118 protein-coding genes, 3 pseudogenes, 2 riboswitches and 2 other annotated features (2 of these 125 cut by a window edge) are annotated in these 115,343 nt (G+C 39.6%); of the genes and pseudogenes, 89 read left to right on the forward strand and 32 right to left on the reverse strand.

Translation table 11 applies throughout. The features are described from left to right. From AC1DSK_RS04045 to AC1DSK_RS04205, 33 genes and pseudogenes are all read left to right on the forward strand, one after another. Positions 1–424, forward strand: partial view of a flagellar hook capping FlgD N-terminal domain-containing protein gene (locus tag AC1DSK_RS04045; protein WP_477546715.1) — the 3' portion only. The gene continues 8 nt to the left of window position 1, outside the view; 424 of the gene's 432 nt are visible here — the last part of the coding sequence; its start codon lies beyond the left edge, outside the window; it ends in the stop codon at positions 422–424. Between the two features lie 75 nt (positions 425–499). Beyond that, positions 500–1,324, forward strand: a complete 825-nt coding sequence (locus AC1DSK_RS04050) for a flagellar hook-basal body complex protein (RefSeq protein ID WP_477546716.1) — start codon at positions 500–502, stop codon at positions 1,322–1,324. Between the two features lie 52 nt (positions 1,325–1,376). Beyond that, positions 1,377–1,592: a flagellar FlbD family protein gene (locus tag AC1DSK_RS04055; RefSeq protein WP_036660291.1), complete on the forward strand. Its 216-nt coding sequence runs from the start codon at positions 1,377–1,379 to the stop codon at positions 1,590–1,592. Between the two features lie 13 nt (positions 1,593–1,605). Beyond that, the gene (gene fliM / locus AC1DSK_RS04060; protein WP_477546901.1) at positions 1,606–2,595 is read left to right on the forward strand and encodes a flagellar motor switch protein FliM; all 990 of its coding nucleotides are present in this window, start codon (positions 1,606–1,608) and stop codon (positions 2,593–2,595) included. Beyond that, the gene (gene fliY, locus AC1DSK_RS04065) at positions 2,585–3,655 is read left to right on the forward strand and encodes a flagellar motor switch phosphatase FliY (protein ID WP_477546717.1); all 1,071 of its coding nucleotides are present in this window, start codon (positions 2,585–2,587) and stop codon (positions 3,653–3,655) included. Before fliM ends, fliY begins: the two co-directional genes overlap by 11 nt. A gap of 26 nt (positions 3,656–3,681) precedes the next feature. Next, positions 3,682–4,365, forward strand: a complete 684-nt coding sequence (locus AC1DSK_RS04070; protein WP_477546718.1) for a flagellar biosynthetic protein FliO — start codon at positions 3,682–3,684, stop codon at positions 4,363–4,365. After that, positions 4,365–5,057 (forward strand): flagellar type III secretion system pore protein FliP, encoded by a 693-nt coding sequence (gene fliP, locus AC1DSK_RS04075; protein ID WP_477546719.1) that lies wholly within the window; start codon positions 4,365–4,367, stop codon positions 5,055–5,057. The genes AC1DSK_RS04070 and fliP overlap by 1 nt, the downstream gene beginning before the upstream one ends. A 15-nt stretch (positions 5,058–5,072) precedes the next feature. After that, on the forward strand, positions 5,073–5,342 hold the full coding sequence (fliQ, locus tag AC1DSK_RS04080; RefSeq protein WP_016429542.1) for a flagellar biosynthesis protein FliQ: 270 nt from the start codon (positions 5,073–5,075) through the stop codon (positions 5,340–5,342). Between the two features lie 10 nt (positions 5,343–5,352). Continuing rightward, a complete protein-coding gene (gene fliR / locus AC1DSK_RS04085; RefSeq protein WP_477546720.1) occupies positions 5,353–6,132 on the forward strand; it encodes a flagellar biosynthetic protein FliR in 780 nt (259 codons plus the stop codon). Then, the gene (gene flhB / locus AC1DSK_RS04090; protein WP_477546721.1) at positions 6,133–7,221 is read left to right on the forward strand and encodes a flagellar biosynthesis protein FlhB; all 1,089 of its coding nucleotides are present in this window, start codon (positions 6,133–6,135) and stop codon (positions 7,219–7,221) included. It abuts the gene before it with no gap. Positions 7,222–7,243: 22 nt separating this feature from the next. Further along, complete coding sequence (gene flhA / locus AC1DSK_RS04095) at positions 7,244–9,304, forward strand: flagellar biosynthesis protein FlhA (RefSeq protein ID WP_477546722.1); 2,061 nt, start codon at positions 7,244–7,246, stop codon at positions 9,302–9,304. Continuing rightward, positions 9,301–10,455: a flagellar biosynthesis protein FlhF gene (gene flhF, locus AC1DSK_RS04100; protein ID WP_477546723.1), complete on the forward strand. Its 1,155-nt coding sequence runs from the start codon at positions 9,301–9,303 to the stop codon at positions 10,453–10,455. The genes flhA and flhF overlap by 4 nt, the downstream gene beginning before the upstream one ends. Further along, positions 10,448–11,305, forward strand: a complete 858-nt coding sequence (locus tag AC1DSK_RS04105; RefSeq protein ID WP_477546724.1) for a MinD/ParA family protein — start codon at positions 10,448–10,450, stop codon at positions 11,303–11,305. Before flhF ends, AC1DSK_RS04105 begins: the two co-directional genes overlap by 8 nt. A gap of 372 nt (positions 11,306–11,677) precedes the next feature. Then, positions 11,678–12,454 carry a FliA/WhiG family RNA polymerase sigma factor gene (locus AC1DSK_RS04110; RefSeq protein WP_477546725.1) on the forward strand — a complete coding sequence of 259 codons (777 nt, stop codon included), beginning with the start codon at positions 11,678–11,680 and terminating at the stop codon, positions 12,452–12,454. A 24-nt stretch (positions 12,455–12,478) separates the two neighbouring features. Next, positions 12,479–12,973: a DUF6115 domain-containing protein gene (locus AC1DSK_RS04115; RefSeq protein WP_477598078.1), complete on the forward strand. Its 495-nt coding sequence runs from the start codon at positions 12,479–12,481 to the stop codon at positions 12,971–12,973. 6 nt (positions 12,974–12,979) lie between these two features. Further along, complete coding sequence (locus tag AC1DSK_RS04120) at positions 12,980–13,426, forward strand: YaaR family protein (protein WP_477546727.1); 447 nt, start codon at positions 12,980–12,982, stop codon at positions 13,424–13,426. A gap of 31 nt (positions 13,427–13,457) precedes the next feature. After that, positions 13,458–13,817 (forward strand): PilZ domain-containing protein, encoded by a 360-nt coding sequence (locus AC1DSK_RS04125; protein WP_477546728.1) that lies wholly within the window; start codon positions 13,458–13,460, stop codon positions 13,815–13,817. Between the two features lie 167 nt (positions 13,818–13,984). Continuing rightward, on the forward strand, positions 13,985–14,326 hold the full coding sequence (locus AC1DSK_RS04130) for a zinc ribbon domain-containing protein YjdM (RefSeq protein WP_342542769.1): 342 nt from the start codon (positions 13,985–13,987) through the stop codon (positions 14,324–14,326). A 1,133-nt stretch (positions 14,327–15,459) separates the two neighbouring features. Next, positions 15,460–16,191, forward strand: coding sequence for a ZIP family metal transporter (locus tag AC1DSK_RS04135; protein ID WP_477546902.1), 732 nt, complete (start codon positions 15,460–15,462; stop codon positions 16,189–16,191). Between the two features lie 491 nt (positions 16,192–16,682). Next, the gene (locus AC1DSK_RS04140) at positions 16,683–17,792 is read left to right on the forward strand and encodes an ABC transporter substrate-binding protein (RefSeq protein ID WP_477546731.1); all 1,110 of its coding nucleotides are present in this window, start codon (positions 16,683–16,685) and stop codon (positions 17,790–17,792) included. Further along, the gene (locus AC1DSK_RS04145) at positions 17,782–18,615 is read left to right on the forward strand and encodes an alkaline phosphatase family protein (RefSeq protein WP_477546732.1); all 834 of its coding nucleotides are present in this window, start codon (positions 17,782–17,784) and stop codon (positions 18,613–18,615) included. Before AC1DSK_RS04140 ends, AC1DSK_RS04145 begins: the two co-directional genes overlap by 11 nt. 696 nt (positions 18,616–19,311) lie before the next feature. Then, a pseudogene (locus AC1DSK_RS04150) lies at positions 19,312–19,434 on the forward strand (ABC transporter permease); the annotation flags it as partial. A gap of 140 nt (positions 19,435–19,574) precedes the next feature. After that, complete coding sequence (locus AC1DSK_RS04155; protein ID WP_477546733.1) at positions 19,575–20,429, forward strand: ABC transporter permease; 855 nt, start codon at positions 19,575–19,577, stop codon at positions 20,427–20,429. Further along, a complete protein-coding gene (locus AC1DSK_RS04160) occupies positions 20,429–21,442 on the forward strand; it encodes an ABC transporter ATP-binding protein (protein ID WP_477546734.1) in 1,014 nt (337 codons plus the stop codon). The genes AC1DSK_RS04155 and AC1DSK_RS04160 overlap by 1 nt, the downstream gene beginning before the upstream one ends. Before the next feature lie 27 nt (positions 21,443–21,469). Further along, positions 21,470–22,252: a DeoR/GlpR family DNA-binding transcription regulator gene (locus tag AC1DSK_RS04165; protein WP_016429562.1), complete on the forward strand. Its 783-nt coding sequence runs from the start codon at positions 21,470–21,472 to the stop codon at positions 22,250–22,252. A 112-nt stretch (positions 22,253–22,364) separates the two neighbouring features. Then, positions 22,365–23,237: a Cof-type HAD-IIB family hydrolase gene (locus AC1DSK_RS04170; protein WP_477546735.1), complete on the forward strand. Its 873-nt coding sequence runs from the start codon at positions 22,365–22,367 to the stop codon at positions 23,235–23,237. Between the two features lie 29 nt (positions 23,238–23,266). Next, complete coding sequence (locus AC1DSK_RS04175) at positions 23,267–23,596, forward strand: DMT family transporter (protein WP_477546736.1); 330 nt, start codon at positions 23,267–23,269, stop codon at positions 23,594–23,596. Positions 23,597–23,636: 40 nt separating this feature from the next. After that, positions 23,637–23,957, forward strand: a complete 321-nt coding sequence (locus tag AC1DSK_RS04180) for a DMT family transporter (protein ID WP_477546737.1) — start codon at positions 23,637–23,639, stop codon at positions 23,955–23,957. Positions 23,958–24,024: 67 nt separating this feature from the next. Continuing rightward, a complete protein-coding gene (locus AC1DSK_RS04185) occupies positions 24,025–25,386 on the forward strand; it encodes a D-serine ammonia-lyase (RefSeq protein ID WP_477546738.1) in 1,362 nt (453 codons plus the stop codon). 394 nt (positions 25,387–25,780) lie between these two features. Continuing rightward, positions 25,781–27,640, forward strand: a complete 1,860-nt coding sequence (locus AC1DSK_RS04190; protein WP_477546739.1) for a GAF domain-containing sensor histidine kinase — start codon at positions 25,781–25,783, stop codon at positions 27,638–27,640. Then, positions 27,615–28,250, forward strand: coding sequence for a response regulator (locus AC1DSK_RS04195; RefSeq protein ID WP_477546740.1), 636 nt, complete (start codon positions 27,615–27,617; stop codon positions 28,248–28,250). Before AC1DSK_RS04190 ends, AC1DSK_RS04195 begins: the two co-directional genes overlap by 26 nt. 188 nt (positions 28,251–28,438) lie before the next feature. Continuing rightward, positions 28,439–31,993 carry a S8 family serine peptidase gene (locus AC1DSK_RS04200; RefSeq protein WP_477546741.1) on the forward strand — a complete coding sequence of 1,185 codons (3,555 nt, stop codon included), beginning with the start codon at positions 28,439–28,441 and terminating at the stop codon, positions 31,991–31,993. A 308-nt stretch (positions 31,994–32,301) separates the two neighbouring features. Continuing rightward, positions 32,302–36,462 (forward strand): S8 family serine peptidase, encoded by a 4,161-nt coding sequence (locus AC1DSK_RS04205; protein WP_477598081.1) that lies wholly within the window; start codon positions 32,302–32,304, stop codon positions 36,460–36,462. 109 nt (positions 36,463–36,571) lie between these two features. On the opposite strand, the gene AC1DSK_RS04210 is transcribed toward AC1DSK_RS04205, so the two are convergent. Beyond that, positions 36,572–37,774: an MFS transporter gene (locus AC1DSK_RS04210; protein ID WP_477546744.1), complete on the reverse strand. Its 1,203-nt coding sequence runs from the start codon at positions 37,772–37,774 to the stop codon at positions 36,572–36,574. Between the two features lie 61 nt (positions 37,775–37,835). Continuing rightward, positions 37,836–38,097 (reverse strand) — a binding site (T-box leader). Positions 38,098–38,238: 141 nt separating this feature from the next. On the opposite strand from AC1DSK_RS04210, the gene AC1DSK_RS04215 reads away from it, so the two are divergent. Next, a complete protein-coding gene (locus AC1DSK_RS04215; RefSeq protein ID WP_477546745.1) occupies positions 38,239–38,856 on the forward strand; it encodes a histidine phosphatase family protein in 618 nt (205 codons plus the stop codon). Positions 38,857–38,893: 37 nt separating this feature from the next. Here the strand turns inward: AC1DSK_RS04215 and AC1DSK_RS04220 are convergent, their stop codons facing one another. Further along, positions 38,894–39,277 carry a DUF5412 family protein gene (locus AC1DSK_RS04220; RefSeq protein ID WP_477546746.1) on the reverse strand — a complete coding sequence of 128 codons (384 nt, stop codon included), beginning with the start codon at positions 39,275–39,277 and terminating at the stop codon, positions 38,894–38,896. 133 nt (positions 39,278–39,410) lie between these two features. Between AC1DSK_RS04220 and AC1DSK_RS04225 the strand changes: the two genes are divergently transcribed. The 3 genes from AC1DSK_RS04225 to AC1DSK_RS04235 all read left to right on the forward strand — a co-directional run bounded on the left by AC1DSK_RS04225 (position 39,411) and on the right by AC1DSK_RS04235 (position 42,916). After that, a complete protein-coding gene (locus AC1DSK_RS04225) occupies positions 39,411–39,737 on the forward strand; it encodes a hypothetical protein (RefSeq protein ID WP_477546747.1) in 327 nt (108 codons plus the stop codon). Between the two features lie 178 nt (positions 39,738–39,915). Then, complete coding sequence (gene dacB / locus AC1DSK_RS04230; RefSeq protein WP_477546748.1) at positions 39,916–41,409, forward strand: D-alanyl-D-alanine carboxypeptidase/D-alanyl-D-alanine endopeptidase; 1,494 nt, start codon at positions 39,916–39,918, stop codon at positions 41,407–41,409. 115 nt (positions 41,410–41,524) lie between these two features. Further along, positions 41,525–42,916 carry a bifunctional metallophosphatase/5'-nucleotidase gene (locus AC1DSK_RS04235; protein ID WP_477546749.1) on the forward strand — a complete coding sequence of 464 codons (1,392 nt, stop codon included), beginning with the start codon at positions 41,525–41,527 and terminating at the stop codon, positions 42,914–42,916. Between the two features lie 193 nt (positions 42,917–43,109). Here AC1DSK_RS04235 and AC1DSK_RS04240 read toward each other — a convergent pair whose 3' ends face one another. After that, positions 43,110–44,774: a formate--tetrahydrofolate ligase gene (locus AC1DSK_RS04240; protein WP_477546750.1), complete on the reverse strand. Its 1,665-nt coding sequence runs from the start codon at positions 44,772–44,774 to the stop codon at positions 43,110–43,112. 68 nt (positions 44,775–44,842) lie between these two features. Further along, positions 44,843–45,070, reverse strand: a pseudogene (locus AC1DSK_RS04245) (MFS transporter); the annotation flags it as partial. Positions 45,071–45,429: 359 nt separating this feature from the next. Here AC1DSK_RS04245 and AC1DSK_RS04250 point away from each other — a divergent pair. The 3 genes from AC1DSK_RS04250 (at position 45,430) to AC1DSK_RS04260 (ending at position 47,194) form a co-directional block, all read left to right on the forward strand. Continuing rightward, entirely contained in the window at positions 45,430–45,594 is a 165-nt protein-coding gene (locus tag AC1DSK_RS04250) for a hypothetical protein (protein ID WP_477531698.1), read from the forward strand. Positions 45,595–45,776: 182 nt separating this feature from the next. After that, on the forward strand, positions 45,777–46,496 hold the full coding sequence (locus tag AC1DSK_RS04255) for a YebC/PmpR family DNA-binding transcriptional regulator (protein WP_477546751.1): 720 nt from the start codon (positions 45,777–45,779) through the stop codon (positions 46,494–46,496). Positions 46,497–47,029: 533 nt separating this feature from the next. Beyond that, positions 47,030–47,194, forward strand: a complete 165-nt coding sequence (locus tag AC1DSK_RS04260; protein ID WP_016429586.1) for a YjcZ family sporulation protein — start codon at positions 47,030–47,032, stop codon at positions 47,192–47,194. A 466-nt stretch (positions 47,195–47,660) separates the two neighbouring features. Here AC1DSK_RS04260 and AC1DSK_RS04265 read toward each other — a convergent pair whose 3' ends face one another. Continuing rightward, complete coding sequence (locus tag AC1DSK_RS04265) at positions 47,661–49,061, reverse strand: amino acid permease (RefSeq protein WP_477546752.1); 1,401 nt, start codon at positions 49,059–49,061, stop codon at positions 47,661–47,663. A 106-nt stretch (positions 49,062–49,167) separates the two neighbouring features. After that, a riboswitch (Lysine riboswitch) is annotated at positions 49,168–49,349 on the reverse strand. 181 nt (positions 49,350–49,530) lie between these two features. On the opposite strand from AC1DSK_RS04265, the gene AC1DSK_RS04270 reads away from it, so the two are divergent. Then, a complete protein-coding gene (locus AC1DSK_RS04270) occupies positions 49,531–50,295 on the forward strand; it encodes a MerR family transcriptional regulator (protein ID WP_477546753.1) in 765 nt (254 codons plus the stop codon). Between the two features lie 57 nt (positions 50,296–50,352). On the opposite strand, the gene asnB is transcribed toward AC1DSK_RS04270, so the two are convergent. After that, positions 50,353–52,200: an asparagine synthase (glutamine-hydrolyzing) gene (gene asnB, locus AC1DSK_RS04275; RefSeq protein ID WP_477546754.1), complete on the reverse strand. Its 1,848-nt coding sequence runs from the start codon at positions 52,198–52,200 to the stop codon at positions 50,353–50,355. Between the two features lie 143 nt (positions 52,201–52,343). Between asnB and AC1DSK_RS04280 the strand changes: the two genes are divergently transcribed. Beyond that, the gene (locus AC1DSK_RS04280) at positions 52,344–52,826 is read left to right on the forward strand and encodes a DinB family protein (protein WP_477546755.1); all 483 of its coding nucleotides are present in this window, start codon (positions 52,344–52,346) and stop codon (positions 52,824–52,826) included. A gap of 36 nt (positions 52,827–52,862) precedes the next feature. On the opposite strand, the gene AC1DSK_RS04285 is transcribed toward AC1DSK_RS04280, so the two are convergent. After that, the gene (locus AC1DSK_RS04285) at positions 52,863–53,360 is read right to left on the reverse strand and encodes a hypothetical protein (protein WP_477546756.1); all 498 of its coding nucleotides are present in this window, start codon (positions 53,358–53,360) and stop codon (positions 52,863–52,865) included. Between the two features lie 83 nt (positions 53,361–53,443). Between AC1DSK_RS04285 and AC1DSK_RS04290 the strand changes: the two genes are divergently transcribed. Together AC1DSK_RS04290 and AC1DSK_RS04295 are read left to right on the forward strand one after the other, a co-directional pair. Next, a complete protein-coding gene (locus AC1DSK_RS04290) occupies positions 53,444–53,848 on the forward strand; it encodes a GNAT family N-acetyltransferase (RefSeq protein WP_477546757.1) in 405 nt (134 codons plus the stop codon). A 25-nt stretch (positions 53,849–53,873) separates the two neighbouring features. Further along, positions 53,874–54,119: pseudogene (locus AC1DSK_RS04295) on the forward strand (hypothetical protein). Between the two features lie 34 nt (positions 54,120–54,153). Here AC1DSK_RS04295 and AC1DSK_RS04300 read toward each other — a convergent pair. From AC1DSK_RS04300 to AC1DSK_RS04310, 3 genes are all read right to left on the reverse strand, one after another. Then, positions 54,154–54,351, reverse strand: coding sequence for a hypothetical protein (locus AC1DSK_RS04300; protein ID WP_477546758.1), 198 nt, complete (start codon positions 54,349–54,351; stop codon positions 54,154–54,156). A gap of 18 nt (positions 54,352–54,369) precedes the next feature. Then, positions 54,370–55,698 carry an NAD(P)-binding domain-containing protein gene (locus tag AC1DSK_RS04305; protein WP_477546759.1) on the reverse strand — a complete coding sequence of 443 codons (1,329 nt, stop codon included), beginning with the start codon at positions 55,696–55,698 and terminating at the stop codon, positions 54,370–54,372. A gap of 70 nt (positions 55,699–55,768) precedes the next feature. After that, on the reverse strand, positions 55,769–56,215 hold the full coding sequence (locus tag AC1DSK_RS04310) for a MarR family winged helix-turn-helix transcriptional regulator (protein WP_477546760.1): 447 nt from the start codon (positions 56,213–56,215) through the stop codon (positions 55,769–55,771). Between the two features lie 91 nt (positions 56,216–56,306). Between AC1DSK_RS04310 and AC1DSK_RS04315 the strand changes: the two genes are divergently transcribed. Beyond that, complete coding sequence (locus AC1DSK_RS04315) at positions 56,307–56,804, forward strand: N-acetyltransferase family protein (RefSeq protein ID WP_477546761.1); 498 nt, start codon at positions 56,307–56,309, stop codon at positions 56,802–56,804. A 329-nt stretch (positions 56,805–57,133) separates the two neighbouring features. Here the strand turns inward: AC1DSK_RS04315 and AC1DSK_RS04320 are convergent, their stop codons facing one another. Together AC1DSK_RS04320 and AC1DSK_RS04325 are read right to left on the reverse strand one after the other, a co-directional pair. Further along, on the reverse strand, positions 57,134–57,502 hold the full coding sequence (locus tag AC1DSK_RS04320) for a VOC family protein (protein ID WP_477546762.1): 369 nt from the start codon (positions 57,500–57,502) through the stop codon (positions 57,134–57,136). Next, positions 57,492–58,673, reverse strand: a complete 1,182-nt coding sequence (locus tag AC1DSK_RS04325; protein WP_477546763.1) for a YbfB/YjiJ family MFS transporter — start codon at positions 58,671–58,673, stop codon at positions 57,492–57,494. The genes AC1DSK_RS04320 and AC1DSK_RS04325 overlap by 11 nt, the downstream gene beginning before the upstream one ends. Before the next feature lie 126 nt (positions 58,674–58,799). On the opposite strand from AC1DSK_RS04325, the gene AC1DSK_RS04330 reads away from it, so the two are divergent. From AC1DSK_RS04330 to AC1DSK_RS04345, 4 genes are all read left to right on the forward strand, one after another. Next, the gene (locus tag AC1DSK_RS04330) at positions 58,800–59,318 is read left to right on the forward strand and encodes a TraR/DksA C4-type zinc finger protein (RefSeq protein ID WP_477546764.1); all 519 of its coding nucleotides are present in this window, start codon (positions 58,800–58,802) and stop codon (positions 59,316–59,318) included. A 183-nt stretch (positions 59,319–59,501) separates the two neighbouring features. Next, positions 59,502–60,005, forward strand: coding sequence for a GNAT family N-acetyltransferase (locus tag AC1DSK_RS04335; protein WP_477546765.1), 504 nt, complete (start codon positions 59,502–59,504; stop codon positions 60,003–60,005). Positions 60,006–60,302: 297 nt separating this feature from the next. Next, positions 60,303–61,370 (forward strand): two-component system sensor histidine kinase NtrB, encoded by a 1,068-nt coding sequence (locus AC1DSK_RS04340; RefSeq protein ID WP_477546766.1) that lies wholly within the window; start codon positions 60,303–60,305, stop codon positions 61,368–61,370. Positions 61,371–61,378: 8 nt separating this feature from the next. Beyond that, positions 61,379–61,528, forward strand: a complete 150-nt coding sequence (locus AC1DSK_RS04345; RefSeq protein WP_477598083.1) for a hypothetical protein — start codon at positions 61,379–61,381, stop codon at positions 61,526–61,528. Between the two features lie 233 nt (positions 61,529–61,761). Here the strand turns inward: AC1DSK_RS04345 and AC1DSK_RS04350 are convergent, their stop codons facing one another. Further along, positions 61,762–62,553: an SDR family oxidoreductase gene (locus tag AC1DSK_RS04350; RefSeq protein WP_477546768.1), complete on the reverse strand. Its 792-nt coding sequence runs from the start codon at positions 62,551–62,553 to the stop codon at positions 61,762–61,764. A gap of 24 nt (positions 62,554–62,577) precedes the next feature. Then, entirely contained in the window at positions 62,578–63,015 is a 438-nt protein-coding gene (locus AC1DSK_RS04355; RefSeq protein WP_477546769.1) for an OsmC family protein, read from the reverse strand. A gap of 519 nt (positions 63,016–63,534) precedes the next feature. On the opposite strand from AC1DSK_RS04355, the gene AC1DSK_RS04360 reads away from it, so the two are divergent. After that, positions 63,535–64,314, forward strand: coding sequence for a 3D domain-containing protein (locus tag AC1DSK_RS04360; protein WP_477546770.1), 780 nt, complete (start codon positions 63,535–63,537; stop codon positions 64,312–64,314). Between the two features lie 160 nt (positions 64,315–64,474). Here the strand turns inward: AC1DSK_RS04360 and AC1DSK_RS04365 are convergent, their stop codons facing one another. Genes AC1DSK_RS04365 through AC1DSK_RS04375 form a run of 3 tightly spaced genes read right to left on the reverse strand, consistent with a single transcriptional unit; the run spans position 64,475 to position 67,179 of the window. Continuing rightward, a complete protein-coding gene (locus AC1DSK_RS04365) occupies positions 64,475–65,140 on the reverse strand; it encodes a (2Fe-2S)-binding protein (protein ID WP_477546771.1) in 666 nt (221 codons plus the stop codon). Continuing rightward, positions 65,140–66,177 (reverse strand): FecCD family ABC transporter permease, encoded by a 1,038-nt coding sequence (locus tag AC1DSK_RS04370; RefSeq protein WP_477546772.1) that lies wholly within the window; start codon positions 66,175–66,177, stop codon positions 65,140–65,142. Before AC1DSK_RS04370 ends, AC1DSK_RS04365 begins: the two co-directional genes overlap by 1 nt. 3 nt (positions 66,178–66,180) lie before the next feature. Next, a complete protein-coding gene (locus tag AC1DSK_RS04375) occupies positions 66,181–67,179 on the reverse strand; it encodes a FecCD family ABC transporter permease (RefSeq protein ID WP_477546773.1) in 999 nt (332 codons plus the stop codon). Between the two features lie 116 nt (positions 67,180–67,295). Between AC1DSK_RS04375 and AC1DSK_RS04380 the strand changes: the two genes are divergently transcribed. The 11 genes from AC1DSK_RS04380 to AC1DSK_RS04430 all read left to right on the forward strand — a co-directional run bounded on the left by AC1DSK_RS04380 (position 67,296) and on the right by AC1DSK_RS04430 (position 75,090). Continuing rightward, positions 67,296–68,249 (forward strand): ABC transporter substrate-binding protein, encoded by a 954-nt coding sequence (locus tag AC1DSK_RS04380; protein ID WP_477546774.1) that lies wholly within the window; start codon positions 67,296–67,298, stop codon positions 68,247–68,249. A 221-nt stretch (positions 68,250–68,470) separates the two neighbouring features. Then, positions 68,471–68,650 (forward strand): extracellular solute-binding protein, encoded by a 180-nt coding sequence (locus AC1DSK_RS04385; protein WP_477546903.1) that lies wholly within the window; start codon positions 68,471–68,473, stop codon positions 68,648–68,650. Between the two features lie 123 nt (positions 68,651–68,773). Then, entirely contained in the window at positions 68,774–68,986 is a 213-nt protein-coding gene (locus tag AC1DSK_RS04390) for a YwbE family protein (protein WP_477546775.1), read from the forward strand. Further along, the gene (locus tag AC1DSK_RS04395) at positions 68,983–69,378 is read left to right on the forward strand and encodes a group-specific protein (RefSeq protein WP_477546776.1); all 396 of its coding nucleotides are present in this window, start codon (positions 68,983–68,985) and stop codon (positions 69,376–69,378) included. The genes AC1DSK_RS04390 and AC1DSK_RS04395 overlap by 4 nt, the downstream gene beginning before the upstream one ends. Positions 69,379–69,411: 33 nt before the next feature. After that, complete coding sequence (locus AC1DSK_RS04400) at positions 69,412–70,101, forward strand: Type 1 glutamine amidotransferase-like domain-containing protein (RefSeq protein ID WP_477531724.1); 690 nt, start codon at positions 69,412–69,414, stop codon at positions 70,099–70,101. A 32-nt stretch (positions 70,102–70,133) separates the two neighbouring features. After that, positions 70,134–70,754 carry an FMN-binding negative transcriptional regulator gene (locus AC1DSK_RS04405; RefSeq protein ID WP_477546904.1) on the forward strand — a complete coding sequence of 207 codons (621 nt, stop codon included), beginning with the start codon at positions 70,134–70,136 and terminating at the stop codon, positions 70,752–70,754. 12 nt (positions 70,755–70,766) lie between these two features. Then, on the forward strand, positions 70,767–71,270 hold the full coding sequence (locus AC1DSK_RS04410; protein WP_477546777.1) for an N-acetyltransferase family protein: 504 nt from the start codon (positions 70,767–70,769) through the stop codon (positions 71,268–71,270). A gap of 9 nt (positions 71,271–71,279) precedes the next feature. Beyond that, positions 71,280–71,759 carry a tetratricopeptide repeat protein gene (locus tag AC1DSK_RS04415; RefSeq protein ID WP_477546778.1) on the forward strand — a complete coding sequence of 160 codons (480 nt, stop codon included), beginning with the start codon at positions 71,280–71,282 and terminating at the stop codon, positions 71,757–71,759. A gap of 6 nt (positions 71,760–71,765) precedes the next feature. Then, a complete protein-coding gene (locus AC1DSK_RS04420; protein ID WP_477546779.1) occupies positions 71,766–72,368 on the forward strand; it encodes an NUDIX hydrolase in 603 nt (200 codons plus the stop codon). Positions 72,369–72,380: 12 nt separating this feature from the next. Then, entirely contained in the window at positions 72,381–73,325 is a 945-nt protein-coding gene (locus AC1DSK_RS04425) for a dipeptidase (RefSeq protein ID WP_477546780.1), read from the forward strand. Positions 73,326–73,422: 97 nt separating this feature from the next. Then, positions 73,423–75,090, forward strand: a complete 1,668-nt coding sequence (locus AC1DSK_RS04430) for a hypothetical protein (RefSeq protein ID WP_477546781.1) — start codon at positions 73,423–73,425, stop codon at positions 75,088–75,090. 39 nt (positions 75,091–75,129) lie between these two features. On the opposite strand, the gene AC1DSK_RS04435 is transcribed toward AC1DSK_RS04430, so the two are convergent. Continuing rightward, positions 75,130–76,074, reverse strand: coding sequence for a 3-hydroxyacyl-CoA dehydrogenase NAD-binding domain-containing protein (locus AC1DSK_RS04435; RefSeq protein ID WP_477546782.1), 945 nt, complete (start codon positions 76,072–76,074; stop codon positions 75,130–75,132). Between the two features lie 215 nt (positions 76,075–76,289). Here AC1DSK_RS04435 and AC1DSK_RS04440 point away from each other — a divergent pair, with 215 nt between their 5' ends. Both AC1DSK_RS04440 and AC1DSK_RS04445 read left to right on the forward strand, forming a co-directional pair. Then, positions 76,290–77,024, forward strand: a complete 735-nt coding sequence (locus tag AC1DSK_RS04440; RefSeq protein WP_477546783.1) for an SDR family NAD(P)-dependent oxidoreductase — start codon at positions 76,290–76,292, stop codon at positions 77,022–77,024. A 24-nt stretch (positions 77,025–77,048) separates the two neighbouring features. Then, a complete protein-coding gene (locus AC1DSK_RS04445) occupies positions 77,049–77,468 on the forward strand; it encodes an NUDIX hydrolase (RefSeq protein ID WP_477546784.1) in 420 nt (139 codons plus the stop codon). Between the two features lie 155 nt (positions 77,469–77,623). Here the strand turns inward: AC1DSK_RS04445 and proS are convergent, their stop codons facing one another. Then, a complete protein-coding gene (proS, locus tag AC1DSK_RS04450; RefSeq protein WP_477546785.1) occupies positions 77,624–79,063 on the reverse strand; it encodes a proline--tRNA ligase in 1,440 nt (479 codons plus the stop codon). A 106-nt stretch (positions 79,064–79,169) separates the two neighbouring features. Further along, positions 79,170–79,374 (reverse strand) — a binding site (T-box leader). Positions 79,375–79,479: 105 nt separating this feature from the next. Here proS and AC1DSK_RS04455 point away from each other — a divergent pair. The 5 genes from AC1DSK_RS04455 to AC1DSK_RS04475 all read left to right on the forward strand — a co-directional run bounded on the left by AC1DSK_RS04455 (position 79,480) and on the right by AC1DSK_RS04475 (position 82,876). Then, complete coding sequence (locus AC1DSK_RS04455) at positions 79,480–79,950, forward strand: hypothetical protein (RefSeq protein WP_342542814.1); 471 nt, start codon at positions 79,480–79,482, stop codon at positions 79,948–79,950. After that, complete coding sequence (locus AC1DSK_RS04460) at positions 79,947–80,408, forward strand: GNAT family N-acetyltransferase (protein WP_477546786.1); 462 nt, start codon at positions 79,947–79,949, stop codon at positions 80,406–80,408. Before AC1DSK_RS04455 ends, AC1DSK_RS04460 begins: the two co-directional genes overlap by 4 nt. A gap of 89 nt (positions 80,409–80,497) precedes the next feature. Beyond that, positions 80,498–81,799 (forward strand): RNA-binding domain-containing protein, encoded by a 1,302-nt coding sequence (locus AC1DSK_RS04465; RefSeq protein WP_477546787.1) that lies wholly within the window; start codon positions 80,498–80,500, stop codon positions 81,797–81,799. Between the two features lie 4 nt (positions 81,800–81,803). Further along, a complete protein-coding gene (locus tag AC1DSK_RS04470) occupies positions 81,804–82,190 on the forward strand; it encodes a YobA family protein (protein ID WP_477546788.1) in 387 nt (128 codons plus the stop codon). A gap of 44 nt (positions 82,191–82,234) precedes the next feature. Continuing rightward, positions 82,235–82,876, forward strand: coding sequence for a pentapeptide repeat-containing protein (locus tag AC1DSK_RS04475; protein WP_342542817.1), 642 nt, complete (start codon positions 82,235–82,237; stop codon positions 82,874–82,876). Between the two features lie 40 nt (positions 82,877–82,916). Here the strand turns inward: AC1DSK_RS04475 and AC1DSK_RS04480 are convergent, their stop codons facing one another. Together AC1DSK_RS04480 and AC1DSK_RS04485 are read right to left on the reverse strand one after the other, a co-directional pair. Further along, positions 82,917–83,915 (reverse strand): inorganic phosphate transporter, encoded by a 999-nt coding sequence (locus AC1DSK_RS04480; protein WP_477546789.1) that lies wholly within the window; start codon positions 83,913–83,915, stop codon positions 82,917–82,919. Between the two features lie 14 nt (positions 83,916–83,929). Continuing rightward, entirely contained in the window at positions 83,930–84,550 is a 621-nt protein-coding gene (locus AC1DSK_RS04485) for a DUF47 domain-containing protein (protein ID WP_477546790.1), read from the reverse strand. A 264-nt stretch (positions 84,551–84,814) separates the two neighbouring features. Between AC1DSK_RS04485 and AC1DSK_RS04490 the strand changes: the two genes are divergently transcribed. Then, on the forward strand, positions 84,815–85,897 hold the full coding sequence (locus AC1DSK_RS04490) for a DUF2087 domain-containing protein (protein WP_477546791.1): 1,083 nt from the start codon (positions 84,815–84,817) through the stop codon (positions 85,895–85,897). A 150-nt stretch (positions 85,898–86,047) separates the two neighbouring features. Here the strand turns inward: AC1DSK_RS04490 and AC1DSK_RS04495 are convergent, their stop codons facing one another. Then, on the reverse strand, positions 86,048–86,254 hold the full coding sequence (locus AC1DSK_RS04495) for a phosphotransferase-like protein (RefSeq protein WP_477546792.1): 207 nt from the start codon (positions 86,252–86,254) through the stop codon (positions 86,048–86,050). 113 nt (positions 86,255–86,367) lie between these two features. Here AC1DSK_RS04495 and AC1DSK_RS04500 point away from each other — a divergent pair, with 113 nt between their 5' ends. The 4 genes from AC1DSK_RS04500 to AC1DSK_RS04515 all read left to right on the forward strand — a co-directional run bounded on the left by AC1DSK_RS04500 (position 86,368) and on the right by AC1DSK_RS04515 (position 90,070). Next, complete coding sequence (locus AC1DSK_RS04500; RefSeq protein ID WP_477546793.1) at positions 86,368–86,892, forward strand: NfeD family membrane protein; 525 nt, start codon at positions 86,368–86,370, stop codon at positions 86,890–86,892. Positions 86,893–86,907: 15 nt separating this feature from the next. Next, positions 86,908–88,449, forward strand: a complete 1,542-nt coding sequence (locus AC1DSK_RS04505) for a flotillin family protein (RefSeq protein WP_477546794.1) — start codon at positions 86,908–86,910, stop codon at positions 88,447–88,449. A 151-nt stretch (positions 88,450–88,600) separates the two neighbouring features. Next, positions 88,601–89,539, forward strand: coding sequence for an HD-GYP domain-containing protein (locus AC1DSK_RS04510; RefSeq protein WP_477546795.1), 939 nt, complete (start codon positions 88,601–88,603; stop codon positions 89,537–89,539). Positions 89,540–89,605: 66 nt separating this feature from the next. Beyond that, positions 89,606–90,070, forward strand: a complete 465-nt coding sequence (locus tag AC1DSK_RS04515; protein ID WP_477530896.1) for an NUDIX domain-containing protein — start codon at positions 89,606–89,608, stop codon at positions 90,068–90,070. Here AC1DSK_RS04515 and AC1DSK_RS04520 read toward each other — a convergent pair. Together AC1DSK_RS04520 and AC1DSK_RS04525 are read right to left on the reverse strand one after the other, a co-directional pair. Next, complete coding sequence (locus AC1DSK_RS04520; protein WP_477546796.1) at positions 90,053–90,580, reverse strand: hypothetical protein; 528 nt, start codon at positions 90,578–90,580, stop codon at positions 90,053–90,055. The two genes, AC1DSK_RS04515 and AC1DSK_RS04520, sit on opposite strands and share 18 nt — an antisense overlap. 108 nt (positions 90,581–90,688) lie before the next feature. Further along, complete coding sequence (locus AC1DSK_RS04525; protein ID WP_477546797.1) at positions 90,689–90,943, reverse strand: hypothetical protein; 255 nt, start codon at positions 90,941–90,943, stop codon at positions 90,689–90,691. Between the two features lie 108 nt (positions 90,944–91,051). On the opposite strand from AC1DSK_RS04525, the gene AC1DSK_RS04530 reads away from it, so the two are divergent. Genes AC1DSK_RS04530 through AC1DSK_RS04540 form a run of 3 tightly spaced genes read left to right on the forward strand, consistent with a single transcriptional unit; the run spans position 91,052 to position 93,188 of the window. Further along, a complete protein-coding gene (locus AC1DSK_RS04530; protein WP_477546798.1) occupies positions 91,052–92,050 on the forward strand; it encodes a GNAT family N-acetyltransferase in 999 nt (332 codons plus the stop codon). Beyond that, positions 92,040–92,531, forward strand: coding sequence for a P-loop NTPase family protein (locus tag AC1DSK_RS04535; RefSeq protein ID WP_477546799.1), 492 nt, complete (start codon positions 92,040–92,042; stop codon positions 92,529–92,531). Before AC1DSK_RS04530 ends, AC1DSK_RS04535 begins: the two co-directional genes overlap by 11 nt. 3 nt (positions 92,532–92,534) lie before the next feature. Next, complete coding sequence (locus tag AC1DSK_RS04540; RefSeq protein WP_477546800.1) at positions 92,535–93,188, forward strand: Dph6-related ATP pyrophosphatase; 654 nt, start codon at positions 92,535–92,537, stop codon at positions 93,186–93,188. A 125-nt stretch (positions 93,189–93,313) separates the two neighbouring features. Here the strand turns inward: AC1DSK_RS04540 and AC1DSK_RS04545 are convergent, their stop codons facing one another. The 5 genes from AC1DSK_RS04545 to ribE form a co-directional block, all read right to left on the reverse strand. Further along, a complete protein-coding gene (locus AC1DSK_RS04545) occupies positions 93,314–94,474 on the reverse strand; it encodes a class I SAM-dependent methyltransferase (protein ID WP_477546801.1) in 1,161 nt (386 codons plus the stop codon). Positions 94,475–94,683: 209 nt separating this feature from the next. Continuing rightward, positions 94,684–95,214, reverse strand: coding sequence for a histidine phosphatase family protein (locus AC1DSK_RS04550; RefSeq protein WP_477546802.1), 531 nt, complete (start codon positions 95,212–95,214; stop codon positions 94,684–94,686). 74 nt (positions 95,215–95,288) lie between these two features. Next, positions 95,289–95,756 (reverse strand): 6,7-dimethyl-8-ribityllumazine synthase, encoded by a 468-nt coding sequence (gene ribH / locus AC1DSK_RS04555; protein WP_342542828.1) that lies wholly within the window; start codon positions 95,754–95,756, stop codon positions 95,289–95,291. Between the two features lie 12 nt (positions 95,757–95,768). Then, complete coding sequence (locus tag AC1DSK_RS04560) at positions 95,769–96,962, reverse strand: bifunctional 3,4-dihydroxy-2-butanone-4-phosphate synthase/GTP cyclohydrolase II (RefSeq protein WP_477546803.1); 1,194 nt, start codon at positions 96,960–96,962, stop codon at positions 95,769–95,771. 12 nt (positions 96,963–96,974) lie between these two features. Beyond that, complete coding sequence (gene ribE / locus AC1DSK_RS04565; RefSeq protein WP_477546804.1) at positions 96,975–97,604, reverse strand: riboflavin synthase; 630 nt, start codon at positions 97,602–97,604, stop codon at positions 96,975–96,977. Positions 97,605–98,219: 615 nt separating this feature from the next. Further along, a riboswitch (FMN riboswitch) is annotated at positions 98,220–98,364 on the reverse strand. A gap of 160 nt (positions 98,365–98,524) precedes the next feature. On the opposite strand from ribE, the gene AC1DSK_RS04570 reads away from it, so the two are divergent. From AC1DSK_RS04570 to hflX, 9 genes are all read left to right on the forward strand, one after another. Then, positions 98,525–100,159, forward strand: a complete 1,635-nt coding sequence (locus AC1DSK_RS04570) for an AMP-binding protein (protein WP_477598086.1) — start codon at positions 98,525–98,527, stop codon at positions 100,157–100,159. Positions 100,160–100,317: 158 nt separating this feature from the next. Beyond that, positions 100,318–101,802 (forward strand): sodium/proline symporter PutP, encoded by a 1,485-nt coding sequence (gene putP / locus AC1DSK_RS04575; RefSeq protein WP_477530906.1) that lies wholly within the window; start codon positions 100,318–100,320, stop codon positions 101,800–101,802. 109 nt (positions 101,803–101,911) lie between these two features. After that, positions 101,912–102,811, forward strand: a complete 900-nt coding sequence (locus tag AC1DSK_RS04580; protein WP_477546807.1) for an ABC transporter ATP-binding protein — start codon at positions 101,912–101,914, stop codon at positions 102,809–102,811. Continuing rightward, complete coding sequence (locus AC1DSK_RS04585) at positions 102,801–103,598, forward strand: ABC transporter permease subunit (protein ID WP_477546808.1); 798 nt, start codon at positions 102,801–102,803, stop codon at positions 103,596–103,598. The genes AC1DSK_RS04580 and AC1DSK_RS04585 overlap by 11 nt, the downstream gene beginning before the upstream one ends. After that, positions 103,598–104,236: a TetR/AcrR family transcriptional regulator gene (locus tag AC1DSK_RS04590; RefSeq protein ID WP_477546809.1), complete on the forward strand. Its 639-nt coding sequence runs from the start codon at positions 103,598–103,600 to the stop codon at positions 104,234–104,236. Before AC1DSK_RS04585 ends, AC1DSK_RS04590 begins: the two co-directional genes overlap by 1 nt. A gap of 35 nt (positions 104,237–104,271) precedes the next feature. After that, entirely contained in the window at positions 104,272–104,946 is a 675-nt protein-coding gene (locus AC1DSK_RS04595) for a VOC family protein (protein ID WP_477546810.1), read from the forward strand. Positions 104,947–105,100: 154 nt separating this feature from the next. Beyond that, positions 105,101–105,469, forward strand: a complete 369-nt coding sequence (locus AC1DSK_RS04600) for a DUF485 domain-containing protein (protein WP_477546811.1) — start codon at positions 105,101–105,103, stop codon at positions 105,467–105,469. Beyond that, positions 105,466–107,001, forward strand: a complete 1,536-nt coding sequence (locus tag AC1DSK_RS04605) for a solute symporter family protein (RefSeq protein ID WP_477546812.1) — start codon at positions 105,466–105,468, stop codon at positions 106,999–107,001. Before AC1DSK_RS04600 ends, AC1DSK_RS04605 begins: the two co-directional genes overlap by 4 nt. Positions 107,002–107,290: 289 nt before the next feature. Beyond that, positions 107,291–108,562: a GTPase HflX gene (gene hflX, locus AC1DSK_RS04610; protein WP_477546813.1), complete on the forward strand. Its 1,272-nt coding sequence runs from the start codon at positions 107,291–107,293 to the stop codon at positions 108,560–108,562. A gap of 69 nt (positions 108,563–108,631) precedes the next feature. Here hflX and AC1DSK_RS04615 read toward each other — a convergent pair whose 3' ends face one another. Continuing rightward, positions 108,632–110,344: an ABC transporter ATP-binding protein gene (locus AC1DSK_RS04615; protein ID WP_477546814.1), complete on the reverse strand. Its 1,713-nt coding sequence runs from the start codon at positions 110,342–110,344 to the stop codon at positions 108,632–108,634. A gap of 255 nt (positions 110,345–110,599) precedes the next feature. Between AC1DSK_RS04615 and AC1DSK_RS04620 the strand changes: the two genes are divergently transcribed. Continuing rightward, on the forward strand, positions 110,600–112,087 hold the full coding sequence (locus AC1DSK_RS04620) for a peptide MFS transporter (protein WP_477546815.1): 1,488 nt from the start codon (positions 110,600–110,602) through the stop codon (positions 112,085–112,087). 360 nt (positions 112,088–112,447) lie between these two features. Here the strand turns inward: AC1DSK_RS04620 and AC1DSK_RS04625 are convergent, their stop codons facing one another. After that, positions 112,448–112,585: a hypothetical protein gene (locus AC1DSK_RS04625; protein WP_477546816.1), complete on the reverse strand. Its 138-nt coding sequence runs from the start codon at positions 112,583–112,585 to the stop codon at positions 112,448–112,450. A 137-nt stretch (positions 112,586–112,722) separates the two neighbouring features. On the opposite strand from AC1DSK_RS04625, the gene AC1DSK_RS04630 reads away from it, so the two are divergent. Continuing rightward, positions 112,723–113,580 carry a DUF6612 family protein gene (locus tag AC1DSK_RS04630; RefSeq protein ID WP_477546817.1) on the forward strand — a complete coding sequence of 286 codons (858 nt, stop codon included), beginning with the start codon at positions 112,723–112,725 and terminating at the stop codon, positions 113,578–113,580. Between the two features lie 94 nt (positions 113,581–113,674). Here AC1DSK_RS04630 and AC1DSK_RS04635 read toward each other — a convergent pair whose 3' ends face one another. Next, positions 113,675–114,019 carry a YflT domain-containing protein gene (locus AC1DSK_RS04635; protein ID WP_477546818.1) on the reverse strand — a complete coding sequence of 115 codons (345 nt, stop codon included), beginning with the start codon at positions 114,017–114,019 and terminating at the stop codon, positions 113,675–113,677. A 174-nt stretch (positions 114,020–114,193) separates the two neighbouring features. Between AC1DSK_RS04635 and AC1DSK_RS04640 the strand changes: the two genes are divergently transcribed. Together AC1DSK_RS04640 and AC1DSK_RS04645 are read left to right on the forward strand one after the other, a co-directional pair. Continuing rightward, entirely contained in the window at positions 114,194–114,814 is a 621-nt protein-coding gene (locus tag AC1DSK_RS04640) for a phosphatase PAP2 family protein (RefSeq protein ID WP_477546819.1), read from the forward strand. Positions 114,815–114,986: 172 nt separating this feature from the next. Beyond that, on the forward strand, positions 114,987–115,343 hold the start of the coding sequence (locus AC1DSK_RS04645) for a hypothetical protein (protein WP_477546820.1). 699 nt of this gene lie beyond the right edge of the window; the window shows 357 of its 1,056 coding nt (coding positions 1–357); the start codon lies at positions 114,987–114,989; its stop codon lies off the right edge, out of view.

The raw sequence follows: 115,343 nt of genomic DNA on the forward strand, positions 1-115,343 counted from the left end.
GAATAGTTCTAGCACGGTCAAAATGCCGAAGGCAGGCGCAACAATGCACACAGAGCCACAAAATGGACTTGGTAAAGATGCTTTCATGCAAATCCTTGTGACACAAATGAAGAACCAGAATCCTTTGGAGCCGATGAAAGATACGGAATTCATCGGACAGATGGCTCAGTTCAGCAGTTTGGAACAGTTAACAAACTTGAATCAGGCAATGAATCTGTTTATTGGTCTTCAATGGAGACAGTCACTATCCGAAAATGCTGATTTAATTGGTAACAAGGTGTATTGGGAGCGGGAAGTAAACGGGGAGTTGCAGTCAGGTGAGGGGATTGTCAAGGGACTGGAAATTGTAAATGGGGAGTTAATAGTTGAGCTTGAGGATAACGTCAAGGTTCCAATCGACTCAATCCATCGTATTGAAAAATAGTCAAAAACAATAAATGAACAGGAAATTGTCTAATCCACAAAAGGGATAAGGCAATATTTGAAAGGGGAAAAACAAATGTTACGTTCAATGTATTCTGGAGTATCAGGTATGAAAGGTTTCCAAACAAAATTAGATGTGATCGGGAACAATATTTCGAATGTAAACACGATTGGATACAAAAAAAGCACAATCAACTTCCAGGATTTATTAAGTCAAAACTTATCAGGCAGTGGTGTTAATTCGATGCAAGTTGGTTTAGGATCAACGACTTCTGCAATCAATGTGATTCATAATCCAGGTTCATTTATGACAACTGGTGTTGGATCAGATGTGGCTTTAAATGGCGATGGATTCTTCGTAGTTCAAGATCCAACGGTACCGGCTAATAGTACTGCAGATCGCTATTTGACTAGAGCTGGTAATTTTGTTGTTAATGCACAAGGGAATCTTGTTACTTCACAGGGCTACAATGTAATTGGTAGACGAGAACCTGTTACAAACCCTGCAATCTACGAACCAATTAAGATTGATTCGAATACTTATGAGTCCTTTAGCATCAATCTCTTAGGTGAAGTGGTTGGTAAAGATGCGAATGGAACAGAAACAATAATTGCTTCTATCGCAATTGCACAACCTGACAATCCAGCTGGACTAAATAAAGCTGGCGGATCTTTGTATGAATTAACTTCTAAAGCTGATTCACAAACACTGACTCAGATGATTGGAACTGCAACGACAAATAATGTCGAAATAGGTTCTGGCATGCTCGAAATGTCCAATGTTGATTTGACAGAGGAATTCACAGAAATGATTATCGCTCAACGTGGTTTCCAGGCAAACTCACGTACGATTACTACTTCTGATGAGATCTTACAAGAAGTCGTAAACTTGAAACGATAAAATAGGGAGGGCAGGCTGAGAGGGATGAAGCGTCTCTCCAGCCGCTTTTAACATGATCCAATTAACGAAACTTAATCGAACACCATTTACATTAAATGCTCTTTATATCGAAAGAATTGAATCCACTCCAGATACTGTGGTCACGTTGGGGTCAGGAAAGAAAGTACATGTTTTGGAGTCAGTTGAAGAAGTAACGAATAAAGTGACAGCCTACTATCAAAAATTAAACCTTTTGCCGAGTTTGCAGAAGCCAAACTGGATGGAATGAAGGGAGGACGGTCCTGGTGGATTTCTTATCAGATGAAAATATTGAGACCATTCTATCGTCCTTGAAAAAGGAAGAACCTAAATCGGTTAAACCTAGCAAGGAAAGAAATGTTAAAACATACGACTTTAAAAAGGCAATGCGTTTTTCACAAGATCAAATTCGAACACTAAATAGAATACATGAAAACTTTGCCCGATTGCTGACATCTTATCTTTCTACACAGCTTCGTACATTCGTGCAGATTTCTGTTACATCTGTTGAGCAATATCCTTATGAGGAATTTATCAATAATGTTCAGAAGAAATCCATTTTGGGTGTTTTTAAAGCGCCACCGCTTCAAGGAAGCATGGTTATGGAATTCTCTCCGGATGTGGTGTATGTCACGGTGGATAGAATGCTTGGTGGACAAGGGAACATCTCCTTAAAAAGCCGCGATTTAACGGAAATTGAAATCAGTGTGATTCAACGGATTTTTGTTAAGGCACTGATCAGTTTTCAAGAAGCCTGGTCGTCTGTAGTGAAACTGTCTCCGGAGTTCAAAGAAATAGAAGTGAATCCTCAGTTCTTAACCATGTTCCCGCCTAATGAAACAGTTATTTTAGTAGCATTACATGCGAAAATTGGTGATGTTGAAGGAATCATCAATATTTGTTTGCCGCATGTAGTGTTGGAGCAAATTTTACCGAAGTTATCCGCTCGCCATTGGTTGGCCAATCAGAAAAAAACCGTGGTCAATCAGGAAGTTGCAGCATTGGAGAAAAAATTGCAAGCCACGAAACTAAATGTTAAAGCGATATTAGGTCGATCAACGATAGACGTTGGCGATTTTTTGAATCTTAAACGCGGTGATGTCATTCGCTTAAATGAGTCTTACGATGCTCCTGTAACAATATTGGTAGATGATAAACAGAAATTTTTTGCACAACCTGGTGTCTCGAAAGGACGAATGGCTGTGCAAGTAACCGAAGTTCATAGAGAAGGAGATGAATTCGATGAAAACTGATAAGTTATCTCCAGATGAAATCAAAGGTTTACTGGGGCAAAGTGGAACGGACGATGAAACGATTTCCGAGAGTTCCCTATCGAAGCGTGAAATGGAAGCATTGACAGAGTTATTGAATGTATCACTGGGAAGTTCGTCTGCAGTGCTCAATACTCTATTTTCCCAGCAAGTAAGTTTCTCTACTCCAAAACTATCCATCAGACAAAATGATCAGTTATTAACCAATACAAAAGAGCCATTCATCGTGGTTCTGGGAGAATTTGAGGGTGGCATCAACGGCTTACAGATTCTTTTCCTACATGCAGATGATGTTCAGACCATGACAAACATGATCTATACGGACAGCGAAGAGAACCATATCAGAAAACAATTTCAAGTGGTAGAAGAAGTAGTACAAAAAATGTTTACTTCTGTCTCACAATCTATGACTACGGTTCTAGACCAAGAGGTTTCCCATTCCTTGTCATCGATGGACATGATTGAAACACTAAAAGACTTCCCTGTCGCAAAATTTACAGATGAAAAATGGTTTGTACAAGCAGATTTCCAACTGAAAATAGGTACTCAGGAAAATATCAGCCTTCAACTATTTGTTCCTGTCCGCTTGGGGAAACAAGTGGTAGAAATATTAACAGATTTATTGGAAGAAGGACGTCACCCAGAGGAGACAAAAGAAATGCAATTTCAATCCACTACTCAAACAGATGTAACTACTAAAACGGACGAATCAGGTTCATCACCTAAAATCCAATCCGTTCAATTTTCAAATTTCGATGAATCCGGCTCCGCACATTCAGAACCGAACAATTTGGACATGTTACTCGACATTCCACTTCAAGTAACGGTTGAACTGGGAAGAACGAAACGAATGGTGAAAGAAATTTTGAGTGTTTCCCAGGGCTCGATTATTGAACTTGATAAATTGGCAGGTGAACCTGTCGATATTTTAATCAATAACAAGTTAATCGCTGTAGGTGAAGTTGTCGTGATTGATGAAAATTTCGGCGTCCGTGTAACAGATATTTTAAGCACAGCAGAGCGTATTTCAAAACTACGATAATGCCGTAAGTAAGGAGTTTGCTAGGTTTGATTCAAAAAAGATATGTAAAAGTACTTGCGATGATTTTGCTTTTCACTTTATATGTGATGTTGACCCCGAATTTGGTAAATGCTGCTAAAGATCCGTCCGCAAAAGACTGGGCAACAGAAGAAGAAGGCAAGAAGTCCGATGAGCAACCCGAGCCGGTTGTTGATGAGGAGTTAAAGCCTACTCAAGACACTAGTCTAGTGACCATCATTATTAAACTTATATTCTATACGTTGCTGATTCTCGTCATGATTTATGGATTGATTAAGTTTCTGGCAGTAAGACAAAAGAAATTCCAACCAAATCAAGCAGTTAAATTAATGGGCGGAACTCCATTAGGTAACAATAAATCACTTCAACTTGTAAAAGTAGGTGACAAGGTTTATCTACTAGGAGTGGCAGATCAAGTCACATTGATTAAGGAATTTTCAAATACGGATGAGATTAGCAGTATTGAGAATGATTTAGAGCAGCAACCAAATATGTTATCAAACCCAATCATGAATTTATCGAACTCGATCGTCGATTTTTCGAGAGAAAAGATAAGCAAGCGGTTGGAATCTAAGCCTACAAATGGTTTTGAGCAATTATTCAAGCAAAGCCTAAATAGACAAAAGGGTAAACAAGACCAACTCAAGCAAGATTTGAACAAAGCAGATGATGAAAAGGAAGGTAAATCATAATGATGATGACAAACTTCCTTCTTTCACTTAGCATTCCTGGAATCAATTTTGGTACGGATGCGCCGGGAGATGTTTCCGTTACATTGCAGCTTTTGTTCCTAATGACCATCCTTTCGCTGGCTCCAGGAATCTTGATCATGCTCACGTGTTTTACTCGAATCATCATCGTGTTGTCATTTGTTCGTACCGGTTTAGGGACACAGTCTATGCCACCGAACCAAGTGCTAGTGGGACTAGCCCTGTTTATGACCTTTTTCATTATGACGCCAGTAATTAATGAAGTTAACGAAACGGCCTTACAGCCATATCTGGCGGGGGATCTCGCACAAGAGAAGGCGTTGGATACTGCAGTGATGCCAATTAAGGAATTTATGGCAGAACATACGAGACAAAAAGATCTCGCTTTGTTTTTTAAATACGCTGGTTTGGAAAAGCCAGACAGCGTTGAAGATATCCCGTTAACCTCGCTTATTCCGGCGTTTGCCATCAGTGAGTTGAAGACTGCATTTCAAATTGGCTTTGTCATATTTATCCCGTTTTTGATCATCGATATGGTTGTTGCCAGTACGTTAATGGCCATGGGGATGATGATGTTGCCACCGGTCATGATTTCGTTGCCATTCAAGATTCTGTTGTTTGTTCTGGTTGATGGCTGGTATTTAATTATAGAATCGCTGCTTGTCAGCTTTTAGGGAAGGAAGAAAACGATGACTCCAGATACGGTGATCAAATTAGCGGAACAATCGATATATATGATCATTATCATATCTGCTCCCATGCTTTTAATTGCACTTGCTGTCGGACTGATTGTCAGTGTGTTCCAAGCGATGACACAAATTCAGGAACAGACACTTGCGTTCATTCCGAAAATATTGGCAGTGTTTTTGTCCATCGTGTTGTTTGGACCATGGATGCTGACTATCTTATTGGATTTTACAAGAGATTTGTTCCAACAACTTCCGCAACTAATCGGATAGTGGGATTGATATGAATACTATTTTTGAGATGTACCCATATCTACTGCTGATCTTTGTTCGATTAACTAGCTTTTTCCTCGTTGCGCCTTTATTTTCAATGAAAGGTGTTCCGAACCAATTCAAGGTTGGATTGGGTTTTTTCATTTCATTAATTGCTTTATCCGGCATGGACGCTGAAGAAGCACTTCTAATGGATTCCTATTACATCCTGCTGATCATAAAAGAACTTGCAGTAGGCATCGCACTTGGCTTTACAGCAGCATTATTGTTATACACAGTTCAAATAGCGGGGGCATTCATCGATTTTCAGATGGGCTTTGCCATTGCCAGTGTGATGGATCCGCAAACAGGCAGTCAGGTGCCGATTATTGGTCACTTCAAATATATCTTGGCACTGCTTTTTTTATTGACCGTTAATGGACATCATTTAATGCTGGATGGAGTCATGCAAAGCTTCAAGTCATTTCCGGTTGAATCTGTTTCCTTCTCGGCTGATTTTGGTGACATCACGCATTTTTTCACGACATTATTTGTAGAAATGTTCGTCATCGCCTTGCAGATAGCATTACCGATTGTTGGCGCACTGTTTCTGATTGATGTAGCTCTCGGCATTTTAGCCAAGACCGTCCCACAATTAAACATTTTTGCAGTCGGGCTGCCATTGAAGATTTTTGTAGGGTTTATCATGTTATTACTTTCGATGCCCATTTTCTTTTACTTATTACAAATCCTGTTCGAAAAAATAATGGTAAGCATGTCTCAGCTGATCAAGTTGATGGGGGGACCATAAGTGCAAAAAAGATATCCTCTCGACTTACAGTTTTTTGCTTCGGAAAAGACAGAAAAAGCAACACCTCAAAAGAGGCAGGAGTCAAAAAGAAAAGGCCAAGTGGCCAAAAGTGCTGAAGTACCTGCTGCATTAATTATGCTTGGTGGAATTATGTTGCTCAATATTATGGGTGGCTGGATACTGGATCGGCTACTAGCAATCTTTCAAATCAATTTCACTCAGTATATTGGATGGGAGTGGAGCCCGGAAAATATTCGCACCTTGTTCGAACAAATGACGTTCAATGCAATAATGATCACGGCTCCAATTATGATTATTGCGATGGTATTCGGCTTTTTGGGGAATTACATTCAAGTTGGGTCTCTATTTACGACAGAGCCTCTCAAGATGAAGCTTGAACGTTTGAATCCGATTGAAGGTGCCAAAAAAATCTTTTCCATGCGTGCATTGGTGGAACTATTAAAGTCATTACTTAAAATCGCCATTATTGGCTTTGCCGCTTTTAATGTTTTATGGTCGGCAAAAGAAGAGTTGTTTTTACTCTCACAAAAAAGTATCGGCGATTCCTTGTCATTTATCGGTTCCCTGGTTTTCAAGATGGGGATGGTTGCATCAATTATCTTATTAGTTTTAGCCATAATGGATTACATGTATCAAAAGTATGAATTTGAAAAGGGCATTCGAATGTCTAAGCAAGACATCAAGGATGAATTCAAGAAGGCAGAGGGCGATCCTCTGATTAAATCCAAAATTAAAGAACGTCAAAGACAAATGAGCATGAATCGAATGATTCAGGACTTGCCGAATGCAGATGTTCTGATTACAAACCCCACTCACTATGCGATTGCAATAAAGTATGATGCAGAAACCATGGAAGCGCCAATGGTCATTGCAATGGGGAAAGACCATCTTGCCCTGAAAATTAAAGAAAAAGCTAAAGAACTTGAAATTGTGATTATGGAAAATAAACCTCTTGCCCGTGCTCTATACAACCAAGTGGAAATAGGTGACTATGTTCCGGAAGAATTGTTCTTGGCGGTTGCAGAGGTTTTAGCATATATCTATCGCTTAAAAGGAAAGATTAAATGAATTTGTGGGAGGAGGAAACAGCATGAAAATCAAAGATTATCTCGTCTTAGTTTCAGTCATTATGATTGTCGTGATGATGGTTATTCCTCTTCCGCCGATTTTACTGGATTTCTTGATTATGATAAACATCAGTATTTCCTTGACGATTATTTTAGTAGCAATGAATACGAAAGAAGCGCTACAATTTTCAATCTTTCCTACGTTACTCTTACTGACAACATTGTTCCGTCTTGGATTAAATGTTTCTACAACTCGATCCATTTTAACCAATCAAACAGGGGGAGAAGTTGTTGAAACGTTCGGTTCATTCGTAGTCGGTGGAAGTCCCGTTATTGGTATATTGGTGTTTTTAATTCTAGTTATTATTCAGTTCTTGGTCATTACTAAGGGGTCAGAACGTGTGGCGGAAGTAGCAGCTCGTTTTACTCTTGATTCTATGCCAGGTAAACAAATGAGTATCGACGCAGACCTTGGAGCAGGAATGATTTCTGACCAGGAAGCGAAAAAACGCAGGGAAAAGGTAAGCCAGGAAGCTGATTTCTACGGTGCCATGGATGGTGCGAGTAAGTTCGTTAAAGGGGATGCGATAGCTGGGATTATTATCGTTCTTATTAATATTATCGGAGGCTTAATCATTGGAGTTGTCGTACACAAACTTCCAATCGGTGAAGCTGCTCAACTATTTACCTTATTATCCATCGGTGACGGTCTGGTAAGCCAGATTCCGGCATTGTTGATTTCTACTGCAGCCGGCATCGTCGTAACAAGAGCCGCTTCTGAAGGGAACTTAGGTTCAGATATTACGAAACAATTATTCGCTTATCCAAAGCTGCTATATGTGGTGGCTGGAACTCTTTCTTTATTCGCTATTTTCACGCCTATCAGTCCTTTATTGGTGATGCCAGTTGCTGGGCTTGTGGCGTTCGGAGGCTACAAAATGCAACGCACACTGAATGCCGAAGAAGAGGAAGAAAAAGAAGCTTCAAATGAAGGACAGGAGCTGGAAGGATTGAAAAGTCCTGAAAGTGTAGTTGACCTCCTCCATGTGGATGCCATCGAATTCGAGTTCGGATACGGGTTAATCCCTATTGCTGATAAGAATCAAGGTGGGGATTTATTGGACCGCGTCATTATGATCCGCAGACAATGCGCGATTGAACTTGGCATTGTGGTGCCTGTCATACGAATCCGTGACAATATTCAACTCTTTCCAAATCAATATGTCATTAAGATAAAAGGTAACCGAGTGGCTTCAGGTGAGATTATGCTTGATCACTACTTGGCAATGAGTCCTGGAGTTGATGACGAAAGCATCGAAGGCATTGCGACGGTAGAACCGGCATTCGGGATGCCAGCATTATGGGTCAATGAAGAAATGAAAGAAGAAGCGGAAATGGCAGGATATGCAATTGTCGATCCACCTTCTGTTGTCTCGACCCATCTAACGGAAGTTATCAAGAAACATGCCCACGAACTTATTGGCAGACAGGAAGTAAAAACCTTGGTTGAGAACATAAGAGAAAACTCTCCTGCCGTCATTGAGGAATTGATTCCAAACTTAATGGCAATAGGGGAAGTGCAAAAGGTTCTCATGAAGCTGCTGAAGGAAAAAGTGTCGATCCGAAATTTACTCGTTATTTTGGAAACGTTGGCAGACTACTCACCTCAAACGAAAGATACAGATGTATTGACGGAGTATGTGAGACAAGCTTTATCCAGACAAATCACTTTGCAATATACGAATCCTAATGAGGCATTACAGGTTATTACGGCAGGTGCAAGTCTCGAGAAAAAATTTGCAGAGTCTGTGCATCGTACTGAACAAGGGAGCTACGTATCGATTGACCCAGAAGCTTCACAAACCATTTTTCAAAAGATTTCGGAACAAGTCACTCAGCTTCAACAATCCGGTGTGCAGCCTATATTGCTGACATCGCCTGCAACCCGCATGTATATGCGCCAATTCGTCGAACAATTTGCACCAGATCTTCCTGTCCTTTCGTATAATGAATTGGAACCGGAAGTAGAGATCCAAAGTGTTGGAGTCGTTAATATCTCAGGAGGGGTGGGTAGTTTCTCATGAGGCTGAAAACGTATGTTGTCAATAATATGACCGAGGCCATACCCAAGATCAAAAGAGACTTGGGTCCTGACGCTCTTATTTTAAATACAAAGCAAATTAAAACAGGCGGTTACTTAGGTTTTTTCAAGAAAGCCAAACTTGAAGTAATTGCTGCAGTTGAACCAGCACCAAGTGAATCAAAGCGAGTCGTATCAATCAAGCCTGAGATTCAAGCTTCTGAAAAGGAAGTGGACGAGGATTCTGAGTTAAATAAATCAGTAAGTCCGATTGATAAGAATGAGGGAAATCTGGATGAGCTGATGAGTGAACTGAAAAGCCTGAAGCAGTTCATGTTCCAAGTGATTGATGAAGACCGTTTGCCAGAGACGTTAAAAGCACTAAATAAAAAATTTAATGCACAAGGAATTACCGCAGAAGTTCAATCGGAGATAATGGCTAAGTTGATGCTGATTTTAGAACAGCATCCTAATACCTCTGAAGATAAGATTAAAGCTTTGGCTAAAAGAGAAATAATCAAGTTGATCAATGCCCATAAAAAAAGACCGAGCAGAAGAAAAGCAGATATCATTTGTTTTATTGGTCCAACCGGAGTAGGAAAGACCACAACCATTGCTAAAATAGCGGCAGATTATTTGCTGAGTGAAGATAAAAAAGTGGGACTGATTACGTCAGACACCTACCGGATTGCAGCAGTGGAGCAATTAAAAACGTATGCAGGCATTTTGAATATCCCAATCAGAGTAGTGGAATCTTCAGTCGACCTAAGTACGGCTATAGATGATTTAAGCGGCTGCGATATCATTCTAATGGATACGGCCGGCAGAAACTATCAACAAAAACAGTATATTGATGATCTAAAGCAGATGCTTCCAGACAAGAAGGAAATACAAATTAATTTAGTGTTGAGCCTGACCTCCAAGTACGAGGATATGAAGAAAATCATTGATAATTTCCAAACAATTGTGATGGACCAGCTGATTTTGACAAAAAAAGATGAAACCAGTTCATCTGGTGCCATTTTGAACTTGATTTATCATTACTCAATCCCAATACGATATATTGCCAATGGCCAAAATGTTCCAGACGATATTCTTACTGTAACCCCTGAATTAATAGCAAACTTCGTATTAGAGGAAGATGAAAATGATTGATCAAGCTAAAAAATTAAGGGAAAAAGTGTTGCAAAAGACACCCCAAAAAGAGCGGAGACAAACCCGAATTATTGCCGTCACCAGCGGAAAAGGTGGTGTCGGAAAATCAAACTTCGCACTGAATTTTGCTTTGAGTCTTGTTCAACAAAACAAGAAAGTCCTAATTTTTGACGTAGACCTGGGATTTGCGAATGTCGATGTATTACTCGGCAGATCCAACAAAGAATCCATCGCTACCATGATTGAAAAGGATTTATCTATTTGGGATATTATCGAAGAAGGCCCGAATGGCTTGTTATTTATCTCAGGAGGATCGGGATTTAATGAGATGTTCAGCCTGGATGAAACGAAAATGAACAAATTTTTCAGTGAGTTAAGCTCGATACAAGGATCTGTGGATTATATTATTCTGGATACTGGTGCGGGATTATCTTATGAAAATTTACGGTGTATTTTAGCGGCTGATGACGTCATTCTAGTCACTACCCCAGAGCCCACTTCGATAACCGATGCTTATTCCATTGTGAAGATGGTTCACGCGAAGGATACAAATGTACATATTAAACTTATCATCAATCAATGTACGAGTGATAAAGAAGGAAAACAAACAGCCGTTAACTTCAAAAAAGTGACCGAGCAATTTTTAAATAAACAAATCGGGACATTGGGGTTTATCCCAAGTGACGTAAATATTCCAAATGCCGTCAAAAAACAAATCCCGTTTTTATTGGCTTTTCCAAACTGTCATGCTTCACAGGCTATGCAAAATGTGACACACGAATTTCTTCAACTTCCTGTTTCTTATAAGCTTGGGATTAAAGGGTTTTTATTGAAAATGCTTTTTAAATAGGCTCTGTTAAAAGATAATGTTGATTTTTGTTCCATGCGGACGCTTTCCGCGGGCGGTCCACTAGCCTCCTCATTCGCTATGCTCACTGCGGGGTCAGTCTGGATACGCTTATCCCGCTGGAGTCGCCGCGTTCCACTACAATCATTAAAGAGAACAGGTATATGACATAGCTTACGATTTTGTGATATGGAGTAAAACAGCGGAGACTCCAACAGGAAAAGCGAAGTGCCGAAATCCACTCGGAAGCTAAGTCCGAGTTAGTTCGGTGCAAGCCTGTGGAAAGCGCAGCTGTTTTGCGGAATATCAACAGCAACATTTAAAATAGCCTTTAAATAAAAGCTTAAAGCACACTTATAAGTGGTGGTGAAACTCATGTTGAACAATAAATTGTCTAAAGAAGAACTGGCCTATTGGGGAAATTGGCAAAAACAGCGTGATCCACAAGCGGGTGAATATTTAGTCGAGCGCTATCTACCGTTGGTTGATTACATCGTTCAACGATTTATGATCAGTTTGCCTAAAACAGTCGATAAGGACGACATTCGTAGTTTCGCATATGAGGGACTGCTTGATGCATTTGATAAATTCAAAATGGATAGAGATATGAAGTTTGAAACATATGCGTCATGGCGAATCAAAGGAGCGGTCATTGATGGACTGAGGCATAGCGATTGGTTACCACGTTCCGTAAGGGATAAAGTGAAGAAAATCGAAAATGCCTACGCAATTCTCGAGCAACAGAAAAATGATTCTGTTACAGATGAGGAAGTCAGTGATTATTTAGGGATTACAAAAGCGGAACTGAACAAAACGGTTTCAGAAGCGGCACTGTCTACCATGATATCAATTGACGAGACTGTCTACGATGAAGATAATCAGGTCGGAAAATATTCAATGATTGAAAACGATCAAGCGGAATCGCCAGAACGCCATTTAACAGCACAGATGATTAAAGAATCATTGTCACATGCGATTGGACGTTTGCCAGAAAAAGAAAAGCTCGTCATCTCACTCTGCTATTTCGAGGAACTGAAATTAACGGAAATTGCGGAAGTGCTCAGTGTAAGTGTATCTCGAGTTTCCCAAATGCACTCTAAAGCAATACTTCGTTTAAGGTCAGCGACATTGGCAATACACGAAAACTATTGATTTTAAAAAGGATAGAAGGATAAGGTGATACCCTTGGACTGGTTTCTGATCGCAATGATTATTTTAGTAATATTGGTGAATATCAGGTCATTTCTTGTATTAGCCGAATTGAAACGAAAAAGGGCTCAAATGAAAGAAGATATAGAAGCCATTCACGGAAGCATGGAAGAATTCGTGACGAGTGTGGAAAAAGAAAATGATGAACTTTATGAGAAACTGGTCGACTATATTCGAGTGAAAGATAGTAAACTCGATGAGAGAATCCGAATGTTGGAAGAAAAACTCAACACCGTAATGACGGATAGCTCCACTAAGACGTTTCCACTGGAGGAGCAAGACGATGTAAAGCAGGTGTACACCGAGGCGTCTGCAGTCAATAATCAGGAAAATGATAAAATATTGAAATTGTATAAACAAGGTTTTTCTGAAAAGCAAATTGCCAAAGTATTGCAGAATGATCTGGGAGAAGTGGAGCTTGTCCTGAATATGTTCAAGAAAAAGCAAAGTTATCAAAAGTAGAATGAGGTGTTTCATTTGCGTATTGGAATGCAAACGAACTTTTCAAACGACAGGATTTCAAAAAATGCAGTTGAAAGTAAGACATCCGATTCTTTTGCCAACATGATGAGAAAATCACAGAATAAATTGCACCTGGATTCTTTAAATCAATTAATGTCTCGTGTGGATGTACAAGGGCAGAGGTTGCTGAAGCAAAGAACCCTTGAAAACCTCTTGGATTATAAAAACTTAGTAAAGCAGTTCATTGGGGAATCCTTAAGTTTAGGGTTGCAATTATCCGAAAAACAAAGCTTCAATCAAAGTGGTGGAATGAAAACGCATCAATTAGTGGAAGTGATTGATCAGAAACTCATTGAAGTCCAGGATGAAGTACTAAATGATGAAAATGAAGGTCTTAATACGCTTCGTTTGGTCGGCGAAATCAAAGGGTTGCTCGTTAATTTATATATGTGATAGAAGTTATTATTAACTGGAGGGAAACGAAATGAGCGAGAATCGTCGCGAGTTTTTTCGAGTGGTATTTCATCAATCGATCAATGGAGAAATTTCATTGGATGGAGCAATCTTCTTCATGCCGGTAGAGATTGAAAATGTAAGTGTGAGAGGCTTGAAATTCATCTCATCTATGGATATTCCATTGGAGAGACAAGTAACATGTCGTTTTGAAATTTTAGGTAGTCCTTTTTTATTGGAAGGATCTATTATTCGTAAGTCCATAAGATTGCATGATATCGAATACGGCGTTGGATTTGAAGTGAGCCAAAATACTTCTTCTGAGTTATTTAAGCAATTGAACTATTATCAAATTCATCAGCGTAAAGGAAATCCAATGGAAATGGATTGAATCATTTCCCGGTTATGCTTGAAGACCCGATCAGGAATACAACTGAACGGGTTTTTATATTTGCGGGATGCGGTGTATACTTGTGAAGGAAATACTTATCGTGAAAAAATAGATTGAGACTAACCTTTGTCTATGGAATTAAAATAATGCTTGGAGGAAATAAATTTATGTCAGTTTTACCAAATTGCCCGAAATGCCATTCAGCTTATACTTATGAGGATGGGAATATGCTGGTTTGTCCGGAATGTGCACATGAGTGGACGCTGGAATCAAAGAATGAAAATAGTAATGAAGATAAAGTTGTTAGAGATGCAAATGGAAATGTATTGAATGATGGTGATTCCGTAACCGTCATCAAAGACCTGAAAGTAAAAGGAAGTTCATCAGTCCTGAAAATAGGAACAAAAGTGAAAAGTATCCGTCTGGTTGATGGTGATCATGATATCGATTGCAAAATTGATGGTTTTGGAGCTATGAAGTTGAAATCTGAATTTGTTAAGAAGAACTAAATACAGCTTTGTTAAATGAAAAACCGCTTACTCCATTTAGGGGTAAGCGGTTTCAGCTTGTTGACAAAAGAATATTAATCTATATATAAGCACTCTATCGAAAAAATATTATGGTCGGCTATTTCTTTCGCTTTCCGCGGACGAAACGCGAGCCTGTGGGGTCTAGCTTATTTCGTTTTTCCGCAGGAGTCTTCAGAAATAGCTGACCATCTTACTAATGAAATAATATGAAGAGATATGCAAACAGAAGCGAAATCCGTTGATTGGAGTGGAGGCGGCGGAAAACAACTGCTCCTGCGCTTACTCGTCGCAAAGATTAGGACCAAATTGCCTTTGGTCCCAATCTTTTCAGCGGGAACAGCTCGAGCTGAAGACCCCGCAGGAAGCGAATAGTGAAAATGTAAGTTTGCACTATTCGTTTGCGACGAAGCTAGCGAAGCGATGCAACGTACTTTCATGTTTCGAAGCTAGCAAAGCGATGCAGAAACAGGAGCACTGGTTTTTCTAGTGACGAGGAGACTAAAGCCGTGCCCGCGAAACGCGTCCGCCGCAAAGGAAATCAACATTTTCTTGCATACGCTCTTTTTCATTAGTATACAGTTATATTCACTCATTTTATTTTTTGTCTACAGTCTGAAACCGCTTACTTCATTTACCGGTTTTTCATTATAAAGATTGGATCATCTTCCCTTTTTTCACTGCCTTTGGGTTAAAACCTTCAACACCTGAATCTAACAAGTCAAAGAAGTGCGCCATGGTGAGAATCCTACATTGTTAAGTGGAAAGGTAGAATGGATAGCTCTAGGAAACCCCATTCGCTATTATGAAAGTGGTGGATGAACAAGGAATAGAATATGAGGCGGGTAGTACTAACATGACGGTCAAGAGCGAACAGACTATCATTTCAACCACGTTTCCAATCTCATCTTTCGTTCATGCGGAAAAGCTGCAATTAATCGTGGGGAACGAACAGGTGGAACTGACCAAAAAGAATGATTGATGAAGAGTGAAACCCTAAGTCCATGTTGTTTTGGATTTAGGGTTCTTTTTGATTTTGCAATACTACAGGCTGACATTTCGGTTCATAAATCCGTGCCATAACCCATATAACCATAGAGACAAGGATCGTGAGGGTGATTTGGTTGGCTTCAATTTGGGCGATGGGCACAATATTTACGGCGTTCGGTTTTGGTCTAGGGGGAATCATTGCTTGGGGGATTAGGGGACTCAAGAAGAACACCGATACGGTTCTGTGTTTATGTGCAGGGTTGATTCTCGGGTTACTGAGTTTTGAAGTTGCTCCAGAAGCAATAGAGCTCGGCAATTGGTTTACTTTTAATGGAGGGTTTTTAGCAGGGGTGCTTTTGTTCAACTTTTTGCACGGGTTCTTCAGGTTTCATGTAGTGAGGGAAAAGGGTGGGAAAAAGCGAGTCGCATTTTACACAGGCGTGATGCTGCTGATCGGTATTTCCATACATAACATTCCTATAGGAATAAGTTTAGGTGCTGTTCAGGACACCAGTTTATCTCGTTCCATTCTACAAATAATCCTCCTACATAATATTCCGGAGGGGATGATCGTCTTCACTCCATTACTTGTAGCGGGAGTGAGGAAAAGAACATTATTGATATTTTCAATGCTTGTTTCATTACCAGTGGCGGGTGGTGCGTATGTAGGAAGTAAATTAGGGATGGATTATCCTCTTCTCTGGTCAACTTTTATCAGTCTGTCCATTGGGATGATTTATATGGTAACGGTAAAAGAGATATTAATTGAATCCATTCACGAGGCAACATCCAAACAAGTTTTTATACTGACACTTCTTGGGTTTGGTTTGATTGGTGCATACTTTGCATTAGTTTAATTAATTCACCCCGACTAGTAAGTACAAATAGTGAACCTATCAAATCCCCGCTGACATAAAAAATTCAGCGGGGATGTTTGTGATGGAGAAAGCATTTACCGAGTTAACCTATTGCCACTTTGGAAGAGCAAGAAGATTTACTGAAACAATCAGGGGGAGAGAAATGATTAACATAAGAAGGGAACCACTGATTACGTCTGCTTTCACTGAAAACCAGTTTGCCGTTACCCCCATCACCAACACTGCTAGCAGTTGCTATCATTCCATATAAACTTGAGATTCTTCCCATCATCTCAATGGGTATGGTTCTGTTGAATCTAGCGCACCCGTTAACAACATGACCACTTGAAAATGATGAATTGGACAAATAAAGCACTGATTTACATAACCTTAACATCGGATTAATGTGGGATTAATAATGAATGATTATGATTAAACCGTAACAAACAGTAGCAAACATTAAAAATCCCACACTAATTGGAGGCAATTTTATGAATTACAAATTCAAGAAGAATTGTTACAAGTCTATTCAAGTTTTGATGTTAGGAGCGAGTGTACTAGGATTAGCTGCTTGTGGAGCAAAAGAGGAGGCAGCTCCAGTTGTTAAGGATCCAAGTACGTTAACCCTGAAAGAAATTGAAACAAAGGCAAAAGAAGAGGGGACAATTAATAGTGTTGGTATGCCTGATTCATGGGCTAACTGGGGAGAAACGTGGAATGAAGTGAAGCAAAAATATACACTGGAACACAATGATACAGATTTATCCAGTGCCGAAGAGATTGCCAAAATGGAATCTGAAGGAGAGAATGCAACAGCTGATATCGGCGATGTAGGGATTTCCTTTGGGCCAATCGCGGAACAAAAAGAATTAACGACGCCATATAAAACTTCCTATTGGGACGAGGTACCTGACTGGGCAAAAGATGACAACGGAGATTGGGTTGTTGGCTACCAAGGAACGATTGCATTCTTTACTAATAAAGAATTAGTAGATAACCCGCCAAAATCTTGGGATGACATATTAAAAGGAGATTATAAAGTAACAGTTGGAGATGTTCAGCGTGGTACACAGAACCAAATGGCCGTTCTTGCTGCCGCTATCGCTAACGGCGGTGATGAAACAAATCTCCAACCAGGAATTGACTATTTTGCTAAGCTTGCCAAGCAAGGCCGCCTTAGCTTAACGGATGCCAAGCCTGCTAACATCGAAAAAGGGGAAGTGGAAGTTGCCCTTGTTTGGGATTTCAATGCTCTTGGTTACGCTGAACAAATTAACCGTGATCAATTTGAAGTATCCATTCCAAGTGAAGGTTCAGTCGTAAGCGGCTACGCAACTATTATTAACAAATATGCAAAGCATCCGCATGCGGCGATGGCAACTAGAGAATATATCTTAAGTGATGAAGGACAAATTAACTTAGCTAAAGGATTTGCCCGTCCAATTCGCGATGTAGAACTTCCGAAAGAAGTAGCTGAAAAAATGGTTCCAGAAGCACAGTACAAAAATGCAAAACCAATTGAAGATTACAAAGCTTGGGAAGAAACGGCAAAAAATTTACCGCAGCTTTGGCAAGAAGAGGTGTTAGTCCATGTCAAATAAAGTAATAGCAATTGTTGTTGATGGTATGAGATACGATAAAGCATGTGAGACTCTTGGATTTATTCAACATCTAGTTGAAACAAATCAGGCAGCACTTTACAAAGTAAAGTCGGAACTCCCAAGTCTTTCCCGTCCATTATATGAAGTGTTACTAACGGGTACACCGGCATCAGTGAACGGAATTACGTCAAATCAAGCCGTTCGTTTATCTACTGAGAAAAGTCTCTTTCATCTTACGAAAGAAAACGGCTTAAGAAACGGAACGGCATCTTATTACTGGGTAAGCGAACTTTATAATCGCGCGCCATTCCATTTTATTGAAGATCGTGAGCAAGAGGATGAGTCTAAGCCGATTCAATACGGAAAATTTTACTGGGATGATGACTATCCAGATAGTCATGTGTTAATGGATGCAGAAGCTTTGAGAAGAAAGCATGACCCACACTTTTTATATATTCATCCGCTTGGTGTAGATGTAAAAGGAGAAATTTTCGGTTCGGAATCGAAAGAATATCGTGAACAAATCTTGAAAATGGGAAGCTTGTTGGCACAACTTTTGCCAATTTGGATTAAAGAAGGTTACCACATTTTAATTACATCTGATCATGGCATGAGTGAATATGGCAACCATGGCGGCATAACTGATGGTGAGCGAGATGTACCGCTCTTTATCATTAGTCCAAAAGTTGAGCCTGGCGTTTACAGTGAAGTGGTTCCGCAATTAGCTTTTGCACCGCTCGTTTGTGAACTTTTAAATATTGAGCCATCCAATAAGATGATTTCATATCAATTGCCAGGTCTGAAAGGGAAAATTACCCTTTAAAAAAGATGCACGATTAAACGAAGAATGTAGGTGAATTGGAATTGGTTTAACAAACGTATTGTTAGACCAATTCCCAAATTAATAGAGAACATAGAGGGGCGAGAAGTCTTGCGAAAAATAAAAAAACAAAAAATTTACTTACTAGCTCTTTTACTGCCATTTATTATGTTTGTGATTGCATTTGAAATAGGACCATTAGTAGCAATGATTAAAAATAGTTTTTATGCAGACGATGGAATTCAAGTTACGATTAATCAATATATTACTATATTTAAAAGTAAATTTTACTTACAAGCCATTCAAAATAGCCTTGTCATTTCCTTATTTTCTGCTGTAACTTCTGTGATTATAGCAGTCATTGCAGCCTATTCGTTTACAAAATTCTCACAAAAAATTCAAAATCGCTTACTAATGATTACCAATATGACATCGAACTTTGAGGGAATTCCCCTTTCATTTTCATATATTATTTTACTTGGAAACAATGGGTTGTTTACGTTGCTTTTTTCTAAGATTGGTTGGGATGTGTTTGCGGATTTTAATTTATATTCATGGACAGGCCTCATTCTTGTTTATGTTTATTTTCAAATTCCGCTTGCTGTTATGCTCATCTACCCGTCTTATCAAGGAATTAAGAAACAATGGAAAGAAGCCTCTTCATTATTAGGAGGGTCAACAGGATCATTTTGGCTTCGCATTGGGATTCCAGTTCTTTTACCTAGTATTGTAGGTACATTCAGTATTTTGTTTGCTAATGCGATGGGAGCTTACGCTACAGCCTATGCATTAGTCGGCAGCAACTATAACTTATTGTCATTGCAAATTGCCTCTCTAGTTGCTAGTGACGTTGCCTTAAAGCCGCAGTTAGGTAGTGCGTTGGGAGTTCTTCTAGCGGCGACTATGATAGGGGCGATGTGGTTTAATGGACGAATGATGCGTCGCATTAGGAGGGATTTACGATGAAATATTCATTGACTTTTCATAAAGTGATTGTTGGGTTATTAGTTATCTATTTATTAATTCCTCTTGTAGGAACATTTTTATTCTCGATTGCCGGTAAATGGGATCATACCATTTTACCTGAGAGTTATACCATGCAATGGTATTTTGAATTATTTCAAGATGAACGGTTTTATGATGCTTTTGGACGAACGCTGTTTTTAATTGTCATGTCTGTAGGTCTTAGTGTTGTTATTATGCTTCCGACTATCTTTATCATCACGGTATATTTCAGTAAATGGGAAGGATTACTTCAAGCGGCAGCTATGCTTCCTTATGGAATTCCACCCATTGTTGGAGCTGTTGGATTAATCAAGATATATTCAGATGGACCGATTCAAATTGCCGGAACACCTTGGATTTTAATAGGTGCTTATTTCATAACGATTCTACCATTTATGTATCAAGGTATTCGTAACAGTCTTCGTACGCTTAATGCTGTGCAACTAGTTGATGCAGCTGAACTACTCGGTGCTACAAAATTCCAGGCATTTCGCACGGTGGTGTTTCCAAATATAATATCGGGTATTTTAGTTTCTACCTTATTATCAGTCGCTCTTTTATTTAGTGAGTTTGCTTTTGCCAATTTGCTTGTCGGAGGCCGATTTGAAACTCTTCAAATATATCTTGCCGACAAACTAAATAGCAGTGGTCACTTAACAAGTGCAATTGTTATTACTTATTATTCAATGATTTTGCTTTTAACGGGGACTGTATTAAAACTTACGTTTAAAAACGAAAAAAAACCTGTCGTGTCAAATAAGAAGCGAATTCTTTCATTTCATAAAAATACTACTTTAGAAGGTGAAAAATAATGAGCTATGTAACCATTGATCAAGTGACTAAGGGGTATGAAAATCAAGTCGTATTAAATGACATTTCTTTAATACTAAAAAAAGGAGAATTTGCTACACTTCTTGGGCAAAGCGGATGCGGAAAAAGCACATTATTACGTTCCATTGCGGGGCTTGAAGACGTAGATTTAGGAATAATCTCAATCGATGGAAAAGATATTACTAATTTATCACCGCGTCAGCGTGAAGTCGGTATGGTATTTCAGTCTTATGCGCTTTTCCCGAATATGAGCGTTTTTGATAATATCGCGTATGGCCTTAAAATGAAGAAGGAAAAAAATATTAAATCAAGAGTGAAAAAGATGATTGATATGGTTGATTTGATAGGAAAAGAAGAGTCTTATCCTCATCAGTTATCTGGCGGGCAACAGCAGAGGGTTGCTCTTGCTCGTGCGCTTGTCATGGAGCCGAAAGTATTGCTTTTGGATGAGCCGTTAAGTGCATTGGATGCGAAAATTAGAAAAAGTTTGCAAAAAGAATTAAAGAGAATACAGAAAGAATTAGATATTACAACTATTTTTGTTACTCATGATCAGGAAGAAGCAATGACGATGTCTGATCGAATTTTTGTCATGAATAAAGGACAAGTTGTACAATCCGGTTCTCCATCAGAAATTTATACTTCTCCAGTCAATACATTTGTTGCAAAATTCATCGGAAATTACAATGTTTGTAGTTTGGAAGTTTTCCGTAAACTTATTCGCAGCACAGAAATAAAAGGGGATGAAGTCGCGATTCGTCCTGAAGTTTTACAATTAGTTTCTGTTGGTGACGATAGCGTGGATTTACAAGAGAACTGGGTAATTAAAGGGTTTATTAAAGATGTTTCGATGATAGGGAATGTTTTAAGATATGAAGTAGAAACAGAGGAGTCCGCTTTCCTTGTAGACTATCTTCACCACCGAGGGAATATGTTTGAGCAAGGAGCACACGTTCATATTCTTGTACCGAAGAAAGAATGCATTATTTTTTAAATTATTAATGATCACGGAGGAAGAAATATGTCTGTTTTTCCAGAAGAAAGAAAGAATGAAATTTTAAAAGAACTTAACATAATGGGAAAAGTAAAAGTGATGGAATTAGTTAATCAGTTTGATGTTTCAGAGGAAACGATTCGACGCGATTTGATGATATTAGAGGAAAAAAGACTTTTAAAAAGGGTTTACGGTGGAGCGATTAAAACAGTCTTTGAATTTGAGGAGCCTCCATTTACACAGCGTACAACAGTGAATCAAGAAGCGAAAGTCAAGGTTGGAAAAAAAGCAGTAGAACTCATTTCTAACGGAGATGTGATTGCCATCGATGTAGGGACAACCATGCTTGAATTTTCGCAGTGTATTGAAAATAAAAAAGACATTACGATTTTAACCAATTCTCTTCCTGTGTCGTCTGTGTTAACCGAAAAGCTCAATCAAAATAAGTTTACAGGACAAATTCTATTATTAGGCGGACAAATTGATCCAAAGCATCAATCTATAAGCGGCAGTCTCACAGAACAGATGTTAAATCAATTTAATATTGATAAAGCGTTCATTTCAGCTGGTGGTGTTTCCATTCAAAGTGGGGTTAGTAATTATCATTTACATGAAACATTAGTTTCACGCAAGATGGTCGAGGTATCAAAGCAAGTTATATTGCTAACGGATTACTCTAAAATTGGTGTTGAAACATTTTGTAAAGTTTGTCCTCTAGAAAAAGTCGATGTGATTGTCAGCGAGCAACCATTTCCAGAGGAATGGAGAAATCATTCGAAATTAGAGGAAATCAATTGGAATCTAGCATAGTCAATCTATAAAAGGACATATCGAGATGGAATAGCGAGTTCTCTCTCTTTTTTGATTAGATTTTTATTGATAGTAGGTAAAAAAGCTAGAAAGAGAAAGGAGCTATATAGCCATGAGTTTCATTGCGATAGATTTAGACGGAACATTATTAAACGACAAGAACGAAATTAGTGAAGAAAATATAAAGGCGATTCAATATGCCCAAGATAGAGGTTTTGAAGTAGTTATTTCAACAGGGCGGGCTTATTTTGACGTTCAAACAATTTGTGAAAAAGCTGGGATTTCCCCATTTGTAATCGGGACAAATGGCGCAACTATTCATTCAAAAAGCGGAAAGTGTATTTCATCTGTTACGATAACTAAAGATTGTGTCCAATCTATTCTCCAATGGTTAGATGAACGGAATTATTATTACGAAGTGTTTACTGATAAAGCCATTTATACTCTTAAAAAGGGAAGAGAACATTTCCAGAATGAGATTAATAGTTTGAAAAGCGCAGAGTTGAATACAGATATGAAAGAATTAGTTGAAGTAGCGGAAAGGCAATTTGACCAGTTTGGATATGTTTTAGTTGAAAACTACAATGATATCTTAAAACAGGAGGAAGAATTCTATAACATTTTAGCTTGTTCTTTTGATAAAAAGAAGTTAGAGGATGCATGGAACCAATTCAAAAAGTTTGATGAGTTGATGGTTGTTTCATCTGCGGATCATAACATTGAAATTACAAGTAAAAGTGCTTCAAAAGGAATGGCCCTCGAAAAATTGGCTATTTTGATGAATGGCTCCTTAGAACAGTCTATGGCAATCGGGGATAGCAACAATGATTTATCCATGTTCCAGAAAGTTGGATACAGCGTAGCGATGGGAAATGCGAAAGATGTCATAAAAACTGTTTGTACAACGACAACCCTTAAAAATGACGAGGATGGGGTAGCTTATGCGATTTATCGATATATGGAGAACTTCGTGATTCAAAAATAAGTGTCAATGCCAAAGGAGAGAGCGACAAAATGGCATGGATATATATCATAATGGCAGGGATTTTGGAAATTGTCTGGGTGATCGGTCTTAAATATTCACACGGATTCACCGAAATTATACCTAGTATAGTAACGATAATTATCATAATCTTTAGTTTCTTTTTGCTTTCAAAAGCTTTACACTCAATTCCCTTAGGAACTGGTTACGCCATTTTTACTGGATTGGGAACGGTGGGAACTGTAGTAACTGGGATGCTTTTTTTTGGAGAGACCATTAATCTACTGAAAGTATTTTTTGTGGCTTTAATGATAGTAGGGATAATTGGAATAAAAATTGGTCCAGCACAACCTAAACATTAAAGAAAATGAAATGATTTATATAAGGTTAGGGGATGATTCGATGGCTTGGATTTTTCTTCTTATTGCCGGATTTGCCGAGATTGGTAGTGTTATAAGCTTGAAACTTGCAGACGGATTTAAAAAATTTCTCCCCTCTGTAGCGTGTCTTTTTTTTGGGAGTTTAAGCTTTTATTTTCTTTCTTTGTCATTAACTTCTCTTCCAGTGGGAACTGCCTATGCAATATGGACCGCTATCGGCACTGTTGGAAGTGTTTTAGCAGGAATGATATTCTTTAATGAACCTAGAAGTTTAAGATTAACCCTATTGATTATGTGTATAATTACAGGGGCTGTAGGTATTAAAATGACTTCTGGACATTAATATCAGAGTTTTAAATGGCGATAAGTAGCTACAAAAAAAGGTGCAATCCCTATGGAGGAGAAGAGAGATGAAAACTATTCAAGATTGGATAAAAGAATATCCTTTAATAAACGAGTTAGTTGCTACAAAGGAAGTGTTTTGGTCAAATCCTAAATATGAACCATTTCAAACTGAGGGTAAGAAACTTCCACTTGATGATAAAGATGTAAAAGATGCTGAGGAAAGGTTAAAGCGTTTTGCTCCTTACATTGCTAAAGTTTTTCCTGAAACAAGAAACCTAAACGGAATCATTGAATCTCCGATTGTACCCATACCGGCGATGCATCAACAGTTATCACACACCTATGAGCATCCATTAGAAGGGACATTTTTGTTAAAATGTGACAGCCACCTTCCCATTTCAGGTTCCATTAAAGCACGCGGCGGCATTTACGAAGTGTTGAAACATGCAGAAACGTTGGCGATTCAACATGGTTTATTATCAGTAGAGGATGATTATTCGATCCTTGATAGCGATAAATTTAGAAACTTCTTTTCCGATTACTCCATTGCCGTCGGATCTACAGGCAATTTAGGGTTAAGTATAGGCATAATGAGTGCCAAATTAGGTTTTAAAGTATCGGTCCATATGTCTGCGGATGCAAAGAAATGGAAGAAAGATCTCCTTAAAAGCAAAGGAGTAACGGTGATTGAATATAAGGAAGATTACAGCAAAGCGGTCGAAGAGGGGCGCAAACAGGCTGATAGTGATTCGAATTGCTACTTCATTGATGACGAGAACTCTCGCGATTTGTTTTTAGGATATGCAGTGGCAGCAATTCGACTAAAAAAACAATTAGAAGATTTAAATGTAACTGTAGATGAAAACCATCCACTATTTGTTTACCTTCCATGCGGAGTAGGCGGTGGGCCGGGAGGAGTGGCTTTTGGTTTAAAACTTATGTATCAACATCGAGTACATTGCTTCTTTGCAGAGCCTACACATTCTCCATGTATGTTACTGGGGCTAGTAACAGGTCTGCATGATAAAGTCTCTGTACAAGATTTTGGAATTGACAACATCACATCAGCAGACGGCCTTGCGGTAGGAAGGCCATCAGGATTTGTAGGTCAAACCATCGAGCCTTTATTAAGCGGAAGTTATACGGTAAGCGATAATGAATTATTTAAACTATTAAGCGCATTGGTCGATACAGAAAATATTCACCTGGAGCCTTCCGCATTAGCCGGTGTAATAGGCCCGGTAAAGTTATGGACTGAAAAAGAAGGAAAAGAATACATACAAAATCATAACTTAACAGATAAAATGAAAAATGCTACACATCTCATGTGGGCTACCGGTGGAAGTATGGTTCCTAAAGAAACGATCAACGAATATTATAAAAAAGGAGTAACGTTATCACAAGGAACCCAGCCGAATAGGGATTAGACGGATTCATGATAAATATTGTCCTATGGCCCAATTAAGAAAACAGTGCCATAGAGTAAAGCTCTGTTTACTCTACTCTTGACTTTCTGAATAATATAAATGAACAAAACAAAGGCTACCTGAAAAGTAGCCTTTTAAAAGTAGCTTCTAGCTTGTTGGCATGTGGTGGGAATCGTATATATCTTTTGTACTATAGGGTCTAGTGCAAAAATGTGATTAAAATTACAACATTTGATGAACAGGCAAATGAAGATTTAAGCTTTATACTAGTACTGTGTCTAGGAGCACAGCCGGTTATTGACTAGTGGGGAATTTCTTCATTTTGCCAGTGCCGGTTTTTTGATGCATAATAATAGTAATCTTATATTTCGTTGAGATAAAGGAAGGGATCGTTTTGAAAAAGGTAGACTCTATTTCTATGAGAGAAAAAATAGCGAGTTTTTATCTTTATTCTATTTCTTTTCTTGGTATGATTGCTGTTATCATTTCCCTATATAAAAGTGAAATGCCTTCTGAATTAATAATCCTTTTGCTGTTAGCTGTGTTTATGGGGATTATTGAATATTTTCCTATCCGCATTGGGAGAGGAGGAATCACGCTCAGCCTTACGCTCATTTATCCAATGATTTGGGAGTTTGGGATACATATAACTGTCATTGCTTGTGTGTGTGTAATGGTATTTACCCAGTCCCTTCGCCGTTTACCCATGCAAAGAACACTATTTAATAGTACTCAATTTGCTTTAAGTATCACTCTAGCAGAGTGGTTGTCCAAACAATGTATTTCTTTTTTTATTACGGAGATGAATCTGCCAGTTTTATATGAAGAATTAATAAGCTTGCTTCTATTTACCGTATTATTTTGCTCTATCAACACCCTTTCTTTCGATCTTTTAATGGTGCTTCTTCCTCAGCCATACACGCTAGAACAATGGCACAAGAAAAATATGTTAGTAATTTTTAGTGCAAGTTTTTGTTTGTTTTACGCCTTTCTTATATATATATTAGAACATCGATATCGCGGAGAGATGGATGGAATTAGTGTTCTGTTCTTCTTTTTCCCGCTTGTAGCCATTTGCATCATTAGTTCTTTCTCACGGCAAATACGGATTGAAAAAGAACGATTATATAAACTTTTTTCTATTACGACGGAGTTGAGTCATGGGCTATCTGCCGGAAACTTACATCAGATGAAACAATCACTTAAAGGATTCTTGGGAATACAAGCATATGCTTTATGGGTAAAAGATGAAGGGGACTGGCAGATTCTATTAAAGGATGGAAGAGTACATTCCAATATTTCAAGTTCGTTTGATCTGCATCCGAATTTTGAGGAGATAGCTCAAACCTTTGTTGTTACTGATTGGAAAACGGGTATGGCTCCTGGAGATGAAGTATTTGAAGATGTCATACGCTCCCTCGTCTACTTACCTCTTAAAGTCAATCAAGAGTTGGTTGGAATGTTTGTTGCAGGCAAAAGCAGGGGGGCGAGTTTTATTACCGAAGATATACAGTCTTTAGCTACGTTTGCCAATCATTTGGGTAGCTTGCTTAAAACACGGTCGCTCGTCTCCGAACAGGAAAAGCGAGTTATTTTGGAAGAAAGAAATCGACTAGCCCGTGAAATCCACGATGGAATTGCACAGGTATTAGCTGGGGTCATATTTCAGCTGGAATCAGCTCAGAAGCAATCCGAAGATCAATCAGGAAACATGCAGCAAGTGGTAGACAAAAGCATAAAAAAATTACGGAATAGTTTAAGTGAAGTTCGGTATTCTATCTTTGCTTTAAAGCCATATCCTACCCAAAGGCTAGGGCTAAAACAAGCAATTGCTAATAAAATTGAATCTATAAAACAAGAATATGATCTGGCCATTACTTATCACGAAAGAGGCCGTTCTCGTACACTCAGTTTTTCAAAAGAACGAGTTATTTTTGATACTTTACAGGAAAGCTTGCAGAACATTGTAAAACATGCAAAAGCGGACAATGTTGACATTCTCCTAAGCTATCAACGTGAACATACACTTTTAAAGGTGAAGGACAACGGGGTTGGCTTTTCCCTTTTTGAAGCCATGATTAAAACGAAACATGAGCCTCATTATGGCATTTTGTATATAAATGAACAAGCTGAACAGCTGGGAGCTACCCTTCAGATTGATAGTTCAGTAGGAAAAGGTACAGAAATTACATTGTCAATTCCAAATTCAGAAACAGGGGAGGAGTATCATGATTCAAATATTACTAGTGGATGATCATACTGTCTTGCGTGATGGACTTCGGAGCATATTGGATCTCGAATCCGACATCCGAGTCGTAGGAGAAGCCGTTTCCGGGGAGGAGGTATTGAAGAAAGTTGAGGAGTATAGACCTGATTTTATTTTGATGGACATCAATCTCCCTGGAAAAAATGGCATTGAGGTCACGTCCCTCGTGAAAAGTCAGTATCCGAATTGCCGCGTTCTTATATTGACGATGTTTGAACATGATGAATACTTAATGGAAGCACTTCGGGCGGGTGCAGATGGCTATTTATTGAAGGATTCGTCATCTGAACAAGTGGTAGCAGCAATTCGAAAGGTATCACAAGGGGATTCTGTTATTCATCCTCGTATGACCCAAAAGCTGATAACGTATCATCAAACAAATTCAGAACGTAACGAAAATGTGCTAACAGAGCGTGAAAAAGAAGTACTGTTTGAATTGGTCAAAGGTCTTAGCAATAAAGAAATTGCTGAAGTCCTATTTATCAGTGACAAGACAGTTAAAATTCACATCAATAAGATTTTCAAAAAGCTGAATGTGAAAAGCCGTACACAAGCAGTCATTTATGCCGTTCAAAATCAACTTATTCCTTTTTCTTAAAGAACTATCCTGCGCCTAGACAAGGTGCGGATAGTTCTTTTGTTTTATGTTGGTATAGAACCAAAAGCTGTAGCAAATATACCTTTTGGTTAATTTTCAGAAAAGTGAAAAAGTGAAATAATAGAGATAGATTTGAAGTTTACTAGTTTCATCTATTTATTACTTTATTAGGAAAAGGGGATGGGTTCATGAAAAAAAGAAAAATGATGGCATGGAAAGTCATGACCACAGCAGCGATGACTTCCTTATTATTTTCATCACTTACCATTTCTGCAGAAGGTGATGTTACGCCAGCTAAGTCGCAAATGGCTGAAGAAATTGTGGAACAAGGAAGAAATTTATTTTTTGATAATGACAAGTTAGAGCCTGGAAGTAATGATTTATATAATAAAGACATTAAAAAAGAAGGTTCGAATAAAGCCTTTAATCCAAATGATATTGTTCGTCTAATTGTAGAAGTAGAACAACCAACAGATGTGGACAATACAGACAACACATCTAAAAATAAAAAAATATTAATGAAGCAAAAGCAAGACAAAGTAATCGACCAAATCGCTAACACGAAATCTTCAAAATCAAATTCACCGACTAAAGTAAAACACCGTTATTATAAAGGGTTTAACGGATTCAGTGTAGAAACAGAGTTCCAAAATATAAAAGATATCCAGTCTATTCCAGGGGTTAGAAATGTCCACGTTGCTAGAATTTTCCAGGAAAATATGGCAGCAAGTAAAGAATTGGTACAAGCTCAAAAAGTATGGGAACAATATGGTTATAAAGGTGAAGGATTAGTAGTAGCGGTCGTAGATTCCGGGATTGATTATACGCACAAAGATATGAATCTATCTGACACAGCCAAAGCGAAAGAAAAATGGACTCAAGATAAAATTAATCAAAAATTTACTGAGACAGACGTAAACGAAATTTGGTATTCCGAAAAAGTTCCAACAGGATATGATTGGGCAGACAATGATACCAATGTCATTCCAGGAACAAAAGGTAGTCCGCATGGTACACACGTGGCTGGTACAATTGGAGCAAATGGCGACGAAACGAAGGGTGCTGTCGCTGGAGTTGCACCAGGTGTTCAACTATTAGCTGAGAAGGTGTTTTCTGATAATGGCGGTGGTGCCTATGAGGATGATATTATCGCAGGAATTGAGCATGCAGTCACAATGAGTGCAGATGTAATCAACATGAGTTTAGGTGTTGATGCAGGCTATGTAGATGAAGATTTTGATCCGATCCAAAAATCAATCCGAGTTGCGACAGAACAAGGCACCCTTGTTGTAGTGGCAGCTGGTAATACAGCCTATAGTACAAAGAATAATATTATTCTCTCTTCATTAAGACCATATGCGGAAAATCCGGATATTGGAACAGTTGGTGCGCCGGGTGTCAGTCCATATGCGTTATCGGTTGCTTCCTATGAAAATACTAAACTTCATTTAAATGCCTTAGCAGATCCAAGTGGTTTTTCAGTGCCGTTCAAAGATCAAACGCAATTTCCAGCATCGTATAATTTTAAAGTCTCTAAGGTTCTTTCACCAGATGTACCTTATGATTTGGTATATGTTGGGGAAGGAAAGAATGCATCAGATTATCCTAAAGGCAAAACTGACTACATTGCAGTAGTTAAACTATTAAATCCATATAGTACTGTTTCAACCATTCAGTGGGAAGCTAAGAGAGGGGGAGCAAAAGCGATTATTATGATACCACCTACTGTTTTGCCAGATTATCCCACTCTACCAGTAACGCCAACTGCAGCACCAACGGCGTCAACAAGTAAAGCTGTAGGTGAAGCATTACTGAGTAAAATGAATAGTCTGCCAAGTGGTCAATATTTAAGCATGAAATTTGCAGGCGATACTTGGGTAGAGAATCCAGCGAAAGACACAATGTCCCATTTTTCATCTATTGGTTCACCTAGTACATTAGATTTTAAACCAGAAATTTCTGCTCCTGGTGGAAATATTTATTCAACTATACCAGGAAATGAATATGAAGTGATGAGCGGTACATCGATGGCAACTCCTCATGTTGCAGGCGGCTCAGCATTGTTATTGCAGGCCCTTTATCAAAAAGGATTAACTCATTCAGAAGATACAGTTTTAAAAGCAAAACTTGCTTTAATGAATACAGCTAATATTGCCATGGATCCAAGGACAAATGGAGAAGTTCCATATTCACCACGTGTACAAGGATCTGGGATAATGAAAATTCAAAGTGCCATTAATACACCAGTCATTGTGACAAGTAGTAACACGCCTTTAGAGCAAGCTGGAGCAGTTGCATTAAAGGAAATCGGTCAAAATACAAGCTTTAAATTAAACATGGAAGCATTCGACACTCCTAAGGGTAAAAAGAGTAGTGATGATATTGAATACAATGTTTATGTAGATCTATTGAAAGATAAGACTGAAATGAAGGAATTCGATTTAGATAGTGATGGGCAATTGGATTCAAAAGAGTATTTAACATTAACGAGTGAACGAATTAATGGTGCGACTGTCACTGTAAATAATAAAAAAGTAACAGATAAAACTGGAGCATTAGTTAAAATTAAACCAGGTCAAACAAAAAAGCTAACTGTTAGTGTGAATTTACCAGATTCCTTAAAGAAAAATAGTTTTGTAGAAGGATTTGTTCGTCTAGTACCAGTAGCCAAAGACCAAGAAAAGGCAGTACCGTTAACGGTTCCATATATGGGCTTCTATGGAGAGTGGGATGAACCAGGAAATATCGATGCTCCTGCATGGGAGAAAGATGCATTTGTGGGATATACGGCACTTTGGGATGAAAGTGCAGAAAGATATCCATTAGGATATAACCCGTATTCTGATACATTCTCTCTTAACCATATTGCCTTCTCACCAAACTATATTAATGATGGAATCTTTCCGTCATTCCAAGCATTACGTAATTTAGAAAAAGTTGAAATGTATGTTGAAGATCAATCTGGAAATCTCATTAAAAAATTAGGTGATTTTAGTGAATACACTGGAACACCATGGAAATTCAGAAAAAATATTATGTCATACGGGGATATAATGTATGGCGGATATAAATGGGATATGAAGGACACTTTCGGTCAATTTGTACCAGACGGTATATACCAATATGTAATCAAATCAACATTAGAATATGAAAACGCAAAACCACAGATTGTTAAAATGCCAATGACGGTAGATTCCATCGCTCCGACCGTTTCAAATATTCAAGTAACACCAAAGAACGGAAAATATGAAGTTTCCTTTGATGCGCAAGATAATGCCACTGACTTTAATTCGGCACTTCTTTGGGTTAATGGTAATTTTTATTCACCAGCAGTTGGAGTAAAATCTATACTCTCAAATACAGAACCACAAAGTATTGTTATTTTAGCCATTGATTATGCAGGAAATCAATCTTACAAAGTATGGGGAGATCCGAGCTATATTAATCCAAATATGGCCGTTCAAACGATCAGTATCACTCCAACTGCAGATATTAACAAAAGCAAACCTGCAAAAATTAATGCCTGGGCTTTTGCCAGAGTAGACTGGACAATTAATGTTAAAGATGCAAGTGGAAAGATAGTCGATTCGTTTAAAGTAGAAAATGAACATTCACTGAAAACACAATGGATACCTAATACGGACCTTCAAAATGGAACGTATTCTATATCAGTTGATGTCGTGACAAAAGACGGTTTTAAAGTAACGACAAAGCCTAAACAAGTAACGGTTCTCCAACAATAAATCGATTGCGACCCAAGTGAGAATGATTCACTTGGGGTTTTTCACGCCCGGTGCATGATGCCATTTTTATCCGCAAAAGATGAATGATTAAATTAAAAGTCGTGGAGTAGTGCTTTTGTTTTATACTGGTATAGAACCAATARCAGCAACATTTACATCCTATGTTTAATTTTCGGAAAAGTAGAAATATGRGATGATRAAAGACAGAATCGAGTTAACTAGTTTCRTGGATTCTTCTWTAAAAKACTTGKTTGTAAAAAATATAAGKTAAGAGAGAAAACAATTACAWAAGGACAAGGGGATGCGGTATGAAGAAGAAAAATATCAATAAGATTCTTACAGGAACGCTAGCTGTTGGCATGTTATTATCTCAAGGTGCTCCATATAACGTATTGGCGAAAAGCCCGTTTGAGCTRAAATCGGTTGATCATGCGGAAGAAATTCTAAAGAACCTGACTRCRGAACAAAGAAAGGCATTAGAGCAATTAGAAACAAATACAACCTTTACCATTTCACCGGATATTGATGCGAATAGCCCTGAATTAGTCAAAGTCATCGTCGAATTTGAACAGGCGCCGGCGAAAATTGAAGTGATGAAACAAGCAGCGAAAGGAAAAAAACTATCTTCTTCTGCTGCAAATGAAAAAGTGGAACAATCACACAAAGCATTTAAAGAGCATGTGCAATCATTGAAATCACAGAAAAACGTGACTAATTACAAAGTGGAAGATGTAAACATCACAAGAGAATATAAAAAGGCCATCAACGGTGTATCGATGACACTGCCTGGTGTGGCAGTTAAGGATTTACTGCAATCCGGTGTAGTTAAACATGTCTTTAAAGATTACGAGGTAAAAGTGGATCCGCCGGTAGAAACGAAAGAAGCCATTGATCCTAAAATGGCAGATAGTATTCCACAAATTGGTGTGGACAAGCTGCATGCCGAGAATATTAAGGGTAAAGGCATTAAAGTCGGTGTGCTGGATACAGGGATTGACTACAATCATCCAGACTTAAAAGATGTTTATAAGGGCGGATATGATTTTGTAGACGATGATGCAGATCCGATGGAAACGACCTACGAGGATTGGATTAATGCTGGCAAGCCAACATATCCTGGTCGTGTGTATTACACGAGCCATGGAACACATGTCGCGGGGACGATTGCAGCCCAACAGAAAAACGGTGTGGATTATGCTGTGAAAGGGGTAGCACCGGAAGTAGATTTATATGCTTATCGAGTATTGGGAGTTTGGGGTGGAGGAGATACAGCGGGAATCCTTGCTGGAATCGATCAAGCGATTACAGATGGCATGGACGTCATCAATATGTCGCTCGGCGCCGCGACGAACAATCCTTTATACGCCACTTCTGTCGCAGTAAATAATGCCATGCTTTCAGGTGTGGTGACCGTCGTTGCTGCAGGTAACGCCGGACCGAACGAAAAAACGCTTGGTTCTCCAGGTGCAGCGGCTCTCGGTATTTCAGTAGGGGCAAGCGATGTTTCCATGACCATTCCTACATTTAGTGGAAGCGCTTCCGCCGAGAAATTTGAAAATATGCAGCTACTAGGTAAAGACTTTTCTGACCAATTAGAAGATTTACAAGGAAAATCCTTACCAATTGTATTTGCGGGACTTGGTAAAGCAACTGATTTTGCCGGGAAAGATGTCAGCGGGAAAATTGCGTTGATTCAGCGCGGGGAAATTGCGTTTGATGAAAAAATCAAAAACGCCAAAAACGCTGGGGCTAAATCAGTGATTGTGTATAACAATGTCGACGGGCAAATACCTGCCTACTTGGGCGAGGTTGTCGGGTTAATCCCTTCTTTCCGCTTGTCAAAAGCAGATGGTGAGCGGTTAAAAGAGCTGGGCGATGGTACTTTCACATTTGAAACGTTAAGTAATACAAAAACAGAAGGCGATCATTTAGCAGATTTCAGTTCACGCGGGCCGGTAGAAGGAAATTATGATATCAAGCCGGATGTAGTCGCTCCAGGTGTGTCCATATTCTCCACGACACCGGAATTCATCAATGATCCACAGGACGGTATGAATTACGAGAATGCTTACGTACGTATGTCGGGGACATCGATGGCCTCTCCACACGTGGCAGGTGCAGCCGCATTGATTTTACAGGAGCATCCGGAATACACGCCTTTCGATGTGAAATCGGCACTCATGAATACTTCGGATGATTTACAAGGGGATAATTCTGTATACGAAGTGGGCGCAGGACGAATCGATGCCTATCAAGCGGTTCATACAGATACCTCCATCAAAGTGTGGGATAAGACACAAAATATCGAAAATGGAAACGTCGTAGAAATTGATGAACAAACGGGCTCCATTGTATTCGGCAAACATTATAAAAAAGATGATCAACCAATTGAAGCAAGTAAAAAGGTGACGGTTCAAAACAACAGCCAGGAGGAAAAATCTTTTACACTAGAAGTGGAATATCACGGTGAGCGTAAAGGGATTCAAGGTGCTGTGAATAACGGCGTTACAGTGGATGTGCCTTCATCGATTACAGTGGAAGGCGGTCAAGTACAAGAGCTTCATCCCGAAATAACGATACCAACAAGCGCTGCGAACGGTAGATATGAAGGATACATTCATGTGACCAATACCAACAATCCAGACGAAACCTATCAAATTCCATTTGCTGTCATGGTGACAGAAAAGGGAATTGCTTATCTCAAAACGACTAGACCATCCGTGACAAATATGAATCCTTTCTGGGAATATCATGACTCCCTCATTCATGGCATCATGAAGTTGAATAGCCCAATGAAAACCATGGATGTGCTTGTAAAAGACAGTGAAACAGGAAAAGCTGTAGGGTTCATAGGAACAGTGAATGTGAGTAAATTACTATTAGACGTAGAAACTTTTCTTGTGGGTGCGTTCGGCGGTTCGGTCTATCCATTTACCAATGATCCTTCCAAGCCGATCAGTGATTATGCTGTGAAGCTTCCAGCAGGCGATTATATACTGGAAACAATTGCACACGATGAGGAAGGTCAATCATATGTTATAAACAATCCGCTTATCGTAGACAATACAGTACCAGAAGTGAACATGAATATAAAACCGGGTGTAATCGAAGTCAATGATTCTATGTTTACAGTAGAAGATGGTCAAAGAGCAGTGTGGCTGCATGGAACAGCTAAGGATGCGACAGTGAATCTATTACAATCTAAAGGGTTGGACTTCGATCAGTCGACAAACCAAATGGCTTACTATGCAAACTCTAATGCAATGAGCGGGTACTTACCGATTCAAGCAAATGGAGATGTGAAAATCGGAATTGAAGCGAGTGATATTGCAACAAAACCTTTAACTTTGAGATTGAGAACGTGGGATATTGCAACGGTAGATAATTTCCAAGTATATACCTTCTTGAAAGAAGGGACGGAATATACGACTTCCAGTTTTGATAAGACCGAGTTAAAAGTCGACGATAACGTTACGATGACACTCAGCCTTAATAATGTGAAACAGCTTGTATCCGGAGAGTATAATATAGATTTCAACAAAGAATTATTCAAGTTTGCGAATGTGAAGCTAAACAATTCAGTAAAAGAGTATGCACAGGAAAAAGGCTTACAGGTATCACTCCATGAGCCTGTCGTGACGGAAGGTTTATACACCACTAATAGTTTGAAAATCGGTGCTTCCATTACTGGAAATGCATTCAGCGGACTGGATGGGGATATGCCATTCCTCGATGTAACGTTAAAATTAGTGAATGATGAATACTACAATTCTTTACAAGGATTTATGGTACAGAAGGCGTCTTATAAGAAATCGGGACAAACAGTAGACACTGCCATTCCTTATTACTACAGTGAAAACTTTACGATAATTTCTAAACATACACAGTTGCAGGGATCCATCACGCCGGAAGCATTTATGAAATCTGGAGGACCAGGTCAAGGAGAAAGTTTGAAAAAGTGGGATTATTCAAAAATAGGTGCACAAGTATATGCTCTCTCCAGAAGCGGTGAAAAGTATCCAGGAACAATTAATAAGAATGGATCTTACGTTATCAATGATATCCCGGCTAGCGATCAAGAATATTCAGTTGTTTTCGATATTCCGGGGCATCTCAAAGTAATTAAGAAGTTCATTCCTGGATATAATGAAAAAGGTGAGCTACGTGGACAATTTATAAGATTTGGCCAGAGAAGTATTGCAGGGGATGTGAATGGCGACAGCCTGATTGATATCCTCGATATCCAAAGTATTGCGGAGGCCTATGGTACGAATGATCCATCAATTGTGCCGCAAGATATCAATCAAGACGGCGTGGTGGACGAAACAGATATTCGTTTCGTCGAGAAAAACTTCTTAACGAAAGGCCCGGATGCACCTGCTAAGAAGCAGCCAAAAGAATCACTTGGCAATGGAAAGAAAGGTCTGGAATACTTCCTGCGTCTTGTAGGTCTTGAGCCGAAACAATAACAAGGGATGTTAATAAAAGGGGAGGAATGCGACAGCATTTCTCCCCTTTTTACTATATGGAGCTAATCGTTTCAGTGTTTTGGTCAAATCCTGCATTTACCGAGTTAACCTATTGCCACTTTGGATGAGCAAGACGATTTACTGAAACAATCAGGAAGAGAGAAATGATTAACATAAGAAGGGAACCACCGATTACGACTGCTTGAACCGAAAACGAGTGTGCTGCTATCCCAAAAATCAGAACAGCCAACAGTTGCAAAGAATGGATGACCATTCCGTATAAACTTGAGATTCTTCCCATCATATCTATCGGAATGTTTTCTTGGATATAGGTCGTGAATCCCGTATTTGCCAACGCAAGTGCAAAACAAAGGATAAAGAAACCGCTGCTGGCCATCAAATAATTCATTGAAAAACTGTAGATGACATACCCGGTGGATACCAAAATGGTCCCACTACACATCAAATGTTTGGCCGACATGAATTTAACGAATAGATTTGTGCAAAATGCCCCTACTAAAAAGCCGATTCCTGCCACACTGACGAGTGAACCATATGCCGCATCCGTTAAATGAAGAACTTCTTTCGCAAAAGCCACTTCTGTTGAATCAAGCGCAGCCGTTAACAACATGGCCACTTGAAAGACCATATACACGACAACAAAAGGGAAAGCCATTTTACTGAACTTCCAAACTAAATGCCAATCCTGTACGATTGTTCCCCAAGTAAAGTTTGTAGATTCAGATGAGTCTATACGGTTTTGTCTCGGAAGCAAATATATCAATCCAGCAGATAATAAAAACGTACCAGTATTCACAAACAACGCCATTTCAAGAGAGCCTAGCATAAATAATATCCCCGCAAGAGCAGGTCCCAAGATGAACGCACCAGAATGAACAAAACTGAGCATGGCGTTGAATTGTTTTCGCTCGTCTTCCGGCAAAAGCAACGTCATATAGGTAAAAGAGGCAGGTCCAAACATTGCGCCTGCCATTTGAATAATCATCACAACCGCATAGATGCCCCATATGGAATCTAGAAAAGGAATGAACAGAATGAGTGATGCCCGCACTACATCAAGGACAATCATCAAATGCTTCGTCGATACACGATCAATCACACTGCCCGACCAAAATCCCATAAGCATAAACGCAAACGGTTTAATCATATACAGTACCGCAACTGCAAATGCGGAACCTGTCGTGTCAAAAATCATTAAGTTGATGGCCAATAAATAAATCCATCCTCCAATATTCGCTATTCCTACGGCACTTAAATAATAAGCGCGGAATTTCCATTTAGATAATTCCATTTCATATCCCTCCGACATGTTTTTTTGGCAAACAAAAAATCCCACCTCCAAGACGATTTGTCTTGGGGACGAGATTGACATGTCGTGGTACCACCCCAGTTTGTCCTAATGTCACCATCAGAACCTTTTCAAGTACGGCATATATTTCATGCTTATACTGTAGCTCTTTAACGGGAGCATCCGTCACACCATCCCCCTAAAGTTCAAGGTTCCCATGTGAGGCTCAGAGACTTGTTTCAATCAGTGAATGCTTACCCTTTTTCAGCTACGGGGCTCTCTGTTCAAGAATCCAGATGATTTACTGTTCTCATCATTGCTTTTAATTTTCGCTATCATAACATAAGGAATCTCTTCTTGGAATCTATATTATCTAATTAATTAAAATAAATAAAAAATATTATTGTAAATAAATAACAGTATATGCCACAATCTATGTAAGTGTATTTTTTTTATGGAGGGTTTTTATGGAATTATTAATCATAAGGCATGGAGAATCAGAGGCTGATTTATTGGAGGTACATGAAGGTAGGGCAGACTTTCCTTTAACAGAACTGGGTGAACAACAAGCTAGTATAATGGCAACATACATAGAACAACATTATAGACCAAACATCATCCTAACTAGTCCTTTAAAAAGGGCTAGAAGGACCGCAACCATTTTACAAGAATCTATTGGCTGTGGATTAATCGTAGAGAATGATTTGATGGAATTTAACAATGGAATCCTGGCAGGACTATCAAGAAATGAAGCTGCAATTAAATATCCCTTACCACAAGGAGGAAGGCCAATTCATATCCCTATTCAAGAAGGTGAATCTGAATTAGAATTCCGTTTCAGGGCAGATAGCATCTTCCATAAAATCTTATTTGAATATCAACATTATGACCGAGTAGCTATTGTCTCTCACGGAGGAATGATTTCGAACATATTAAAAGCATTTCTCAAACAACCGATGAATCAGGAATTTGCTTTTCCGACGGGAGATACAGGAATTCATTTGCTCGAAATCAAGCAGAACACTCGTATCATCAGGTTTCTTAATAAGCAGGAACATCTTCAGCTAATAGAAGACGAAAATTAAGTTCATTGTGACTGGGAGCGGCTTCCTCGTTTAGTCCTCAGTCTTTTCTGAAGTCATACGTATCTTTGCGAACATCAAGTTCCATTCCATTTATGGAGACAATATGTTCATTAATCCACTTGATTTCTCCTACTTCAATTCGGTAAGCCCAATACAGATTTCGTTTGGTATCGTTCTTATTATGATAGATCACTTCGCCTCTGACGGCAGGTGCAACTGTTGAGTGACCGTTACTTACATAAGTCAGGACCGTATAGTCTCCGGTGGGGGAAACTTCCTCAGCAAGCAAATCACCCTTAGGAACCCGATCAATATTGAAGAACAAATGATTTACGATCAGTACTATTCCAAATATAAGGGAACCGAAAAGCAAAATAAAATATCCAGCTACTTTGAAGACTGTCCTATGCTTATTAGACATGGATTCCACTCCCTTTATCTAAAAAACGTATTGGAAAGAAATTGGTTCCGTCGTTAAGAAAATAACTGATAGTTTTATGGTTTGTCTGATTAAATGAGATAAATCACAATAAATAAAATTAGGGGTGAAGTTATTGAATCATGGTGTTTACTGTGAGAGATGCAGGAAAGAAATTAAGTATCGAGATGATCTAGTGACGACAACTTTTTTATTTCAATTAGTACCGTATCATGATGAATGTTATTCAAAAGATATAAAAGGTATGCGGACATTTTTTGTTGGAAATCAACCACTCAACGGGTTGTCCGGTAATATTCAGACGTTAATAGCTTTAATATTAGGAATAGCTGCTTTCTTCTTATTAGATGAAAATGGGAGATTGACTGGTTTGTTGGCTTTTGTCGTTCTTGGATATCGTCTTTATTCTTATTTTAAGTTTGAAAAAAAGTTGGCACCTTAAAACTAATGTGGAAGAGAAGAAAACAATATCTTCTGCCCTGCATTCATAAAAAGTGCGGGGCTTTATATTGTTTTCTAGGCATTTTTACCGCATGTAATAGATAGGTAATTATAGACGGTATTATCTGATAATTCCATGGTAATATAGGAATATCTTATTTAATTGTTGGAGGTAGGAAGTGAAAATAAAACGAAAGATTTTAATTGGAATGACGACATTGGTCATGTTCACTGGGACGAGTTTGATAACTTTGCCCAAGGAGGCATCTGTACAGGCTGCTTCTTCTTATACAAGTTTACAGAACTCAGTGAATACGGTTATGAGAGACAGTAGAATGACCAGTGCTTCATCGAGTGTGACGATTCGTAAAGCAACTACAGGTGAGATTGTCTATCAAAAAGATGCGAATAAAGGCATTACTCCCGCTTCAACTCTAAAATCCCTCACCGCATCTGCCGCTTTGGAAACACTTGGAGAAAACTATCGCTTTTCCACAGATGTTCTTACAAATGGAACGGTTTCAAAAGGAACTTTGTATGGAAATCTGTATCTTCGTGGAAAAGGGGATCCAACTCTACTAAAAAGCGATTTCGATCATTTTGCTTCAATTCTAGCTAATCGTGGAGTAAAGCGACTGTCTGGACACATTATCGGGGACGACAGTTGGTACGATGCTGATCGGCTTTCACCGGGGATTGCAAGAGAAGACGAATCCTATTATTACGCTGCACAAATTTCTGCTTTAAGCCTTTCACCGAATACGGATTATGATGCAGGCTCTGTCATTGTGAGTGCCAAACCTTCCGTGAATGGACGAGCTGCACAAGTTACGTTAACACCTGCTACGGGTGTCGTACGCATTGTTAATTTATCTAAAACAGTTCCTAAAGGGTATAGCAATACGTTGAAAATCAAACGTGAAGTCGGCACGAATAGAGTGGTGATAACAGGAAATGCTCCAATCGGTTCTGCAGGCAGTAAAGAATGGATTGCTGTTTCCAACCCAACTGCGTATGCGATGGATGTTTTCAAGAGATCTTTATCTTCTAAAGGGATATCGTTTGTTTCAACATCTAAAGTGGTACAGGGCACTACACCTAGTACGGCACGCGTTCTTCTTTCCAAAAAATCGATGCCATTAAAAGATTTAATGATTCCATTTTTGAAGTTAAGCAACAATACGCACGCGGAAGTTTTGGCAAAGGAAATGGGTAAAGTTACATATGGAAAAGGCAGCTGGGATGCCGGACTTAGAGTCATGCGAAATTATGCAGCTTCTATCGGCTTAGATGTGAACCAATGGGTATTTGAAGACGCATCTGGAATGTCGCATGCAAATAAAGTACCTTCAAGCCAGATGTCCAAGTTACTGCATCTAGTCAGGTCAGAACCTTGGTATGGAACATTTCGTAAAGGATTGCCAATAGCAGGTAGCCCTGAACGATTTGTTGGCGGAACGTTACGAACGCGAATGAAGACAGCACCTGCTAAAGGAAATGTAATTGCCAAGACGGGCAGTTTAGACGATGTAAGTGCTCTAGCAGGCTATGCTAAAACAAGAAATGGTGAATGGCTGATTTTCACCGTCCAAACTCAAAATACAAAATCTAGCACAGTTCCTGTCATTGATCGCTTGGCAACTGCCATTGCGAACACCAATACATCCCAATAATTTTTGGCTGCATCCTTAAACGGTGCAGCCTTTTATTGTGCTATTTCGTTTAATAAAAAGGAATATGAAAAAATAGATAGAATAATCAAGTAGAGACAAAAATTGGGGGAACAACATGAAATTACGAATTTTACATACCAATGACCTACATAGCACCTTTGACAATTTTTCACGAATGGCCACACTGATTTCAACATATAAAAATGAAAATACCATTGTGCTCGATGGTGGGGATTTTGCGGACTTTAAAAGCATTGAACTGCAGGGCACAAAAGGCATCGCAGCTATTGAGCTGTTAGAAGAAGCGGGATATGACGCCATAACCATAGGAAACAACGAAATGTTCAACGGTGTAGGAACTCTCGAGCATATGGCGAGTCATAGCTCCGTTCCTTTTATCAGCAACAATTTGGTGAAAAAAGATTTGAGTATCATTCAAGGAGTTGTTTCCAGCGTTATTGTAGTGAAAAATGGTTTCCGCATTTTGATTACCGGTTCATCCCCGGATATGGGGGTTTTCAATGAGGGTCTAGGAATCCATGTATATCCTTATAAAGACATGATAGCAAACGAAATCAAACGCAATGAAGGACAGTATGACCTGTGTATTTTACTGAGCCATTTAGGCACGGTAGCCGATGAGGAAGTGGCAGAGGATATTCCGGAAATAGATATCATTCTGTCTGCACATGATCATCAGCTGTACAATGAAGCGAAAATTGCCCATGGCACCATCATGAACAGTGCTGGCAATTACGGTGAATACTTAGGGATTGTAGACATTGAAATAAACAAAAATAAACATGTAGAACTGATTTATTCGGCCACTCTCCCAACAAAAAATGAAGAAAACGATGAACGTATAACGACCATTTTGAAAGAGAATAAAGCAAAGGCCATAACGACATTGAGTCGTCCTCTCTATCATCTTGAACAACCACTTTGGCATGATGTCCTGGATGAAAATCCGCTGACAAATCTCATTGCAGACGGATTGAAAGATATGTTAAAGTGCGAGATTGGATTAATCAACAGTGGCATTGCGAATTCAGGTATTTTTCACGATCTATCCCATAAAAAGTTGATCGAGGTGTGTCCGTCCCCCTTAAACCCAACATCATTTGAAGTGAAAGGCAAAGACATCAAGTTAGCGTTGGAGCAATCACTAGATGCCCAGGTTTGTTTGGCAGATGGCAGAGGACCTGGCTTCAGAGGGAAATTCGTTGGCAGGCTGCACATTTCCGGAGCTGACATAATTCACGATGGCAAAACAATTGAAGGTGTAATGATTGGCAAAAGGCTAATGGAAGATGAGGTTTGGTATTCAGTCGCTAGCTCCGATTATTTACAGCGCGGTTCTGGCTACCCATCACTTGCCCATAACCGAAATGATCAGTATAGCCCGGATGAAATCAAAGATGTTATACGTCAGTATGCAAATCAACCCGACTTTGTAGAGCGGGCAATGATGAATCGATGGAAACAAGTGGCGAGTGTGAATGTGTGAATTTAGTAAACACTTAAGCTCCACGTAGGGCTAAATAAAAAAGCACGAGTTTTCGAAGATCCCTTTAAATTAGAAGAGATTCTGCGAAAGCCGTGCTTTTTCTTACTTCTTGGCTCATGCGGAACGTGCGGCAAGCGCAAATGTACGATAAACAACCGTACCGTTTAACAGAGTCATTTATTCAAATCAGAGGTTAAAACAACCCGACAGCATTTCCTTCTGCATCAATATCCATTTTTAACGCAGCTGGTTGTTTTGGCAATCCTGGCATCGTCATGATATCACCCGTCAGGCAGACTAGGAACCCTGCACCCAGTTTTGGGATGATATCGCGAATGGTAATAACGAAGCCTTCAGGGCGACCAAGAAGGGACGGTTGATCCGAAAGGGAATATTGTGTTTTGGCCATGCAAATAGGCAAAGCATCCCAGCCATATTTCTTCAATTCGACCAGCTTTTTCTTCGCGCTATCCGTTAACTGTACGCCAGCTCCACCGTATACTTGCTGAACAATCACACGCAGTTTTTCTTCGACGGAGTCCATTTCGTCATACAGTAACTTGAAGTCAGTAGGTTTGTCCAGTTCTTGTTTAACGAGCTTCGCCAATTCAAGTCCACCTTTGCCACCTTGCTCCCACACATTTGTCAGGGCAATATTCACGCCTTGTATTTGAGCCCACTCCATAATTTCTTGCATTTCATCTTGTGAATCGGTAATAAAACGGTTCAAAGCAATAACCGGCTCAATGCCAAACTGACGGACGGTATCCACATGCTTCGCCAAATTGGTCATGCCTTGTTTAACTGCATCAGCATTTGGCTGTGTCAGCTCGGTTTTCAAGACGCCACCATGCATTTTCAATGCACGAACCGTTGCGACTATGACAACGGCATCAGGATGGAAGTTACCTTTTCGTGATTTGATGTGCATGAATTTCTCCGCACCTAAATCTGCTCCGAATCCTGCTTCTGTTACGACGATATTAGCAAGTCTTCTTGCTGTGTTGGTTGCCATCAAGGAGTTGCAGCCATGTGCAATATTGGCAAAAGGACCACCGTGAATAATGGCGGGTGTTCCTTCTATGGTTTGGACCAAGTTCGGCTTGAAGGCATCCTTCAAAAGCATCGTCAAGGAGCCTTCTACACCTAACTGACGAACCGTTACGGGTTCTTTATCGTATGTATACGCAATGACCATTTGCGCAAGCTTCTCCTTCAAATCTTCTAAAGAAGTGGCAAGGCAAAGAACGGCCATGATTTCAGAAGCTACAGTGATATCGAAACCATCTTGTCTAGGGATTCCTTGCATAGGACCGCCCAATCCAATGGTAATTTGTCTTAATGCACGGTCATTCATATCGAGCACTCGTTTCCATGCAATTCTTCGTGGGTCGAGATTCAATTCATTTCCTTGATGTAAATGATTATCGATAAACGCGGATAATGCGTTATTGGCAGTCGTGATGGCATGGATATCTCCCGTAAAATGCAGGTTGATATCTTCCATGGGCAATACTTGCGCGAATCCACCACCAGTGGCACCACCTTTTACACCCATCACAGGACCTAAAGACGGTTCACGCAATGCAACAATGACCGATTCATTCAACTGGTTGAACGCGTCAGCCAATCCTACCGTCACAGTTGATTTCCCTTCTCCTGCGGGCGTCGGACTGATGGCAGTAACTAAGACAACTTTTCCATTTTTCGTTGCAGGTGGCAGGGAAGAAACGTCAATTTTGGCTTTGAAATTGCCGTAAAGTTCAAGTGCTTTTCTAGGAATCCCTGCTTTGTCTGCGATTTCCTGGATTGGTAACATGGTTGCATTCGTTGCGATGGATAAGTCTGTAAATGTCATGAATTTCCCAACCTTCCTTGTTCCTTTTATTGAGCCTGATGAGTAAACTTCTTCTCAGTTACCTTTGCTTACGATTTAACAACAAAATCTCGTTGCTCTGCATTTAATTGGCGAAGCTTTTGTATATCTAATCGAATTAACAGTGAAATGGTTAAAGCGACTAAAAAAAGAAACGAGAATACGATTAGCGTTACTTGGTAACTGCCTGTTGTTTCACGAATCCATGATACAACTATCGAGCATATCAATCCAGCTGCAGCCCAAGCTGTTAATACATAGCCGTGGATTGCACCAAGCCAAAAAGGTCTCCTATAGCGGAAAATGCAATTAACCAACCCGATTTTTAGTTTTCATAATCTGCTTCACTTGTAATAATTTTTGTGTGAATGGAAATTCGCAAATTGATTCCCTTAAATCTATATTTGACAATGTTAACTTACAAAATTCATAGATTCAAGTGAATATTATGTTAAAAATCGAACAATTTTAATAATAACATTAAAAACATTCGTCTTTTCAGAATTACATTCGTGTGAAAATAAAATGGTTTTATTGTGATCCTTGGAAAAGAATTTCCGCTAGTAATTGAAGGGTGTGATAAAAGTGAATTGCGGGTATACCTATATCTAAACAAACGTATTGAGGAGGTGTACCTATGTTTGAACCCATGAACAAAGATAAACAAGATGAAAGAATCATGACACATAAGGAAACTGAGAAAAAGAATGTAAAACTTTCCTCAAATGATGTATCGGAAGAAAAAAATGAAAATACGGAGACTGTGGTCACACAACCACGTATCAGTACTGAAGGACTCTAAAGCAAAAGGCGGGCTCTGATGGGGTTCGCTTTTTTGTTGGCATTTCTGTTGTCACCCGAATGAGATTTCACTCGAAACTTTTATGTCTCTTGGTGTATAATGCAACAGTAAGCAAGTGCATAAGCGGTCATTTTAGTAATAGTATGATATAGATACATATACGTGAAAGAGAGTGAAACGATATGGGACGTAAGTGGAATAATATTAAAGAAAAGAAAGCTTCAAAGGATTCAAATACAAGTCGGATTTATGCAAAGTTTGGTCGCGAAATTTATGTGGCAGCTAAACAAGGTGAGCCGGATCCCGAATCAAACCGTGCACTTAAAGTCGTACTTGAGCGTGCGAAAACGTACAGTGTGCCAAAAACTATTATTGATCGTGCGATTGAAAAGGCAAAAGGCGGTTCGGAAGAAAACTACGATGAACTTCGTTATGAAGGTTTTGGTCCAAGCGGATCGATGGTTATCGTTGAAACACTGACGAACAACGTAAACCGTACAGCTTCTGATGTACGCGCGGCATTTGGTAAAAATGGCGGCAACATGGGTGTAAGTGGATCGGTTGCTTACATGTTTGACGCAACGGCTGTTATTGGGATTGAAGGCAAATCAGCAGACGAAGTATTTGAACTTTTAGTAGAAGCGGACGTTGATGTGCGTGACGTATTAGAAGAAGAGGAATCTGTGATTGTATATGCTGAGCCTGATCAGTTCCATGCTGTGCAAGAAGCATTCAAGAACATAGGAATTACTGAATTTACAGTTGCTGAACTGACGATGCTAGCACAAAATGACATCACGCTTGAACAAGATACACAAGCGCAATTCGAGAAAATGATTGATGCGATTGAAGACCTAGAAGACGTTCAACAAGTCTACCATAACGTGGATTTAGGTGAATAAATAATAGAAAGCCGCACCGAGTCCAGGGGAACCTGGCAGTAGGTGCGGCTTTTATTGTGATTTCAAATTAAAATTGGAAAAGGGACATACCCGATTGGGCATGTCCCTTATATAGATAAGATAACATAAAGTCTGAATGATAATTTTTCATCCCGAATATTCGGGGAATAATTTCCTAAGAAAGTGTTCCTTGCTTTCCGTGCCGCGGTCATTTGTCCACTGGGTGTCTTCCTTAAGCAACGTAAACCCTACCTTCTTTTACGTCCTTGCGACCCTATAGTCGCGCCAGTGTGAATAAGTTTAATCAAAAACATCGAGTAGATGCCAGAATTTCAAAACTTAATTGTTACCTTACATGTTAACTTGACTATTATTACACACACAATGGTCTTTGTCAAAGAATATCCTATAAATTGTAAAAGGAATCATCATTTCAGTAAACAAAAAAGCTCATTTACTCCGCTAAATCCCTAGGTCCTTCATCATCCCCTTCATATCATATAAGAATCTTTGAAGGAAAGGGGGACTTTATCATGGATTATTACGGCGGCGGTTACGGTCAATGTGGTGGCTATGGACCATGTGGTGGTCAATACGACCACTGCTCTCGTAGAGGCGGGAGTACTTTTGCAATAATTGTAGTTCTTTTCATTTTACTAATTATCATCGGTGCATCTTTCCACCATAGAAAATGCTAGTAAAATAGGAAATTCTCTCGAAAGTAAGATGGTTATATACACTCGAATTTCCCCTAAAAAATACCGACTGATTTAAGGAGTGCCTAAACAGCACTCTTTTTTAATGAAACTCGAATATTGCTCCACCTTCGCTACTTCTGGGGAAACAGAATGTGGTCTAGGTAGACAGTTTGTGTGTCCAGGTAGACAGATTGAGGTTCCAGGTAGACAGAGCTGCATTCCAGGTTGTATAAAATACAATTCCCATTCATAGTTGCAAAGGGTTGGGGTATTTTCAAATAGCATACCTCCAGGTAGACAGTTTGAGGTTCCAGGTAGACAGATTGACAGTCCAGGTAGACAGAATCGCATTCCAGGTTGTATAAAATACATGGTTCATTGCAGAACAGGATGTATGACTATGATTGAAGCTTATTTACATAAAAACGCCCACTTCATTTCATAGATGAAGTGGGCGTTTTGGGTATTAAATGTTGTTGTTTGCTTTTTTAACTCGACTGTAAAACAGAATCCCGCTGGCTAATAGGATTACACCAAATGTAAAAGTCTTGAGGTCGGCTGTACCTGCATAAATAACCCAAATGGAGTAAAGGGTAGCAAGAACTCCTATAATCCCATCCGTAATTCTACCTCTTCCATTTTTATATGTTTCACCAGTAAAGACCAGCTTCAACTGGAAAGCAGAAGAAATGAAATAAGGAACTAAATATGACAGCGTTGCGACGATAATGATGAAATCAAAAGCGGCTGCTATCGTATTTGATACCGTGGAGAATATGAACACCTGTGCAACTAAATTAGTGATGACCAAAGAAAAGACGGGTATCCCTTTCTTATTCACTTTTGCGAATGAAGGGAGAAATAAACCTTGTTTAGCTGCCTGGTAAGGAATTTCAGCACTCAGCATAACCCAACCAATTGTGGAACCAAATAAACTGACCAGACCGATGGCGGCAAGAATTTTTCCACCGACTGGTCCCAACACAGTTGAAATGGCATCGATAAGTGGTTTATCAGAAGCGATTAGTGCTTCATGGCTTAACATTCCTAAAACTAGCGTGCTGATCCCTACATAAATGGTAAGAGCAATAAGTAGTCCAATCGTCGTTGCACGCTTAACATCGATTGGTTTTTTAGCACGAGATGCAAATACCACGGCAGATTCAACACCAACGAATGCCCAAAGAGTTGCTACTGCTGCACCATTAACTTGCCCCAAAAGACCAATAGATTGTCCAAGCTCATCATATCTCGGCGCTACAAAAGGAAGAATGTTCGCTTTTTGAAATGCAAATAGACCAATTACAATAAATAATATGAATCCAATTACTTTCGTGGCAGTGGCAACAAAATTTATCTTCCCGGCATTTTCTAGACCATTTAGGATGATATAATGCACACCCCATAACAATAATGTACAAACTGTAAAGGTAAGTGCATTCCCCATTTTTAAAGTGAAGTTACCAATGGTAAACAGTTCAGCCTGATTAACTAAAATAGGGAAGAACGTGGACAAATAACCTGCAAAAGTGGTGATGATGGCAACATTACCAGCAACATTACCAATCCAATATCCCCAAGAAGACATAAATCCTGACAACGTGGAAGCGTTACTGCCCGGCTTAAACAATTCCTTTGCATAAATCTGTGGACCACCAGTTAAATTTGGTTTTCTCAATGCAAGATTGCCAAACACGAGTGCAATCATCAACACTCCAAATCCCGTAATCAACCAAGCGGATAATACACCGGCAGGGCTTGCAACTTCACTCAATGTGCGGGGGAGCATAAAAATGCCGGATCCCACCATATTTCCAACTACTAACGCAGTTAAAATCCATAAACCTAGTTTTTTGTTCGTGTTCATAAGCATATGCTCCTTTCGTTCATCTTCTATCTACCCAAAAAATATGATTTGTAAAATAAAAATACATAAAACGCATTCAGAAACGGTGTGCAAAAACCGAATCAGACAAAAAGATAGTTTTCATGGTCAATCACTATGACAGTTCTGCACTTATTCAGTGCCAGTCCCAGCATTAGTAATCAGAGCGATCAGTGCTTCTGCGAAAAATTCTTTCGCTTGAAATCAGCAAGTTCTGTTCTCTGACTTTTTTTCAAGTAACTATTATTTATCGCGATCTCTACCTCATCTTAAGCTGATGAGGGCTATATTTATTCACTGTACTAATATAGATACGTTTAAATGATTAGTCAATTGAAATGATTTACTATAGTAGTGTACGAAAGTTCAGCTTATTGCAAGTTTTTTAGATTTTCCAATTGACATTGACGCAACGTCAAGGAGTACGATGAAATCAAGAGGAGGTGACGAGATGGAATACACAGTTCAAAAATTAGGGAAATTGTCGGGAATCAGTTCACGCACATTGCGATACTATGACGAGATGAATCTTCTCAAGCCGGCGAGAATCAATTCATCAGGATATCGGATATACGGCCAAGCGGAAGTCAATAAGTTACAGCAAATCTTGTTTTATAGAGAACTGGGTTTGAGTCTCGAACACATCAAACAAATCGTGAACAATCCTTCATTTGATGGTGTGAAAGCCTTGAATGATCATCGTTCACAACTCCTCGACAAAAGAAAGCAGCTCGATCTACTGATTGCCAACGTGGAAAAATCGATTTCTTCAACAGAAGGGAGAAGTACCATGACGAACGATGAGAAATTTGAAGGCTTCAAACAAAAAATGGTAGATGATAATGAACAACAATACGGCAAAGAAATTCGTGCGAAATATGGAGATGACACGGTCAATCAATCAAATAGCAAATTAAAAAACATGACGCAGGCACAACATGATGAAGTAACAAAGCTTGCCAATGAAATTGCCATGACTTTAGCGGAAGCTTTCAAGACGGGAGATCCCGCAAGTGAGAAAGCCCAAAAAGCCGCTGAACTGCATAAACAATGGCTTATGTACTATTGGCCAAAGTATAGCAAGGAAGCACATGCAGGACTTGGGCAGATGTATGTGGATGATGAACGCTTTACTGCCTACTATGATAAAGAACAGCCAGGAACGGCTGCATTCTTCAGAGATGCCATTCAAATTTATACCGGTATGAAGTCATAACAAAAGAGCAGATTGAGTCAATTCGACTTCAATCTGCTCTTTCTTTCGTTGAAATAATCAATCAATCAATTGAATATTGTTATCTTTATACCAAACGTGCATTTGAGCGAGATGGGCAAGAAGCTGTGGCCCAGACATCAATTGACCGAACCATGGAACTTTGAATGCAGTTCCTTTCGACTCAACCAATTCATTCAACCGGTCACTGTCAAATAGTTCATGTAGAATCGAATTTTTGTCTATCAGAATGTCTTTCAGCCAGCCTTGGACACGGTCGGTGTAATACGGATTATGGGTTTTAGGATAAGGGCTTTTTTTGCGGTAAAGGACTTCGTCGGGTAACATGCCCTCTAATGCTTTTCGCAAGATACCTTTTTCCCGATTTCCCGCCATTTTTATTTCCCAAGGAATATTCCAGGCATATTCGACAAGCCGGTGATCGGCAAATGGTACGCGTACTTCCAAGCTTGCTCCCATACTCATACGGTCTTTACGATCAAGAAGTGTTGTCATGAACCAAACCATGTTCAGATAAAACATTTCTCGCCGTTTTGCTTCAAGACTTGATTCGCCATCGAGACGAGGAGTTTCGGCAACGCTCTGTTCATAGGCCTGACGTGCGTAATCTTCGAGTTTGAGTTTTTTGCGCCAATCATCTTTTAATAAGGAAACTCGCTCGGTTGTGGAGCGCATCCACGGAAAACCAGTGCCATTTAAATCATTAGCATTGTGAAACCATGGATAACCACCAAAAATTTCATCCGCACACTCTCCAGACAAACCAACTGTGAAATCCTCTTTTATTTCTCTGCAAAACCACAACAAGGAGGAGTCGACATCCGCCATACCAGGTAAATCACGGACATGCACGGCTTCAGTCAGATAATTTATTAGTTGATCTTGCGTAATGATGGAAGAGTGATGCATGGTTCCGAATGTATTGACGACTTTATCAATCCAAGGTCCATCGGCATTCGGCTGAAATTCATTTGCTTTAAAAAACTTGGCATTGTCTTCATAGTCAATGGAATAAGTATGAAGAGGTCCTTTTGCTTCTAGTTTGTAACGATTGGCTGCAATGGCCGTAATGGCACTGGAATCAACCCCACCTGATAAAAAGGAACAGAGTGGAACGTCTGATACAAGTTGACGTTCGACGGCATCCGTTACGAGGAAACGAACTTTTTCTGCCGTTTCATCCACTGAATCTGTGTGATGTTCACTTTTGACGTTCCAGTAGCGCCAAATTCGAAGTCCTTGACGTGAAACGGTTAATGCATGAGCAGGTCGCAATTCCTTCACTCCATGGAATACCCCGGAACCGGGTTTTCGGGATGGCCCCACAGCCAGCACTTCTGCTAATCCTTCGCGAGACAGTTGCGTTTTCATATCTGGGTGGGCAAGAAGAGCTTTAATTTCTGAAGCGAAAAGAAAGCCCCCGCCATGTTCCGTATAAAACAGCGGTTTTACGCCTAAACGATCGCGAGCAATAAACACTTTTTGATCCTTTTCATCCCAAATGGCAAAGGCAAATATGCCATTGAAATATTCCACACACTTTTCTTTCCATTCAATGTAGGAAGTCAGTAGTACTTCTGTATCGGAGTGTCCAGAGAAGGTATAGCCTTTTCGCAGTAATTCCTTCCGAAGATCTTCCGTGTTATATAATTCTCCGTTATAGCAAAGTGTATAGCGGGTATCATGATGTACTTTCGTCATTGGCTGCCTGCCACCTATAGGATCAACAACTGTCAATCGTCGGTGCCCAAATACTGCATGTGATTCTAACCATACATTTTCATCATCGGGTCCGCGTTTGGCCAATGTTTTTGTCATGTTTTCAACTACAGATGCTTGTGTTCGCAAGTCGCGTTCAAAGTGAACCCATCCTGTAATTCCACACATTGATTCTCATCCCTTCTAACTCAAAAACTCTTCTATTTGCATCTTTCTAGCCTATGCAAAAAAAACAATAATGCTCATATGATAGGAAATTATCGATTGATTGGCGAATTACTTATTTAAGTGAAAGAGAAAGGAGAATACAGATGAAGACATTTTTTCAGTACAACTGGGTCGTAAGAGAAGAATGGTACAAATGGTGTGAAGACGTACCTCAGGAGGAATTATTAAAAGTCCAGACAGGTGGAGTGGGGGGGATTTTGCACACATTATTCCATATTATCGATGTGGAGTGGAGCTGGATTCGTGTCTTGCAAGGCAAGCCTGATTTCCAGGAGAGTTTTGACGAGTATCAAAGTCTGGAGCGGGTGAAGGAATTGGATGCACTCTTTCAAAAAGACGTAAGAGAGTTTGTCCATGCATGGGATAACCATATGGAAATGAACGAATTACAAGAAACCAGACAGGATGGAAGCATCGAAATTCTCACATGGGGAGAAGTAATGCGTCACACCATTGCGCACGAAATCCACCATATAGGCCAGTTATCCGTTTGGTCTCGTGAGTTAGGGGAAAAACCGGTATCTGCAAATTTGATTAGAAAAGGACTCACAACTTTAAAACCTTGAGTAGCTCATTTTACTCCGGGTTAGTTTCATGGCTGTTCAAGGTTGGAAGAGGAAATATTCACCTGTTCTTGGATTGAAAGTGTAGTATAAGATCTTTTCATCTTTAATAGCCGCGATAAAATAAAGTTCATTGTTGCCGTGTGTAGGAATTTTTTTTGTGTGTTTCCATCCAAAATCATCAACATTGAATTTCACAGCATTGTCTTTGTTCGGCAGCTCTACGTTTTCTTTTTGTTCAATTAACAATTGAGCATCATGAAATGTATATTGAGGATGTATGACGAAGTAGTAAATCGGTAAACCAATCAATATCCCGTATAGAAATAAAAGTACCCGATACTTGCGTTTTTGTTGAGTAGGCTCTATCAGAAAAACGTGCAAAAAAAACGTTTGAAAAATGACCATGGTTAAAAGTGAAATGTGAATCATGTAGTCTTCCATATAAACATAATCCCTTGCCTTGAATGTATAATAAATTCCTTCAGAAATTGCTAGAAGAAATACGCCGATAGTCAGCTTTTCATTCTTAACCATCGGTTACACCACCCTCATTAAAGCGTATAGATAAATCATACAACAATGTAAAAAATAAACATATATAAAATTGAGGTAATAACATGAAACCTTCCATACTAATCCGCCCATACAAACCGAGTGACTATCCATTCATCAAGCAATTGAACCAGCTGGAAAGATGGAATAATCTCGTAGAAAAAGAAGAAGACACAAAAAAAGCGTGGGATCATTCCAATATTGCATATGTAGCAACAATCAATGAAGTAATAGTTGCCTATGTGAGGGGAATGACCGATCAAGCAATCACACTTTATATTTGTGAAATCCTCGTCAGTGAACAGGTACGCGGTCAGGGAGTTGGGCAACAGTTGCTCAAGTTTGTACATAACCAATACCCAACAACCAGAATGGAAATGTTGGCAAGCTCGACGTCACATACTTATTATGAACAACATGGCTTCAGACCTTTTTATGGATTCCGTAAAACATTACCTGAATGGAATTAACTAACTACAAAGGATGTTTTAAAAGATGAGCAATATAGATAAACGAAATCGTCTGGATGAAGAGGTTTTTAGTTATCGAGTGAGTAAAAATAATTCGGTCTTTATTGACTTTAAGGGGAAAGAGATCAAAATTGTAAAAGGCAAGGAAGCAGAGAGGCTGATTTAAAAAATTCAAGCTGCTGAAACAGATAAAGAAATCCAGTTGACTCTTGCGAAAATTACCGGAAACTTTAAACGTGGCAATGAAAAAAACAGTAAAAAGAAGGCATAGTTACCTAAATTCAAAGTAACTATGCCAAAATGCATCACTTATTAATTTCACTAGTTGCCTGAATAAATGACTGATAGGTTACTGGATCAAAGTGGTTCGGATTTCCTTTAAAGAATTTTTCGAGCATGTATTGTTGTGCACAGATAACGGAGCATTGCTTCGCTTGGATAATTAAATTCAGATAAGCGATAAAATAAGCTATTGATAAATTCCCGCCATTGTTTACGACCATTTTAAACCCTCCATATTGTTAACAACATGAACTCTTCCCACCGATATTTGTACTGCAAACACCCGTTTCAGGTAAATCCAGTTCCACACGTTTTGCCGCATCCTGATCACCTGTTAAGTGGGCAACAATGGAACGGACTTGTTCGTAGCCAGTGGCCATCAAAAATGTTGGCGCACGCCCGTAACTCTTCATGCCCACAAGATAAAAGTTCTTTTCTGGTTGCCGAAGTTCAGCTTCTCCGTGAGGACGAACGGTCCCGCAGCTGTGAATATTCGGGTCAATAAGTGGTGCCAAGGCAGATACACTCTCGATAGCGGAATCAATGTCGAGTCTAATTTCACGCAGGAAACTGAAATCAGGTCGAGAGCCAGTGTTTGCAATGATTTCATCGATATTATCAATTAAGTATCTCTCGTTTTTCATAGTACCATGAATGGTTAACTTGCCATTCTCTTTAGAGATTTCATTTACCAGGAAAGGGGTATGAACGCTAATTTTGCCGCTGTCCACCAGTTGATGAATACGTGAACCTAATTGACCTCTTGCTGGAAGTGCATCCCGGGATTCTCCACCATAAACTTCCTCGACACGATTCTTACGCAGAATCCACACGATTTCCGTTCCTTCCAATTCAGCTAATTCCAAGATTGTATTGATTGCAGAATGACCACCACCGACAACAGCCACACGTTTTTGTTCAAATTTAATACGTTCTGTTTCTTTTATATTTGGAATGCCGTATGTGATATGAGGTGAAAGCAATTCTTCCCCTTTTGTCCACACGTTATCTGCATTCACGGGATTTGGTTGTGCCCAAGTACCAGTGGCATCTATGACTGCTTTTGCTTCAATTCTTTCAGTTGTGCCTTCTTTTTCGATATACAGGATGAAAGACTGTCCCTCTCTGTTGGCATCTTTCATTTTGTCCATTCCCTGTTTACTGATTGCCACTACTTTTGCATTTAATTTGATGAATGGTTTAATTTGAGGCAGATTGGCTAAAGGGATTAAATAGTCTTCCACAAGATCTTTACCAAAAGGTAGTCTCTTCATGACAGGTGCCTTCCAGTGGCTTTCTTCCAATAGCTTCAAAGCCACTTTGTCGATATTATATTGCCAAGGGGAAAATAATCGGACGTGACCCCATTTTAAAATATTATGTCCTACTGTGGGTCCGGCTTCGATTATCAAAAACTGTTCGTTTTTAGCTGCCAGATGCGCGGCTGCAGCCAAACCGACCGGCCCTGCTCCGACGATTACCGTTGGCAAATTCGTTTCCTCGAGTATAGATTCAGGAGAACTACAGCAATTCGTCAAAATGTTAAAACTCATTTTTTCATTGTTCATCGTTAGTCCCTCTTTTCTTTATTTGCATAATGCAAGTATATAGTGAATAAATAAGCAAGATTTCTCTTGCTCATATAATAGGCGTACAGCACACACTTGATTTTGCCATAGCATTGTTCAATAATTTAATAGATCTCAAGACTGTTTCTTGTTCAAATTCATTCATATGTGAAAAAATTTCATCCAAGTAATTATTCATGGAAGTTTCAATGGCAGTAGCCATGAATTTGCCTTGAGTAGTTAAGGATAAATTATAATACCTTTTATCATCAAGGGAAGGGGATTTTGTGACCAGTCCCATTTTGGTTAATGTTTGAATCTGTCTACTGAATGTCGTTACATCAATTGCCAAAAGGTCTGCAATTTGTTGCATGGTTGGTTCATGTTGCTTATCAATTTCGTATAGAATATGACTATGCACAGCTGAAATATCAATGCCACCAATGGCGCAACAATTTTTATTCAAAAGGCCGAAGCGGCGGGTCAATACTTGAAATAACTCACGTTTATTTTCCATGATTCACCTCTTTAATATAGTTATATGTTATTTATTTGCAAAATGCAAATAAAAACTAAAATAAAATTAAATAGATAAAGAAGGTATGAAAATGTCCGTGAAAATTCGTCCCATGCTTGCAACTGACTGGCAAGAGGTAAAAGAGATTTACGAAGAGGGCATCAAATCGAAAAATGCCACTTTTGAAACACAGTCACCAACGTATGAAAAATGGATGGAAACCTCTCATCCCAAGTGTCACTTGGTTGCAGAAGAAAATAATCGCGTGTTGGCTTGGGCGAAGGTGCTATATACTTCGGCACGTCCTGTTTATGCAGGGGTGGGTGAAGTCAGTATCTACGTACATCCAGAATCGAAAGGTAGAGGTGTAGGCAAGCGTTTACTACAGGAACTAATCAAAACATCTGAACAAAAGGGTTTTTGGACATTAAAAGCAGTCATTTTCCCTGAAAATGTAGCGAGCCTCAAACTACATTTGTCCTGCGGTTTTCGGGAAGTCGGATTTCATGAGCGAATGGGTAAGATGGACGGGGTCTGGCGTGATAATACGGTATTGGAAAGACGCAGCACACTTGTAGGTATTGACTAATACCTTTTATTTAAAGGCTTTGTTAAACGCTACTGTTGATTATCGTACATTTACGCTAGCCGCATGTCCGCATGAGCCAACGTATGAAAATCACATACTTGTGGGTATCACGCTTCAAAAGTGCTACTCCTGCGGTTACTCGTCGCAAAATGCAATTTTGTGGCAACGCCTTCGTGACCAACATCCTGTTCGTCCGCGGAAAGGGAGCAAATACCCTCTCTTTTTATGGAAAATCAACAATAAAAGTTAACAGAGCCTATATAAAAAATGAACTGACAAAAACGTGACGCCTGAACTCAGGTGTCACGTTTTCATTTTTAATCATGATTTCATTTTTTCAACCACTCCAAAAATTCCAAACGGTTTCCGAAAGGGTCATTTACATAAAAGCGGTTGGCTCCTGGTAATCTATCATCCGTCAGGACCGATATGCCTTTACTACGAATATGATCTGCCAATTCTTCGAGTTCACTTACTTCGAATGCAGGATGCGCTTTTTTTGCAGGAACAAAAGATTGTTCTACGCCAATATGAATATGAACACTCCCATTTGAAAACCAAACACCGCCATTCTGTTTCAGGCTTTCAGGCTTTTCGACTTCTTCTAAAGAAAGTACGTCCCGATAAAAAGAGCGTGCTGTCTCTTCACTTCCTATTGGAGCAGCCAATTGAATATGGTCGATTTGTTTAATTAACATCACTTTTAGTTTCCAACCTTTCATGCTTGATTAAAGGCAATAAGAAGAGTGCACCGATAAACACTACAGATGCTGCACAAGAAATTGCTAATGCATAACTTTCGGTCTCGGCAGCTAAAACTCCTGCTATAGAGGGACCGAACATTTGTCCCAGTGCATAAATAGTGGTCATGATTGCGATAACTTTCGCACTGCCATGGGGATTTTTGTTACGAGCAAATGCTGTGGCAAGAGTGGTAACCCCCATAAAAGTAGCTCCAAATAAAATAGCACTCACATAAAAGCTTGTAGAAGATTCAGACAGGGCTGGCAAAGCGATACCAATTGACTGGATAATCAATAAAATCATCAGTGACAACATGTAGCCAAATTTACTGCCAAAATAAGCCCATATGACACACGAAGGTATTGCAGCCAAACCGACTAAAACCCAGACACTCGTAGCGTTTCCACTGAAAGCGGGAGTCATTTTAGCGATGGCTACAATAAATGTGCCTGTCACGATATAACCTAATCCTTCTAACCCATACGCTACGAGTAACCAAGGTAGCCATTTTGGTGTTTTGGATGGTGTTGAGACGTCAGCAGCTGAACTAATAGCCGGTTCAGAGTGGTCTTCTTTAACAGTTGAGAAGACTACGATACTTAATACTGCTGCCAAACACGCAAGTCCTATCCAGGCACCTTCATAGTGAAACTTGTTTATTAATAGTGGAACAAGCATGCCTGATACGAAAATTCCTAGACCAACTCCTCCATACATGACACCGACCAGACCGAGTTTACTTTGTTTGGCCAACTGATCCAATATCAAACTGGAAGCAAGCACGAAGACGAATGCACTTGTAATGCCGGACAGGAATCGCCAGACCATCCATGCGGTATGATTATATGTAAGTCCCATGACTAACGTTAATAAAATACTGATGACAATAGAGATACGCAAAAAAATGGCCCTGTTGCGCTTTAAAGGAACGACGCTTGCAATCACGGCACCTACCAAATAACCAGCATAATTACTTGATGCCAAATATCCGGCAAATCGGGTAGAGAAGCCACTTTCATGTTGCATAAAAGGTAGAATTGGCGTGTAGGCAAAGCGGCCGATACTCATGGCAATAAACAGAGCAAAAACGCCTCCGGTAACAAGTAAATAAGGATTTTTAGACAAGGCGAATTCCCCCTCCAGTTTTCTTCTATAATCATACGCCTTTCATTCAAAATTTCAAAAGAAGGTTTGATTTCCGCATTAAAGGAAATAGATAGGGAAAGCGAAAAGAACTTGGAGGAACTATTCATGAATGATCAACACTTGAAACAACTAAAAGACCAACTTACTCAAGATCTGGAAGATGTGAAAAACCGTCTTCATGAAGACCATCATTTAGAAACAACGGAGTTATCCAATTATGATAATCATCCGGCAGATAACGCGACGGATTTAACTGATCAAAATACAGAAATGGCAATTGAACACCATAAAGAAGAGGAAGTCGAACAAATTGAATCAGCTTTGCAGGCTATCGAAAATGGAACATATGGTATTTGCACCGTATGTGGGGAAGATATTCCGTTTGAACGACTGGAAGCATTGCCGACTGCACGTACGTGCATTGAACACGCAAATCATGATTTTGGCACGGATGGTCGACCATCTGAAGAAGACATTCTTGGTTCTTCGACGGAACACCCAATAAAAGATACAGGTGGCGTCCGTGATTACGAAGATAGCTTTGATGATGTTAAGAATTTCGGTACTTCAGATTCACCGCAAGATGCAGTGAAAAGCGATCAAAAAAACTTTTACAAAAAATAAAATGCACGCGAGGATTCCTAGAGAATCCTCGTTTTTATTTTGTTCAATCGCAAACAAATTGGACTCTATTCAAAAGTGGTGATTTTCACATATAATGAGAGAAATGAGAATATTTAAATTATCCTGAAAAGTATCTGTAACTTTTTTTTTGATTAAACGTTTAATTGATTTGGAGGAACATGAATGAGATTAGTCAAACCATCACTTGAGTGGAAACAACAACATGAAAATTTCATGGTRGAGTGGGGTTCCGATCGAATGGTTCCGAGTAGTATGGATTTATCGGGATTTGATACATATGAAAAGTTTTTATTCGCATTGGATTTACGTGCGAAGGGAGAACATCCATGGGTTCCAAGTTCCCATTATTTTTTAATAGACGGTAAAGATAAAATAATCGGCATGGTTGATATTCGTCATGAACTGAACGAATTTTTGCGGAATATCGGAGGACATATCGGATATGGTATTCTTCCAAGTGAACGTAAAAAAGGGTACGCAACCTACTTGTTAAAAGAAGTTTTAACAAAATGTAAAGAGCTACAGATTGATCAAGTTCTAATCACCTGTGATGAAGACAATGTAGGTTCTGCTAAAGTGATTATGAATAACGGAGGAATAGAGGACGATTTATTCATCACGGAAGAAGGCGTGATGAAGAGAAGATTTTGGATTTCTATTAAGTAATAATTGAATTTTTTATGCTAGGTAAAAAGATAGAAAAAGCGAGAAGAAAATATGATTTTTTTTGCAATGAAGAACATAATGCTAATTATTTTAGATGAAACTCTTAAAAATCATTGATATTTGCATTAAAAATGGTAAATATATGTTTTCATTCATGAAATTATCAGTTACAATATATATAATTAAGAGAAAATTCATATTAATTAGATATTTAATTGGAGTAACTATCAATTTGTAACGGTTTTTTTAGATATCCTTCACATATTTGCCCAGTCCAATGTAGAATGGAGCCGAATCATGAATCAAGTGTTAGAGTCTATGGAATCGAAAGTAAATAGCGAAATAATGTATAGTCAGATAATTGAATACTCTGTAGAAACCATCATTATTCATGTTAATCAAGAAGTCCTTTATATTAACCAATCCGGCTCGAATTTTCTAAGAGGTTCAAAAGATGAGTTCATTGGCAAGGATTTCTTAAACATTTTTCAGGACGACATGAAGGACATGATTCGGGAAAAAATTCAAAAAACCATGATTGGAAATGAACCGACTCGCATGATCGAACAAACCATTACGCGTTTTGATGGGACGCTGGTCGATGTCGAGCTATACTGTCATCCAGTACAATTCGGTGACAGAAGAGCCATTCAAACCGTATTGCGGGATATCACAGTTCGAAAAGAAACTGAAAAAATGTTAAATGACCGACAAAAATTGGCTTCAATTGGGCAAATTGCTGCTGGAATCGCTCATGAAGTAAAAAATCCTCTTACATCAGTAAAAGGTTTTCTGCAATTATTGAAAGAACATAATTCACATCCTTATTTATTCACGATGGAAAGCGAACTAGAGAAGGCCATCGACACATTGCAAAATTTACTTCAAGTATCTAGGCCGAACCTTTACGAAGAACAGCTAGTCCAGATCGACATATGTAAAGAGTTGAATTCAATCGTCTTCTTATTTCAGGACAAGCTATACAATATAGAACTTGAAATGGATATAAGGAATTGTAGGAAACATATTTATGGCAAGAAAAATCTATATTTGAAAGCGTTTTTTAATTTGATAAAAAATGCAATCGAATCGATGCCGTCGAAAGGAAAGCTCCGAATAGAGCATTACTTTCAAGATGACCTAGTCCATGTGAAAATCAGTGATACGGGAGTGGGCATTCCGAAAGATAAACTAAATTTGCTTGGAACTCCTTTCTATTCAAGTAAAAGTGATGGCACTGGCTTAGGGTTAACACAAGTATTTACCACAATTAATGATCACGGTGGACAAATGACTGTGAACAGTGTGATTGATCAAGGAACCACATTCCACCTGAAATTACCTCAATATCCGGTTGGTATGTAAAGGAGAATATGATGATCAGATTTGGTATGTTTGGAGAAATCACGACCGTTGAAGGTAAACGTGATGAATTGGTCGGTATATTGTTGGAAGCTGCAGAGGCGATGAACACACTGGAAGAATGTGAGCTTTATATCGTTAGTGTAGATTTGGGTTACTGAAGTTTGGCAAAACGCAGAAGCACATAAAGCTTCTCTATCACTTGATGCAGTAAAAATGTTGATACAAAAAGGCCGCCCTCTTATTAAGGGAATGAATACGATGAATACGTTTTCCCCACTAGGCGGAAAGGGTCTATCATAAAACTCTTGTAATCCTTCCGTTCTAATCAGAGAATGGAATTTTTTTTATTAATTGAAAAAAGCACCAATCCATGAAAGACTGGTGCGAAAAGTTATAACGCTTTTAACATACCGCCGTCAATCACCAGAGATTGACCAGTCAAATATGTATTTAAGGGGGAAGCCAAGAATAATACGATTTTAGCAAATTCCTCTGGCTGTCCATAACGCCCCATAGGAATAAGACTCTCACTGTATTTGACAATGTCTTCTATAGAGACATTCTGGCGACTGGCTGCCAGATGGTCAAGTTCTGCCACACGGTCAGTAGCGATGCGTCCAGGACCAATCGTATTCACTAAAATATTATATTTTGCATATTCACGGGCCAGACTTTTCGTCATTCCGACCATTCCAGAACGGAATGTATTGGAGAGAATCAATCCATCAATCACTTCTTTTGTTGAAGAAGAAGCAATATTGATGATGCGACCAAAATCATTTGATTGCATGTGAGGCAAAACAGCACGAGTCGTACGGATATAACTCAGTAAGTTTTTCTCAAAGGCCGCCATCCAATCTGAGTCTGTTACATCTTTGAATCCTCCAGCTGTTGGTCCACCTGTATTGTTAACTAAAATATCCACACCATTGAATTCTTCTGATACCCATGAGAAAAGAGCATGTAGGTCTTCTACAGAAGACATGTCACATTTCTTGTAATAGACTTTCGGATTATTTGTCAGCTGCTGGATTTCTTTAACAGTGCTATCCAATGTCTCTACATTACGGCTCGATAATAGGACGGTAGCGCCTTCTTTTGCAAATTCCAAAGCCGTTGCTTTTCCCAAACCTTTACTCGATGCGGTCACGAGAACAATTTTATCTTGTAACTGTAAATCCATCTGATCCCTCTTCTCTAATAGAGTTTAATTAACTTCCAGGTTTGCTTCTAATTCGATTTCCACATTTCCTTTTAATGCTCGACTGATCATACATGAGCTTTCGGCTTTCTGCGACAGTTTCCGAGCTAAATCCAAATCCTTTTCGGAACATAAAATAAGATGGGGACGATGAATGATTTTTTTATATGTGATGATTCCATTGGTAATATCCACGATGCCTTCAGACGTCATCGTCAAACTTTCTTTTTCAATATTGCTTCGTTCTAGCATAGCTGCGAGTGTAATAATGTAGCAGGTAGCGGCTGCACCCAATAACATTTCATCGGGATTTGTTCCAATACCTGGTCCATCCATTTCTGGTGGAATCGAAATTTCGGTATGTAAGTTTGCGGTCTGAATGGTGCCTACGTCATTACGGAGACCGGGCCAATTTGCGGTTAAATGAAATGAATGAAGTGCCATGATGAACTTCCTCCTTGAAGTTGTTTTTTTCAGTGTAAAGGAATTTAACAAAAATAGCAGGAAACGAATAGTGCAAATGTAAGTTTGCACTATTCGTTTGCGACGAAGCTAGCGAAGCGATGCAGGAGCACCGGTAAAGCCGTGCCCGCGAAACGCGTCCGACGCAATGGAAATCAACATTTTCTTGCATCTGATCTTTTTCAATAGAATAGTATATTCACTCATATTATTGTTTGTCTGTCTACAGTCTGCGTCTTTCCACATGGAAAGATGTTTTTTCTTTATATAGAAGGAAATCGCAAATTTTACAGAGACTTTATGTGAAAACGTATTTTTAATAAAAAATAGATGATGTTGGATGTTATCCATAAAATATGGACATAAACGTATATATTACAAATATAACGAGGTGTCGAATCCTGTCACGCAATTGAAAACTTCTACACACGGCTTTGCAATTGATCTGCAATGCGGGGGTGGTATGCTTGTTTTCGTTAGTGAAAAGGAGGAAATTCATTTATGAAAAAGCAAATCGTTGCACTAACTACAATTGCAGCACTATCAGTAGGGGCGGCAGCACAAGCATCTGCATCTAGCGTCCATACGGTACAATCAGGAGATACATTGTGGTCTATTTCCCAGGACAACAATGTTAGCGTACAAGATTTACAAGATTGGAACGACTTAGAGTCTACTCTTATATATCCATCAGATGAACTTATAGTAGCAGACAAAGTAAACAAACATGTTGTTGTAAAAGGTGATTCACTTTTCAAAATCGCTAAAAAGCACAACTTAACAGTTAAGGAATTAAAAACTTGGAATAATATTTCTGGTGATTTAATCTTCCCAGGTGATCAGTTAGTATTGGAAGGAACAAAAGTTGCTTCTGCGCATACAACGGCTAAACCTGCTTCTAATAAAGCAAAAGCTCCAGCTCAGTCTCAATCTCAATCAACTGCTAAAGCATCTGCTCCGGCACCAGCTGCCGTACAAACTTCAGCTTCAGTTAAAGAGATGACAGTAACAGCAACAGCATACACTGCTTATTGCTCGGGATGTTCTGGTACTACGGCAACGGGTATTGACTTGCGTGCAAATCCGAACCAAAAAGTTATCGCGGTAGATCCATCTGTCATTCCATTGGGATCACGTGTATGGGTTGAAGGTTATGGTGAAGCAATCGCCGGCGATACTGGTGGTGCAATTAAAGGTCAAACTATTGATTTGTTCATGGCTAAAGAGCAAGACGCAGTAAATTGGGGTCGTAAAACAGTCAAAATTAAAATCTTAGATTAATAGTGTTAGAAAAGGTGAGTCTTGTACTCATCTTTTTTTATGCAATGACATGGGACGATAGGATATCGGACATTTCTTCTGAAAACACACCATTGACGTATGAAAAGAAACTTAGAACGAAAAAAGCCTGGACAGAAAAATGCCCAAGCTTTTTTGGTATTTACAGTGGACAGCTTTTACACGGTTTGCTGGCACCTTCAGTTTGGTAATACAGACAACATGTTTTGCGTGTTGTCCCTTGATGACATGCGTATAAAGAGATGGGATGTTGTTTGACAATCCCGTATTCCTCGGTTGGCAAATCGATTAACCGCTGAAAGGTATCGTGATCACTGAGTACGGTTTTCAAAACCCATTTTACATAGGTAAAGATATTTTCGAACAACACGACACGGGAAATGCCTTTTTCTTTTGCAAGCATTTCAACCATCGGAACCAATAAAGAAGCATATAGATTTTTTGAAATCCACTGAACGGTTGTATGAAGTGGTTCAGTAGTATTGATTGGAAACGAATAAACTGGCAGCCAACTAGAATTTTTGGAATTATCCTCAATGGTAATAAATCGGCATTCGTTTGCCTTAACTACAACCCCATATTTAATACGGGCATAAATCATGAGAGCTGCCATATAACCGATTCGTTTTGCTGTCATCGAAGCGGCATGCCCTCTTGAAGGGCTTCCATATTCACTCATTAAACGTGAATAAAGGTTCTCACGGACTTGTGGATCAAATAATTGATCAAAGGTCAGTGTATACAATGCGTCTTCATCCATATGCCATCGGAAACTGGATGCCAGGTCTTTCGTTATGAGGCTCTTCATTATGCGCTACCTTTTTTCCGTTGGGTCATTAATAAGAAAATGAAATACGGTGCACCTACAGCTGCAGTCCAAACACCTGCGGGCACCTCAATTGGTGCAAATGCAACACGTGCAATCCAGTCTGCAATAAGGACAAGCAATGCGCCAACACCCGCTGAAAATAACACCATCGATTGAAATTTAGGTCCAACGATTCTTCTGGCAATATGGGGAGCAAGCAATCCAACAAATCCGATTCCTCCAGCAAACGCAACTGCTACACCGGTCAATCCGGTACTTATCAGTAACAAAACGACTCGATTTCGTTGAACCTTCGAACCTACCCCCGTTGCAATATCATCGCCAAGTTCCAAAATATTCATTTGTCGACGAAGTAAGAGAGAAATCAATATCAATAAAAGAACCCATGGCATCAACACCGAAACTTGAGACCAATTGGCTCCATAAATACTTCCTGTAGTCCAAATCGTTGCTTGACTGGCTTGATAAATAGGACCCATCAAAATCCAGATGGTTGTCCCTGCTTGCATAAAAGCAGCAACGGCAATCCCGATCAAAAGAAGTCGGAACGGCGCGATGCCGTTTTTCCATGATAGTGCAAAGACAATCAGTGCGGTCAGCGTAGCACCTAAAAAGGCGAACAATGGTAACCACTGAATGCTGACGGTGAGCGCATTATTTTCATCTGAAAATAGAGTTAGAAATAAAACTACAGCGAATGAAGCTCCGGCCGTTACTCCTATTAAATCAGGAGATGCCAGTGGGTTTTTCGTGATGCCCTGCAGGATTGCGCCAGATACTGCCAGTGCCATACCTACAAAAAGGGCCATCATAATACGAGGTAACCTAAAATCTATCAATATGATACGGTCGAACTCTTCCCCGTAACCAAATAAAGCAGCAAGTACTTTGCTCGGAGATAGTGGGAATTCCCCAGACCCCGCAGAAAGCAGCATTACCGTAATAACTGCAGCAAACACAAGGATAGTGGCGATCACAGGATGACGTGTAAAATCTATTCGATTGAAAATTTTCATTTGTTAAATCCCCAGCTTTCTGCGAGCCACAAAAATAAAGAACGGCACACCAATTAGAGCCGTCATGACACCAACTGGTAGTTCCTGAGGCATGAGTACATAGCGACTTCCTATATCCGCCAACAATAGAAGGATGGCTCCCCCTATGGCTGAATAAGGAAGAATCCAGCGATGGTCAAGTCCGACTAAAGAGCGGATTAAATGAGGAATAATAATGCCGACAAAGCCAATAGGCCCAGCGACAGCAACGGCACACCCTGCCAAAACCACAGCACAAGCACCAAAGAAAAATTTAATCCAGATAGTCCGTTGACCAAGCCCGACTGCCACATCGTCTCCAATACTCAATACATTAAGTTCTTTGGCACGCAAGAAAGTTGCTACCAAAGCGATAGCCATATAGGGCAATGCAGTGATTAGCAATTCGATTGGTCGATTTGCCACTGAACCGGCTAGCCAAAATAATACTTGATCAAGTGCAGTCTCATTTAATACCAATAGTCCTTGTGTAAAGGAAGCAAATAAAGCGGTAATGGCGGAACCCGCTAATGTTAATTTAAGCGGTGTCAGTCCCTCACGACCTGCGCTACTCAAAACGAACACGAGAATAAAAGCAAAACTTGCTCCGGCAAAACTTAGCCACATATAGGACTGCAGACTTTGCACGGAGAAAAACACAACGCCCACAACTACAAAGAAACTTGCACCTGCGTTCACACCAAGAATACTCGGTGAGGATAGTGGGTTTCGTGTGATTGATTGCATGATGGCACCAGAAACACCAAGACATGCACCGACGAATGCGGCGATTAATGAACGTGGAAAACGAACATCCTTAATAATAAGATGTTCATTTGAACCATTTGGATTGAAAAAAGAAAGGTATGCATCCCGCCAGGTCGTATCGGTATAGCCATAAACCAGACTGGCGCTCATGAGAAAAAGAATGGCAAACACGCCAATTGCAATTCCCCATCCGCGTTTACTATTTGTATGTATCATAAAAGACCCCTGAAATTTTTATTTAAACCACTGGTTGACAAATAAAATCGTAGCATATAAAGTACTAGTTGTAAATGATTTTCATTCTCAATTGAGTGATAAAAGGAGAAAAAAACATGAAAAAATTAGGTCTTTTATTAATGGCTTTCATGCTAGTCATTTTAGCTGCATGTGGCAAAACAGATGAAAAAACACCAACTAGTGGTGAAGACAAAGATAAAGTAAAAGAAGAAAGCTACACTGTGACTCATGCAATGGGTGAAACAACAATTAAAGGCGAACCGAAACGTATTGTTGTTTTAACTAACGAAGGTGTGGAAGCTTTACTTACAATGGGCGTCACACCTGTAGGAGCTGTCGAAGCGTACACTGGAGATACTTGGTATGAACACACAGCTGAACAATTAAAAGACACGAAGCCAGTAGGTAAGGAGTCTGAACCTTCTCTTGAAGCGATTGCAGCACTTAAACCGGATTTGATTATTGGTAATAAAATGCGCCATGAAAAAGTATACGAGCAATTGAGCAAAATTGCCCCAACTGTTTTTGCGGAAACGTTGCGTGGCGACTGGCAGGAAAATTTCAAACTGTACTCAAAAGCAATCAATAAAGAAGAAGTTGGCCAAGAAAAATTGGACGCTTATAATAACCGGATTGAAGAAATGAAAGTATCTTTAGGCGGTAAAACACAACAAGAAGTATCAATGGTTCGTTTTATGGCTGGCGATGTGCGTATTTACCATAAAGATACTTTCTCGGGTGTCATTTTGGAACAGCTTGGATTTGCACGTCCTGCTGAGCAAGATGTTGCTGATTTCGCTGAAAAGGGCGTAACAAAAGAGCGAATCCCTGCAATGGATGGAGATATCTTGTTCTATTTTACGTATGAAACTGGTGACAAAGAAGCAACAAAATTAGAAGAAGAATGGATTAATGATCCATTGTTCCAAAACCTTGAAGTTGCGAAAGCAAATAAAGTATTCAAAGTGGACGATACAATTTGGAATACAGCTGGTGGTTACATAGCTGCCCAGTTGATGTTGGATGATTTGGAGAAACATTTCGAATAAGAAGGATAACACTGCCCTATGGACAATATCGAATTGTTCAAGGGCAGTTTTTTGTGCTTTTTACAGCTATAAGTTTAAAATGGAAGCTCCCACCCAAGATATTGCATCGGCGATGTTATCAATGAAGTGACTGAATATAAAAATCACAAAAATGTTATCGGTTATACGTTCCGTTTTTTCTTTACAGAAATGGTGAAAAATAAGAATAACGATTGCTGGAGGTGGATGGGGTCTATCCTGATAAAGAATCCATTCGCTCAGGAACATATCCAATAACAGCGGAATTCTACGTAATTACTGCTGGAACAAACAATCCAAATGCCCAAGCCTTCATTGATTGGATTCTTTCGGATGAAGGACAAGAGTTGGTAGAAAAAACGGGATACGTACCCATCAAATGATGTCCGCCGTTTGTAGACTAAACTGTGGTTTATCTAAAAGAACATGCACTTTGACAATTCTGAATTGTCGGAGTGCATGTCTCTTTTTATGATAAAATAAATCAAAAGAAAGGGTGATGACTCATGGCAAATGGTCAAAATCGTGCAGATGTAAAACCTGGGTTAGAAGTGAACGTTATTTTGAAAAAAGATCAACGTACAGGAGTGAAAACAAAAGGGATTGTGAAGAATTTGCTAACCAATTCTGCCCATCATCCTCACGGCATTAAAGTCCGTTTAGAAGATGGTCAAGTTGGTAGAGTGTGCGATATTTTATCTTCAAATAAGTTAGTATGAAATTTTATGTAGCATCCAGTTTTCAAAACAAGAAGATTGTAAGGGCAGTGAGCGGAAAACTCACGATGTTGGGGTGGCATCACACCTATGATTGGACACAAAACGAACGAGCTTGTTCACTCGAAGACTTAAAGCGAATAGGAATTCTTGAAAAACAGGCAGTCGCTGATTCCGATGTGGTGATTGTGATTTTACCTGGTGGAAAAGGGAGTCATATCGAACTTGGACTGGCCATTGCCTGGCAAAAGAAAACCTTCTTGTATTCGCCGAACTTAGAAGCCATGGATATGGATACGACCAGTACGTTTTACCATTTGGCAGACGTTCAGATTTGCGAAGGGTCGATTGAAGAATTGATTTCTACTGTTTTTTGCCAAAGCACCAAATCGTAGAAACAACCAACTTGCAGGATGGGGGATGTCGTTATGAGACAGGTAATTGCTTTAGGTGGCGGAGGCTTTTCAATGGAGCCGGAAAACCCTTTGTTGGATCGATACATTCTTGAACAAAGTCCAAAAGAGAATCCGAAAATTTGTTTTATTGGAACAGCCAGTGGTGATGCGGAAGGATATGTCGAACGATTTTATAATTTTTTCCGCATGGAAGAGTGTGAACCTAATCATTTGTCCTTGTTCAAACCACATACACGCGATATTAATGACTTCATAATGAATCAAGATATCTTGTATGTTGGCGGAGGCAATACCAAAAATCTAATGGCATTGTGGCGCGAGTGGGAACTTGATGTTACCATTCGACAAGCTTATGACAAAGGGACGATTCTTGCCGGTTTGAGTGCGGGGTCTCTTTGCTGGTTTGAAGATGGGATCACCGATTCCTATGGTTCAGGACTGGAACCGATCTCCTGTTTAGGTATTCTGCGAGGTAGTCACTGTCCACATTATGACGGGGAAGAAGATAGACGATCAGCTTATCAGAAATTTATCCTGGAAGGGAAAATCGGTAGTGGTTATGCTGCCGATGATGGGGTTGCTTTACACTATATCGATGAAGAATTGCATAAAATTGTAAGCTCACGTGTTCATGCTAAAGGGTATCGAGTAGACAAAGAAAAAGAAGCAATTTTAACCACTCACTATTTAGGTGTGAAATAGTGGGCACTGCTAAAAGAAGGTAGGGACAAATTATTTACATTCCATCATATTTTGAAATGATTGATCGACAAGAAATAAATGAAGTAATAGAGACCTATGGATTTGCGACACTTACCTCAATTCATGAAGGTTCATTGACGGCTTCACAACTGCCGCTGTTATTGAGTGAGGATAAAACGGAGCTCATTGGGCACTTTGCAAAAGGAAATAAACAATGGGTAGATATTGAGAATCAGCAAGTATTGGTTTTGTTCCAGGGCCCACATTGTTATATTTCACCATCATGGTATGAGACGCAAAATACAGTCCCGACATGGAATTATGTAACGGTTGAGATTACAGGAAAAGTGAAACTCCTAAAAGAAGGCGATTCGCGATTATGGAAATCTATGGTTGCTTTAACAGAAAAGTACGAGGAGCCTACTAGCACATACAATTTAATGGGTGTGGACCCCTCCTATATTTCTTCTTTATCGAAAGGAGTAATGGGTTTTACGATTTCTATCGATAATATCAAAGGGAAAGCAAAACTAAGTCAAAATCATCCAACAGCTCGTGTGGAGCGCGTAGTTGAAGCGCTTCGGGAAACAAATAAGTCTGATGAAAAAGCCATTGCAAAATGGATGGAGAAAAAAATGAGTGTGGATAAATAAAGGGGAAACCAAATGGAAATTCGTAAATTGACAGGTGAAGATGCGTTTAAATATTGGGAGTTAAGATTGGAAGCATTGCAGCAAGATCCTGATGCTTTTGCAACGACTTACGAAGATGCAATCGCCCGTAAAAATCCAGTGGAGCGAGTAGCAAACAATCTAGATGCAGAAGGAAGTTCGACACTAGGAGCATTTATCGATAATGAATTGGTTGGTGTGATGACCGTATCAGGTGAAGGCGCTTCCAAATTACACCACCGAGTGAACTTGTTTGCCGTCTATGTGACACCCCGAGTACGTGGTAAGCAAATCGGAAAGGCGTTATTGGAAGCAACGATTGAACATGCCAAGACATGGCAGGGGGTAGAAAAAATGAATTTAACGGTTGTATCAACAAATGATTCTGCGATTCGGTTGTATGAAAAAGTCGGTTTTAAAACTTTCGGTCACGAGCATCATGCAATGAAAGCGGGTCATAAGTATGTGGACGAATTGTATATGAGCCTGGAGTGGTAGGTGATTAAAGTGACTAATTTAGAACGGGCTATTCAGTTAAGAGAAAATGGGCATGCTCTGGAAGCATCGGTTATATTAAAGAGTTTATTATTGAATGACTCAAATAATCCAGCTATTCTCTACCAATGTGCATGGGCTTGCGACGTCCAAGGCATGGAAAGAGAAGCGGTTCCCTATTATGAACAAGCACTTGATAATGGATTGACAGGACACGAGAGAGAAGGAGCTTTTGTTGGACTTGGTAGTACTTATCGCGTGATTGGAGAATACGCTAAATCACGGAACGTATTTGAAAAAGGAATGGCTGAATTTCCGGAAAATAAAGCAATGCCGGTGTTTTTTGCTATGACGTTACATAATTTAAAAGAATATGACCTTGCTATGGAAACATTGCTATGCGTGGTATCAACCACAACTCGAGATAAAGACATCGAACGATATGTAAATGCCATTCGTTTCTATAAAGACAAATTAAATAAAACTTGGTGATATGACTTGGAACATGAACTTCTGACAGTCTTTAATGAAAAGCATCAAAAGGTCGGGGAAAACACGAGAGCTTTTATTCATCAAGAGGGGCTATGGCATGAGACATTTCATTGCTGGTTTGTCCAACAGATTAATGGCCTGCCGCACCTCTATTTTCAACAAAGAAGTAATGCCAAAAAAGATTTCCCAGGCCTTTTTGACATAACAGCTGCTGGGCATCTCCTTGCTACTGAAACGGTAAACGAAGGAATCCGAGAGGTGAAAGAAGAGCTCGGTGTTAATCTTAGTATGGAAGACCTTCGACCCATCGGCATTTTGAAAGACAGCATTGTGCAAAGGAATTTTATTGATAATGAATTTGCACACACGTATGTCTACATGATGGTAGGCGGTAGTCCTTCCTTCCATTTACAGGAAGAAGAAGTCAGTGCCATTTATTCAGCACCTATTTCTGAAGTGGTAAGGTTATACGAGCGTGAAGTTGATCAAATATCTTTGGGGTGCATACTATCAATTAATAAAGATCGATTAGAAATCAAGGTGTCACTTGAAGACTTCGTACCTCACGGCGGTGACTATATGAAGCAAGTCTTGAAGGCAATCCAATAAAGGAGGCATAATATGAAAGTAATCGATTTACATTGTGATGTTCTGTATAAATTGTCGATAATGGATGAATTACCTCCATATGAAATTGCAGACTGTCTGCAAGCGAATAAAAATAGATTGATTGCTGGAGAAGTCCAAGTGCAGTTTTTTGCCATATTCATTTCTCCTGAAGTGCCTCAGAATGAAAAGTTCATGGCTGCCCTTCGTCAGGTTGAATTGTTCTATACACACGTGCTTGCACCGAATCCAGAAATGGTCCACATTACAGATTGGACCCAGATTGAACATCTCGGAGAGAATGAAATCGGTGCTGTGCTGACACTTGAAGGTGCAGATGCATTTGGCGAAGACCTTGGCAAGTTGAGTGCTTTGCTGGATGCAGGAGTGAAGCTTGTAGGGCTTACATGGAATCATGCGAATGCATTGGCGCATGGAGCGGATGAACCATCCCATTTAGGCTTGACGCCATTTGGGTACGAAGTGGTAGAAATGTTGAATGAACATAATGTTTTAATCGATGTATCCCATTTGAACGAACAGTCATTTTGGGATGTGGTTGCACAAGCGAAACACCCAATTGCCAGTCATTCGAATGCAAGAAGCCTTTGTGACCACCCTCGGAATTTAACCGATAAACAAGCCAAAGCATTGGTTGATAAAGGAGGACACATACATGTCGTGTATTATCCACCGTTTATCCACAATGAGGGGAATCCAGTTACTCTTGAACAATTGGTGCACCATCTTATTCATTTCTCGAAGTTAGTAGGTGTTCAGCATTTGGGACTTGGCTCAGATTTTGATGGCATTAGTGTGTTTGTCGAAGGTTTGTGTGATGCGAGTGATACACAAAATGTGGTTAAGACTTTAAGTGGACATTTTACGGAAGAAGAGGTTCGGGGGATTACCTCAAACAATTTCAAAAACTATATTCAAAAAGTGATTGCTACCAGTTAGCAGTCACTTTTTTGTATGTAAATTTACATGCGGCGAAACTTTTAACCATTTCATCCGTATTAAGGAGGAGAATACATCTAAGAAACGAGGAATTCAAATGGGATTAACTTTCCTTTATAGCATCATCATTGCAATCGTTGTTGCAGTTCTAATTATGCCGCTGACATTGCCTAAAGAAAAACGCAAAGAAATTGCCGCTGGTATTATTGGAACTGCAATTGGGTTGGCAATTATAATCTTCACATTCTATTACGTAACGAATATTGATCGAAATCTATCTGCTCTTTGGCCGCTTGCCATTTTGGCAACAGGTCTTGGCGTATTTTCAGCAACAGGTAAAGAACGTCAAGTTAAAGGAGTACTTTTCCTTGCTGCCCTTGTATTTGGGGGCTACATGTTAAGCGCTCAGTTGTTTAATGCAGATGAAAAATTCGATTCCGCAAAAATGAAGCAAGAAGTTGAAATCGAAGCCTTTGATGAAAAGGAAACGCCTGCAAGTGTTCCACCAAAATTTGCACGCAATAAAATGAAAAAAGCATTCGGCCAAGTACCAAATACGAGTTACTACGAATTAGGCAGATTGCAAATTCAAAAAGTGGATGATGCCTTTGTTTACATTGCACCAGTTGAGTTTTCCGGTTTCTTTAAGTGGGTGAATGGGGACACCACCCCAGGATATTTCATGATGAGTGCAACCGATTCAACGGACAATCCGAAGTTTGTAAAAGCAGAAATGTCGTATACACCATCATCATTCTTCCAAAAAAATGTTGCACGCCATTTACGTCTGGAGTTGCCAGAAACAATTTTCCATGGTGACATGCAGCTTGAAATTGATGACGAAGGAGAGCCGCATTATATCCGTTCATTCGGGAAGTTCGTATCTGCACGTAATGGTTTTGAAGTAACAGGAGTAGCTGTGGTGAATCCACAATCCGGTGACGTCAAAACGTATGCATTGAACGAAGTCCCTGACTTCATTGATGGAGCTGTATCGCCAGAAGTGGTGAGTTTGCAAAATAGTTATTTCGGAAACTACGTCCATGGATTCTGGAACAGTAAGTTTGGTAAAAAAGATGTGAAGCTCCCTTCCGATGAAGGAACAGAAGCGAATGTCAGCCCTGTTTTTAATGAGAATGGGGAAATGTATTACTTCACTGATTTCACAAGTCCAAAAGAAGGCGTGGATTCCATGCTTGGGTATTCATTAACGGATGCACGAACAGGCGAAGCCACTTATTATACAGGTAATATGGAAGAGTCCTATATGGATTCATATGGTGCACTTCAAATCGTTGAAAAGAAATTCATCGAGAAAAAATGGTTTGGTGAGATGCCGATTCTGTACAATTTCTACGGGGAAGCAAGTTGGTTGACGCCGGTTCTTGATGCCAACGGATTTTTGCAAAACTACTTTATCGTGTCTGCGGCAAATCCCGAAATTTCCGCTTTTGCCAATACACCAAACGAAGCATTGAAGTTGTATAAAACAGCATTGCAACGTGGTGGTAGCAGTGTAGATGGAAGTTCTAGTTCAGAGGAAGCTACAACTACCGGTAATGTCGAGCGCGTCTACAAAGAACGAGTAGGAGATTTCACACTTGTTTCGTTCATGTTAACGGACGGTACCAATTACTTAGTATCCACAGAAGTGGAGCCTTTGGCGGTCTACTTGAAAGAGGGAGATCAAGTGAACGTGACTTATTTGAATACTGGCGAAATGTTCTTGCCTGTTAAAGAAATGAAGATAACCGGATTGGAATAATAGAAAGGCTGTCTCGATGAATTCGAGACAGCCTTTTACTTATTTATCTCTTGTTTTTAATATGGCCATCTGCTTTTCGTCACGCATTTGCGCAAGTTCATCAATGGTTGAACGGCCGTAGGATTCGCGTGATTTCGTGGCTAGACGAGAAATAGTTTCCTCATCCATTTTGAGATCTCCTTGCGCATCCCAGCTCTTTTCCATAGTCGGACCGAGATGGCGCATGAATGATTCCATACCACCCTGTCCACCACCCAGATGCATGCCGAGCATCGGTCCGGTTGCTGCCCATCTTAACCCGATTGAATCTTTGACGATTTCGTCCACATCTTCCATTGCAACTACGCCTTCATCAACTAAATACATAGCTTCCCTCAGCATGGCAAACTGCAATCGGTTCGCTACAAAACCAAAAACTTCTTTTTGGATATGTTGTGGGGCTTTGCCCAGTGTTTTGTAAAACACGAGCGCATCTTCAACTGCTTCATTTGATGTGAATTGACCTGGTACGACTTCAACTAAAGGCATTACAAGTGGAGGATTGAATGGATGGCCAATTAACATGCGGCTCTTGTCTTTCATGAATGCCGAAATATCACTTGCAGGGATTGTTGATGAAGAAGACAGTAACAAAGTATGTTCTTCCACATACTTTTCGATTTCAGCGAAGAGTTCCTGTTTCAGAGCCAATTTTTCAGGTCCATTCTCCTGAATCACTGCTGCCCCTGTTACGGCTTGTTGTAAGTTGGATGTAAGAGTCAAACGTGATTCGAAACCTCTTGCCGGCAGGTTGAGTAAAGTTAAAGTAGAGCCAATTGACTTGAAATGCTGTTCTGATACTTCGTTCAAATCTGGCCTAGGATCGTATAATCTTACCGTCAATCCATGTGCTAAAAATAAAGTTGCCCACGAAAGTCCAATCGTTCCTGCCCCAATTACTGTCACGGGGTTGAAGCGTTGTAAATCACTATGTATACACGTCATGGCTCATCCTCCTAGTTTTAACTAAAACCATGTTATCATATTTAAATAGTTCTATTGTGTGAATTTTGTGAATGAGTAGAGGATGTGGACGATGATGAGTTTTGGTGGCGTTCCCGAGTGGTTTTACATATTAGCATTTGCCGTGGTCATAGGAATTGTTGTATTCACGGAATGGTGGACCCGTTGAGTTACAGTGTGAAAGGAGGTTTTCCATCATGAATCAAGCACAAGTCGTTATTGTAACTGGCGCATCACAAGGCATTGGACGCGGAATTGCAGAAGCTTATGTGGCAAAAGGTGCACAAGTAGTTCTGGCTGATGTGAACGAGAAGCTAGGTAAAGAAGTGAGCAAACAGCTTGTTGGCAGTGTGTTTGTTAAAACAGATGTAAGAAAAGAAGTTGACATCAAAAATTTAATGAAAGAAACATTAAAAAAATTCGGTCGTATCGATATTTTGATTAATAATGCAGGGAAGAGCAACTTCAAACCATTATTCGATTTATCGATAACGGAGTGGGATGAAGTCATCAACACGAATTTACGCAGTGTCTTTTTGTGTTCCCGTGAAGCTGCAATGCAAATGCGTCAGCAGGAAAGTGGAGGTTCGATAGTCAATATCGCTTCTACGCGCGCAACCATGTCCGAACCGAATTCAGAAGCATATGCGGCAACAAAAGGTGGAATCGTCGCTATCACTCATGCGCTTGCAGCATCTCTTGCGGAGCATCATATAACGGTGAACGCAATATCTCCAGGCTGGATAGAGATAGGGGATTACAACGAACTTCGAGATGTTGATCACAAACAGCATCTCTCTGGGAGAGTGGGCAAGCCATCAGATATTGCCAAAGCATGTCTGTATTTAACTGATCCTCAAAACGATTTTGTCACAGGCATTAATTTGGTTGTGGACGGTGGCATGACGCGCAAAATGATTTACGAACATTAAGTTGGATGTAAAAGGAGGTTTATTATGTTTCATTGGAAAGGTGCCGCGGGTGTGTGCATAAATGAAAACAATCAAATATTGATGGTGTTGCAAGCTGCACCAGATGAAGAGCCGAAATGGACGATTCCATCAGGCGGAATCGAAGGTAGGGAGACGTATGAGGAAGCTTGCATACGAGAGTTCGAAGAAGAAACTGGTTTGACTGTTGAAATTGTGTCGAAACTTCAGGACAAAAACGGAGTGAATGCACAGTATGGGATTTCTTATGATTTGCAATACTTTTTGGTGGAGCAAGTAAGTGGGGAGTTGACCTTGCAGGACCCTGATAATTTTATTTTAGAGATAGCCTGGAAATCTGCCGATGAATTGGATTCGTTAGAAATGAGTTATCCCGAGGACGTTGCGTTCTTGAAGGGACTGCTGGTTAAGGCGACTGAAAGTTGAATTAGGAGATAATTGGTTAGTTGCCCCAATAAGGTGGAAAGTTGCCCCTATATGACCAAGAGTTGCCCCAATAACACCAAAAGTTGCCCCAATAACTTCAAATGATGACATGAAAAAAGCCTTCCCAACCTAGTGGGGAAGGCTTTTCACTACTTTTAGTACGCTTTTGCCCAGTAAACCATCTTGTCAGCTGGTTTTTCGCAGCAAACGCATGTATCGCTTAACTTTTCTTGTTCAAATGGGATGCATCGTGACGTCGCGGAAGTTTCTTCTTTAATGAACTCTTCACATGCCACATCTCCGCACCACATGGCTTTGATGAAGCCTGGTTTTTCAACCAGCACACGCTTGAAATCTTCAAATGATTTCGCGACAGACGTGTGTTCTTCCCTATGAGACAAGGCTTTGTTGAACAAATTGTTCTGTATGTCTTCAAGCAATCCCGTTAGTTTAGCTTCAAGCTCATCCGCAGACACCACAATTTTCTCACCAGTGTCACGTCTGACCAGCACGACTTGACCTTGCTCAATATCTTTTGGTCCAACTTCCAGGCGAATTGGAATTCCTTTCATTTCATACTCATTGAATTTCCACCCTGGTTTTTTGTCCGATGCGTCTATGCCGACTCGCACACTACCAGATAAGCTCTCTTTTAGGTCGTACGCATAATCCAATACACCTTCTTTATGTTGTGCGATCGGCACAATCATCACTTGTGTAGGTGCAATTTTTGGAGGCATGACCAGACCGCGATCGTCACCGTGCACCATAATCATGGCCCCGATAATACGAGTAGTGAATCCCCATGATGTTTGGTGGACATATTGTTGCTTGCCTTCTTTATCTAGATATTTGATATCGAATGCTCTGGCAAAGCCATCTCCGAAATGATGTGAAGTGCCGGATTGCAAAGCTTTTCCGTCATGCATCAATGTTTCAATCGTATACGTGGATTTCGCTCCGGAAAATTTCTCTTTTTCCGTTTTCTGCCCTTTCACGACAGGGATAGCAAGCCACTCTTCACATAACTGTGCGTATTCATCCAACATGCGGATGGTTTCAACTTGTGCATCCTCATCTGTCGCGTGTGCAGTATGTCCTTCTTGCCATAAGAACTCTAGCGTGCGTAAAAACGGGCGTGTCGTTTTCTCCCAACGGACAACGTTTGACCATTGGTTATATAGCTTAGGCAAATCACGGTAAGAATGAATGATATTGCTGAAATGCTCACAAAATAATACTTCTGAAGTTGGACGTACACATAAACGTTCAGCTAATTTCTCGTCTCCACCATGCGTCACCCATGCGACTTCAGGTGCAAATCCTTCAATATGATCTTTTTCTTTTTGCAATAAAGATTCAGGAATGAACAGTGGCATATAGACATTTTCATGGCCGGTTGCTTTAATACGTGCATCCAGTGCTTCTTTTACATTGTCCCAAATTGCGTAACCATAAGGACGGATAATCATCGAACCGCGCACGCTTGAATAATCGGCCAGTTCCGCTTTCGTCACAACATCCGTAAACCACTGAGCGAAGTCTTCATCCATCGCCGTCACACTTTGCACAAACTCTTTTTTCATTGAAAACACCCCTTTATTGTTGTTTATCGTACATTTGCGCTAGCCGCATGTTCCACACGAGCCAACAAGTATGAAAATTAAAAGTTGCCTAATAAACAAAAAAGCTCTGCAACAAACGAGGGACCATGTCTCCATGGCGGTACCACCCTCATTTGAAGCAAAGCTTCACACTCATACATGTTAACGACTGTCGCCGCGAATATCTTTCGAGTTCGAACTCAAAGGTAGGTTCAAGATGTGGTCTTTAGGAGTCTTTCACCGTACAACTCCCTCTCTAAAAAAACACACGTTTCTTTACTGGTCCTTCTCAACGTTGTTTAACTATTTCTGTGATTATATCGGGTAAAGTTTTAAAGTGTCAACAAATTTATTTTGGGCTCATGTGATATAATGAGCCAATGAAACATTATGAAAAGAGGCGCACTATGCTAACATTTGAACAAAAACAAGAAATCATTGAATCGTACCCTGAGCTGACAAAAAAAGAAGTATCATTAAAACGTTTGAACTATCATTTCGAAGACAGCCTATATGACAAAAAAACGGTCGTATATCACTTGCATCCAAATGGCAACGGCTTTGTTTTTGTTGGAGATTTAAAAAAATATGATTCAGATAGTAAAGGCATGATCAACATTCGTGAAGCGACGGAAGCTGAGTTACGCGAAATGATTACCGATTCCATTGGGATTTTATCTGAAGAAGAACATTATGAAGAAGAAGTACTTAACGTAGAGCAAGTATGGAAAAATCGCGAAGGACAGGAATTGAAGCTTGTTCAGGAAGATACATTGTGGAATATTTATCACACGCACAACCTGGAAGAAAGCTACGGTTCATTTGAAGAAGCAGAAGAGTATTTATTGAGTGAAGGATTCCGCACATCGACTAAATGATGATTATCCGAAAAATAACAAAAGGGGAAACGCCGCCGTGGGCATTGTTGCTTTTGGCGGATCCTTCCCGTGCAGTTGTAGAAGAATACGTAAAGAGTGGAAATGTTTATGTTGGCGAAGAGTCAGGCAAATCCATCGCTGTATATGTTCTGAAAGAGACTGGGGAAATTGTCGTTGAAATTATGAATGTTGCTGTCCATGAAGACTTCCAAGGAAGAGGATACGGCAAACAATTAATTTCTCACGCAATAAGTGAAGCTTCTAAACGAGGATACGCACAAGTTGAAATCGGGACCGGCAATTCTAGTATTCTCCAATTGAAGCTATATCAGCAATGTGGATTTCGTATAATCGGCATCGATTTCGATTATTTTACACGTAATTATGATGAACCGATAGTTGAAAATGGTTTGTTGTGTCGCGATATGATTCGCCTATGTTACACATTTGAGGACTAGGATTTTATTTCCTGGTTCTTTTTGCTTTGGAAGTATTTATTTTTTATCGATATACTAGTAGAAACAATTATCGATAGGTGGTGTACGAGGTGAATATTGAATATAAAGACAGGGTGACGAACAAGCTGTATCGGGAAGTTATCGCATTTGCCAATGGAACCGGTGGTACGCTGAAAATAGGAATGGATGACGAAATAAGCATCGTGGGATTGGAAAATCCTTTAGCAGAGGAAAATGCCTTATATGATCAGTTAAGTAAAATGGTCGAACCTTTGCCGTTGATTGATGTCAAACACGTACTTATAGATGGGAAAGTAATCTTAGAGGTAACAGTGAAAGCAACTGAACAAGTGTATCGTAAACGATCTACATTGTTCGAGGAGCTTTATGTTCGGTATGGTTCGAAAAAACGCTTATTGAGAACAGCAGAAGAAGTGCAGCGTTTTATACTCTTGCGCCAACTTGATGAAACTGAAAATGCGTTGACTACTATTAAGTTCCAACGTGAAGATTTTTTGGGATTTGTCGATTTTGTACAAACCTTAAATAGTGAAATGTTAAGATTTTCAAATGTGGAAGAAAATCTAGAAGATGTATTGGCCTCGTACAATGCAATTCGTTGGAATAATGGTGAATTTGTTTTAACACGATTGGGTACGTGGTTGTCAGATTCTTCTCAAAACCGTGGCGTCTTGTTACAATACAGTGGAGATCGATCTACTTCTTTTTGCCAGCAAGCGAGTGATTTTTCAGGGTCGATTGTAACCCAATTCAGTCGAATTATGGCCGGGTTGAGGGAAATTCAATCATCTTATCCAGATGCATTACTTCAGGAGAGTGTAGTGAATGCATTCGTTCATCGAGATTACTCGATGGAGGGCGACGTATCGATTGTTCGGTTTGCCAACCGCATTGAAGTAGCTTCACCAGGAACGCTAGTGGAGGGCTTGTCGATAGAGTCTATAAAAAAAGGATCTCGAATTGTTCGCAGAAATCCGGGTTTGCATGCAATGTTTGTCGATTTGGGTTTAACGGATGGGCGTGGTAACGGAATCCGTCGTATTTTCGATACTTATCACGATGGAGACGAGAAGCCAAAAGTTTCTGTCCAAAAAGATAGTGTAATCGTTAAGCTTCCGCGTATAGAACAAATAGAAAAAGTAAACAACCGAACAAAGTTACATCTTGAGTTGACTCATGAAGAAGCAATCATGAATTACTTGCTGGAAAACAACCAAGCGAAAAATGTGGATTTTCAACAAATCTTAGGCGTTTCCCCATCTCGTGTGACACAAATCGTGCGTGACATGGTGACAAAGAATTTACTGGTAGCTGAAGGGGAACGTAAAGGGCGTATTTATACCTTGGCCATTAATAAACAGGAGGAATAAAATTATGAAAGGCAAGAAAGCCGTCATATTAATTAGCACGACAGCGGTCGTAGCTATAGCTGCCGTTGTAATATCAATTTCCATGTTTTTCCAAAATAATCAAACGCAAGACAAAAATGCTATTTGGATAGAAGGAACAGTAGCTAAAAAAGAAGCTGCACGTATTTTGGTCGTCAGTGGAAAAGATGAAACTGAGTTAAAAGGTTTAACTGAGGAAGAAATGGTGGAAGGTGCAAGTGATGCCATTTGGTTTTCATTATCGATTGATCAAGTGGAAAGAGTGAGTGAGTTCGACAAGGTTCGAATTTCATATAGCCATGTTTCGGAATCTTATCCTGGCAAAGCAAGTGCTAATAGTGTTCGAATCCTGGATGAAGAGTCTCAACATTAAAGCGTAAAAAATAAATGTTAAGCCTGATGAAAGGTGGCGCAAGAATGAAAATTGATAAGCCAAAAATACCTGAACAACTCGAACAACAATTAGACATTGCAACTTTAATTGAAGTCGAAGAAGAACGATTTATTTCCCGGGGAATGGTTTCGTCTTGGAATGTAGTGGAATTACCTGAGAGCAAAGTTAGTTTTGATCAAGTGCATTTCAAGGATGTTTCATTTGAAGGGGTATGTTTCGATCAAGTGGAATTCATTGATTGTAAGTTCGAGAGATGTGATTTATCCAACGTTGATTTTGGAGATTCGGTATTTCATCGAGTGGAATTTCATCATTCAAAACTAGTCGGTGTGCAGTGCACGGAAAGTCGCTTCGGACATACTGTGATCAATAACTGTGTAGCCAACTACACAGTATTTAGTTTTAGTAAAATGAAGCGAGTGAAGTTCCAACAAACCGCATTGAATAAAGCGGACTTTTTTAATTGTACATTTGATAAGGTTTTGTTCAATGATTGTCAATTGGACGGTGCTAATTTTACTGATACAAGTTTAGCGGATGTGGATCTCAGCACGTGTACATACGAACAAGTAACAGTAAGTGTTGATAAATTATCGGGATGTACCGTTTCAACTGAACAAGCGCTCGGTTTTGCAAAATCTCTAGGTCTTATCGTTAAACATTAAAAGCTGTCCACTCGTAACTTGAGTGGACAGCTTTTTAAGTTTAAAAGAATAAGTTAAGAATTTTGTAAAAGATACCGGCAAGGACCGCGCAAATTGGAAGTGTAATAACCCAAGTTAATACAATTTTTCGTGCAACGCCCCATTTAACGCCTTTTACACGCTGAGCAGAACCAACACCCATAATCGCAGAAGAAATAACGTGAGTTGTTGACACTGGCAAATGAATCGTCGTAGCTCCGAAAATAATTAATGCGGATGATAAATCAGCTGCCGCCCCGTTAACTGGACGAATCTTCATGATTTTACCACCAACAGTTTTGATGATTTTGTATCCACCGATAGAAGTTCCAAGTCCCATTGCAAGTGCAGCACAAACACGTACCCACATTTGTATATCGTCTGTTGTTTGTAAATCAGCAGCGATTAAAGCCATCGTAATGATACCCATTGCTTTTTGTGCATCGTTTGTACCATGAGTAAATGATTGTAATGCCGCTGTTCCGATTTGGAAAATACGGAAGCCTTTGTTCGTTTTATAGAGAGTGTTATTCTTGAATAATACTTTAAACAACGACATCATCAAGAATCCGACGGCAAGAGCTAAGAATGGTGAGATTAGTAGTGCTTGCAGGATTTTTATGAATCCTTCGTAATTTAATACACCTAAACCAGCAGCCGAAACAGCCGCACCCGCAATCGAACCAATCAATGCATGTGATGAGCTGGAAGGAATACCAAAATACCATGTAATTAAGTTCCAAGCAATTGCAGACAATAGTGCTGCTAGAATAATGAGTGAGCCATTTTGAAGCGTGAACGGATCTACGATATCTTTCGAGATCGTCTTAGCAACTCCAGTGAAAGTTAATGCGCCGATAAAGTTCATGGTAGCTGCTAGTAATACTGCAACTCGTGGCGAAAGTGCCCGTGTAGAAACTGAAGTTGCAATAGCATTTGCTGTATCATGAAAACCATTTATAAAATCAAATCCCAGTGCGAAAATGACGACTAGTATTGTTAATATGAGTACTGCATCCATGTATTTTTCAGCTCCTATGCATTACGCATGATGATTGTCTCAATCGTGTTTGCCACGTTTTGAGAGTAATCTGCGATGTCTTCAAGCTGCTCGTAAATATCCTTGAACTGAATAATACGAATAGGATCTTTTTCGTTTATGAAAAGTTGTTTGATTGAAGTACGTAATACTTCATCACATTTGCGTTCATAGTCTTTGATCAAGATTGAATGCTCACGCATTTGAAGCAGTTTCTTGTTTGCCAATAACTCCATTGCTTTAACGATTTCATCAGTACTTTTCACAATGTAATGTAGGAAAGTACGCATTGAATCGTCGATGTCAATCAAAGAATACATCTCCAAATAAGCTGCGAAAGCTTCCACGCCATCTAAAATATCATCCATTTTATTAGCTAAATAAAGAATGTCCTCTCGCTCAATTGGAGTCATGAAAGATTTATTCAACTTGAGAATTAAATCATGTATTAATTTATCGCCTTCTGTTTCATAGTTTTTTAACTTGATGCTAAGCTCTTTCAAATCCGAAACACTGACAATTTTAAAATCATCCGCGTAATGAGTAGCTTCTCTCACTGTTTCTGCGATTCCGAGTAAAGCAGCGAAGAATGGGTCTTGTTTTTTTGAACTAAACATAGAAAGCCTCCTGGACTTTAAATAAGATAGGTTAAATAAATAACCTCACACATCATATCAAAATCTATACTAAATCTAAACACTTTTTACTCAAGATTGAGAATCTTTACATTCCCGTAACATAAAAAATTAAAGTTAACATTCAGCTTGGATTGTCGTAAACCTTATTATTCATTATAATTTAAGAATTATACAACTTGCATTTAATGTAAACAAAAAGTATTATTGTCTATAATAAATAAAACAAAATAAGGAAGTGTTTATATGCATTCGTTGATTGATGCAAGTTTAAATGAAATGAAAAATGGATTTACAGAAACTGAAGAATCATATAAGTGTCTAATGTGTCACAAATCTATTGAGAAAGGTCTGATATACCCTGTAGGTGAACAGTTTTATGAGGCTTCAAAGTATATGCAATTACATATTAGAGAAAAGCATGTATCAGTATTTTCCTATTTAATGGAACAAACTAAAGAAATTACAGGGTTATCCGATCAACAGAAGGCTGTGCTTCACCTTCTGTTTGAAGGGAAATCAGACCGTGATATACAAGGTTCTTTGAAAATCGGGAGTGCATCTACAGTTAGGAATCACCGTTTTTCTTTAAAAAAGAAAGAACGACAAGCGAAAGTATATTTAACCTTAATGAGCTTGATGGAAGAGGGACACAAACTTAGCGCTCAAAATAAAGAAGATTCCCTATTATTTGAGGAACCATTCCAAATAACAGAAAAAGAATACGAGGAAGTATTGAAGAAGAACTGGTCGAATGGAAAGTTACGAACATTTAAATTACAGGAAAAGCATCGATTCATCGTCTTATGTGAAATCGTAAAGAAGTTTGAAATAGGAAAATTCTATACGGAAAGAGAAGTAAACGCACTTATTAAAGAAGTGTTTGATGACCATACATTTGTAAGAAGATATTTAGTGATGTATCACTTTTTGGCAAGAAAAACGGATGGATCCGCTTATTGGAGAAAAGAAAAAGAAGGGTCGGATATTGACCGGAAGAAAGAATTAAAGCAGCAAGTGAAGGAAGAGAAGACAATTGCGGGTGTGTATTGTGTAACGAACAAACAAAATGGCAAAATGTTCATTGCTGCAGCGCCTAACTTGAAAAGACAAAATGGTTTGAAGTTCGAATTGAATGGCGGCACTTTATTGAATAAGGACTTGCAGAAGGATTGGGAACAATTCGGTGAAGAGGCATTTCAGTTTGAAGTGTTAGAGTCCATTGAAACGGAAGGGAAATCTGCTGTGCAGCTAAAAGAAGAACTAGCAGATGCAAAAGAAAAATGGTGTGTTGAAAAACAGCCTTATGGTGAACGTGGTTATAATTGAAAGTAGCACATGTGCGGACTCAAGATTGAGTAGCACATGTGCTTTTATTTTTGGCTAGAAGTGCGGCTGTAATCCGCTTCACACAAGTAGAGATATCTTCAATACTCGTATCAACTTTCACATCATGCAGAATTTGGTCGACAACCAGGTTCACTCCATTAATGAGTGAAAAAAATATTCTGTAGGCACGGGAATCAATCTTTCTGAAGCCCGATCTTCCATTTTCTCAATCATCAAATCAAAATCGTCAATACTTAAATGAAAGAAATCCGGAAAGTGTTTAATCATTTCCTTCGCCAAGGAAGACTTTCCTGAGCTCGATACACCGTTTAAAAAGATGGCAGTTCCTGTATTCATTCAAATCACCTCGACTAATAGTATCAAAAAAATATTTGGAAAAATGAAACTTTTCTTTTTGTCCTCCGTAGTAATAGGTGCGACTAAAGAATTCATTAAATGGGAGTGATTGGATGTCCATTGAACAAATCTACATGTATGTGCTCCTCATTACGGGGGCAGTGACTGTTCTGTATGTATTTTTTGGAGATGTTGCTGAAGGGATTGGGGAAGGCATTCCTTTTTTAAACCCTACCGTTATAATGGCATTCGTCACTTTTGTTTCAGCCAGCGGGTATGTGCTTGAAGTCTCCACCAACTGGAATAACTGGATTGTCTTGTTTACGAGTCTCGCAGTGGGAGTGGTTCTCGATATTTTACTGTACTTTTTTATTTTACTGCCCATGGCATCAGCCGAAGTGTCAATCGCCTATACGGATGAGTCGTTAGCAGGTTTAGTTGGCAAAGTCATTACGCCCATACCATCTGACGGTTATGGTGAGATTGTGATTGAAACAGTAGGCGGGCTTCTATCCAAGCGAGCAGTAGGTTATGACAATGAAGAGATTGCCTATGGCAAAGAAGTGTTAGTAATTGAGATAGAGGAAGGAACGTTTCTTGTCAGGGAATACGAACCTTTCGTTTTTAATAAAAAATAGATGGGGGAAATGAACATGGATATGAGTATGTTAGTAGTAGTGGGGATAGTGGCGTTTGTGTTGGTTGCCATTATTGGTGTGTATGTGACGAAATACAAGACTGTTGGTCCCGATGAAGCATTGATTGTAACAGGTAGTTATTTAGGGGCGAAAACGGTTCATACAGATGAATCCGGCAATCGTATAAAAATCATTCGTGGTGGCGGTACATTTGTATTTCCAGTTTTTCAGCAAGCACAGCCATTAAGTTTACTATCAAGTAAGCTGGAAGTTACGACTCCTGAAGTTTACACAGAGCAAGGTGTGCCCGTAATGGCGGACGGAACGGCCATCATTAAAATTGGTGGATCCATTTCCGAAATTGCAACTGCTGCTGAACAATTTTTAGGGAAGTCAAAAGAAGATCGTGAAAATGAAGCGAAAGAAGTACTGGAAGGTCATTTGCGCTCCATTTTGGGATCGATGACAGTGGAGGAAATCTACAAAAATCGTGACAAATTCTCGCAAGAAGTACAACGTGTTGCTTCTCAGGATTTAGCGAAAATGGGTCTAATCATTGTTTCATTTACCATCAAAGATGTACGTGACAAAAATGGTTACTTGGATTCACTTGGTAAACCACGTATTGCACAGGTGAAACGTGATGCTGATATTGCAACAGCAGAAGCAGATAAAGAAACACGAATCAAGCGTGCTGAAGCTGCAAAAGAGGCACAACAATCCGAAATTGAACGTGCGACTGAAATTGCATTGGCTGAAAAAGAGAATTTGCTGAAAGTCGCGGAGTATCGTCGCGAGCAAGATATCGCGAAGGCGCGTGCTGACCAAGCTTACGAACTTCAGACTGCCGTCTCGAAACAAGAAGTTATGGAACAGGAAATGCAAATCCGCATCATTGAACGTCAAAAGCAAATCGAACTTGAAGAAAAAGAAATTTTACGTCGCGAGAAACAATACGACTCTGAAGTTAAAAAGAAAGCGGATGCGGATCGTTATGCTATCGAGCAAAACGCGGCAGCTGCAAAATCCCGTGAAATGGCTGAAGCGGATGCGGAAAAATACCGTATCGAGGCAAGAGCGAAAGCGGATTCTGAAAAAGTACGACTTGATGGATTGGCGAAAGCTGACTCCGAACGTGCACAAGGTGAAACAGAAGCTGATATTATTCGCTTGAAAGGTCTTGCAGAAGCGGAAGCAAAACGAAAAATTGCGGAAGCATTCGAACATTACGGTCAAGCTGCAGTGTTGGATATGATTGTACGCATGATGCCAGAATATGCGAAACAAATCGCAAGCCCATTAGCAAATATCGACAAGATTACAGTGGTGGATACTGGCGGTGGAGAAGGTGGCGGCGCCAATAAAGTTACGTCGTATGCCACGAATTTAATGTCGACCCTTCAGGAAACATTGAAAGCTTCTTCTGGTATCGATGTGAAAGAAATGCTTGAAAACTACTCGGGCAAAGGAACATTGCGTCCAAGCTTAGACCGGATTTCCTATGAGATGCAAGACAAGAAAAAGCAAGAAAAAGTGGAAGATCACGTATCAATTTAAAATCTTGAGCTCTCCGATTTTTGGAGAGCTTTTTTAGTAGAAAAAAGATATAAATACATGTAATTATTAGATAATTTTGTCGATTTTTAATGACAAATTAAGGAGGGAAAGGTAAAGTAAATAAAAGTATAAGTACGGTGGGGAGGTACCTATGGCATTAACAAGCGAACAAATCATAGATTTAAAAGAAAAAACTTCCCTTGATCGAATTAATGTAGGACATGCAATTTCAACGTACATAGGTAAATCTGAAGAAATAGGCTACAGTCTTTTCTCCTTGTTTCCCCATCGTTCGTTCTGGGTGCGCTATTCCACTGAAGACGTTCATTCAGCGATTGAAAAATATACAGTTGTTCAAGGTGTGCTTGAAGTCCAATATGATGGAGACACCTTCTTTTTACATGCAGGTGATACCTTGGATGCATCCGAATATCCAGAGCTATTATCTTTTTATGGGGAAGAGGCTGTAGAAATCCTCGTCGAAATGACAGCGAGCATATTTGAAAGGAATTATAGAAACACCGAAGTCGTGCAACGTGACGCTGCTGCAATAGAGCATGTGGATGGTTACACTTTTCATCATTGCTCGCGAATCAAAGATTATTCCATTGAACTATGGAAGAAACTGGGTCAACCCGTTGAGCGCGTGAGATTGCTCAGATGGGGTGCTTATTTTCATGACATAGGAAAGCTGGAGATTCCCCTCGAAATTTTAAATAAAAAAGGGAAATTCACCCCTGAAGAGTGGGCAATTATGAAATCTCACACAACATTAGGTGCTAAGATGATGCGTGAACATGAAATTGAATGGTTGAGAGATTCAGCATTTATTGTCGAAGAGCATCACGAACGTTACGATGGAAAAGGATATCCTTTCGGTTTAAAAGGTGATGAGATTTCATTGGAAGCGGCGATTGTTTCCGTTGTTGATTCATTCGATGCGATGACCACTGATCGGATTTATCGTGATTCATTGACAATTGAAGAAGCAATACAGGAGATTATTCGTGGTAGGGGAACTCAGTTCCATCCAGTTGTAGTGGATGCTTTTTTAAAACTGTTGCATGAGCAGCAATTTAAATGGAGATAGAAGGTCTGGTATGACTTGCCAAGCCTTTTGCATTTGCACAGTGCCTAATAGAAAGGAAGTACTTTGGTGAATTACATACAGACAATGAGAAAGATGATTGGACATGAACCACTCCTGACTGTTGGATGTGGTGTCATCATTGAAAGAGGAAATCAAATTCTACTACAACATCGAACAGATGCGGATGTGTGGTGTATTCCTGGAGGAGTAATGGAATTAGGCGAGAAAGTTGAAGAAGCAGCTCGAAGAGAGACGGAAGAAGAAACAGGTTTGAAAATAGGTGACCTAGAATTTTTTGGCATCTATTCTGGGCAGGAAGGTTTTACTAGATATGCTAGCGGGGATCAGGTGTATAGCATTCAAATTATTTTTAAAGCATCCTGTTTTTCAGGAAATCTAATACAAAAAAGCGATGAAACACGTGCCCATGCCTTTTTTGATAAACAAAATTTGCCTGCCAATTTAAATTCTCACCAATCTCGATTCATTATGGATTGGGTTCAACAAATGCCTTTACCTATCATTAAATAAGCCAAAACACATTAAACGTGTTTTGGCTTTTTCTTTTTGAATACCCATTCCCGTTGAATAACAAAAACCGGCCAATAACAACTCGCTATCCACAATGACCTTAATGATCATTTCACCTTTTCCGGTTAAGAAAAAGAGACCGTGAACCATACCGGCAGATAGTGCCATGATGAGTCCGGCAAGAATCATATACTTTAGAAACGACATTTCGTCGACTTCTTCAAACACTTTCTTTCGGTTGATTGAGTAGTAGCGGAAATGACCCTTGCAATAATTGTTGCCAGAATCAATACATTTGAGGTGCATCATCTTTCCATAGCCAGAAGCGAATAACCCCATATCTAAGCCAAAGGAAGCTAAACCGGGTAGTGCAAATTTCAGAAACACTTTATAAATCGGCAGAGAGGATCGAATAGGTTGAAAATGCGAAGATTTATTGCCGTTTAAATATACAGTATCAATTTCCACTTCATGAATCGTCAAGCCAGGCTTTTTTGTTTCAGCAAGCATAGCCCAAATTTGTTCTCATTCATGCAGAATGGAAGGAAACTAGATGAATTTGTCGAATTTAAAAAGTAAGTCTATTCAGTAGTAGGGAAAAGTATTTCTTTTGTCATTTCAGGATTCGATGATGTACAAAGTGAGAATCAATAATGAAATGATGAGTGTATTCATCAAATAGTATGTATTTCTGGAAATTTGTCTGTCGAAAAATGCAGAGCGGTCGACAAGTTTATAACTTAAAACCATGACACCAATCAGAATGATCACTGACACAATAATAGACATATCGTAAATTTTGTGATCGATAAATCTCACAAAAATAAGTGAAGCAGCCATAATGACTCCATAAGCAACGCGTTTTAATTCCATGGATTAACTCCTTTACTTTTTTATCAAGTATAGCAAATAGCTAAAAAGATAGATAAGAACTGCAGAGTAGGGAGTTGCATGAAAAATAACCATTAAGGGGGAGTTAACATGATTCAATTTGTAGGACTAGACAAACAGTATTACCCGGCAATGGCTACGCTATTGTCAAAACGACACCAAGTAGAACGAATTCGATATCCATTTCTCCCAGAACGTTTTGAGGAGACAGCAGAAACTGAGAACCTGCTTCGTGAAATTGCCAAAAACCCTTTCGTTAATGGTATTGTGGCTCTCCGTGATCAGCAAGTAATTGGGTATATGCTGTATGAATTCAAGGAAGATGCAAAAAAGGGCCGCCACATTATCATTGATTATCCATGCTTGGCCATTTCAGAAGATGCACATCCACGTCTGGTACGTCTACTGTATGCAGAGGCAGGTGCGGAATGGATTGCCGGGGGATATTTCCAACATGTCATTTACGTTCCGATTGGCTACGATCGCTTAGTTTATGAATGGCTTGAACAAGGTTTCCGTTTTGAACAAAAATATGCAATGCTCGACATAAAAAACTATGAACCGAAAGCAAAACATACAGATACTAGCGCAATTAACATACGCCGTTTGGCAGAAAACGACACGGAAATGCTTAAAAGTATGTCACGTTGGAACAGCATTCATCAAGCTTCCGCGCCATCATGGAATCCGATTACAAAAGAATCACTCCAGGACGTGAAAAGTGGCTATGCAGCTCTCGCAAAAGATGCAGAGGCAATTGTGATGATTGGTGAACAGGAAGGAATTCCAGTTGGTTTCCATGTTTACTACGAAGCGGATACTTCATCCAATATGTATACACCTAATCAAACAGTGGATCTTCCGGCGGCTTCTACCAACCCGCAGTACCGGGGACGCGGAGTGGGGAAGGCCCTTGCAGATGCGAGTCATGCTCAGTTAAAAGAAATGGGTTATGATTATGCATTGGCAGACTGGCATACGCCAAATCACTTGGCATCCTATTTTTGGCCGAAACTCGGGTACCAGCCATTTATGATTCGCATGGTCCGAACAGTCGATAACCGGATTGCCTGGGCGCATGGCAAATAAAATACGTATTGTCGGCTCAGTCGGAAGCGGAAAAACGACACTTGCAAGGAAGCTGGCTCTGCAAAAAGGAATTGAGATGCATTCATTGGATGATGTGGTATGGTCGAGATGTGCTGGAGGAGATATTCGCAATTCTGAGGAAAAACGGGATGCCCGATTAGCTGATATCATTAGCCAGCCAACCTGGATTATCGAAGGTACACACCTTGGTTGGTCAATGAAGACATTCGAGAAAGCGGACCAAATTATTTTCCTGCATCCTCGTCTTTCTGTGCGTCTGTATCGGATTTCACGGAGGTTCTACAAACAAAAAAGAGGCACTGAAAATGCTAGTTATACACCTTCTTGGAGAATGTATGGTCGTATGTTCAAGTGGACGTATCACTATGAAACCAACTTTAAAAAACAAGTTCGAGGAATCATAAACAACGCCCCTGAAAAGGCAGTGGAGATTCGCGATGGAAGAGAGTTAGGAGTTTAAACAATGGAAAACAAACCGTTTGTTGCATCATGGAGTGGCGGAAAGGATTCAGCTATGGCCTATTACCGTGCAATCCAATCAGGCATGATCCCCAAGAGATTACTGACCATGTTTCAAGAAGATGAAGAAATCTCGAAGTCACATGCTCTGCCATTAAAGGTAATAAAGGCTCAGGCAGATCGCCTGGACGTGCCATTAATGATTCGTGGCGCAGGATGGGAAGACTATGAAATGAAGTTTATCGATGCCATGGACGAGTGTCGCTCGGTGGGCATTACTCACGGCGTCTTTGGTGATATCGATCTTGAAGGACATTTGGAATGGGTACAAAAAACATGTGCAAAATCAGATATCATACCTATTCATCCATTATGGCAAGAACAGAGACGTTCGATACTGGAGGAACTTTTGGAGGTTGGATTTGAAGCGGTTATTGTCGTAATCAATACAAAGATGATGCCAAGAGATTACATTGGCCGCACATTCACGAGAGAGCTGATGGATGAATTAGAAGCACTAGGAATCGATTCGTGCGGAGAAAACGGGGAGTTCCATACGGTCGTCATTGATGGTCCGATTTTTTCATCACGTGTACCAGTTAAGTTTGGCGATGTAAGAGAAAACGAAGGATATGTTTTCTTGAGTGTTGAAATTTAGTAATGTGCAAAGGTTAATTTGTTGGTAATTTTATACATTAACTTCTAACGGACCATTAGTTCTGGTTATTTGGAAATAAAGAAAAAGGCATTGTCTGTTAAAACAATGCCTTTTTGTATGTCGATTTATAGATAATCTTTCAGTTCATTCTCAAGAAACGGTTTTGCTTGCAGGAAATCTACAAATTCACGATATTTTTGCTGTTCCTCTGATGTCGATTTATTTCCATTGAAATAAGCTCGAATCAGAATGTTTTTAGGTGTATTTTCCATATCGATAAATTCGAGTAATTGCGCATCGTAGCCGACAAGTTTCAGCAACTCCGCCCGAATCGAATCAGTAGCTAGAGCGGCAAACCGTTCTTTTACAAGTCCATGCTGAAGCATAACTTCTAGAGCGGGGCTGTTCAGTTGAGTGTTCAGTTCATGCTGACAACATGGCACACTCAGAATCACTTTTGCCCCCCATTTTACAGCACGGGCAAGCGCCATATCCGTTGCCACATCACAAGCATGAAGTGTTACGACCATATCCACCGATGTTTCCTCATTATAGTCATTGATATCCCCAACCAGGAATTCAAGGTGATCATAGTTCAAATCATCCGCGATTTGCTGACAATCTTCAATTACTTCCTTTTTCAAATCCAGACCGGTAACACGAATTTCGAGACCTTTTTCAATTCTTAAATAGTGATATAGAGCAAAAGTTAAATAGGATTTCCCAGACCCAAAATCTAAAATCCGTACCGGTCGATCTTTCGGAAGGTGGTCCAGTGCATCGTCGATAAATTCGACAAAACGATTGATTTGTCGGAACTTATCATGCTTTTGCTTTTTGACTTTGCCATCAGGCGTCTGAACACCTAGACGTACCAGAAACGGGTAGGATGTATCTTCGTCCAGTAAATAATTTTTCTTTCGGTTATGAGAAAGGTTGACCACTTTTTTCGAAGCAATCTGTTCCGACTTCCACAATACTTTAAACTTTTTGGAAAGCTGAATATGCACTTTTTCTTCCTGAAAATCAGCTTGCACTTGTCTGTATTGCTGGAGTAAGACATGCAGCTTTTCATTTGCTGCATCAAGTTCTAGGTTTTCATGCTTTAATACACGTTCATACTGGTATTCAAACTGAATATGATAAATGCCCTTTAATTCAAGTGGCTTGAGCTTCACTCGTTTTACTTCTTCGGATTTGGCACGGGGTTGGCTAATCGTCGCAGCAATCAGCTGTTTTTGATGAATCAAATCACTTAATTGATCGAGCATTTGTTGATATTCCATACAGACCGCCTTCTCTTCATGTTTATTAACGATAGTTTATCACATTCGTCAGGATTACTTTTCTTCCAGTCGGGAAAAGGGGAGATAATTGAGTGAACTCTTCATTGTGATGATAATGGCCGAAATTCCAAATCGAATGGACAAAAACCAAAAATCCGCAAAAAGGAAAGCCTCTCCCAATCCACTTGAAGTGAACAGGAGGGGCTTCATCAATCTTTCCATAATTGCTTAATGCTACTCTTATTATTATCAATGATAAGAGTATATACATCTGGATTACGAAGTGATTTCCACTCCTCAAAACCAATGGAATCATCAAAGTGTTTCAAAATGAGACTCATTAAATTACCGTGTGTAACGAGTACGGTATTGTTTTGCGCCTCTTCAATGACTTCAATAGCACGAGTGGTAGCTTCGCGACTAGATTCGCCACCCACCAGCTTCAAATCGAGGTCAAGAAATGTCTTCTCTAAAAGCTCGAGCCAATTAGGTAAATCAGACGTGCTTAACGTGCGTTCTGCCAAGCGAGCATCAATAGTAAGCGGTAGATTTTTTGCTTTGGCTGTCGGTTCAATTGAATGTTGAGCCCTTATAAATGGACTTGAAATGATATTTTCAATCGAAATTCCACTAAAAAATGCAGCCAACTTTTGAGCTTGTTCAAATCCTGTATCGGATAATTCGGCTTCCGCAGCTTGTCCGGTTGCAGAACAATGTCGGACGAGGTATAGCGTCTTCATTTCGTGAACACCCCTTTAATCATTTGTAAAATTATACAATAAAACCCCGAAGCAAAGAGCTTCGAGGTAATTGATTAACTTAATTTTTTCATCAAATTTGCCATTTCGATAGCGGCTGTTGCAGATTCCCAACCTTTATTTCCGGCTTTCGTTCCAGCGCGTTCAATTGCCTGTTCGATTGTATCTGTCGTTAGAACACCGAAGATGACAGGAATATTGTGTTGATATCCAGCGTTGGCCACGCCTTTAGCTGCTTCGTTGCAAACAAAATCGAAGTGTGGGGTAGAGCCGCGTATCACAGTACCAAGCGTGATGACTGCATCGTATTTTTTGGAAGCCGCCATTTGTTTTGCGACCAGTGGAATTTCAAAAGCACCGGGAACCCAGGCAATCGTTACATTTGCTTCATCCACACCATGACGCTTCAGTGCGTCTTCAGCGCCCCCCAATAGTTTACTCGTAATAAATTCATTGAAACGTCCAACGACGATGCCAATTTTTAAATCGGACCCGACTAAATATCCTTCTAAATGTGTTGTCATATATAAGCTCCTCTATAAACTCAGAAAATGCCCGAGTTTTGATTTTTTGGTTTTCATATAGCCTTCATTGTCTGTATGAGATGGGATCTCGATTGCCACACGCTCGGTTACTTCCAAGCCGTATCCATCTATTCCCGAAATTTTTCTAGGATTGTTTGTCATGAGCTTCATTTTACGAACGCCAAGGTCACGTAAAATTTGGGCACCAATTCCATACTCTCTTAAATCATCTGCAAAACCAAGTTTTTGATTGGCTTCGACAGTATCTAATCCTTCGTCCTGCAGTGCATATGCTTTTAATTTGTTGATTAATCCGATGCCACGGCCTTCTTGTCTCATATATAATAATATGCCGGAGCCTGCTGCTTCAATTTGTTTGAGTGAGGCATGGAGTTGTGATCCGCAATCACATTTGCGAGAAGCGAAGACATCCCCCGTCAAACATTCAGAGTGTACACGGGTCAAAATGGGTGTATCTTCAGAGACCGGGCCTTTTACAAGGGCAATATGCTCTTTACCTGTCAATGTTTCGGTATATCCAAACACCTGGAAATCACCGTATTCAGTTGGTAAAATAGTTTCTACTTCGCGGGTAATCAGCTTTTCATGCTTTTGTTTGTAAGCAATCAAATCAGCGATCGTTAAAATGCCGATATTTAATCGTTTTCCTATGATAACTAAGTCATCAAGTCTGGCCATTGTGCCATCTTCATTCATAATTTCACAAATCACACCCGCAGGTGCTGTCCCTGCAAGCAAGGCTAAATCAACCGCTGCTTCTGTATGTCCGGCACGCTTAAGGACGCCACCTTTTTTCGCAATCAAGGGAAAGACGTGACCTGGTCGTTTAAAATCGGTTGCAGTCGATTGATTGTTAATCATTTGCAGAATGGTGTGAGAGCGTTCGAATGCGCTGATACCTGTCGTCGTGTCGATATGATCGACACTGATTGTAAAAGCCGTACTGTAAGGGTCTGTATTATGATCCGTCATTAACCCGATGTCCAGTTGACGTGCAATTTCTTCTGCCACTGGTACGCAAATAAGACCTTTGCCTTCAGAAGCCATTAAATTTATGATTTGAGGGGTTGCAAATTCCGCAAGCGCAACAAAGTCTCCTTCATTTTCACGATCTTCGTCATCAACGACAATGATGGCTTGTCCTTTGGATAATGCTTCAACTGCTTCTTCTACTGTATAAAACATAAGAAACCTCCTTTAAAATCCTTTATCTTGTAGCCATTCTTTTGATATGCCAGTTTTAGATGTAAGTATACGTTCGGTATATTTTGCGAGCATGTCACATTCAATATTCACTTTTTCACCAATGCCTTTTTCACCAATCAATGAATCATATTGCGTTGTTGGAATTAAGGAAATGGTGATTGAAGTTCGTTCTACATCAAAAATAGTAAGTGAAGTTCCGTCTATTGCTACGGAGCCTTTACGCATCATGTATTTCATGAGGCTGGAATCCAATTCAATCTTCTTTGTAATGGCATTGGATTCTTTTTTTATCGAGCGAATGACACCGATGCCATCCACGTGCCCACTGACAAAATGACCACCAAACCGTCCAACTGCTGACATGGCACGTTCCAGATTGACGCGACCGTTTGACGATAAGTTGGCTAAGGTGGTCGAGTTAAAGGTTTCTGGAATAACATCCACAACAAACGTATCATGTGTAAAAGATGAAACCGTCAAACACACACCATTTACGGCGATACTATCTCCTCTTTTCACATCTTCTAGTACCACTTTTGCACGAATGGACAATTCGAGCGCATGTGATTTACGTTTGATGGAAGTGACAGTGCCAATTTCTTCAATGATTCCTGTGAACAAGTAATCAACCTCCTACTGAAAAGAGAATTGATGCGAACATCAAAGCCTTATTTGTTATCCATTATTCAATTAGTGGTGCCAATGTTATACGCCTGTAGAGACATATTTTGTATAGCTTTTAGTAACAAGGATTAGAATTTTTTCCACCAAGGGGCAGGTAGGTGGTGGGGAAAGGGATATGATGATGAATCCAATTGACGAAATTCAAAAGCGCTTTTAAACGATCACGCGTCAAAAGAAAGTTCTCGCGTAATTTCGGGGATCGAAGCTCGTTTTTAGCATCAGTTGATTTGAATGTATCAGATGGATAATTTGTATCGGAATGAAAATATACTCGTGTATGTTGCTTCGCTTCTTGTGTGAATTTTTCTGCACATACTTCAAATAGGGTAGCTTTAAGAAGCTTATCCATAATGACAAGTGCTTTTGGAATTCTAGCCGCATGGAAGTTGGAATCAGTACCTTCTGATCGAGTGCTCTTCAAGCACGGAATTGATAAGCTGGACTGCATGCGAAGTTTAAACGAATTCAAATATTGTTGAATGATACAAGCTCCTCCTTTCGAATTTCAAAATCGAAAAGAAGCGACGCGCGAGCATGACAAATAAACCTCTCTATACTCTTCTCCCATCCAGACTATACTGTCGGTGTTGGATTCGCACCAACTCCACCGCTACTTTTTCAAGCACCGGGTCACGGACTTACAAATCTACATTTGTTCACCGCCGGTAAGGAATTTCACCTTGCCCCGAAGAATATAAAGCGACTACTTATCTTTTTTATAGTAGCACAATATACTGGTTTTGATAAAATCATCAAGCACTTGAGGCAGGTGGATAAAGATGGATTTTGCATTTACAATTCGTCTGAATTTTGTGATAACATAATAAGCAAGACATCACAAAGGGGGAAGCAACAACATGTTGAAACATCAAACGGTGGGGGAAGTAGTTCGGGAAATGGCGAAACGTTATCCCGCTACGGAAGCGTACGTATATCCAGAAAAGCAATTACGCAAAACATATAAAGAATTTGATGAAGAGACGGACCGTTTGGCAAAGGCTTTCATGGGGATGGGCATTGCTAAAGGTGAACATGTCGCCATTTGGTCAGATAACAAGAGAGAGTGGTTATTGAGCCAATACGCTACTGGAAAAATGGGAGCCGTTCTTGTGACAGTCAATACCAATTATCAGGAAAAGGAACTCGAATATTTATTGAATCAATCCGATTCCACCACACTTATTTTAGGTGAAGAATTTAAAGGAACTTCTTACATAGAGATTATCAATGCAGTTTGTCCAGAATTGAAGTCATCTATTAAAGGGGATATTCACTGTGCTAGGTTGCCTCACTTCAAACGAGTCATCGTCATGAGTGAAAATGAATATCCCGGAATTTATTCTTGGAGTGAGTTCGAAGCGCATGCAGCAAACATCACCGATATGGAACTGGAAGACCGACTGACTTCATTGGACTCGGAAGATGTTATCAATATTCAATATACTTCAGGCACAACCGGGTTTCCAAAAGGTGTCATGCTGACACATATGAACATTGTGAATAATGGCCAAATTATTGGGGATTATATGAAGTTAACACCAGAAGACCGCTTATGTATTCCAGTGCCATTTTTTCATTGTTTCGGCTGTGTTTTGGGAACGCTTGCGGCTGTCACACATGGGACTACGATGGTACTGGTAGAGCAATTTGATGCAAAACGTGTACTGCAGGCTGTACAGGATGAAAAGTGTACAGGTCTTCACGGTGTTCCCACGATGTTTATTGCTGAGTTGAATCATCCAGAATATAAACAATTTGATACATCCTCATTGCGAACAGGCATTATGGCGGGTTCACCTTGTCCGATTGAAGTAATGAAAAAAGTAATTGATGATATGGGGGCAAGCGAAATAACCATTTGTTATGGACTTACTGAATGTTCGCCTGTCATTTCACAAACGAAAGCGGATGATGCGATTGAAAAACGTGTAAAAACAGTTGGAAAACCTCATCCTCACGTGGAAGTGAAAATTATAGATCCTGTAACCAATGAAGAATTGCCTGCAGGAGTGCCTGGTGAATTATGTGCTCGGGGATATCTTGTGATGAAAGGTTATTACAAAAATGAAGAAGCGACACGTGAAGCAATCGACGAAGAAGGTTGGCTTCACACAGGAGATATTGCCATTTTAGACGATGAAGGCTATCTAGAAATTACAGGTCGGATCAAAGATATGGTGATTCGTGGTGGGGAAAATATTTACCCTCGTGAAATTGAGGAGTTTTTATATCAACATCCAAGTGTTCAGGACGTACAAGTGGTGGGAGTGCCAGATCCGAAATACGGTGAAGAATTAATGGCTTGGATTATTGCTAAAGATGGGGAAACGATTGATGCCGAAGAAATACGTTCGTATTGCAAAGGGAAAATTTCGCATCATAAAATTCCGCGTTATATTGAGTTTACGGAATCGTATCCAATGACCGCTTCTGGCAAAATTCAAAAGTATCTCTTGCGTGAAATGTCGAAAGAGAAAAGTATTAGCGTGTAATAAGACATATTTCCTGGGAAATACAAAAAACGCTGTAAAACGTTGGTAATTCTATGTTTAGTGACAATTCTTACTAAAAAAATATTCTCGTTCTTCTGCAAGTTGCATGTTATGATGAGTTTTGAAATACTCATAACGATCTCAAAGGAGGAAAAAGTATGTCTGATTATGTATATCAATTAATTGCTATAATTATCTATATGGCTGTAATGCTTTATATCGGTTATTATTCTTACCGAAAAACTGCTAACTTAACGGATTACATGTTAGGTGGACGTTCTTTAGGTCCCGCGGTTACAGCGTTAAGTGCTGGAGCAGCAGACATGTCAGGTTGGTTATTGATGGGTTTACCAGGAGCAATCTATGCAACAGGTTTAGTAGAAGCTTGGATAGCTGTTGGTTTAACAGTAGGAGCTTATTTAAACTGGTTGCTAGTTGCACCACGTTTACGTGTTTATTCACAAGTTTCGAATGATTCCATTACAATTCCAAGTTTCTTGGAAAACCGCTTGAAAGATACTTCACGTTTATTGCGTGTCGTTTCTGGTATCATCATTTTGATATTCTTTACGTTCTATGTATCATCGGGAATGGTAGCGGGTGGCGTCTTCTTTGACGAGTCATTCGGTTTAGACTATCATACAGGTCTTTTGATTGTATCGGCAGTAGTTATAGCCTATACACTGTTTGGTGGATTCCTTGCAGTAAGTTACACAGACGTTGTACAGGGACTAATTATGTTCTTGGCGTTGATTTTGGTACCTACTATCGGATTATTTATGGTGGGCGGCTTCGACGGCGCAGCAGAAAGCATTCGTTCTGTTGATCCATCACGCTTGAGCTTGCTTGAAGGAGCAACTGGATTAGGTGTAATTTCTGCTATTGCTTGGGGTCTTGGCTACTTTGGCCAGCCACATATCATTGTTCGCTTTATGGCAATCAGTTCTGTAAAAGAAACAAAACAAGCACGTCGTATCGGGATTGGTTGGATGGCATTAAGTTTGGCTGGAGCCATTGCGACAGGTTTAATTGGAATCGCTTACTATCAGCAAAATGCTGGTGAAACATTGGGTGACCCTGAGGCTGTCTTTATTGCATTAGGACAAGTTATTTTCCATCCATTTATCGCAGGTATTATGTTGGCAGCTGTACTTGCTGCAGTTATGAGCACGATTTCTTCTCAATTAATCGTTACTTCTTCAGCCTTGATTGAAGATTTGTACAAAGCTGTTATTAACAAAGATGGTTCAGATAAGCATTTTGTGATGCTGGGACGTCTTGCAGTACTGTTTGTATCAGTGGTTGCTATGTTTATTGCATGGGAACAAAACACGACTATCCTAGATTTAGTTGCATATGCTTGGGCTGGTTTTGGTGCTGCTTTCGGTCCTGTAATTTTGCTATCACTATTCTGGAGAAAGCTTACTACTTGGGGCGCATTAGCAGGTATGGTCGTTGGAGCAACTACAGTGGTTATTTGGGGGAATAATGAAACCCTTAAAGGCTTAATTTATGAAATTGTTCCAGGATTTATCCTATGTTTAATCGTAGCTGTTATTGTAAGTTTGATCACGTACCGTAAGAATGAAGAAATTGAACGTGAGTTTGATGAAACACTTGTACTATTGAAACAAGATAAATAAATCACAATCCCACAACATATGTTGTGGGATTTTTTTACGCCCTATTGACCGGTTGGTCAGTGGAGGTTATATTTGTAGTAATATTCTGATTACAAGGGAGGTTACATTCATGAATGCAATTGAATTGAATCAATTAACAAAACGTTATGGAAAATCACGAGGGATAGACGATGTTACATTTCAAGTTGCCCAAGGAGAAATTTTTGGATTCATTGGACCAAATGGAGCAGGAAAGAGTACAACGATTCGTACGTTACTTAACTTTTTATATCCAACGAATGGTACTGCAAAAATCTTGGGAAAAGATGTTGTGAAAGAAGCGAAAGATATTCGCCAACATATTGGCTATTTGCCTTCGGAAGTCCATTATTATGATGATATGAAAGTAAGTGAATTGTTTCGTTTTTCTGCAGGCTTCTACCCAGGTAATTCAACAAAACATGCACAGGAATTGGCTCAGCGTCTTCAACTCGATACGACCAGGAAAATCGAGGATTTGTCATTTGGTAACAAGAAAAAAGTGGGTATTATTCAAGCGCTGATGCATGAACCCCAAGTGTTGATTTTAGATGAACCGACTGCAGGTTTGGATCCACTTATGCAATCGATATTCTTTGATTTATTAAAAGAGCTTCAACAAAAAGGAACGACTATTTTCTTTTCATCCCATTATTTAAGTGAAGTCCAGAAACTATGCAACCGTGTGGCCATCATTAAAGAGGGACGACTGATTAAAATTGAAAGTATGGAAGACTTGCATGCGAAGCAATTCAAAAAAGTACACCTTCATTTTCAAAATAAATGGGAGCAAAAGGTACATTTGGAGGGTGTCCTGCAGGAACATCTGACAGATAATAGCTACGATTTTATCTATAATGGCCACACTCGAGATTTATTGCAACAGTTGGTTCAGATTCCTTTTGATGATGTAACGATCGAAGAACCTTCACTAGAAGAGATTTTCATTCATTATTACGAAAAAGAAACGGGTGAGAATAATGCTCTTTAAAAGAGAATGGAAACGGGCACAAAAAGCGTTATGGATTTGGATATTGGCGCTTGGAGGCATGACTTTTTTAATCATGAGCATCTACCCTCAATTTGCAGAAAATAAAGAGCAACTCCAGGAATTGATGAAACTATATCCTGAGGCAATGCTTAAAGCATTTAATATTGAGCAACTAGGCTTCGATAGTGCACTCGGTTTCTACGCCATTGAAGGGTATTTATTCGTTACACTTTTTGGCAGTATCTATGCAGCAATGTTAGCTGGGGGTATGTTAGTAAAAGAAGAAAGTGACCGTACGATTGAATTTTTATTATCAAAGCCGATTTCAAGAGTCCAAGTGGTCGTTCAAAAAGCCGTGGCGGTGGCATTGGTTCTTGTGGTCTTTAACGTTGTACTTTCTGTAATCAACTATATGGGATTCCGGGTTGCCGGTGACGACCAGATTGATATGGTGACATTTTCGCTGATTTCATTGGCACCATTATTATTGCATTTGACATTTGCTGCGCTTGCTTTTGGAATATCCGCATTTTTCCGTAAGCAGCGACTTGTGACGTCCATTTCTCTGGCCCTCGTTTTATTCAGCTACTTTGTTAGTATTGTCGCTAATATTTCCGATAAACTTTCCAAGTTGAAATGGATAACCCCGTTTGAATATGTGAATTCAGGCTACATTATTCAACAGGCGTCCATTAAGCCCGTCTATATAATTGTAATGGTTCTGATAATGGTTATATCTGTAACGGCAGCTATTATGAAGTATTTGAAAAAGGACTTGGTTATTTAATGGATAATGATAAAAATGAACGAATATTCCAGGTTTCTAAAGAGTTGTTTGCCACACTTGGATATTACCAGACCTCTGCGAATTTAATTGCAGAAACTGCCGATGTATCGAAAGCACTTATCTTCCACCATTTCAATTCCAAGAAGAACTTGTATTTCACCATTATCAATGATTCCATTGATGTTTTGATGAAAGCTTTTGAGAAAGAATGGCAACCTCAAGACTCTGTTGATTTCTTTGAACAATTGAAGTACTTTGTAAAAATGAAGATGAACGTAGCGGTATTATGCCCAATCGAAAACAAATTGTTGATGCAGGCATTTATTACTCCCCCAAAAGAACTCATCAATGAATTGGAACAACTATTTAAAGAAAAGTCGAAACCGATGCTCGCTTTAAATGACGACTATATTTATCAACTGTTAACCCCACATACCATTCGTGAGGGTGTCGAATTGAATCAGGCGAAACTTTTGATCAGAACAGTTTTTGAAGGATTCTCCCAGCGCATTATAAATGAATATGCCGGAAAGATTGATAATCTAATGAATGAAACGGAGAAAATCCTGTCTGAAATGGATGCAATCATCGACATATTGAAATACGGTATTTACAAGAGTACATTGGGGGAACTTTGATGTAAGAACACATCAAGAAAGGGGTAGTTTAGAAAATGATTGAACTGGATCATGTAGTATTTTTTAGTAAGCAAACCCCGGAAGAGAATGTCCGAAATCACGAAGGTACATCAATTGGTGGACGACACAAAAATTGGGGAACAGTAAATGCCTTAACCTATACAAGAAATAGTTACATAGAATATTTGTCAGTGGAACAGATGGACATTGCCAAACAGGCGAATCACCCTCTTACAAAACTGCTACTGCACGATTTAGAGAATGGTGAAGGATGGGGAACGATTTGTTTCCGTACTGAAAATATAGAAGCACTCAATAGAAGGTTGAAAAATGAAGGATGGACCACATCTGGCGTATTGAATGCTGAACGTGAGACATCTACTGGGTTTATACGGAAATGGAGAATGCTTTTTATTGAACAGACCGTTTCGGATGAATTGCCCCTTCCATTTTTTATCGAGTGGAATGAATCTTTTGAAGAGCGTATGCAAAGTTTGAGGGAAGATGGGACGCTGAAAGATTACAATGAACAGTTGCAAATTTCACGATGTGAATTCTTGGTAAAACATCCCCAAAACCAAGTGGAAAAGTGGGGAAGTCTTCTGGGGATTGAACCGTCAAATGACACAATAATTTTAGTTAACACCGGTTTAGTTTTCCTGAAAAGCACTCAAGAGAAAGAGCGTCTCTCGCATGTAGAAATTAATTAATATTTCTTCCGAAACACATGCTTTCAGTGCATGTGTTTTTTTCTGTAATCTCAATCTCTCGTACTCTTCGAAATCCGAATGAAATAGATTGACATTCTATTCTGATATTGTTTTAATTTTAATTGTATTCTGAAAATTAAAACAAAGAAAAGGGGTGTTTCAATTGGTAGTAGCATCAAAGCGAAATTCAACAAAAATTAAGCGCAAATCATTACCCGATTTTGAAAAAATTGAAGAGTCTCCCGGTTTTCGAAATCTCTTAAAAAAGAAAAAAGCATTTCTGATTCCTAGTACACTATTATTTTTAGGCCTTTATATTTTATTTCCTATTATTATTTCGTATTCTGATGTTTTAAATGCCTCGTTTGTTGGTGATATTTCATGGAGTTGGATATATGCTCTTGGATTATTCATCATGACGTGGACTCTTGTAACCGTTTACATGAAAAAATCGGCTGAATTTGACCGAATGGCTAATGAAACACTAAAGGAATTTAATTACGAGGAGGAGGATAACCAATGAATCCGATCGTAGTTATCTTATTTTTAATTATCGTGGGGATGACGCTGGTGGTTACATACTTCGCAGCTAAGAAAACAAATACAACAAGTGAATTTTATACAGCTGGTGGAGGTTTGTCAGGTTGGCAGAACGGTCTTGCGATTGCAGGAGATTACCTATCCGCAGCATCCTTTTTAGGAATAGCCGGGGCAATCGCTTTATACGGTTTTGACGGGTTCCTGTTCTCCATAGGTTACTTGGTGGCTTATTTAGTGGTTCTGTTTATCGTTGCAGAACCGTTGCGCAATCTTGGAAAGTATACGCTTGCCGATATGATCAATTCGAGATTTAACGCGAAGAAAGTTCGTGCCGGTGCGGCAATCAGTTCCATTACCATCGTTATTTTCTATATGATTGCCCAGTTGGTTGGAGCAGGGGCACTAATTCAATTGCTTTTTGATATACCGTATTGGATTGCTGTGTTACTCGTGGGGGTCATGATGACTGTCTATGTTTTATTTGGAGGTATGACAGCCACAAGTTGGGTACAGATTATTAAAGCGGTTCTGCTCATGGCCGGTACTATCATAATTTCGTTCCTTGTATTGAAGGAATTCCATTTCAATATTTTTGAAATGTTTACGTCAATGAAAACCGCAACTCCTCATGGAGCAGATTATTTGAATCCGGGAGTTAAATACAAAATGCCGCTGGATACGCTATCCCTGATGATTGCGCTTGTATTTGGAACAGCGGGATTGCCTCATATCCTAATGCGCTTCTTTACAGTGCGTGACGCAAAAACGGCACGCAGTTCGGTTATGTGGGCAACTTGGATTGTCGGTATTTTCTATGTCATGACCATCTTCTTAGGATTTGGTGCAGCTGCGTTTGTTGGACAAGATCTCATCGTGTCAACCAATCCTGCAGGAAATATGGCCGCTCCTCTTTTAGCTCAAGAATTAGGTGGAGATTTCCTGATGTCCTTTGTCTCGGCAGTTGCATTTGCGACGATTTTAGCAGTGGTTGCAGGGCTTGTATTATCAGGTGCCTCCGCATTTGCACATGATATTTATGGGCAAATCATTAAAAAAGGTAAAGCTACAGACAGACAACAGATGATGGCTGCTCGGTTCGCTTCATTGGGTGTGGCTGTATTCTCCATCATTTTGGCATTGTTCGCTCAAAGCTTGAATGTGGCATTTCTTGTGTCGCTCGCCTTTTGTATTGCTGCCAGTGCCAACTTACCAGTTATCGTCTATACGATTTACTGGAAAAAATTCAATACAGCAGGTGCAATTTCCGCCATGGCAACAGGACTAATTTCTGCTTTAGTACTTGTTTCCATTAGTCCAAGTGTAATGAACCCGGTTGAAGGTGTAGCCATCATTACAGGAAACCCGATTTTCCCATTGACGAACCCGGCACTTGTATCAGTACCACTTGGATTTATTGGTGGATGGATCGGAACGCTTCTGACGAAAGAGTCGGACGTGAAGAAGTTTGCAGAAGTTACAGTGAAAGCAAACACAGGTGGCTTCCGACAATTGTAAGAAGTTGTATCTATTTAATTGAGTATGATACGATATAAGTACTTTAAGGAACGGAGGTTTTCCAAATGATTGACTACAAATTCCGATGGAACACTTTGCGATGAAACTAAATAATGCAAAGAACTGCTACTGTGCAGGTTAATCGGGATAGGTCTATCCATTTTGAAAACCAATATACTTTTCAGAAAAAGAGAGCGCCTCGTATGCTCTCTTTTTCTGTCTACTATTACTGGCAAAAAAAGGATTATTTCGATTTTCTCTCGGTAGGATATTGAGGAGGAATTCACAAATGGAAGAATTAATGGAACGTGCCATTGTCGTTGGCGTCAATTTAAACAAAGATGAACATTTTGAATATGGCTTAGAAGAATTACACAACTTAGCAGAAGCATTAAATGTAGAAGTGGTTGGAGAAGTGACGCAAAACTTGGATCGAGTAAATCCGGCGCACTATGTTGGAAAAGGGAAAATCGATGAAATCAAAGCCTTCTTTGATGAAGCGGATGCTAATCTTGTCATTTTCAATGACGAGTTATCACCATCACAAATCCGTAACTTGGAAGCCGCATTGGAATGTAAAGTTATTGACCGCACCATGTTGATTTTGGATATTTTTGCTCGACGTGCTAAATCTAAAGAAGCACAAATGCAGGTAGAGTTAGCGCAGCTTCAATATATGCTTCCACGTTTAGTTGGATTGCGGGCATCACTCGGTCGTCAAGGAGGCGGAACTGGTGGGGGCTTTAAAAACCGTGGTGCCGGGGAAACAAAACTTGAACTCGACCGTCGGAAAATCGAAGACCAGATTGCGAAACTTCGTCGTGACTTAGATCATGTAAAAGACCAACGCGAAACGCAAAGAAAACAACGGAAGAAAAATGAAATCCCTGTAGTATCAATTGTGGGCTATACGAATGCCGGGAAATCAACGATCATGAATCGCCTACTTGCAAAAACAGGGCAAATCGATGACAAACAAGTTTTTGAAAAAGATATGTTATTTGCAACACTTGAAACGTCAGTCCGTCAAATTCGTTTACCTGATCAAAAAGAGTTTTTACTTACTGATACAGTAGGATTTGTCAGCAAGTTGCCAACACACTTAGTAAAAGCATTCCGTTCTACTTTGGAAGAAGCGCGAGAAGCTGATTTGCTCCTTCACGTAGTCGATGTGTCCAATGATGAGTATCGATACATGATGGATGTTACAAATGAAACATTGCAAGCGGTTGGAGTTGAAAATGTTCAGACGGTTGAGGTATACAACAAGTCCGACTTAGCAGGTGTGAATTATCCACATGTGAGTGGAAATAACATCTGGATTTCTGCCAAAGAAAATGCAGGACTGGATGAATTGATTGAACTGATTCGCACGCATATTTTTGCGGACTACAAGATGTGCCGAATGCTCATTCCATATGACCGCGGAGACGTGGTGTCCTATTTAAACGAACAAGCCTCTGTTCAAGGGTCTGAGTATGAAGAAGAGGGTACGTTATTGAAAGTTGAACTAAAACAAGCAGATTATGAACGGTACCATGATTTTGTACTGGATAAGTAAAAAAACGCATTCCCAATTTCCCGGGAATGCGTTTTTGCTTATATTCAAAATAAACGTAAATATTTCTACTTATTGATATTGGATATTGTGTAATCTTGCAAATAGACCATCTGCTTCTACTAATTCCGTATACGAACCTTCTTCGGCAATACCTTCTTTCGTTACGACTAGTACACGATCTGCATCACGTATAGTTGCAAAGCGGTGAGCAATAATAAGCGTTGTGCGATTTTCAGCCAGTTCACTTAAAGCTGCCTGGATAATTTTTTCCGTCTCCGTATCAAGTGCCGAAGTTGCTTCGTCTAATATGAGAATCGGTGGGTTTTTCAGGAACATACGAGCGATGGCTAAACGTTGTTTTTGGCCACCTGATAGTTTCAAGCCTCGTTCCCCGATTTGGGTCTCGTAACCATCTGGCAACTCGGAAATGAATTCTTGTAAATGGGCTTTCTTTGCTGCCTCCATTATTTCTTCCTCTGAGGCATCTTTTTTTCCATAGGCAATGTTTTCTCGGACCGTCCCAGTAAACAGAAACACATCCTGTTGTACGATTCCAATTTGTGATCGCAATGATTGCTTACTCATATCACGAATATCAAGTCCATCGATTGTAATGGAACCTTCCGTGACATCGTAAAAACGGGGGATCAATGAACAAATCGTCGTTTTACCTGCCCCAGAAGGACCGACAAATGCCACGGTTTCTCCAGCTTTAACTGTTAGGTTGATATCTGATAGTACTTGTTGATGTTGATCGTAGTTGAAATGAACATGATTAAAGGAAATATTGCCTTGCAAATGATTCATATGTTTTGCATTTGGACGATCATTAATTTCCGGTTCCTGTTCGATTAAATCCAGGAAACGTCTGAAGCCGGCCATTCCTTTTGGATAAAGCTCAAGCAATGCACTGATTTTATCCACAGGTTTAATTAGTACATTTATAAAGAGGACAAAGCTGACAAGTTCTCCATATGATAATTTTCCATTGAATGTGAACCATGCACCTACGACCAATACGACCAAAGTCATTAGACGCGTCATCATGTAAATGCTGGAATGTGTTCCAGCCATTACTTTGTAAGCGACAAGTTTAGCTAGTCTAAATTGCCCATTATCATGTTTGAATCTGTTGATTTCAAATTCTTCATTTGTGAAAGATTGAACCACCCTAACACCTGAAACACTGTCTTCAACACGACCATTTACATCGGCAATTTTGATGTACATGTTCTTCCATGCCTGATTCATTTTGATATTGCTGAATGTAACCAAAACAATCAAGAATGGAATCATAATAATAGCGATGATTGCAAGCTCAGGATTGATGTTGTACATAATGAAAAATGCACCGAAAAACGTCATGATAGCGATAAAGAAATCTTCCGGTCCATGATGGGCCAGTTCGCCAATATCGAATAAATCATTTGTGATACGACTCATTACATGTCCTGTTTTGGTATTATCAAAAAAGCGAAAGGATTGGCGTTGTACATGGGTAAACAGTTGTTCACGCATGTCCGTTTCAATATTGATTCCAAGCTTGTGGCCTAAATAACTGACGATAAAATTCAGTAAGGTACTGAGTAAATAAACGGCCAGCAGGAGGACACTTACGGTTACAATCGTACCCCATTCGCCGGTAGGCAATAATTGGTCAATGAACCACTGGACTGCCAATGGAAATGCAAGCTCTAATATAGCCACGATTATGGCACTGGTGAAGTCGATGATAAATAGTCGTTTATGGGGGCGATAATAAGAAAAGAATTTCCTAATCATATAAGTTCTCCTTGGTATTTTTAATACTGGCAATTATAACGGAAAATGGTCCTAAACACGATAGAAAACTTCAGAACTCGAAGGAAATCAAAGTATTTCAAGTTCCGAATGTTTTTTGACAATTTAAAGAGGGGACGTTAAAATGTATAAGTTGTCTTTTACTGATAAATCAATCGGACCTTTATTATCAGTATATTTTGCACATTCATTTACAAAAACGTATGTGTAATTATTAAAAAGAAAGTAGGGAAAAGAATGGCGACAAAACAAGAAATCGTCCAGTCGGTTCCTCAAAAAGGATTCTTTGGACATCCAAAAGGCTTATTAAGCTTATTCTTTACAGAGTTTTGGGAGCGTTTCTCCTACTACGGAATGCGCGCAATCCTGCTCTACTATATGTACTATGAACTAAACCAAGGTGGACTTGGTTTGGACAGATCGACAGCGAACTCGATTATGGCGGTATATGGATCACTCGTATACATGTCGGGGATTATCGGGGGCTGGATTGCTGACCGTCTATTCGGTACAACCAAAACCGTATTCTACGGTGGAGTAGCCATCATGTTAGGACATGCAGTCTTGGCATTACCTGGCGGAATCACGACACTATTCATTTCAATGGGCTTAATCATTATTGGTACAGGTTTATTGAAACCTAATATCTCTAGCATCGTGGGAGATTTGTATGCGGAAAACGACGTTCGTCGTGACTCTGGATTCAGTATCTTCTACATGGGTATTAACATGGGTGCATTCATTGCGCCATTAATTGTAGGTACTATCGGAATGGAATATAACTTCCATTTAGGATTTGGACTTGCATCAATCGGTATGTTCCTTGGATTAGTTGTATTCGTTGCTACGAAAAAGAAATTCCTTGGACTTGCAGGATCTCATGTTCCGAATCCAATGACTAAAGGTGAGCGTAAAACTGTATTCACGCGTATTGCGATTGCATTAGTTGCCATCTTGATTATTGGTTATATCTTGATTGAAAAAGGTATCATGACAATCGATGTCTTTACGATGATCGTTTCAATCTTGGGTATCGTCATTCCTACGATTTTCTTTATCGTAATGTATCGTAGTTCAAAAACGAACGCAGATGAAAAATCTCGTGTTCTTGCGTACATTCCATTATTCATCTCGGCGATGGTATTCTGGGCAATTCAAGAGCAAGGGTCAATCATCCTAGCTCAATATGCAGATGAGCGAACTAACTTAGCGATTGGTTCGTGGGAAATTAACCCAGCTTGGTTCCAATCGTTAAATCCATTATTCGTTATTGGGTTTGCACCAATATTTGCATGGTTATGGGTACGTCTTGGTGTTAAACAACCGTCAACACCTAAGAAATTTGCCCTTGGTTTATTCTTTGCGAGTATGTCATTCTTAGTGATGATTATCCCTGCTTACATGAATGGAACTGAAACTTTGGTTAGTCCATGGTGGCTAGTATTAAGTTTCTTCTTAGTAGTACTTGGGGAATTACTTCTTTCTCCAGTCGGAATATCAGCAACTACGAAGCTTGCGCCAGCAGCATTCGCTGCACAAACAATGAGCTTATGGTTCTTAACGAGTGCTGCTGCTCAAGCAATCAATGCGCAAGTCGTGAAATTCTACAATCCTGAAACTGAAATCGTCTATTTCGGTGTCATCGGGGCTGTTGCATTGATAATCGGTTTAGTGTTATATATTTCTTCACCAATGATCGAGAAGTTTATGCGTGGCGTACGTTAATGCACATTTTAAAGCCTACCGATATTTATCGGTAGGCTTTTTTTGTATGGATTGAAGAGTGGTGGAAGTTAAACGATGTACTTATTTATCGTACATTTGCGCTTGCCGCATGTTCCGCATGAGCCAACAAGTATGAAAACCACATATTTGTGGGTCTCAGGTATTAAAAGTGCTGCTCCTGCGGTTACTCGTCGCAAAGAATATGGTCAAATTACCTTTGACCATATTCTTTCTTGCGGCTTGCTATGCGCAAATGTACTCTTTCGATTTTTTATGAAATTTTCATTATAGCAGGCAGAGCCTTTGTGTATGATAAGGGAGCCGATTCCCTCTAATTCGCATTAAAAGTTAACAAATCCATTATCTAATAATTACTTTCAATATCACGTTTAAGATTACAGTCAGCAATTTAAGAACTCCTCTTTTTTCATTCTGTTTTTGCATGCGATATTGTCGGTCTTTTTTCAAAATCGGGTATTCTTTTTCCAAATCCTTCATTGAAATCACTCCTTAAAATACATATTCAACAAAAGGTAAAAATTCCCTTCATCTCAAAAAAGATTTCCAATTGAAACCTTTTCGCGATACACTCGTATTATAGTTAGAAAGAAAATTGAGGTAAAGGTGGCGACAACATGAAAAAGTGGATGACACTTATGGCTACTAGTGCATTAGCGCTAAGTTTAGTTGCATGTAACACATCAGCAACTCCAACTTCCAAAACGTCAGAAGAAAACACAAGTGATTTAACACTTAAACAAGTATTTGAAAAGTCATTAGCACAATCAGAATCTATCGAAAGCCTTAGTGCAGATCTTGATATGGTTCAAAAAATTGAAGTTCCCGCTCAAGATGTAGCAATGGATACATCTTCAAAAATGACAATGGATTTGATTGTCGATCCTTTGAGCATGCATCAAAAGGGTACTACGTCGACGACGATTCCAGGTGAAGAGTCAACAGGACAGCCACAAGAAATCGAAATGGAAAGTTTTATGACTGCAGATGGATTCTTTACACAAGATAACATGTCACAGCAATGGACGAAGTTGCCGAAAGATATGTACGAACAAATGATTTCCATTTCACAAAAACAAGCTGATCCATCTCAACAGCTGAAGGATTTAGAGATATTCATGGATGACTTCACATTCAATCAAGATGATAAAGAATACGTTTTGAAATTGTCTGCGTCTGGGGAAAAGTTTAATGAATTGATCCAAAAACAGTTAGCAGAAACTATGCCGGAGCTGGGTGCGGATGAACAAGAAATGCTGAAAGAATTAAATGTCAAGAAAGCTGACTACGAAATCCATATCGATAAAAAAACATTTAATACAACGGCATTAAATGTAGTGATGGACATGACAATGGCAGTAGACGGGGAAGAAATGAACATGTATCAAGATATGAAATCCACTTTTAGTAATTACAATGGAGTTAAAAAGATAGTGGTGCCTCAAGAAGTACTAGATAACGCAAAAGAAATGTAAAAAAACAGCCTTTCCGAGATATGATTCTCGGGAAGGCTGTTTTATTGATATAGATTTTAAAAGTATAGAGATTTTCTGCAAAGTTATTGGGACTTTAATAAGTAAATCCAGCTGGTGTGTTTTTGACTACAACAACTACTTTGTGTTCATCCAGTTTTTCTTCTAATTGTTCTGCTTCCAGTTGACTAAAACCGAGCTCTTCGAATTGCGCACGAAGTTCGTCACCTTTTTTGCGGAAAACATTCGCAAGGGATGTACCTAACCCTTGTTCCGCAACACCGATTGTATTCGCATCTGCCATATCAGCTACTTGATTTGTACGATGATTTTCATGAGTAAGTACGTAGATATCGTCCTCATGTACGCCTTTAGCTTTAATCTCCTGAATACCACGAATCGCTTCATCATCTGTTAAATACTCTTTATAGGTTACACTCATTTTAAAATCTCCTTTCAAATCGTTTATTCTGACACAATAGTACTTTACCACTCTCAACCATGATTAAACGAAATAGGCTTAATTTCAAACGAAAGACTTAGACCACCAACCAATTATTGGGTAAGGAGTTGTAGGAATATGATAGAATAACTTTTAATAAGGAGCGTGAATGCTGTGAAAAAATGGTTTTATCCTTTGGCAGTTGTGACCTTTATTGGCTTCATCACGCTGTTTTTCAGTTTTACTCACGATGAAATGGTTAAATTTGATGAAGCAATAGGAGAAGCACTGATCGGAAACGAATATATTAGATTCTTTCATTACTTTGGGGAGCCAATCTGGATTGTCTCAGCAGCCGTTCTTTTGATTGTCTACCTCGCATTTAAAAGCCGAAACTATCGTGGAATGTTGTTTGTTCTATTTGCCGTTGGTGGAGGAAATATTATAAATCTCGCAATTAAAGAATGGGTGCAACGGGCTCGTCCTGATATTCCGCATCAATTAACGAGTTTCAGTTTTCCATCCAATCATGCCATGGTGGGCTTACTGTACATTTTTACATATGCATATTTTTTAACTGAAAATCGAGCATCCACTAAATGGCGTATCGGAATCTGGCTTAGTGCAGTTACCTTCACTTTGCTTGTTGGTTTATCACGCATTGCGGGTAACAACCATTATGGTACGGATGTGCTTGCAGGTTGGATGTGTGGCTATTCACTCTTCATTCTCGTAGTCATTTGGTATGAGTGGCGAAATCGTCACATGACAAAAAGAGTGGCCCAACCAGAATAAATAGAGTCTTGCGCCAAAAAAATGGCGGAGGACTTTTTTTGAAAGTGGTGAATTGACATGTTTTCCATTACAGATGAATTGGTGGAATTAGGTAAGATTACAGATCATCTTTAAGAGAACAAGTGGCAGAGGACTGGCTAAAAATCGGTCAATATTTGAAGGAGTTAACATAATGATTCAGGAAAAAGCAATAAAACATGCACAGTATGTAAATTCACAAGTGTCATACTTAGGTGAAGGAGCATGGCATCAAGCATGGAAATTAACATCCCCGCAGCATAAATCGTTGGTTCTTCGGATTCCAAAGAAAATCGCATATAAAAAAGAAGTTGCCTACGATGCAAATGCGTTACTAGCAGAGTATGGAGGTACGGAAAAATACTATAGTTGGGTGAATAATGTAGTACCTGGAGCAGCTCCAGAGAAGTTTGTTTATCATGTTTCGGAAGATTTGACGTATACGATAGAATCTTTTGCTGGAAGTCATATGGATTTACATGACTTAAATAGAGAAGATTCCCAAAAACTA

This window comes from Paenisporosarcina sp. P4_B8 (assembly GCF_056402175.1).

Bases quoted from the DNA above. Each gene is read 5' to 3' on its own strand.
- AC1DSK_RS04530 (WP_477546798.1), top strand. From the start codon at position 91,052: ATGATTCAATTTGTAGGACTAGACAAACAGTATTACCCGGCAATGGCT.
- AC1DSK_RS04195 (WP_477546740.1), top strand. From the start codon at position 27,615: ATGATTCAAATATTACTAGTGGATGATCATACTGTCTTGCGTGATGGA.
- hflX (WP_477546813.1), top strand. From the start codon at position 107,291: ATGGAAGAATTAATGGAACGTGCCATTGTCGTTGGCGTCAATTTAAAC.
- AC1DSK_RS04310 (WP_477546760.1), bottom strand. From the start codon at position 56,215: ATGGAAAATAAACGTGAGTTATTTCAAGTATTGACCCGCCGCTTCGGC.
- AC1DSK_RS04380 (WP_477546774.1), top strand. From the start codon at position 67,296: ATGAAAAAATTAGGTCTTTTATTAATGGCTTTCATGCTAGTCATTTTA.
- AC1DSK_RS04165 (WP_016429562.1), top strand. From the start codon at position 21,470: ATGTCTGTTTTTCCAGAAGAAAGAAAGAATGAAATTTTAAAAGAACTT.
- AC1DSK_RS04360 (WP_477546770.1), top strand. From the start codon at position 63,535: ATGAAAAAGCAAATCGTTGCACTAACTACAATTGCAGCACTATCAGTA.
- AC1DSK_RS04330 (WP_477546764.1), top strand. From the start codon at position 58,800: ATGAATGATCAACACTTGAAACAACTAAAAGACCAACTTACTCAAGAT.
- AC1DSK_RS04370 (WP_477546772.1), bottom strand. From the start codon at position 66,177: ATGAAAATTTTCAATCGAATAGATTTTACACGTCATCCTGTGATCGCC.
- AC1DSK_RS04440 (WP_477546783.1), top strand. From the start codon at position 76,290: ATGAATCAAGCACAAGTCGTTATTGTAACTGGCGCATCACAAGGCATT.
- AC1DSK_RS04175 (WP_477546736.1), top strand. From the start codon at position 23,267: ATGGCATGGATATATATCATAATGGCAGGGATTTTGGAAATTGTCTGG.
- AC1DSK_RS04315 (WP_477546761.1), top strand. From the start codon at position 56,307: ATGTCCGTGAAAATTCGTCCCATGCTTGCAACTGACTGGCAAGAGGTA.
- AC1DSK_RS04625 (WP_477546816.1), bottom strand. From the start codon at position 112,585: ATGAAGGATTTGGAAAAAGAATACCCGATTTTGAAAAAAGACCGACAA.
- AC1DSK_RS04520 (WP_477546796.1), bottom strand. From the start codon at position 90,580: ATGCTTGCTGAAACAAAAAAGCCTGGCTTGACGATTCATGAAGTGGAA.
- AC1DSK_RS04595 (WP_477546810.1), top strand. From the start codon at position 104,272: ATGATTGAACTGGATCATGTAGTATTTTTTAGTAAGCAAACCCCGGAA.
- AC1DSK_RS04550 (WP_477546802.1), bottom strand. From the start codon at position 95,214: ATGAAGACGCTATACCTCGTCCGACATTGTTCTGCAACCGGACAAGCT.
- AC1DSK_RS04455 (WP_342542814.1), top strand. From the start codon at position 79,480: ATGCTAACATTTGAACAAAAACAAGAAATCATTGAATCGTACCCTGAG.
- AC1DSK_RS04240 (WP_477546750.1), bottom strand. From the start codon at position 44,774: ATGACATTTACAGACTTATCCATCGCAACGAATGCAACCATGTTACCA.
- AC1DSK_RS04255 (WP_477546751.1), top strand. From the start codon at position 45,777: ATGGGACGTAAGTGGAATAATATTAAAGAAAAGAAAGCTTCAAAGGAT.
- AC1DSK_RS04460 (WP_477546786.1), top strand. From the start codon at position 79,947: ATGATGATTATCCGAAAAATAACAAAAGGGGAAACGCCGCCGTGGGCA.
- AC1DSK_RS04390 (WP_477546775.1), top strand. From the start codon at position 68,774: ATGGCAAATGGTCAAAATCGTGCAGATGTAAAACCTGGGTTAGAAGTG.
- AC1DSK_RS04285 (WP_477546756.1), bottom strand. From the start codon at position 53,360: ATGGTTAAGAATGAAAAGCTGACTATCGGCGTATTTCTTCTAGCAATT.
- AC1DSK_RS04280 (WP_477546755.1), top strand. From the start codon at position 52,344: ATGAAGACATTTTTTCAGTACAACTGGGTCGTAAGAGAAGAATGGTAC.
- AC1DSK_RS04395 (WP_477546776.1), top strand. From the start codon at position 68,983: ATGAAATTTTATGTAGCATCCAGTTTTCAAAACAAGAAGATTGTAAGG.
- AC1DSK_RS04160 (WP_477546734.1), top strand. From the start codon at position 20,429: ATGAGCTATGTAACCATTGATCAAGTGACTAAGGGGTATGAAAATCAA.
- AC1DSK_RS04635 (WP_477546818.1), bottom strand. From the start codon at position 114,019: ATGAGTGTAACCTATAAAGAGTATTTAACAGATGATGAAGCGATTCGT.
- flhF (WP_477546723.1), top strand. From the start codon at position 9,301: ATGAGGCTGAAAACGTATGTTGTCAATAATATGACCGAGGCCATACCC.
- AC1DSK_RS04235 (WP_477546749.1), top strand. From the start codon at position 41,525: ATGAAATTACGAATTTTACATACCAATGACCTACATAGCACCTTTGAC.
- asnB (WP_477546754.1), bottom strand. From the start codon at position 52,200: ATGTGTGGAATTACAGGATGGGTTCACTTTGAACGCGACTTGCGAACA.
- fliY (WP_477546717.1), top strand. From the start codon at position 2,585: ATGAAAACTGATAAGTTATCTCCAGATGAAATCAAAGGTTTACTGGGG.
- AC1DSK_RS04345 (WP_477598083.1), top strand. From the start codon at position 61,379: ATGATGATCAGATTTGGTATGTTTGGAGAAATCACGACCGTTGAAGGT.
- AC1DSK_RS04580 (WP_477546807.1), top strand. From the start codon at position 101,912: ATGAATGCAATTGAATTGAATCAATTAACAAAACGTTATGGAAAATCA.
- ribH (WP_342542828.1), bottom strand. From the start codon at position 95,756: ATGACAACACATTTAGAAGGATATTTAGTCGGGTCCGATTTAAAAATT.
- AC1DSK_RS04500 (WP_477546793.1), top strand. From the start codon at position 86,368: ATGTCCATTGAACAAATCTACATGTATGTGCTCCTCATTACGGGGGCA.
- fliP (WP_477546719.1), top strand. From the start codon at position 4,365: ATGATGATGACAAACTTCCTTCTTTCACTTAGCATTCCTGGAATCAAT.
- AC1DSK_RS04590 (WP_477546809.1), top strand. From the start codon at position 103,598: ATGGATAATGATAAAAATGAACGAATATTCCAGGTTTCTAAAGAGTTG.
- AC1DSK_RS04180 (WP_477546737.1), top strand. From the start codon at position 23,637: ATGGCTTGGATTTTTCTTCTTATTGCCGGATTTGCCGAGATTGGTAGT.
- AC1DSK_RS04510 (WP_477546795.1), top strand. From the start codon at position 88,601: ATGGCATTAACAAGCGAACAAATCATAGATTTAAAAGAAAAAACTTCC.
- AC1DSK_RS04615 (WP_477546814.1), bottom strand. From the start codon at position 110,344: ATGATTAGGAAATTCTTTTCTTATTATCGCCCCCATAAACGACTATTT.
- AC1DSK_RS04250 (WP_477531698.1), top strand. From the start codon at position 45,430: ATGTTTGAACCCATGAACAAAGATAAACAAGATGAAAGAATCATGACA.
- AC1DSK_RS04630 (WP_477546817.1), top strand. From the start codon at position 112,723: ATGAAAAAGTGGATGACACTTATGGCTACTAGTGCATTAGCGCTAAGT.
- AC1DSK_RS04185 (WP_477546738.1), top strand. From the start codon at position 24,025: ATGAAAACTATTCAAGATTGGATAAAAGAATATCCTTTAATAAACGAG.
- AC1DSK_RS04525 (WP_477546797.1), bottom strand. From the start codon at position 90,943: ATGGAATTAAAACGCGTTGCTTATGGAGTCATTATGGCTGCTTCACTT.
- AC1DSK_RS04445 (WP_477546784.1), top strand. From the start codon at position 77,049: ATGTTTCATTGGAAAGGTGCCGCGGGTGTGTGCATAAATGAAAACAAT.
- AC1DSK_RS04200 (WP_477546741.1), top strand. From the start codon at position 28,439: ATGAAAAAAAGAAAAATGATGGCATGGAAAGTCATGACCACAGCAGCG.
- AC1DSK_RS04050 (WP_477546716.1), top strand. From the start codon at position 500: ATGTTACGTTCAATGTATTCTGGAGTATCAGGTATGAAAGGTTTCCAA.
- AC1DSK_RS04375 (WP_477546773.1), bottom strand. From the start codon at position 67,179: ATGATACATACAAATAGTAAACGCGGATGGGGAATTGCAATTGGCGTG.
- AC1DSK_RS04400 (WP_477531724.1), top strand. From the start codon at position 69,412: ATGAGACAGGTAATTGCTTTAGGTGGCGGAGGCTTTTCAATGGAGCCG.
- AC1DSK_RS04155 (WP_477546733.1), top strand. From the start codon at position 19,575: ATGAAATATTCATTGACTTTTCATAAAGTGATTGTTGGGTTATTAGTT.
- AC1DSK_RS04365 (WP_477546771.1), bottom strand. From the start codon at position 65,140: ATGAAGAGCCTCATAACGAAAGACCTGGCATCCAGTTTCCGATGGCAT.
- AC1DSK_RS04485 (WP_477546790.1), bottom strand. From the start codon at position 84,550: ATGTTTAGTTCAAAAAAACAAGACCCATTCTTCGCTGCTTTACTCGGA.
- AC1DSK_RS04270 (WP_477546753.1), top strand. From the start codon at position 49,531: ATGGAATACACAGTTCAAAAATTAGGGAAATTGTCGGGAATCAGTTCA.
- AC1DSK_RS04570 (WP_477598086.1), top strand. From the start codon at position 98,525: ATGTTGAAACATCAAACGGTGGGGGAAGTAGTTCGGGAAATGGCGAAA.
- AC1DSK_RS04560 (WP_477546803.1), bottom strand. From the start codon at position 96,962: ATGTTTTATACAGTAGAAGAAGCAGTTGAAGCATTATCCAAAGGACAA.
- AC1DSK_RS04145 (WP_477546732.1), top strand. From the start codon at position 17,782: ATGTCAAATAAAGTAATAGCAATTGTTGTTGATGGTATGAGATACGAT.
- AC1DSK_RS04540 (WP_477546800.1), top strand. From the start codon at position 92,535: ATGGAAAACAAACCGTTTGTTGCATCATGGAGTGGCGGAAAGGATTCA.
- AC1DSK_RS04105 (WP_477546724.1), top strand. From the start codon at position 10,448: ATGATTGATCAAGCTAAAAAATTAAGGGAAAAAGTGTTGCAAAAGACA.
- flhA (WP_477546722.1), top strand. From the start codon at position 7,244: ATGAAAATCAAAGATTATCTCGTCTTAGTTTCAGTCATTATGATTGTC.
- AC1DSK_RS04305 (WP_477546759.1), bottom strand. From the start codon at position 55,698: ATGAACAATGAAAAAATGAGTTTTAACATTTTGACGAATTGCTGTAGT.
- AC1DSK_RS04350 (WP_477546768.1), bottom strand. From the start codon at position 62,553: ATGGATTTACAGTTACAAGATAAAATTGTTCTCGTGACCGCATCGAGT.
- AC1DSK_RS04425 (WP_477546780.1), top strand. From the start codon at position 72,381: ATGAAAGTAATCGATTTACATTGTGATGTTCTGTATAAATTGTCGATA.
- AC1DSK_RS04495 (WP_477546792.1), bottom strand. From the start codon at position 86,254: ATGAATACAGGAACTGCCATCTTTTTAAACGGTGTATCGAGCTCAGGA.
- putP (WP_477530906.1), top strand. From the start codon at position 100,318: ATGTCTGATTATGTATATCAATTAATTGCTATAATTATCTATATGGCT.
- AC1DSK_RS04130 (WP_342542769.1), top strand. From the start codon at position 13,985: ATGTCAGTTTTACCAAATTGCCCGAAATGCCATTCAGCTTATACTTAT.
- AC1DSK_RS04410 (WP_477546777.1), top strand. From the start codon at position 70,767: ATGGAAATTCGTAAATTGACAGGTGAAGATGCGTTTAAATATTGGGAG.
- AC1DSK_RS04125 (WP_477546728.1), top strand. From the start codon at position 13,458: ATGAGCGAGAATCGTCGCGAGTTTTTTCGAGTGGTATTTCATCAATCG.
- AC1DSK_RS04290 (WP_477546757.1), top strand. From the start codon at position 53,444: ATGAAACCTTCCATACTAATCCGCCCATACAAACCGAGTGACTATCCA.
- AC1DSK_RS04490 (WP_477546791.1), top strand. From the start codon at position 84,815: ATGCATTCGTTGATTGATGCAAGTTTAAATGAAATGAAAAATGGATTT.
- fliR (WP_477546720.1), top strand. From the start codon at position 5,353: ATGAATACTATTTTTGAGATGTACCCATATCTACTGCTGATCTTTGTT.
- AC1DSK_RS04215 (WP_477546745.1), top strand. From the start codon at position 38,239: ATGGAATTATTAATCATAAGGCATGGAGAATCAGAGGCTGATTTATTG.
- AC1DSK_RS04535 (WP_477546799.1), top strand. From the start codon at position 92,040: ATGGCAAATAAAATACGTATTGTCGGCTCAGTCGGAAGCGGAAAAACG.
- AC1DSK_RS04210 (WP_477546744.1), bottom strand. From the start codon at position 37,774: ATGGAATTATCTAAATGGAAATTCCGCGCTTATTATTTAAGTGCCGTA.
- AC1DSK_RS04585 (WP_477546808.1), top strand. From the start codon at position 102,801: ATGCTCTTTAAAAGAGAATGGAAACGGGCACAAAAAGCGTTATGGATT.
- AC1DSK_RS04260 (WP_016429586.1), top strand. From the start codon at position 47,030: ATGGATTATTACGGCGGCGGTTACGGTCAATGTGGTGGCTATGGACCA.
- fliQ (WP_016429542.1), top strand. From the start codon at position 5,073: ATGACTCCAGATACGGTGATCAAATTAGCGGAACAATCGATATATATG.
- AC1DSK_RS04355 (WP_477546769.1), bottom strand. From the start codon at position 63,015: ATGGCACTTCATTCATTTCATTTAACCGCAAATTGGCCCGGTCTCCGT.
- AC1DSK_RS04320 (WP_477546762.1), bottom strand. From the start codon at position 57,502: ATGTTAATTAAACAAATCGACCATATTCAATTGGCTGCTCCAATAGGA.
- AC1DSK_RS04480 (WP_477546789.1), bottom strand. From the start codon at position 83,915: ATGGATGCAGTACTCATATTAACAATACTAGTCGTCATTTTCGCACTG.
- AC1DSK_RS04140 (WP_477546731.1), top strand. From the start codon at position 16,683: ATGAATTACAAATTCAAGAAGAATTGTTACAAGTCTATTCAAGTTTTG.
- AC1DSK_RS04545 (WP_477546801.1), bottom strand. From the start codon at position 94,474: ATGGAATATCAACAAATGCTCGATCAATTAAGTGATTTGATTCATCAA.
- AC1DSK_RS04435 (WP_477546782.1), bottom strand. From the start codon at position 76,074: ATGACGTGTATACATAGTGATTTACAACGCTTCAACCCCGTGACAGTA.
- AC1DSK_RS04430 (WP_477546781.1), top strand. From the start codon at position 73,423: ATGGGATTAACTTTCCTTTATAGCATCATCATTGCAATCGTTGTTGCA.
- AC1DSK_RS04475 (WP_342542817.1), top strand. From the start codon at position 82,235: ATGAAAATTGATAAGCCAAAAATACCTGAACAACTCGAACAACAATTA.
- AC1DSK_RS04605 (WP_477546812.1), top strand. From the start codon at position 105,466: ATGAATCCGATCGTAGTTATCTTATTTTTAATTATCGTGGGGATGACG.
- AC1DSK_RS04470 (WP_477546788.1), top strand. From the start codon at position 81,804: ATGAAAGGCAAGAAAGCCGTCATATTAATTAGCACGACAGCGGTCGTA.
- AC1DSK_RS04620 (WP_477546815.1), top strand. From the start codon at position 110,600: ATGGCGACAAAACAAGAAATCGTCCAGTCGGTTCCTCAAAAAGGATTC.
- AC1DSK_RS04265 (WP_477546752.1), bottom strand. From the start codon at position 49,061: ATGAACACGAACAAAAAACTAGGTTTATGGATTTTAACTGCGTTAGTA.
- AC1DSK_RS04340 (WP_477546766.1), top strand. From the start codon at position 60,303: ATGAATCAAGTGTTAGAGTCTATGGAATCGAAAGTAAATAGCGAAATA.
- AC1DSK_RS04110 (WP_477546725.1), top strand. From the start codon at position 11,678: ATGTTGAACAATAAATTGTCTAAAGAAGAACTGGCCTATTGGGGAAAT.
- AC1DSK_RS04220 (WP_477546746.1), bottom strand. From the start codon at position 39,277: ATGTCTAATAAGCATAGGACAGTCTTCAAAGTAGCTGGATATTTTATT.
- AC1DSK_RS04300 (WP_477546758.1), bottom strand. From the start codon at position 54,351: ATGGTCGTAAACAATGGCGGGAATTTATCAATAGCTTATTTTATCGCT.
- AC1DSK_RS04505 (WP_477546794.1), top strand. From the start codon at position 86,908: ATGGATATGAGTATGTTAGTAGTAGTGGGGATAGTGGCGTTTGTGTTG.
- AC1DSK_RS04170 (WP_477546735.1), top strand. From the start codon at position 22,365: ATGAGTTTCATTGCGATAGATTTAGACGGAACATTATTAAACGACAAG.
- AC1DSK_RS04055 (WP_036660291.1), top strand. From the start codon at position 1,377: ATGATCCAATTAACGAAACTTAATCGAACACCATTTACATTAAATGCT.